The following is an 84,240-nucleotide window of genomic DNA, read 5'->3' as shown; positions in this document are numbered from 1 at the left end:
CTGCAGGCGGTCCCCGGCTACGGCTACCCGCAGCAGGGCGCGCCCTCGCCGTACGGCGCCCCCGGCGCCCCGCAGCCGCCCGCGCCCGGCGGCGGCAACGACAAGCGCAACCAGCTGGTCATCGTCGGCGCGGCCCTGCTCGCGATCGTCCTCATCATCGGCGGCGGCCTCTGGTACACCTCCGGCGACGGCGGCACCGACGACACCGCGCAGAGCGACCCCAGCGGCGCCCCCGGCGGCGACAAGGGCCAGCAGGCCGCGCCCGGCAGCGAGAAGGTCCCCGGCAACACCAAGTCGAAGCCGCTGTTCAGCCAGCCGAACCCGAAGGTCGCCGACCTCGTCGCCGTCAACGGCTCCTGGCTGACCGACTCCACGTACGTGAAGTCCGACGTCTCCAAGATCGTCGGCTACAACCTGGTCGACGGCGGGAAGAAGTGGGAGATCCCGCTCCCCGGCGAGATCTGCGGCGCCACCCCGCACATCAGCGAGAACCGGACGGCGGTGCTCTTCAAGGCCGCCCAGGGCACGCCCGAGAACAAGTACCCGCCGTGCACCGAGGTCGGCGTCATCGACCTGGAGGCCGGCAAGCTCGCCTGGTCCGGCAACGCCAAGAGCGCCAACGGCGGCGACAAGCCCGTCTCCTTCTCCGAGGTCACCGTCAGCGGCAAGACCGTCGCCGCCGCCGGGGTCTCCGCGGGCGGCGCCGCCTGGAACCTCGCCGACGGCAAGTCCCTGTGGCTGCCCAAGATCGACAACGAGAGCTGCCGCGACACCGGTTACGCCGGCGGCGAGGCCCTGGCCGTCATCCGCAAGTGCGGCCAGAGCCCCAACTACACCCTCTACGGGCAGCTCCTCGACCCCGCCACCGGGGCGCCCAGCCTCTCCTACAAGCTCTCCCCGGGCATCGAGTACGCCCACATCGTCTCCACCAAGCCGCTGATCCTCGCGGCCGACGTCGGCAACACCGCCAAGGGCGGCAAGGGCGTCAGCGACCTCTTCGTCCTCGACCCCAAGGGCGAGCTCAAGGCGCGCATCCCGCTCGCCTCCGGCGACTTCGCCGCCAAGTGCGGCTCCACCGACGTCGAGAAGTGCTCGCACATGGTCGTCGGCAACGGCAAGATCTACGTGCCCTCCCTGGAGCACCAGGGCCAGGCGTCCGGCAGCCGCACCAACGAACTGCTCTCCTTCGACCTGGAGACCGGCAAGCAGACCACCGACCGCGCCGACGCGGGGGAGCGGTACACGATGTACCCGCTGCGCATGGACGGCGGCAGCATCATCGCCTACAAGATCCCCCCGTACGACAAGGGCGGCCAGATCGTCAGCATCGACGGCATGACGATGAAGGAGACCGTGCTGATGGAGAACCCGGCCGACAAGGAGACCCGTCGCACGGAGACCTCCTTCTCGCCCGAGTTCTCCTCCGAGCTGCGCTACCGCAACGGCAAGCTCTTCATGTCCCGCCAGAACGTCAGCAAGCCGTACTCGGACAAGGCCGAACAGGACTACCTGTTCGTCTCGTTCAGCGCGAGCTGACGCCCCGCACCGCCCCAGGAGCCCCCGAACGGTCCGTACCGATCGGGGGCTTCTGCGCGGTATCCCCGGCGCACCGTCGAACAAGCGTGTAGCTTGCCGGGGCAGAAGGGTGGGGGGTGGGTTCCTCAATGGGCGTACGGGTCGTCGTGGTCGACGAGCACCGGCTGCTGGCCGAGGCGCTGGCCTCTGCCCTGAAACTGCGCGGCCACCGGGTCCTGGCCGCCGCCGCCCCCGCCGGGGGCGCCGCCGAGCTGGTCATCAGCCGCGCCCCGGAGGTCTGCCTCTTCGGTACGGCGGCCCCCGCCGAGCCCGGCGTGTTCGAACCGGTGGTGCGCATCAAGCGCGAGCGCCCGCAGACCGCCGTGGTGGTCCTCGGCCCGGTGCCCAGTCCGCGCGGCATCGCCGCCGCCTTCGCCTCGGGCGCCTCCGGGTACGTACGCCAGGACGAGCGCATCGAAGGCGTCGAGCGGGCCCTGGCCAAGGCACGGGCGGGCGAGGCCGCCATCGCCCCGCAGCTGCTCCAGGGGGCCTTCGCGGAACTGCTGAACCCCGCCGCCCAGCCCGACGACGAGGGCAGCCGGCTGCTGCGCCTGCTGACCCCGCGCGAGGTGGAGGTGCTGGTGCGGGTTGCGGAAGGCGAGGACACCCGGCTGATCGCCGCCGGGATGGCCATCGCGCCGAGCACCGCGCGGACCCATGTGCAGCGGGTCCTGATGAAGCTGGGCGTGGGCTCACGGCTGGAGGCGGCCGCGCTGGCCGCCCGTACGGGACTGCTGGACCGGGCCCTGCCGGGGCAGCCGGCCGGGGGCGCGCGGGGCTGACCGCGGGCGGGGCGGCGGGGTGTCGCGCGGGGGGCCCGCGCGGGGCCTCGCACGGGGGCCGATTTCCCCCGGGGGCGCCGCATCGGGTAAGCCAGTGCCCAAGCACGCGCACGCTCCGCGCGTGCTCCCGCGCGAGAGGCAGTAGGCGAGTGAGCAAGTACCTGGTAACCGGCGGCGCCGGATATGTCGGCAGCGTGGTGGCGGCCCACCTCCTGGAGGCCGGCCACGAGGTCACCGTCCTCGACGACCTCAGCACCGGCTTCCGCGTGGGCGTCCCCGAGGGCGCCGCGTTCATCGAGGGCCGCATCCAGGACGCTGCCCGGTACATGGACCCCTCCTTCGACGCGGTGCTGCACTTCGCGGCCTCCTCGCAGGTCGGGGAGTCCGTGGTGAACCCGGGCAAGTACTGGGAGAACAACGTCGGCGGCACCCTGGCCCTGCTCGCCGCGATGCGCGGCGCCGGGGTGTCGAAGCTGGTCTTCTCCTCCACGGCCGCCACCTACGGCGAGCCCACCGAGGGCCTGCTCACCGAGAGCTCGGTGACCGCCCCGACGAATCCTTACGGCGCCACCAAGCTGGCCGTCGACCACATGATCGCGGGGGAGTGCGTGGCGCACGGCCTGGCCGCCGTCTCCCTGCGCTACTTCAACGTGGCCGGCGCCTACGGGCGCTTCGGCGAGCGCCACAGCCCCGAGACCCACCTGATCCCGCTGGTGCTCCAGGTCGCGCTGGGCGAGCGGGAGTCGATCTCGGTGTTCGGCGAGGACTACCCCACCCCGGACGGCACCTGCGTCCGGGACTACATCCACGTGGCCGACCTGGCGGAGGCCCACCTGGCCGCCCTGGAGGCCGCGACCGGCGGCGAGCACCTGATCTGCAACCTGGGCAACGGCAGCGGCTTCTCGGTGCGCGAGGTCGTCGAGACCGTCCGCAAGGTCACCGGCCGGGAGATCCCCGAGGTGGTCGCCCCGCGCCGGGCCGGGGACCCGGCGATGCTCGTCGCCTCGGCGCGCACCGCCCACGAACGCCTCGGCTGGACCCCGAACCGCTCGGACCTCACGGGCATCATCAGCGACGCGTGGAACTTCGCCCGCACCACGGGCCACGACGGGGCCTGAGGGGGCGCGGGCCGTCCGGCCGTGCGCTGCGGCCGGGCGCCGTGCGCGGGCGCCCGGCGTGCACACGCCGGGTGAAACACCCCCCGCGCATCTGCCCGGGGCACGAGCCCGCCGGGTGGCCGCCGCCCGGCTTCCGCACGCCGTCGAAATCCGGCCACGGCCCGAGCCGCGCCGCGCGCATGCTCCGGTAAATCGGCGGGAAAACTTCTGCTATTCGGCCAACCGCGCAGGCTCCCCGGCCCTACGCTGATGCGTGACACCGGTGGGGGCCGGTGTTGATTCAGGGGTCGAGACCGTCGGGTACGGCGTTCGCTCCGGGGTAGTGCAGTGATGTCTCGGCGGCGGCCGGGCGGCTGCGGATCACCCGGTCCGGGCGCCGTGCCCGCCGTCGTCCGTTCCCCTACCCTTGGGGGTTTTGTGGTTCGTATCCGGGTTCTCGTCGTCGACGATCACCGCATCTTCGCCGAATCGCTCGCAGCCGCGCTCGCGGCCGAGCCGGACGTGGACGTGTCCGCGGCCGGCAGCGGCCCCGCCGCCCTGCGCTGCCTCGAACGCGCGGTGGCGGAGGGCCGCCGCTTCGACGTCCTGCTGGTCGACGCCGATCTCGGCATGGTCGCCGGGGCCGTGCCCGCCCAGCGGGAGCCGGGCGCCGGGCCGCCACCGGCCGTCCCGGACGGGATCGCGCTGGTCGCGGGGGTGCGGGTGGCCCATCCCGGGGTCCGTACGGTTGTGCTCGCCGAGCGCGACGAACCGCGCCGGGCCGCCCACGCGCTCCAGGCGGGCGCCTCGGGCTGGGTGGCCAAGGACTGCTCGCTGTCGCGGCTGCTGGCCGTGATCCGCGGGGTCCTGCGGGAGGAGACGCACCTGCCGCCCGCGCTGCTGACCGGGGTACTGCGTGAGCTCACGGCCGCGCGCAAGCACCGTACCGACAGCGAGCGGCTGGTGGAATCGCTGACGCCGCGCGAGCACGAGGTGCTGCGCTGCATGGTGGCGGGGCTGGGCCGCAAGGACGTGGCGGCGCGGCTGTTCCTGTCCCCGCACACGGTCCGCACCCATATGCAGAACGTGCTGGGCAAGCTCGGCGTGCACTCCACGCTGGCGGCGGTGGCACTGGCCCGGCGGGCCGGGGTACGGCCGGCGGACCTAGCCGGGGATGTTGTCGAACGGAGCGGTCAACTGGCGTAGCAGCCCGGCGAGATCGCCGCGCTGGCTCCGCGAGAGCTGGGCGAGGATCGCCCGTTCCTGCGCGAGCAGCCCGGCGAGGGCCTGGTCGGCGCGGTCCCGGCCCTCGGGGGTGAGGCGCACCAGCACCCCGCGGCGGTCGTTGGGGTCCGGCAGCCGCTCGACCAGGCCCTTCTTCGCGAGCCGGTCGATGCGGTTGGTCATGGTGCCGGAGGTGACCAGGGTCTGGGTCAGCAGCTGGCCGGGGGAGAGCTGGTAGGGCGCGCCGGCCCGTCGCAGGGAGGTGAGGACGTCGAACTCCCAGGGCTCCAGCCCGTGCTCGGCGAAGGCCAGCCGGCGGGCGCGGTCGAGATGCCGTGCGAGCCTGCTGACGCGGCTGAGCACTTCCAGTGGTTCCACGTCGAGGTCAGGGCGCTCCCGGCGCCACGCCGCAACCAGTCGGTCGACCTCGTCCTCCATGCCGATCAGTGTAAGGGGTCTGTCGACGTGAAGTCTCTTCATGCCATGCATCTCTATATCAAGTATCTTGACGTCGAGATATAATTGCGGCGAGCATGGGGCATGGACGGGGCCGGACCGGATTCCGCTTCCGATCGCCCCGCCAGCAGGGAGGCTCGAACATGTATTCCGATACCACGCGTGCAGGGACCCCCACGTCCACCGCGCCCTCCGCCCCCACCTGGGACCCCCAGCAATACCTCCGCCATGCGGGCCACCGCGCCCGGCCCTTCCTGGACCTCCTCAACCGCATACCCGAACTCCCCACCGCCCCCGCCCGTATCGCGGACCTCGGCTGCGGCCCCGGCAACGTCACCGCACTCCTCGCCGGACGCTGGCCCGACGCCGCCATCACCGGCTTCGACCTCTCCCGCGAGATGCTGCACCGCGCCACCGAGGAGCACGCCGGCCCCACCCCCGGCGGCGGCAGCCTCGACTTCCGCCACGGCGACATCGCCGGCTGGCTGCCCGAGGAGCCCTACGACCTGATCGTCTCCAACGCCGCCCTCCAGTGGGTCCCCGGCCACGCGGGCTCCTTCGGCCCCTGGATCAACGGCCTGCGCCCCGGCGGCACCCTCGCCTTCCAGATCCCCGGCAACTTCACCGCCCCCAGCCACGCCCTGCTCGCCGAGCAGTGCGACACCCCGCGCTGGCGCTCCCGGCTCGCCGGACACGGCGCCCGCTACATCCACCTGCTCGAACCCGCCGAATACCTCGCCCGGTTCACCGAGCTCGGCTGCGACGCCGACGTCTGGGAGACCACGTACCACCAGCTGCTCCAGGGCCCCGACCCCGTCCTCGACTGGGTCAAGGGAACCGCCCTGCGGCCCGTCCTCACCGCCCTCGGCGAGGACCACGAGGCCGTCGACGCCTTCCTCGCCGAATACCGCGACCGGCTGCGCGCGGCCTACCCGAGCGGGCCGCGCGGCACCGTCTTCCCGTTCCGGCGGATCTTCGCCGTGGCCCGCAAGGAGGCATGAGCGTGCTCACCGCCGTCGACCACGTGCAGCTCGCCGCCCCGCCCGGAGCGGAGGACCGGCTCCGGGCCTTCTACGCGGGGGTCCTCGGCATGACCGAGATCCCCAAGCCGCCCGTCCTCGCCGCCCGCGGCGGCTGCTGGTTCGCCGCCGGCCCCGTGCAGCTCCACCTCGGCGTGGAGGAGGACTTCCGGCCCGCGCGCAAGGCCCACCCCGGACTCCGGGTCACGGGCATCGAGGAGTACGCGAAGAGACTGCGGGAGGGCGGGGCGCCGGTCGTCTGGGACGAGAACCTGCCGGGCCACCGCCGCTTCCACTCCGAGGACCCCGTGGGCAACCGGCTCGAATTCCTCGAACCGCACGCCGGCACCTGAGCCGCGGCACCGGAGGCGCGGCGCCTGAGGCCCGGCACCTGAGGCCCGCCGCCCGCGCCACCGGCACCACCCGCACCGCATGACGGCGCCCCGCCACCGGAGATCCGGTGGCGGGGCGCCGTCGTACCACCCGCTAGCTCCTGCGGCGGCCCACCAGCTGCGGCTTCGACTCCAGCCCGTCCAGCCCGTGCCAGGCCAGGTTCACCAGATGCGCCGCCACCTCGGCCTTCTTCGGCTTGCGCACGTCCAGCCACCACTGGCCCGTCAGCGCCACCATCCCCACCAGCGCCTGCGCGTACAGCGGCGCCAGCTTCGGATCGAACCCGCGGGCCTTGAACTCCAGCCCCAGGATGTCCTCCACCTGCGTGGCGATATCGCTGATCAGCGACGCGAACGTGCCCGTCGACTGCGCCACCGGCGAATCCCGCACCAGGATCCGGAAACCGTCCGTGTAGGACTCGATGTAGTCCAGCAGCGCGAATGCCGCCTGCTCCAGCAGCTCCCGCGGATGCCCGGCCGTCAGCGCCCCCGTCACCCCGTCGAGCAGCTGGCGCATCTCGCGGTCCACGACCACCGCGTACAGGCCCTCCTTGCCGCCGAAGTGCTCGTACACCACCGGCTTGGACACCCCGGCCTTCGCCGCGATCTCCTCCACCGACGTGCCCTCGAAGCCCTTCTCCGCGAACAGCGTCCGGCCGATGTCCAGCAGCTGCTGACGCCGCTCCGCGCCCGTCATCCTCACCCGGCGGCCACGCCGGGGCTTGTCACCGCTGGAAGTACCGCCGTCGATCGCCACGTCCCCCATCATGCCGCTTTCGGCTCGTCTTCCCTGCGCCGGGCATCGATGCGGGCCGCCGACGGCCACCGCACATCCGTCGCCCAGCCCAGCTGCTCGAACCAGCGGATCAGCCGCGCACTCGAATCCACCTGACCGCGCAGCACCCCGTGGCGGGCCGAGGTCGGGTCCGCGTGGTGCAGGTTGTGCCAGGACTCCCCGCACGACAGCACCGCCAGCCACCACACGTTGCCCGAGCGGTCCCGGGACTTGAACGGACGCTTGCCCACCGCGTGGCAGATCGAATTGATCGACCACGTCACATGGTGCAGCAGCGCCACCCGCACCAGGGAGCCCCAGAAGAACGCGGTGAACGCGCCCCACCACGACATCGTCACCAGCCCGCCCACCAGCGGCGGGATCGCCAGCGAGAACATCGTCCAGAAGATGAAGTCACGGCTGATCCGGCGGATCGCCGGATCCTTGATCAGATCCGGGGCGTACTTCTGCTGATCGGTCTGCTCCTCGTCGAACAGCCAGCCGATGTGCGCCCACCACAGGCCCTTCATCAGCGCCGGCACCGTCTCGCCGAACCGCCACGGCGAATGCGGGTCGCCCTCGTGGTCCGAGAACTTGTGGTGCTTGCGGTGATCCGCCACCCAGCGCACCAGCGGCCCCTCCACCGCCATCGACCCCATCACGGCCAGCGCGATCCGCAGCGGCCGTTTCGCCTTGAAGGAACCGTGCGTGAAATAGCGGTGGAAGCCGATGGTGATCCCGTGGCAGGCCAGGAAGTACATGAACACCATCAGACCCAGGTCCAGCCAGCTCACCCCCCAGCCCCAGGCCAGCGGAACCGCCGCCAGCAGCGCCACGAACGGCACGGTGATGAACAGCAGCAGCGCGATCTGCTCGATCGACCGCTTGCTCTCGCCGCCGAGCGTCGCGGACGGCGTGGAGGTCTCGGAGGACGCGGACGCGCCCTCGATCAGATCGGGACTCGTGGTCATGGGGGTCCCCTGGGGGTGAGAGGAGTCGGGAGGCGCGCCGGCCCCAGGACCCTACGGTCCCGTAACCTACGGCAGGGTAAGTATGGCAAAACCCGGACCCCGGACAACAGGAGCGCGACCGCCGCGGCGGAGCCGCCCCCGCGCCGGCACACGCCCTCCGGACCCCGTCCGACTCGGTCAGTGAGACGTTTGCCCAGGCACACGCACGGGACACCTATCCTGTTCCCGTCGGACAGCGCGGTCCGCACGGGCAGCCCGAGCCACGCCTCAGGAGCGGCGCTCCCCCGGACCCATGTCCGAGGGAGGCCACGCCGCGCACGGCCGGGAGCCCACCGCCCAGTAGCGCTCGAACACTGCAAGGAGCCGCACCTGTGAGCAGTGCTGACAAGGCCCCCCTGGCCGCCCAGCAGGCCCCCGCCACCCCGGAAGCCACCGCCAACGCGGAACTCCGGGCGGACATCCGCCGCCTCGGCGACCTCCTCGGGGAGACCCTCGTACGGCAGGAGGGCCAGGACCTGCTCGACCTCGTCGAACGCGTCCGCGCCCTCACCCGCACCGACGGCGAAGCCGCCGCCGCCCTGCTCGGCGACACCGACCTGGAAACCGCCGCCAAGCTCGTACGGGCCTTCTCCACCTACTTCCACCTCGCCAACGTCACCGAGCAGGTGCACCGCGGCAAGGAGCTGCGCGCCCACCGCGCCGCCGAAGGCGGGCTCCTCGCCCGCACCGCCGACATGCTCAAGGACGCCGATCCCGAGCACCTGCGCGAGACCGTACGCAACCTCAACGTCCGCCCGGTCTTCACCGCGCACCCCACCGAAGCCGCCCGCCGCAGCGTCCTCAACAAGCTGCGCCGCATCGCGGCCCTGCTGGAGGAGCCGGCCGCCGGCGCCGGCGAACGCCGCCGCCACGACCTGCGCCTCGCCGAGAACATCGACCTCGTCTGGCAGACCGACGAACTGCGCGTCGTCCGCCCCGAGCCCGCCGACGAGGCCCGCAACGCCATCTACTACCTCGACGAACTCCACGCCGGCGCCGTCGGCGACGTCCTGGAGGACCTGGCCGCCGAACTGCGCCGCGTCGGCGTCGAACTGCCCGCCGGCACCCGCCCCCTCACCTTCGGCACCTGGATCGGCGGAGACCGCGACGGCAACCCCAACGTCACCCCTGACGTCACCCGCGACGTCCTGATCCTCCAGCACGAGCACGGCATCACCGACGCCCTCGAACTCGTCGACTTCCTGCGCGGACTCCTCTCCAACTCCATCCGCTACACCGGAGCCACCGAGGAACTGCTCGCCTCCCTCCAGGCCGACCTCGAACGCCTCCCCGAGATCAGCCCGCGCTACAAGCGGCTGAACGCCGAGGAGCCGTACCGCCTCAAGGCCACCTGCATCCGCCAGAAGCTCCTCAACACCCGCGAACGCCTCGCCCGGGGCATCCCGCACGAGGAAGGCCGCGACTACCTCGGCACCGCCGAGCTGCTCACTGACCTCACCCTCATCCAGACCTCCCTGCGCGAGCACCGCGGCGCCCTCTTCGCCGACGGCCGCATGGACCGCGTCATCCGCACCCTCGCCGCCTTCGGCCTCCAGCTCGCCACCATGGACGTCCGCGAGCACGCCGACGCCCACCACCACGCCCTCGGCCAGCTCTTCGACCGGCTCGGCGAGGAATCCTGGCGCTACGCCGACATGCCCCGCGACTACCGCGGCAAGCTCCTCGCCAAGGAACTGCGCTCCCGGCGCCCCCTCGCCCCCACCCCGGCCCCCCTCGACGCCGCCGGAGCCAAGACCCTCGGCGTCTTCTCCGCCATCAAGGAAGCCTTCGAGAAGTTCGGCCCCGAGGTCATCGAGTCCTACATCATCTCGATGTGCCAGGGCGCCGACGACGTCTTCGCCGCCGCCGTCCTCGCCCGCGAGGCCGGCCTCCTCGACCTCCACGCCGGCTGGGCCAAGATCGGCATCGTGCCGCTCCTGGAGACCACCGACGAGCTGCGCGCCGCCGACGTCATCCTCGACGAGATGCTGGCCGACCCCTCCTACCGGCGCCTCGTCTCCCTGCGCGGCGACGTCCAGGAGGTCATGCTCGGCTACTCCGACTCCTCCAAGTTCGGCGGCATCACCACCAGCCAGTGGGAGATCCACCGCGCCCAGCGCCGCCTGCGCGACGTGGCCCACCGCTACGGGGTGCGCCTGCGCCTCTTCCACGGCCGCGGCGGCACCGTCGGCCGCGGCGGCGGCCCCTCCCACGACGCGATCCTCGCCCAGCCCTGGGGCACCCTCGAAGGCGAGATCAAGGTCACCGAGCAGGGCGAGGTCATCTCCGACAAGTACCTCGTCCCCTCCCTCGCCCGCGAGAACCTGGAACTGACCGTCGCCGCGACCCTGCAGGCATCCGCCCTGCACACCGCGCCCCGCCAGTCCGACGAGGCCCTCGCCCGCTGGGACGCCGCCATGGACGTCGTCTCCGACGCCGCCCACGCCGCCTACCGCGCCCTCGTGGAGGACCCCGACCTCCCGTCCTACTTCTTCGCCGCCACCCCCGTCGACCAGCTCGCCGACCTCCACCTCGGCTCCCGGCCCTCCCGCCGCCCCGACTCCGGCGCCGGCCTCGACGGCCTGCGCGCCATCCCGTGGGTCTTCGGCTGGACGCAGTCCCGCCAGATCGTCCCCGGCTGGTACGGGGTCGGCTCCGGCCTCAAGGCCCTGCGCGAGGCCGGCCAGGACGACGCCCTCACCGAGATGGGCGAGCGCTGGCACTTCTTCCGCAACTTCCTGTCCAACGTCGAGATGACCCTCGCCAAGACCGACCTGCGGATCGCCCGGCACTACGTCGACACCCTCGTCCCCGACCACCTCAAGCACGTCTTCGACCGCATCGAGGCCGAGCACGAGCTGACCGTCCGCGAGGTCCTGCGCATCACCGGCGGCAAGGAGCTCCTGGACTCCCACCCCGTCCTCCAGCAGACCTTCGCCGTCCGCGACGCCTACCTCGACCCCATCTCCTACCTCCAGGTCTCCCTCCTGGCCCGCCAGCGCGCCGCCGCCGCCCGCGGGGAGGACCCCGACCCGCTGCTGGCCCGCGCCCTGCTCCTCACCGTCAACGGAGTCGCCGCGGGACTGCGCAACACCGGCTGACGCCGCCCACGCGAAAGCCCCCGCGCCGCCGTTCCCGGACGGCGGCGCGGGGGCTTCCCCGTACCCGGGCTCAGGAGTTGTACGTCGACTGCGCGCGCTCCAGGCCCTCCTGGACCAGGCACTCCACCGCGTCGGCCGACCGGTCCACGAACCAGTCCAGCTCCTTGCGCTCCGTCGAGGAGAAATCCTTGAGCACGAAGTCCGCCACCTGCATCCGGCCCGGCGGACGGCCGATGCCGCACCGCACCCGGTGGTAGTCCGGGCCCATCGACTTCGTCATCGACTTGAGGCCGTTGTGCCCGTTGTCCCCGCCGCCCAGCTTCAGCCGCAGCGTCGCGTAGTCGATGTCCAGCTCGTCATGGACCGCCACGATCCGCTCCAGCGGCACCTTGTAGAAGTCCCGCAGCGCCGTCACCGGACCGCCCGACAGGTTCATGAACGACATCGGCTTGGCCAGCACCACCCGCCGGTTCGCCGGCCCCGGAGCACCGATCCGGCCCTCCAGCACCTGCGCCCGCGCCTTGTGCGCCTTGAACTTCCCGCCGATCCGCTCCGCCAGCAGGTCCACCACCATGAAGCCGATGTTGTGGCGGTTCCCGGCGTACTCCGCCCCCGGGTTCCCGAGACCGACGATCAGCCAGGGCGCCGACTCGTCCGACATCAAAAGCTCCTCACACCGTGAACGAAAACGAAGACGGCCGCCGTCCCGCTCCAGTGGAGCCGGACGGCGGCCGGTTCAGCAACTGCTGATGAGGAAGGGCGAGGATCAGCCCTCTTCGCCCTCGGCCTCGGCGTCGGCGGCCGGCTCCTCGGCCTGCGGGGCGACGACCTGCAGGACGGGGGTCTCACCGTCGACGGCCAGCGAGGTGCCCTTGGGGAGCTTCAGGTCGGAGGCGTGCACGGTCGCACCGGCCTCCAGGCCCTCGATCGAGACGGTGATCTCGGTGGGGATGTGGGTCGCCTCGGCCTCGACGGACACGGCGGCCAGCAGGGTCTCCAGCAGGTTGCCACCGGCGGCCAGGTCGCCCTCGGTCACGACCGGGACCTCGACCGTGACCTTCTCGCCCTTCTTGACGATCAGGAAGTCGACGTGCGAGATGGTGCGCTTGAGGGGGTGACGCTGAACGGCCTTCGGGATGACCAGCTCGGTGCCAGCACCGGCGATGTCCAGGGACAGCAGCGCGTTCGGGGTCTTGAGCGCCATCATCAGGGCGTGGCCCTCGACGTTGACGTGCTTCGGGGCGGTGCCGTGGCCGTAGATGACACCCGGGGTCAGGGCGTCACGACGGGCCTGGCGGGCCGAACCCTTGCCGAAGGTCTCGCGCAGGGTGGCGGAAAGCTTGATCTCGGACATGCTCACTCCTCGTGGGGTGACGGAAAACGGACACGTCACCCGGCCGGAACGGCCTGCTACGAAGAGCGCGTCGATAACGGAGACCCCGCACACAGAAGTGCGGCCTCCCTCGCCGAGCAACTCGCAGAGTCTACCCGGCGGGAAGGCCGCACTTCAAAAGGATCTAGCGGGGGAGGGCGCGAGCCCCTACTGCTGCTCCTCGAAGAGGCTCGTCACCGAACCGTCCTCGAAGACCTCGCGCACCGCACGCGCGATCATCGGCGCGATCGACAGCACCGTGATCTTGTCCAGCTCCAGGTCGGACGGGTCCGGGAGGGTGTTCGTGAAGACGAACTCGCTCACCTTGGAGTTCTTGAGGCGGTCCGCCGCCGGGCCCGACAGGATGCCGTGCGTCGCCGTCACGATCACGTCCTCCGCACCGTGCGCGAACAGCGCCTCGGCCGCGGCGCAGATCGTGCCACCGGTGTCGATCATGTCGTCGACCAGGACGCAGACGCGGCCCTTGACCTCACCCACGACCTCGTGGACGGTCACCTGATTGGCGACGTCCTTGTCGCGGCGCTTGTGCACGATCGCCAGCGGGGCGTCCAGCCGGTCGCACCAGCGGTCCGCCACGCGCACACGGCCGGCGTCGGGGGAGACGATCGTCAGCTTCGTCCGGTCCACCTTCGCGCCCACGTAGTCCGCGAGGACGTTCAGCGCCGACAAGTGGTCCACCGGGCCGTCGAAGAAGCCCTGGATCTGGTCCGTGTGCAGGTCGACCGTGAGGATGCGGTCCGCACCCGAGGTCTTGAGCAGGTCCGCCACCAGGCGCGCCGAGATCGGCTCGCGGCCCTTGTGCTTCTTGTCCTGGCGGGCGTACCCGTAGGACGGGATGATCACGGTGATGGAACGTGCCGACGCGCGCTTGAGCGCGTCGATCATGATCAGCTGCTCCATGATCCACTTGTTGATCGGAGCCGTGTGGCTCTGGATCAGGAAGCAGTCCGCGCCACGCGCCGACTCCTGGAAGCGGACGTAGATCTCACCGTTCGCGAAGTCGAAAGCCTTGGTCGGCACGAGGCCGACACCCAGCTGGTGCGCGACCTCCTCGGCCAGCTCGGGGTGGGCGCGGCCGGAGAAGAGCATCAGCTTCTTCTCGCCGGTCGTCTTGATCCCGGTCACAGCACTGTCTCCTCAGACGTGTTGAAGCTGCTCGCCCCCATGTGCGTCCGTCCCGCACACGGTGAGCCAGCCGAATTGCGTGCACCTATCACGGTACGCCGTCGCAGGCGTACCTGTTTCCGGTCAGTTCACCTCAGGGGCGCTCGGCGTCCTCCGGGGCCGCCGACTGCGCCGCCGCCGCGGCGGCACTTCCCGGACGCTTGCGAGCCACCCAGCCCTCGATATTCCGCTGCTGGCCGCGGGCCACGGCCAGCGCGCCGGGGGGCACATCCTTCGTGATCACGGATCCGGCGGCCGTGTAGGCGCCGTCCCCGATCGTGACGGGAGCCACAAACATGTTGTCCGACCCCGTCTTGCAGTGCGAGCCGATGGTCGTGTGGTGCTTGTGCTCGCCGTCGTAGTTCACGAAGACACTGGCCGCGCCGATGTTCGTGTACTCGCCGATGGTCGCGTCACCCACGTACGACAGGTGCGGCACCTTCGTGCCCTCGCCGATCGTGGCGTTCTTCATCTCCACGTAGGTGCCCGCCTTGGCCTTCGCGCCCAGCTCCGTGCCGGGGCGCAGGTAGGCGAAGGGGCCCACGGTCGCCTGCGCGCCGACGACCGCGCTGTCCGCCACCGTGTTGTCCACGCGGGCGCCCGCGCCGACGCGGGTGTCCTTGAGCCGGGTGTTCGGGCCGACCTCGGCCCCTTCGGCGAGGTGGGTGGCGCCCAGCAGCTGCGTACCGGGGTGCACGACGGCGTCCTGGCCGAAGGTCACGGTCACGTCCACGAAGGTGCTGCCCGGGTCCACCACCGTGACGCCCGCGAGCATGGCCCGCTCCAGCAGGCGCGCGTTCAGCAGGGCGCGGGCCTCCGCGAGCTGGACGCGGTTGTTGATGCCGAGGATCTGACGGTGGTCGCTGCCGACGGCCGCGCCGACGCGGTGGCCGGCCTCGCGCAGGATGCCGAGCACGTCGGTCAGGTACTCCTCGCCCTGGCTGTTGTCCGTACGGACCTTGCCGAGGGCGTCGGCGAGGAGGGCGCCGTCGAAGGCGAAGACGCCCGAGTTGATCTCGCGGATGGCGCGCTGGGAGTCGGTGGCGTCCTTGTGCTCCACGATGGCCGTCACGGCTCCGCCGGCGTCGCGCACGATGCGGCCGTAACCGGTGGAGTCGGGCACCTCGGCGGTGAGCACGGTGACGGCGTTGCCGTCGGCGTCGTGCGTGGCGGCCAGCTGGTGCAGGGTCTCGCCGGTCAGCAGCGGGGTGTCGCCGCAGACGACGATCACGGTGCCGGAGAGGTCCTCGCCGCCGAGCGATTCCAGGGCCATGCGGACGGCGTGGCCGGTGCCGTTCTGCTCGTACTGGACGGCGGTGCGGACGTCCGCGTCGAGGGCGGACAGGTGCGCGGTGACCTGCTCCCGGGCGTGCCCGACGACCACGACGAGGTGGGCGGGGTCCAGCTCGCGGGAGGCGGCGACGACGTGACCGACGAGCGAGCGCCCGCAGATCTCGTGCAGAACCTTGGGTGTGGCCGACTTCATGCGGGTGCCTTCACCCGCTGCGAGTACGACGACGGCTGCCGGGCGGTTGGCGCTCACGGGTGTGCCCTTCGGCTTCGGGAGTGGACCCGTGAAGGATACCGGGGCGTTAACACCGTGAAACGAGGCCGGGTCCCGACCCGACGGTCAGGACCCGCAGATGCGTCAAGCTCCCCCGCCAGGACTCGAACCCGGACATAAGGCACCAAAAGCCTCAGTGCTGCCAATTACACCACAGGGGACTGTTTTTACGACCAAGCCGGACATTTCCTCCGAGCTGATCCATGTGACGGCACCTACTATGCCCCACCGGGTGCCTTCGATGCGACGGTAAGGACGGGCGCGCTCGTGGGCGTCGGCGCGGCCCTGCCGGAATTCTGTCGGTGGTCTGTAGGGGCGGCTGCGTACGCTGGACGGCATGACCAGTACGGGGGAAGAGCAAGGCCGTGCCGGGCCGCCCTGGTGGTGGGCGCGGCGGCGGGATGCCGTGGTGGACGGGGTGCTGGCGGCGGTGTCGGCCGCCGAGTGCGCGTGGGAGGGGATCCGCTTCGCGGAGGAGGCGGGGATCCCCGTCGCGGCGGGGGTGCTGTTCGGGATCGTGGTGGGGGCCACGCTCGTGCTGCGGCGGCGGTGGCCGATCGCGGTGGTGCTCGTGGGCATCGCGGTGGCGCCGGCCGAGATGGGCTTCCTGCTGTCGGTGGCGGGCATGTACTCGCTCGCCTCCTCCGAGGTGCCGCGCCGGATCATCGCCGCGCTGGCGTCGATGTCGCTGGTGGCGACGTTCGTGGTGATGTACCTCAAGACCCGTGGGGACGTGGAGGCGGATCCGACGCTCGTCGTCGCGCTGTCCGGGTTCGTCGCGGTCGCGCTGACCGTGCCGCCGATGCTGCTGGGCCTGTACATCGGGGCCCGGCGCCGGCTGATGGAGAGCCTGCAGGAGCGGGCGGATTCGCTGGAGCGGGAGCTGTCGCTGCTCGCGGACCGGGCGGAGGAGCGGGCGGAGTGGGCCCGTACGGAGGAGCGGACGCGGATCGCGCGGGAGATGCACGACGTGGTGGCGCACCGGGTGTCGCTGATGGTGGTGCACGCGGCGGCGCTGGAGGCGGTGGCGCTCAAGGATCCGGCGCGGGCGGCGAAGAACGCGGGGCTGGTGGGGGACATGGGGCGGCAGGCGCTCACGGAGCTGCGGGAGATGCTGGGAGTGCTGCGGGCCGCGCCGAAGCCGGTGGCTGAGGTTGTTGCCGCTGCCGCTGCCGCTGCCGCTGCCGCTGCCGCGGTGGTGGTGGGGGAGGAGGGGCCTTCGCTGGGGGAGCTGGAGGCGCTGGTGGGGCAGTCGCGGGCGGCCGGGATGGTGGTGGAGATGGTCGTCCAGGGGGACGGGGCGGCGGCCGCCGGGTACGGGGCGGAGGTGGAGCAGACGGCGTACCGGGTGGTGCAGGAGGCGCTGACGAACTGCCACAAGCATGCTCCGGGGGCGCGGGTGGTGGTACGGCTGGCGCACCGGGAGGGTGAGGTGGCGATGCAGGTGGAGAACGGGCCGTGCGAGGGGGTTTCGGCGGGGGTGGGTCTGCCGAGCGGGGGGAACGGGCTGGTGGGGATGCGGGAGCGGGTGCTCGGCCTGGGCGGCGTCTTCGTCTCGGGCCCGACGGACGCGGGCGGCTTCCGCGTCTCGGCGGTACTTCCGCTGGGCTAGCGGGTATTCCGCTGCGCGGGGCGGTGCCCTGCGGGCGGCTTGGTGGTGTTCCGGGGTGCGGGGTGCCCTGCGGGCGGCTTGGCGGTGTTCCGGGTGCGGGGTGGCGCGGTGTGCGGGTTCGGCTCCGGCGCGGCCGGGTGGGGTGGGTGGGGCGGTGCCCCTCCGGAAGGTCTCCTCGGCTCGCGCGTGCGGGCATGGTCGTCCTGTGCGGGGTGGTTGCGCGCTCGTCCTGCGGGGACCCTCCTGCGTGTCCCCACCCCACTGCCCCGGCTCCGACAGCGTGGCCTTGCCCCCGTGCGGGGCTGGCGGTCTGCGCGGAGTGCGGGGCGTTTCGGTGCGGCTGGCCGGGGGTGGGTGGGGCGGTGCCCCTCCGGAGGGTCTCCTCGGCTCGCGCGTGCGGGCATAGTCGTCCTGTGCGGCCTGGGTTGCGCGCTCGTCCTGCGGGGACCCTCCTGCGTGTCCCCACCCCACTGCCCCGGCTCCGACCGCGCGCCCTTGTCCCCGTACGGGTAAGCCTCGTCACCATCACCGGGATCCGACCCGTACGGGGAGGGTCAGGCCGGACCCAGTACGCCTTCGTCGGGGCGGCGGTTGCGGATGCCTGTACGGGTGGGACCGGGGGGGGGTGTTGTGCACAGAGGTGGGCCGTACGGGCGGGTGGAGCCGAGCCGGGCAGCGTCGCTCATGGCATCGGCCCGTACGGGGTGTGGCACGCGGGACCGGCCCGTACGGGTAGGGCAAGACACGGCCGTGTCGTTCGCGGCATCCGCCCGTATGGGGGGTGTTCGCGGAGCCGGCTCGTATGGGGTGGTGGGGCCGGGCCGGTTGGTGCTGTTCGGGGAGTCGGCTCGTACGGGACGGTGAGGTCGGGCTGGTTGGGCTGTTTCGGGGATCGGGCTCGTACTGCGCGCAGCGGGGACGGGGTGGGGTGTCCCCGCAGGACGAGCGCGCAACCACCCCGTATGGGACGACCGTGCCCGCACGCGCGAGCCGAGGAGATACCCCACCCCGGCACCGCGAACCGCCCGCCAGGGTGCGAAACGCCGCCCAGCGGGCGAAGCACCCCCGCACCAGGACCGGGCCCCGCCCGGCGTGCGAAGCAACCCCGCAGCGGGATCGGGCTCCGCTCGGGGCCGGAACGGCCCCGACCCGGGATCGGGCCCCGGTAGAGGGCCCGTCCGTTGTCGGAACCGCCCGCGCCGTAAGCAAGGCTCGCCCGGTGTGAGGCGGCTCGGGCTTGCCCGAGGGGTCCGGACCGCCCGGGGAAGGGCGCGGGTTACGTCGTCAGGCGGGGGGGTTGGAGGCCCGTCAGGAGGAGGGTCAGGGCTTCGTCCAGGGTGTGGCCGAGGTACCAGTCGCCCGTGTGGTCGATGCCGTACACCCGCCCCTCGCGGTCCAGCGCCAGGTGGGAGCCCCCGTCGGCCTCGACGCCCAGGGGGCAGAGCTGCGTGGACAGGGCCCGGCCCAGGTCGGCGAAGGTGCGGGCCAGGTGGAGGCCCGTGAGGGGGTCGATGCGGACCGGGGTCGGGGCGATCTGCCTCCCCGGCCCGGGGGCGGTGACGTTCAGGCCGCCGAATTCGGCCCACGCCTCCACCGCGGCGGGGAAGACCGTGTGCCGGTGCCCGCCGGGGGTGGTGTGGTCGCGGAGGGCGTCGGCCCAGTACTCGGCCTGCTTGATGTCCCAGCGGCCCGGCTCCCACCCCGCCGTGCGCAGCGCGGAGTCCACCGCGGCCGGGAAACGGGTGGTGGAGGAGCGGTCGTAGGAGGCGGAGGTCGTGGTCATGGCTACTCGGCGGGGGTGAGGTCGACGGGGCGTACGCCGAAGTGGGCGAGGAGGGCGTGACAGGAGCGGCAGGGCGGTGCGTAGCTGCCGTGGAGCGGGTCGCCGTCCTCGCGGATGCGCCGGGCGGTGATCTTCGCGTGCTTGAGGGAGCGGCGGGCCTCGCTCGCGGAGAGCGGTTTGCGGGAGGCCCGTTTGGAACGGGCGCCCTCCACGGCGGCGAGGTGGCGGGAGAGGAGTATCGCCTCGGGGCAGCGGCCGGTGAAACGTTCGCGCTGGCCGCTGGTGAGCGTGTCGAGGAAATCCTGCACGAGGGGGTGCAGCGCGGGCGGCTGGTCGGCCTTGCCGGCGGTGCCGGTGAGGGTTTCGCCGCGTACGGAGAGGGCGGCGGCGACGGTGGGCAGGATGCCGTCCCTGCGGAAGCGGAGGACGGGTGCGGTGGGGCGGCCGTCTGCGCTGCTCCAGCGCAGACGGGGGTCCCCGGCGGCCCCGGCCTGGTCAGCGGCCGGCCCGCCCGCGATGGCGAGCGCGTTCGTCGTACTTGGCCTCCCCGCCGCCGACGTGCCCGCGGCGCCCGCCGCCCCCGCGCCGGAGGTGCCCGGCGTGCCCGGTGCCCGGGAGGAGTCGCCCGCGCCGGGCGGCCCCGGGGTGTGGGCGGGCCCCGCGCTCGCGGCGGCGCCGCCGTCGTCGGCCGGATCTGTTCGTGTTGCCGTGTTGTGCATGGTCGCGCTTTCCCTCCCGTGGCGGCGGTGGTGACCGCTCTCGCGCACGTCCCCCTGCTGCGGGGACAGCCTGCCAAATGTCGTCCGGCGTGTGGAAGCGGGGTCGAATATTCGTATCAATTCGGATGTTCCCGGCCACCGCGCGGGTGCGCGGGACTGGCGCGGGTGAGCCTCTTGTCCCAGCGCATAGGCTGTGGTGAACCAGCCAGATCCAGCAGGGGGCTACCGCCATGACGACAGGTCGGCTCGGGCAGCAGGCCCCGCCACCCAACGCCGCGTACTCGGGGCAGGTCGTGCATTTCCCGGACCCGGTCCGCGCCGCCCGGCATCCCCGCGGAGTGCGGATGGACGGCGACGGCCATCCGGACTTCTCCGCCTACGCGCGCGCCGCGGTGGAGATCGCCGAGCCCCCCGAGGGCTTCGGCGTGGACGAGCTGCGGCTGACGGACTGCGTGTCCGCGAACGCGGCCATGAAGGCCGCCGGGCACGAGCTGTGGGACACCGTCGGCGCGGTGACGACCCCGCACGGCTGGACCTGGCACCACGTGGCCGGATCTCGCCGTATGGAGCTGGTGCCGGTCGAGGTGAAGGCGCTGCTGCGGCACCACGCGGGCCTGGCGACGGCTCCGGTGGACCACGAGAAGCGCGGGACGCGGCCGTTGCAGGAGGTGCGCCCGGTGCACATGGGGCTGCCGAAGTCGGTGGTCTCGGTGTCCGAGGCGCAGGTGCAGGGCGTCGAGGAGGACCTGGGCTATCGCCTGCCGGAGGCGTACCGCTCCTTCCTCAAGGCGGCCGGCGGCTGCGCGCCGATGGGCGCCGGGCTGGACGTGGAGCTCGGTCTGCTGGTGGACCAGCCCTTCTTCACGGTGCGTGAGGAGGCGGCGGTCAACGACCTCGTCTACATGAACAAGTGCCTGCGCGACCACCTCACCAAGGACTACCTGTGCGTGGCCTTCGCGCAGGGCGGACTGGTGGCGCTCAAGGTGAAGGGCGAGGGCATCGGCTCGGTGTGGTTCTCGCCGTACGACGACGCGCGCGACCAGGACGGCTGGTCCGTGCAGGAGCGCGTGGAGCGGCTGTTGCTGCCGTGCGGCGGTGATTTCGATGCCTTTCTGGAGCGGTTGGCGGGAAATCCCCCGGAGTTGGAGACGGTGGCCGGTCTGATGGTGGACGGCGGATTCGCACGTTCGGTTCCGGTGGCCGACGCCGGTACGGGTGAGGGGTGACGGCGCGGTGGTGACGTTCGCGCAGGCGCAGGAGCGCGCCGAGGAGTGGATCAACGGGGACGTTCCCGCGTACCAGCACCGGGAGGTGCGGGTGCGGGAGTTCGGGCTCGGTTTCGTGGTGTGGGCCGAGGACCGGGCGGCCGGTCCGGTGTCCGGGGGTGGCCGGCAGCGGCTGGTCATCGCCCGGGACAGCGGCGAGGTGACGCTGTGGCCGGGGCTGCCGGTGGGTGAGGTGATCCGCCGGTACGAGGAGGAGTACGGGGCGGTCGCCGCGGCCGGGGCTTCGGAGCCGTCGGTTCCGGCGCCGCGCATCGACTCGGAGATGACCTCGTTCATGCTGAGTCCGCCGGAGTGGCTGCAGGAGGCGGCGGACCGGGCGGGGATCCCGCCGGCCGTGACTCCGGCGGCTCCGGCCGAGCCCGCCGGGTCCGACGCGCCGGCCGAGGCACCCGAGGCACCCGCGCCCGGGGAGCCCGTACCGCTGCGCCGTGGTGGTGACGTGCCGTACGAGCCGACCGCCAACGACGGGGTCCCGGCGACGCCGGCTCCGGCGGTCGTGCCGACCGGGGCCACCCCGTGGGCCGGTACGGATGTGAACCCGGGCGGGGACGACGTGTCCGTGCCGCTGCCCGCGACGGTGTTCGCGCCGCCGCTGTCCGGGTCGGACCTGGACGACGCGCCCCGGCCCTCGGCCGCCGCGGACGCGCCGACGACGCTGATGCCGGGCGGCAGCCAGCTGCCGCGGACGGCCGTGGTGCCCGCGCTCGGGTCCTCGCCGCAGGACATCGCCGACGCGCCGACGAGCCGGGCGCGGGTCGACCGGCCGGGCGACTCCGACGGCGGTGCGGGGTCGAGTTACGGCTCCGGTTCCCTGTCCGGCTCCGGTTCCGGCTCCCTGCCCGGCTCCAGCTCCGGTTCCGGCTCCGCCGCCGGTGGTCCGGGGCTGCCCCCCGGTCCGCCCGGGGCCCCCGGTTCGCTGGGCGGTGGGCTGGACCATGCCGCGACGATGCTGGCCGGTCCCTCCGTGACGGGGCAGCCGCCCACGCCTCCGGGTCCTCCGGGGGCTCCCGGGCAGCCGCCCGCGCCTCCCGGCCCGCCCGGTGCCCCCGGTTCGCTGGGCGGCGGGCTCGACCACGCCGCGACCATGCTCGCCGGTCCCGCCGTCACCGGCCGTCCGCCCGCGCCTCCCGGCCCGCCCGGGGCTCCGGGTGCCGGTTCCGGTGCCCCGCAGCCTCCCGGCCCGCCCGGTCCGCCCGGCGCCCCCGGCTCGCTCGGCGGCGGGCTGGACCACGCCGCCACGATGCTGGCCGGTCCCTCCGTGACGGGCCGGCCTCCGGCGCCCCCCGGCCCGCCCGGTGCCCCTGGTGCCCCTGGTGCGCCCGGTGCCCCCGGTGCTCCCGGTGCCGGGGCCCATCACGCCGCGACCATGCTCGCGGGTCCCGGCGTACCGCAGCCGCCCGGCGCCCCCGGTGCCCCCGGCGGCGGGCTCGACCACGCCGCCACGATGCTGGCCGGTCCCTCCGTGACGGGCCAGCCTCCGGCGCCCCCCGGCCCGCCCGGCCCGCCCCCGGGCGGCCCCGCGGCGCAGCCGCAGGCCCCGACGGGCGCGCCCACGGTCGGCCCCGGCTACCAGGCCGTGCTCCGCTACCGCGGCGCCGACGGCTCCGAGCAGCAGATCATCCGCCGCTCGGCGCCCGGCACCCCGCACCCGGAGTGGCAGATCCTCTACGAGCTGCGCGCGATGAACGTGCCGCCGCAGCAGGTGCTGGAGCTGCACACGGAGCTGGAGTCCTGCGAGCTGCCCGGCGGTTACTGCGCCCGGATGATCCGGGAGACCTGGCCGCAGGTGCGCATCACCAGCGTCGCCCCGTACGGCCAGGACCACGCGGGCCGTCAGCAGGGCATGCGGCATCTGCTCACCCACCAGGGCGAGCTGCACCAGGTCGCGGACGGCCCGGCGCGCCCCGCGCCGGTGCGCGCGCCGCTGCCGCAGGTCCCGCTCCAGCCGGCGATCCCGCTGGAGGCGATCGCGCAGGAGCTGGCGGGGGCCTTCGGGCCGCAGGGCGTGTTCCGCTTCGACCAGCGGGCGGTGTCCCGTCAGGGGGTGCCGGAGATCGTGGCGCAGACCCTGATGTGGTCGGGTCTGCCCGTCGATTTCGGGCCGTTCTTCTGGGCGCAGGCGGTGCCGGGCCAGCCGGTGCCGACGCTGGCCGAACTGGCCGCGCAGCGGCAGGTGCAGCCGGCCTCGGACGCGGGCTCGTACCTGGTCATCGGCAGCGACTTCGGCAAGGCGCTGTGCGTGCAGTACGGCACGGCGCACATCGTGGCGGTGCCGGTGGAGGGCGGGCCGGGCGGTGCGCCCGTACCGCCGCAGTTCGTCAACTCCAGCCTGCCGCAGTTCGTACGGTCGATGGCGATGCTGGGCCACATGTGGCGGCTGCGGCAGCATCTGACGCCCGAGCAGGCGGGGCGCTGGACGGTCGATTTCCAGGCGAACCTGGCCGGGCTGGACAGCGCCGCGCTGTCCTCGCCGGAGAGCTGGTGGTCGGTGCTGCTGGAGCAGATGTGGGACGGGCTGCTGTGACGCGGGGCGCCTGACGGGGCGCTCGTACGCGGTGACCGGTATGGCCGGGTCGGGACCCTCGGAGGGGGTCTCGGCCCGGCCATTCGGGCTTCCGGGATCAAATGGCGCATCCTTGACGGGAATCCCCGCGAGAGAGGCGCATCCCGGATGAGTGCACCCTTTGCGACCGTGCGCGGTCGCGGCTACCGCATGGACGAGGTCGACCGGTACCTCGCCCGGCTCTCGGGGAGCCGGGACGAGGCGTGGGAGCGGGTGGCGCGGCTGACCGTCCTGGCGAAGCGCATGGAGGCGGAGGCGGAGCGGCTGCGGGAGCAGGTGGCCGGGCTGGCCCCGCAGACGTACGAGGAGCTGGGCGAACGGGCCCGCCGGATCCTGCTGCTCGCGGAGGAGGAGGTCGATTCGCTACGGGGGGAGGCGCGGGCCGACGCGACCGCGACGGCGGAGGCGGCGCAGGCGCGTGCGGACCGTACGGCGGAGCTGGCGCGGGGCGACGCGGAGGCGGTGCGCGAGCAGACCGAGGTCCGGGCGCGGCAGGGTCTGGAGCGGGCCGGGCGGGAGGCCGAGGAGCTGCGGTCGGGGGCGCGGGAGGACGCCGCGCAGTGGCGCGGGGAGGCCGCGGACGCGCTGGCGCACGTGCGGAGCCGGGCGGAGGAGGCGCGGGCGCGGCGGGAGCGGGAGCAGGCGGAGCGCTGGGAGGCGGCGGGCCGGGAGCTGGCGGCCCGCGAGGCCGAGCGGGAGGCGCGGGACACGGAGGCGGAGCGGGCGGCGCTGGCCCGGCTGGAGGAGGCGCGGCGCGGCTTCGCGGCGGCGGAGGAGACGGCGCGGCACGGCCAGGAGGACGCGGAGGCGCGGGCGGCGGAGCTGCTGGCGGAGGCGGGGCTGGCGGCGGAGCGGACGGGCCGGGAGACGGAGCGGGTGCTGCGGGAGCACGAGGAGGCCCAGGAGGAGATGCGGGCCCATATGAACCATGTCCGCACCAGCCTGGCCGCCCTGACGGGCCGCACCCCGACGGACGGCGCCTGACGGGCGGCGGCCGGCGGCCGCCGACGGGCGCGGCGGCGCGCACCAGCAGGACCGCCCCCGCCCGGCATGCTCAGTGCGGCGCGGCCCCCTGCGTCCGCCGCGGCGGGAGGTCCGGGGCGGCCGTGGCCTGCGGCGGGATGGGCGGGGCGGTGCCCTGGGCCGGGATGGGTGGGGCCGTGGCAGACGGCGGTGCATCCGGCGAGGGGGCGTAGAGGTACGGGTCGCTGCGCAGCCCGCGGGCGGTGACCACCACCGTGAACGGGGGCTGCGCAGCCGCCGGGAGGGAGGCCGTCAGGGCGCCCGTGAGGGGGTCGGGGGTGGCCTCCAGCGGGGTGTCGTCGACGGTGACCAGGGGCGGGCGGCCCGTCGGGTCGGCCAGGAATCCGCCGCCGGTGACCGTCAGCAGGCCGTCCCCGGCGGAGACGCCGGTGATCACCGGGTTGGCCCGCACGGCCATCTTGTTCACCAGGTACGCGCCCGCCGGAGCCCCCGTCAGGGCCCACATCTCGGCGGGCAGCTTCGGCAGTCCGGCGCCCACGTCGGTGAGGAAGAACAGCACCACGTACAGCATGGTGACCGCGCTGAGGGCGACGTACTGGAGGTCGACCAGGTCCGTGCGCCCGCTGTCGTTGGCGACCAGCTCGTGCAGCGGCCGGCGGCCCGACGCGGTGGGCGGGGCGGCCGGCTTGGCCATCGTGCCGTGCTCCACCCGCATGCCGACGACCGCCTTGGCCGCGATCAGCGCCACGTACGGCCCGCCGAGCAGCGGCAGGTAGACGCTGGTCAGCGTGGACAGCGGGCCGTCGGGGCCCCGGAAGTACGCGACTCCGCCGCCTGCGGTGAGCCCGTAGCCGAGGATCGCGAGGAGCAGCCAGACCAGGATCACCGTCCAGGCCACGGCGAGGGCCGTGGAGGTGGAGAGCCGGCCGTCGCGGCCGGTGACGAAGGACGGGGTGCGGAAGAGCCGGACGGCGAGCGGGCCGGCCAGGGCGGCGAGTAAGGCGAGTGCGTACAGCGCGGATGTCATGGTGGTGTCCCCCCGGTGCGGTTCTGGCACGAGGGTTGCCCACATGGCCCGGCCATGACAAGCCGACGCACCGGCCCGGTCGTGGACCCGTCCGCTACCGCTTCCCCTCCTCGCCCAGCTCCGGCAGCACCGGGAACCGCCGCGGCGCCACGCACAGCAGCACCAGCAGCGCGGCCACCGCGGCGGCCGTCGCGCCCAGGAAGATGTGCTCCACGGCGGCCGCGACCGCCTCCCGCAGCTGGCCGGCGGCGGCCCGGGGCAGCACCGCCGGGTCCTCCAGCGCCTCGGCCACCTCGTCGAGATGCCCCGGCAGACCCGGTACGGGCGCCTGCGCCAGCCGCGCGGCCAGCGTGGCATTGGCGACGGCGGCGAGCAGCGCCGCCCCGACGCTCTGGCCGACCTGGCGGCAGAAGAGCACGGAGGCGGTGGTGGTCCCGCGCTCGGCCCAGCCCACGGTGGACTGCACGCCGACGATCAGCGGGAGCTGGAACAGCCCGAGGGCCCCGCCCAGCAGCAGCATGATCAGCGCGGGCTGCCAGGGCCGGGCGGGATAGGGGAGCAGGGTGAAGGAGTACAGGATCAGCGCGGCCAGCCCGATCCCGACGGCGGCGGTGTTCCGGAACCCGATACGCCGGTAGACGTGCTGGCTGAGGGCGGCGCTGACGGGCCAGCTCAGGGTCATCACCGACATGACGAGCCCGGCTCCGACCGGCCCGAGCCCGAGGACGGACTGGGCGTACGTCGGCATGAACACCGTCGGGGCGACCATCAGCAGGCCGAGGGCGCCCATGGCCAGGTTGACGGCGGCGATGGTGCGCCGGCGCCACACCCAGCCGGGCAGGATCGGTTCGGCCGCCCGGCGCTCCACCCGGACCACCCAGGCGGCCAGCACGGCGCTCGCCGCCAGCAGCCCCAGGGAGGGCGCGGACAGCCAGGGCCAGGCCACACCGCCCTGGACGAGGGCGAAGAGCAGCAGTCCGCCGCAGCAGAACACGCCGAGGGCGCCCGCCCAGTCGACCGGACCCCGGCGGCCGGGGGAGCGTACGGGCTCGGTCAGGTGGCGGGCGATCATCCACAGGGCGAGGGCGCCCAGCGGCAGGTTGAGCAGGAAGATCCAGCGCCAGTGCGCGTAGGAGGCGAGCAGTCCGCCCAGGGCGGGCCCGGCCACCGCCGAGGTGGCCCACACGCTGGACATCCGGGCCTGGATGCGCGGCCGTTCCTTGAGCGGGTACAGGTCGGCGGCCAGGGTCTGGATGGTGCCCTGGAGGGCGCCGCCGCCGAGCCCCTGGACCACGCGGAAGGCGATGAGGGCGGCCATGTTCCAGGCGAGCGCGCACAGCAGTGAGCCGAGGAGGAAGAGGCCGATGCCGAAGAGCAGGACGGGCTTGCGGCCGAAGGTGTCGGTGAGCTTGCCGTAGACGGGGAGGGTGACGGTGACGGCGAGCAGGTAGCCGGAGAAGAGCCAGGAGAAGACGGAGAAGCCGCCGAGGTCGCCGACGATCTGGGGGACGGCGGTGGCGACGACGGTGCTGTCGAGCGCGACGAGGGCCATCCCGAGCATCAGCGAGACGACGACCGGGGTCGGGGGCCGCCCCGCCGCTCCCCCGGCGGCCGGTTCCCCTGCCGAGCCCGCCCCCGCCGAGCCCGCCCGCGCCGATTCCGCGCCCGCCGATCCCGCACCAGCCGAGCCCGCCCGCGCCGGAACCGCCGCACCCGGGCCGGTGTCCGGGCGCCGCCCGGGTATGCCGCCCGGAGCTCCGTCCGTACTGTCCGCTGCGGCCACCGGATTTCCTTTCCCCCTGCACGTACTCGTGCGGGACACCATCTCACCGCCGTCCGGCGGGCGGTATCCCTCAGGGTGTGTACGCCGAAGGGCGCACGACCCCTAGGGGTCTCTCACCACTACGGGCCAGGGGCCGTTCCTCCCGGCGGAGGAGGTGGGGGCCTTCACCGTCTCCTTAACTGGACCATACGGACCAGGGGGCCGGCCGGGGGTGGGGTTAACCCCCGGGCGGATACGGCGATGGGCACCAGCGCGCCACGGGTCCGGCCGCCACAGACTCGTCACGCGGCGGGAAACCGACGCAACCGCAGTCCGCGATCCGAGCGATCCACGATCCACGATCCGAGCATTCGACGTTCCGAGAAGGAGACAGACCGTGACAACGGCGATGACCGAAACCAGGCACGGGGGTACTGGAGGGCATTCTGCCGTCGCGGCCCGGGCACGCAAGCTCGTCAAGGCGTACGGCTCCGGGGAGACCCGGGTCGTCGCCCTCGACGAGGTGGACGTGGACATCATGCGCGGCCAGTTCACCGCGATCATGGGCCCGTCCGGCTCCGGCAAGTCCACGCTGATGCACTGCCTGGCCGGCCTGGACACGGTGACCGGCGGCCAGATCCACCTGGACGACACCGAGATCACCGGCCTCAAGGACAAGAAGCTCACCCAGCTGCGCCGCGACCGGATCGGCTTCATCTTCCAGGCGTTCAACCTGCTGCCCACGCTCAACGCCCTGGAGAACATCACGCTCCCCATGGACATCGCGGGCCGCAAGCCCGACGCGGAGTGGCTGAACCGCGTCGTGGAGACCGTCGGCCTGGCCGGGCGGCTCAAGCACCGTCCGACCGAGCTCTCCGGCGGCCAGCAGCAACGCGTGGCCGTCGCCCGCGCCCTCGCCGCCCGGCCCGAGATCATCTTCGGTGACGAGCCCACCGGAAACCTGGACTCCCGGGCGGGCGCCGAGGTCCTGGGCTTCCTGCGGCGCTCGGTGGACGAGCTGGGCCAGACCATCGTGATGGTCACCCACGACCCCGTCGCCGCCTCCTACGCCGACCGCGTCATCTTCCTCGCCGACGGCCGGATCGTCGACGAGATGTACGCGCCCACCGCCGAGCAGGTCCTGGACCGGATGAAGGACTTCGACGCACGCGGGCGGACCTCATGAGCAACACCGTCCTCAAGACCTCGCGGCGGAACTTCGTCGCGCACAAGGGGCGCATGGCGCTGTCCGCCGTGGCGGTGCTGCTCTCCGTGGCCTTCGTCTGCGGCACGCTGGTGTTCACCGACACCATGAACACCACCTTCGACAAGCTGTTCGCCGTCACCAGCTCCGATGTGACCGTCAGCCCGAAGGAGGCCAGGAGCGGGGAGGAGACCCCGGACAGCGGCCGTCCCCCGTCCCTGGAGGGCGCCGCCGTCGAGCGGGTGCGCACGGCCGAGGGTGTGCGCGGCGCCGAGGGCGCCGTGATGTCGATGTCCGTGACGGTGGTCGACGCCAAGAACGAGAACATGGGCTCGACCACCGGCGCCCCGACCATCGCGGGCAACTGGAACGACAACGAGCTCAAGTCGATGAAGATCACCTCGGGTCACGCGCCGCGCGGCCCCACCGAGCTGATGGTCGACGCCGACACCGCGAAGAAGCACGGGCTGGCGCTCGGGGACGAGCTGCGCGTCATCGCCGTCACCGGTGACACCCGCGCCCGGATCTCCGGCATCGCCGCCTTCACCGTCACCAACCCGGGCGCGGCCGTCGTCTACTTCGACACCGCCACCGCCCAGCAGGCCCTGCTCGGCACCCCGGGTGCCTTCACCCACATCAACGTCACCGCGCGGGACGGGGTGAGCGACGAACAGCTGAAGCGGAACATCGCCACCGCCGTCGGCGCCGACACCTACCAGCTCCAGACGGCCAAGGAGGCCGCGGACGCCAACCGCAAGGACGTCGGCTCCTTCCTCGACGTCATGAAGTACGTGATGCTCGGCTTCGCCGGTATCGCCTTCCTCGTCGGCATCTTCCTGATCTTCAACACCTTCTCGATGCTGGTCGCCCAGCGCACCCGGGAGATCGGTCTGATGCGCGCCATCGGCGCGGACAGCGGGCAGGTCCTCAAGTCGGTGGTCGTCGAGGCCCTGCTGCTCGGCCTCGTCGGCTCGGTGCTGGGGGTCGGCGCGGGGATCGGGCTGGCCGTCGGCCTGATGAAGCTCATGGGCCAGATGGGCATGCACCTGTCCACCGACGATCTGACCGTCGCCTGGACCACCCCGGTCGCCGGTGTCGTCCTCGGCGTCATCGTCACCGTCGTCTCCGCCTTCGTCCCGGCCCGCCGGGCCGGCAAGGTCTCCCCGATGGCGGCGCTGCGCGAGTCCGGCACCCCGGCCGACAAGAAGGCCGGCCTGGTGCGGGCGGCCCTCGGCCTGGTGCTCACCGGCATCGGCGGCGCGGCCCTCTTCCTCGCCGGGAGCGCCGAGGAGGCCGGGCCCGGTTCGCTCTGGCTGGGCCTGGGCGTCGTCCTCACCCTGATCGGCTTCATCGTGATCGGCCCGCTGCTCGCGGCGGGCGTGGTGCGGGTGCTGTCCGGTGTGGTGCTGCGGCCCTTCGGCTCCGTGGGCCGGCTCGCGGAGCGCAACGCCCTGCGCAACCCGCGGCGCACCGGCGCCACCGCCGCCGCGCTGATGATCGGCCTGGCGCTGGTGGCCTGCCTGTCGGTGGTCGGCTCCTCGATGGTGGCCTCCGCCACCGACGAGCTGGACAAGTCGGTCGGCGCGGACTTCATCATCGCCTCCGAGACCAACCAGCCCGTGCTGCCGCAGGCGGAGAAGGCCCTGCGCGACACGGCGGGCCTGGACCACGTCACCGCGTACCGCCTGGTCGAGGCCAAGGTGACGGCGCCCGACGGCACCGCCGAGACGACGGAGCTCGGCGCGACCGACCCGACGTACGCCCAGGACATCCGCCGCAAGGCGACCGCCGGGGAGCACGCCGCGGCCTACGGCGCGGGCTCCATGTCGGTCGGCTCCCTCTACGCCGCGGAGCGCGGCATCAAGCTCGGTGACGCGATGACGGTGGCCTTCACCGGCGGGAAGACGGTCACCCTCAAGGTCGCGGCGATCACCAGCGACGAGGGCAACCTCGACAAGGGCATGAAGTACATCAGCACCGAGACCGCGCGGGCCAACGTGCCCGCCGAGAAGATGCCGCTGCCCTTCATGATGCTGGCCACCGCCAAGGACGGCGGGTCCTCCGACGCCGCCGCCTACCAGGCGGTCAAGAAGGCGCTGGGCGAGTACCCGCAGTACACGGTGCGCAACCAGACCGACTACAAGCAGGCCCTCAAGGACCAGGTCGGCCAGCTGCTGAACATGGTCTACGGGCTCCTCGGCCTGGCGATCGTCGTCGCGGTCCTCGGTGTGGTGAACACCCTGGCGCTGTCGGTGGTGGAGCGGACCCGCGAGATCGGACTGATGCGCGCCATCGGCCTCTCCCGCCGCCAGCTGCGCCGCATGATCCGCCTGGAGTCGGTGGTCATCGCCCTCTTCGGCGCCCTCCTCGGCCTCGGGCTGGGCATGGGCTGGGGGGCCACCGCGCAGCAGCTGCTGGCGCTGGAGGGCCTCAAGGTCCTGGAGATCCCGTGGCCGACGATCCTCGGGGTGTTCGCCGGCTCGGCCTTCGTCGGCCTGTTCGCCGCCCTGGTCCCGGCCTTCCGGGCGGGGCGGATGAACGTCCTGAACGCGATCGCGAGCGAGTAGCGGCGCCGCGGTCGTCACGGGGGGAGGCGCAGGCCCGGGGCTTCGGTCCCGGGCCTGCGCCTGTGTGCGTACGGGGGCGGGGCGCGGGCCCGTTCAGCCCGCGGCGGCGGTGTCCCGCCGCATGAGGACGATGCCGCCCGCCTCACCGGCCACCGTGTACCGCTCGCCGGGGTGGAGCTGGGAGGCATACACGGTCGGGTCCTCGCCCGCCCACTTGTTGCCGTTGTCGATGGTGATCCAGTCGGGGACCACACCCTTGCTGCCGCCGATCCACAGCACCCGGCAGCGGGAGGTCAGCCGGGTCAGCGGGGTGGTGTCGGCCTCCACGGTGGCCCCGTCGGGGATCCGGGCCAGGAGCCGTTCCACCGCGACGACCCGCTCGGGCTTGCGGTAGGTGTCCGCCTCGGTCAGCCGGGAGGTCGGCAGGGAGGTCGCGGCCAGGGCGAGGGAGGCGGCGAGTACGGCGGTGGGCATCTGGAGGGCGTACGAGCGCAGCCACGGGCGGCGGTCGCGGCGCAGGGTGTCCACGGCGTCGACGAGGGCGAGCGCCACCACCGGCATCAGGACGGCGCTGTAGTGCCAGTCGGTGGACCAGTAGTGGTCGTCGCCGGACAGGAAGCGCCAGCCGAGGGTGGGCGCGGCGACCAGCAGCAGCGGGGAGCGCAGCGCGAGCAGCCCCGAGGTGGGGATCAGCACCCAGGCCAGGGTGGTGAGCTTGGTGCCGGATCCGGCGAAGGGGCCACCGCCGTCGATCTTGTGCCAGTAGCCGTAGCCCTCGGTGGCGAAGGCCGGTATGAACACGGTGAACACCAGGACGGCGAAGACGCAGGCCGCGGCGGCGAGGCAGAGCGCGGCCCGGGCGGCGCGCCGGTCGGTGCCGCGGGCCCGCCAGGCCACCACCACGGCCAGCGCGGCCAGGGTGAAGCCCAGGTCCTCCTTGACCAGGACCAGCGGCAGCCCCCACAGCAGGGCGGCCCGCCAGCGCCGGGCGAGGACCGCCTCCAGGGCGAAGGCCAGCAGCGGCACGGCGAAGGCGATCTCGTGGAAGTCGAACTCCACCGCCCGCTGCACGCCCCACGCCAGCCCGTACGCCACGCCGACGGCGATCCCGCGGGCCCGGCCCAGGAACCGCCCGGCGGCCCGGGTCACGGGGACGGCGGACAGCGCGAACAGCGCGGACTGCACCACGAGCAGGGTCAGCGGCCCGGGGAAGACCCGGTAGACGGGGGCGATCAGCGCGATGACCGGGCTGAAATGGTCGCCGAGGATGTTGAAGCCCGGCCCCTTGAGGTCGGCGACGGGCTCGCGCAGGTGGGCGTAGGCGCGGATGGCCTGCTCGAAGATGCCGAGGTCCCAGGAGGCCCAGTCCATGCGCCGGAACCGGCCGACGGACAGGACGAGATAGACGGGGAGCAGGCCGGCGGCGACCAGCCAGGGCCCCGCCCAGCGGGGCGCGGCCGCTTTTGCCGGGGCCGGGGCCGCGGGTGCCGGGCGGGCTATGGCATCGCTCGTCACGGACTGGTGCTCCTCGGCCGGGTCGGCGTGAACTCCCGCGACGGGGCGCGGCGAGCTCAGGCGGTGGGTACGGGGACATCGTAAAGCGGGATCAAAGCGCCGGGGCGGTGCGGGCCGGGCGGCGGCCTCCCGTGTCCCGTGCGGCATCGCTCACCCGCGCGGGTGACCCGAATCCCTCGCGCGTCGGGGTGGGCGCCGTCGTAGGGTGGAACCCCCGGCCCGTACGACGTGTCGGGTCCTTCGCGTTGCCCGCCCCGCGCCCCCACGCCCGTACGCCCCGCACCCCCCACCCCCACCGCCCCTCACCCCTCGCCCCCTCGCTCCAGACCTCACCGGACGGAAAGCCTCCTCATGAGCCTGCACGGACTGCTCGACGCCGTCACCCGGGACGCCGCTCTCGCCGAGGCGGTCACCGCGGCCGGGGACGGCAACCGCATGCACGTGGACCTGGTCGGCCCGGCCGCCGCGCGGCCCTTCGCCATTGCCGCCCTGGCCCGGCGCACCGGGCGGACCGTGCTCGCGGTCACCGCCACCGGACGCGAGGCCGAGGACCTGGCCGCCGCGCTGCGCTCGCTGCTGCCGCCCGACGAGGTGGCCGACTACCCGTCCTGGGAGACGCTGCCGCACGAGCGGCTCAGCCCGCGCAGCGACACCATGGGCCGCCGGCTCGCCGTTCTGCGCCGCCTGGTGCACCCCAGCAAGGACGACCCGGCGGCCGGGCCGGTCAGCGTGCTCGTCGCCCCCATCCGCTCGGTGCTCCAGCCGCAGGTCAGCGGCCTGGCGGAGCTGGTCCCGGTGAGCCTGCGGAACGGTACGACCGCCGACCTCGGGCAGATCACCGAGGCGCTGGCGGCCGCCGCGTACGCCCGGGTCGAGCTGGTCGAGAAGCGCGGCGAGTTCGCCGTGCGCGGCGGCATCCTCGATGTGTTCCCGCCCACCGAGGAGCACCCGCTGCGCGTGGAGTTCTGGGGCGACGAGGTGGAGGAGATCCGCTACTTCAAGGTCGCCGACCAGCGCTCCCTGGAGATCGCCGAGCACGGCCTCTGGGCGCCGCCCTGCCGCGAGCTGCTGCTGACGGACTCCGTACGGGAGCGGGCCGCGGCCCTCGCCGAGGCCCATCCCGAGCTGGGCGAACTGCTCGGCAAGATCGCGGAGGGGATCGCCGTGGAGGGCATGGAATCCCTCGCGCCGGTCCTCGTCGACGACATGGAACTGCTGATCGACGTACTGCCCGCCGGATCCATGGCGGTGGTGTGCGACCCGGAGCGGGTCCGGACCCGGGCCACCGACCTGGTGGCCACCAGCCAGGAGTTCCTGATGGCCTCCTGGGCGGCCACCGCGGGCGGCGGCCAGGCCCCCATCGACGTGGGCGCGGCCTCCCTGCGCGGCATCGCGGACGTCCGCGACCGGGCCCGCGAGCTGGGCATGATGTGGTGGTCGGTGTCCCCGTTCGCCGCCGACGAGGACGCCGCCGGCGGCGACACCCTCAAGCTCGGCATGCACGCCCCCGAGGCGTACCGGGGCGACACCGCCCGCGCGCTCGCCGACACCAAGGGCTGGATCGCGGACGGATGGCACACCGTCTACCTCACCGAGGGCCACGGCCCGGCCGCCCGCACCGTGGAGGTCCTGGGCGGCGAGGGCATCGCCGCCCGGCTGGAGCCGGACCTCGGCGCGCTGGAACCGAGCCTGGTGCACGTCTCCTGCGGCTCCCTCGACACCGGTTTCGTGGACCCGGTGCTGCGCCTGGCCGTCCTCACCGAGACGGACCTGACCGGCCAGCGCACCGCCACCAAGGACCTGGGCCGGATGCCGACCCGGCGCCGCAAGTCCATCGACCCGCTGACGCTGGAGGCCGGGGACTACATCGTCCACGAGCAGCACGGCGTGGGCCGCTACGTGGAGATGGTGCAGCGGACCGTCCAGGGCGCCACCCGCGAATACCTGCTGGTGGAGTACGCGCCCGCCAAGCGCGGCCAGCCCGGCGACCGGCTGTACATCCCCACCGACCAGCTGGAGCAGGTCACCAAGTACGTGGGCGGCGAGGCCCCGACCCTGCACCGCCTCGGCGGCGCCGACTGGACCAAGACCAAGGCGCGCGCCAAGAAGGCCGTCAAGGAGATCGCCGGCGACCTCATCAAGCTGTACAGCGCGCGCATGGCGGCCCCCGGGCACACCTTCGGCCCCGACACCCCCTGGCAGCGGGAGCTGGAGGACGCCTTCCCGTACGCGGAGACCCCCGACCAGCTCACGACGATCGCCGAGGTCAAGGAGGACATGGAGAAGTCGGTCCCGATGGACCGGCTGATCTGCGGCGACGTCGGCTACGGCAAGACGGAGATCGCGGTCCGGGCGGCCTTCAAGGCGGTCCAGGACGGCAAGCAGGTGGCGGTACTCGTACCGACCACCCTGCTGGTGCAGCAGCACTTCGGGACCTTCTCCGAGCGCTACAGCCAGTTCCCGGTCAATGTGAAGGCCCTGTCCCGCTTCCAGAGCGAGACCGAGTCGAAGGCCACCCTGGACGGCCTCAAAGAGGGCTCGGTGGACGTGGTCATCGGCACCCACCGGCTGTTCTCCCAGGAGACCCGCTTCAAGGACCTGGGCCTGGTCATCGTCGACGAGGAGCAGCGCTTCGGCGTGGAGCACAAGGAGCAGCTGAAGAAGCTCCGCGCCAACGTCGACGTGCTGACCATGTCCGCGACCCCGATCCCGCGCACCCTGGAGATGGCGGTGACCGGCATCCGCGAGATGTCGACGATCACCACCCCGCCGGAGGAGCGCCACCCGGTGCTCACCTTCGTCGGCCCGTACGAGGAGAAGCAGATCGGCGCGGCCATCCGGCGTGAACTGCTGCGCGAGGGCCAGTGCTTCTACATCCACAACCGGGTGGAGTCCATCGACCGGGCGGCGGCCAAGCTGCGCGAGATCGTGCCCGAGGCGCGGATCGCGACGGCCCACGGCCAGATGTCGGAACAGGCCCTGGAACAGGTCGTCGTGGACTTCTGGGAGAAGAAGTTCGACGTGCTGGTCTCCACCACGATCGTGGAGTCCGGCATCGACATCTCCAACGCCAACACCCTGATCGTGGAACGCGGCGACAACTTCGGCCTGAGCCAGCTCCACCAGCTGCGCGGCCGCGTCGGGCGCGGCCGCGAGCGCGGCTACGCCTACTTCCTCTACCCGCCGGAGAAGCCGCTCACGGAGACCGCGCACGAGCGGCTGGCGACCATCGCCCAGCACACCGAGATGGGCGCGGGCATGTACGTGGCGATGAAGGACCTGGAGATCCGCGGCGCGGGCAACCTGCTCGGCGGCGAGCAGTCCGGCCATATCGCGGGCGTCGGCTTCGACCTGTACATCCGCATGGTCGGCGAGGCGGTGGCCGACTACCGGGCCGCCGTCGAGGGCGGGGTGGAGGAGGAGCCGCCGCTGGAGGTCAAGATCGAGCTGCCGGTGGACGCGCACGTCCCGCACGACTACGCGCCCGGCGAGCGGCTGCGCCTCCAGGCGTACCGGTCCATCGCCTCCGCCACCTCGGAGGCGGACATCAAGGCGGTCCGCGAGGAACTGACCGACCGCTACGGCAAGCTGCCCGAGCCGGTGGAGAACCTGCTGCTGGTGGCGGGCCTGCGGATGCTGGCGCGGGCCTGCGGGGTCGGGGACATCACCCTCCAGGGCAACAATGTCCGCTTCGGCCCGGTGGAGCTGCGCGAGTCCCAGGAACTGCGGCTCAAGCGGCTCTACCCGGGCACGGTCCTCAAGCCGGCGACCTCCCAGATCCTGGTCCCGCGCCCCAAGACGGGCAAGATCGGCGGCAAGCCGGTGGTCGGCCGCGAACTCCTGGGCTGGACCGGCGAATTCCTCACCACGATCCTCGGCTCCTGACCGCGTCCTGACCGGCTCCTGACCGGATCCTGATCCGATCCGCCGCGCACGGCCGCGGCCCGGTTCCCCCGGGCCGCGGCCGCGGGCGCCGCCGCGCCGTGCTGCGAGCGTGCAACGGTTGCGTCCATCCCCTCACTCATGGCCGGGAACGCTGTATACCCTCAGAGCCGAAACTCTTCCGCACGGCCCGTCAGGAGCAGCGATGCACGGCCCCGGCCTTCAGCCGCAGCAAGGCCCCCAGTCCACCGACGGCGGTGTGGTGGCACTGCGCGTGGTGTTCACGCTGCTGCCCATCCTGAGCTGCGGCTTCCTGTCCTGGGGCGCGATGCTGCGGCTGGCCCTGGTCACCCGGAAGAACCGGGACTGGGCGCTGATGGTGATCAGCGGTGTGCTCGCCGTGGTGTGGATGACGCTGATCCAGCTGGACCCCACCCCGGACGTCAACGGCTGGCAGGGCAACCTCGGCGCCGGTGGCTCGATCCTCACCGGTTTCGCGGTCTGCGTGTACTTCCTCGTCGCCGACATCAAGCACCACGAGGCCCGCCGCACCGCCGGAACCGCCACCTGGTACCCGGCGCAGCAGCCCGCCCCCTACACGCACCCGCAGCAGAGCAACCCCTCCTACGGCTACCCGCACGCCACCGCCCCCACCGTGGTCTCCGGGACGACCCCGGCCGCCCCGCAGGTGCCGCCGCAGCACACCCCGCCGCCGCGCATCGGGCAGGTCCGGGCCGAACTGGACGAGCTCAGCGAGCTGCTGCGCAAGCAGACCCCGCCGCCCGGCGGGCACCACCAGGACCCGAACCAGACGCCCTTCCGGGATCCGCAGCAGTGACCGACCGCCTCATCGGAGACCGCTACCAGCTGGCGAGCGTCCTCGGACAGGGCGGCATGGGCCAGGTGTGGACGGCGTACGACCGCCGCCTGGACCGCCGGGTCGCCGTAAAACTGCTGCGCCCCGACAAGGTCGCCGGCCCCGGCACGGTCGCCGAGGAGCTGCGCCGCCGCTTCGTGCGCGAGTGCCGGGTGACGGCGCAGGTGGACCACCCCGGGCTGGTCACCGTCCACGACGCGGGCAGTGACGGCGACGAACTCTTCCTCGTCATGGGCTATGTCGAGGGTTCGGACCTCGCCGACCACCTCGCCGCGCACGGCCCCTACCCCTGGCAGTGGGCGGTCGCCGTCGTCGCGCAGCTGTGCTCGGTGCTGTCCGCCGTGCACGCGGTGCCGATCGTCCACCGCGACCTCAAGCCGCGCAATGTGATGGTCCGCCCGGACGGCACCGTGCTCGTCCTGGACCTCGGCGTGGCCTCCGTGATGGACACCGACACCACCCGCCTCACCAGCACCGGCACCCCCATCGGCAGCCCGGCGTACATGGCGCCCGAGCAGGCGATGAGCGGCGCGGTGGGCCCGTACACCGACCTGTACGCGCTGGGCGTGCTCCTCTACGAACTCCTCAGCGGGAACGTGCCCTTCGCCGGCTCCACCGCCCTCGGCGTGCTCCACCGCCACCTGTACGAGGCCCCGCTGCCGGTCCGCCCGCAGCGCCCGGAGGTCCCGCAGGAGCTGGAGGCGCTGCTGATGCGCCTGCTCGCCAAGGACCCGCAGGACCGGCCCTCCTCCGCGCAGGAGGTCTACGAGGCCCTGGCCCCGCTGCTCCCGGCCCGCGACGGGCGCGGCGCCTCCGGCCCGCTCGACCCGACCCGGCCCTTCGTCCGCCCGCAGGCGCCCTGGCCGGACCGGGCCACCGCGATCCCGCCCCGGCCGACGGCCCCGCCGCCGCCGACGCACACCCCCAGCCCGGTGCCCGCGCCCGCGAAGCCGGACATCCCGGGCGCCGTGGACCAGGCCCGCACCCTGCTGGACCAGGGGCTGCTCACCCAGGCCGTGGACATCCTCGGCGGCATCCTGCCCGCGGCCGCCGCCGAGCACGGGGAGCACTCGCCGGTGGTCCGCTCCCTGCGCAAGCAGTACGCCGCCACGCTGATGGACGACGGCCAGTACCGCCGCGCCCTGCCCGAACTGCACCGCCTCGCGGAGGAGTTCCCGCCGGGCGACGCGCAGGCGCTGCGCTTCCGCTACGACGCCGCGCAGTGCCTGGAGCAGCTGGGCGAGCCCGCCGCCGCGCTCGCCGAATACCGTTCGCTGCTGCCGTACTTCGAGAACCGCTACGCCAATCCGGACCAGGCCCTGCCGCTGGAGATCCGCCGCCGGATCGCGCATCTGCTGCTCTCCCTCGGCGACCGCCCGGCGGCCCACGACCACCTGGCCCGGCTGCTGTTCGACGCCGAGCGGCTGCACGGCCCGGCGCACCCCTTCCCGGCGGAGATACGCCGCACGCTGCAATGGCTGGGCCAGGTGCGCTGAGGGGGCCCTAGGCCGTCTCTTCCTAAGCCAGGACCCCGGCCTTCTCCGCCTCCGCCGGCGGTCGCGCCGACGGTCCGTCCGCCCGGCGGCGCCTCCGGCCGCGCCCCGACAGCCGTACCGCGAGGGGCAGCAGGAGCAGGGCCGCGCCCGCGACCGCCAGGCCCGGCACCAGCCCCGGCGGCCGGTAGGAGCAGGCGATCTCCGTACGGCCGGGGCGCAGGGGCACCGCGACCAGCCCCAGGTGGGCGGCGGCCGGACGGCCCTCGCAGCTCCACCCGGCGGTGGCGGGCACCGCGAGCACGGCCGTGCCCCGCGCGTCCGGCGGGAGGGTGGCCCGTACCCCGGAGGCGCCCACCCGCACCGAGGTGGCCCCGCCGGCCCGCAGGGCGGCGACGGCCGCGTCCAGCCGGGAGCGGTCCAGGCAGGACAGGGCCCACCGGGGCGGCGGGGCCGCGTCGAAGAGCAGCGCCGAGGAGGGCCCCCGGGAGAGGCCCATCGGCTGGAGGGCGGCCCGGTTGCGCGGGGCGTTGCCGCCCAGCCGGAAGGCCGGGCCGTCCGCGAGCCGGGCCGTGGCGTTGTACTCCGGGGCCCACAGGAACGCCTCGGTGCCCGCGCGGCAGACCCCGGGCGCAGCCGGATCCTCGTACACCCGGGAGCCCAGCAGCAGTTCCTGGTTGGCGAAGGGCGAGTCCCCGTAGGCGGGGGGCGGTCCGGGCGGGCGGACCGTCACCAGCGGCGGGACCACCGCCCGGCGGACCGTGCCGTCGGGCGTGAGGCGGGCGCCGACGGCGAACACGGCGTCGGTGACCGGATTGTCCAGGCTCTGCACGCTGCGGCCGCGCGAGGTCCAGCCGGCGCCGAGCGCGGCCATGGTCCGCGTGAGCACCTCGGGGGTGTGGCTGCTGTAGTAGGAGCCGCCCTCACCACCCAGCAGCAGCGGGTCGTTCCCGGACAGCGCGGGCCGCCCCGGGTCCGTGCGGTACGCCGGCCAGCCCTCGGCCGCCGCCAGGGCCGTGGCCCGCGCGGTGTGGGCGGGCCCCCAGGACGGGTAGTCGTCGAGCCCGCCCAGCTTGCCCTTGTGCCCGAAGGCGGTGGTGGCCGCCGCCTGCGCCAGCAGCACCACCAGCAGCAGCCCGGCCGCCGGGAGCACCGGCCCCCGCCGGCGCAGCGCCCACCAGGCCGCCGCGGACAGGGCCAGCCCGGCGGCGAAGAGCGCGTACGCCCAGCCCGTCACCAGCGTGCTGCCGTACGCCCCGAGCGCGGCGGCGGCCAGCAGCCCGGCCCCGGCGGCCAGCGCCCGGGGCCGCGGCGGGCCCGCGGCCAGCGCGCTCCAGGCGGCGACGACGAGGATCCCGGCGAGGACGAAGGTCTGCCGGTACGGGCTCCCGTTCGGGGTGGCGAAGAGGTGCCAGGCCAGATGCGTCGGCGCCCACTGGAGGGAGAGCGCCACGGCCGCCGCGAGCCCTGTCCAGCAGAGCCGGGCGCGGGCCGGCACCGCCCGGTGGAAGGGGAGCGCGGCCACGAGCAGGAGGGTGCCGGTGCCCACGAAGAGGGCGGGGGAGGAGAAGGAGTACGTCCCCGGCAGCAGCCGGGCGAAGAGGTCGGCCCACGGCACGGGCCGGAACTCCTTGGACCAGCCCGGGTAGGCCCGCCCCGTGCTCAGGAACAGCGGCAGCAGCACGGGCGCGGCCAGCGCGATCCCGAGCGCGGTGGGCACGGCGGCCCGGCCGACGGCGGCCAGCCGCTGGCGCGCGCCCTCCCGGGTGAGCACCACCCGTACCAGCAGCACCAGGGCGGCGCCGAGGGTGGCCATGTAGGCGGTGTAGAAGTTCGCGGTCCAGCACAGGGCCGTCACCAGCGCCGCCGGGACGGGGCGGCGGGAGCGCAGGGCCCATTCGCCGGTCAGGCACAGCAGCGGGAAGGCGATCAGCCCGTCCAGCCACATCGGGTTGTAGGCGGCCTCGATCACCGACCAGCCGCACAGCCCGTACGAGGCCCCGAGCAGCCCGGCCGCCCACCACGGGCCGCGGTGGTGCGTCCGCAGCAGCCAGGCCATCGCGGCGGCGGCGAGCGCCGTCTTGAGCACGGTGACCGCGTAGACGGCGAGGTCGATGTCGGCGCGCGGGAAGAGGGCGACGAGCGCGGACAGCGGGCTGCCGAGGTAGGTGCCGAGGTCGGGCAGGAAGCCGGTGCCGTAGCCGGACTGCCAGTTGAGGAGGAGCCCGCCGCGCGCCCGGCCGTGCAGCAGGTCCCACAGGTGCGCGTGGAAGGGGACGAACTGATTGCCGAGGTCGTTGACGCTGCGGTGGCGCGGTCCGTACGGGAACACGCGGGCGGCGGCGTCCCCGGCGCCCACGGCCACCGCCGTGAGCAGGGCGGCGAGCGCCGAGCCGAGCAGACTGCGGCGGCGCGGCGAGCGGTGCGGTGTCGACATGGTGGGCCGACCCTGGCAGCACCGGCGGAAGCGGGGGTGGCCGCGGGGTGGCGCCGACACGAACAGACACGTGCCCCGGGGCCCCGCGAATCGTTGGTCGAAGCGGTGGCCCGGGCCACCCTTACTGCATACCATCGATCACCGCACGGCCCTTGTGCATTCACGCACAATCTCCCGGCCCTGGAGGCTCCTTTGCACCGTCGCACTGCGCTCTCCGTCTCCGCCGCCCTGCTGCTGGCGGCCCCCCTGCTGGCCGCCTGCTCGGGCGAGGTCCGCCCCGGCACCGCGGCCGTCGTCGGCGGGGAACGGATCACCACCTCCGCGGTCCAGGCCCAGGTGAACGACGTCCGCGCCGCCCAGAACCGCTCCGGGCAGGCCGCGACCCTCATCGCCAACACCCCGCAGCTGGAGCGCACCAAGCTCGGCCGGATGATCCAGCTGCGGGTGCTGGAGCAGGCCGCGGACGACGCGGGCCTGTCGGTCACCACCAAGGAGATCGAGGACGCCCGCGCGGACCGCGTCACCCGCACCGGCGGGGAGCTGGAGAAGCTGGCCCTGCTCAACCGGGACCCGCTGGCCCCCGGGCAGATCGACGAGGACCTGCGCTTCTCGCTGCTGCTCGGCAAGCTGAACGAGCGCTACGGGGAGGACAAGGTCTACGGCCCGCTCTCCAAGGCGGCGAAGACCCTGCACATCGAGGTCAACCCGCGCTACGGGGCCTGGGACGGCGAGCGCATCGGCCTCGGCGCCATGGACACCCCGTGGATCACCCAGCGGACCCGGCCCGAGCAGGCACCCGTCGGGGCCTGACCCTCCCGGGCGGGGGTAGGTTCGGAGGGTGACCGAGTACCCGCCGCCCACCGCCGCCGCCCCCGCCGCCGAGTCCACCGCCGCCGCCGGGTCCACCGGCCGGATCGTCCTGCTGACCACCAGCCACCGGGTGGCCCCCGGCGTGCTGTCCTGGCCGGCCTGGCAGACCCTGCGCGCGGCGGACCGCGTCCTGTGCGCCGACCCCGGCCACCCGCAGCTCCCGTACCTGCGGGAGGCCGGGATCGAGGTCGAGCGGGCGGCGCCGGACGCGCCCGCGCTGGTCGACGCCTGCGCGGGCGGCCGTACCGTCGTGGTGCTGCCCGGCGGGGAGGGCGACCAGCGGCTGACCGACGGGCTGGCCCGGCTGGCCGGCTCCGGCCGGGTCGCGATGCCCGCCCTGGAACTGCTCCCCGGCTCCTACGACCTGCCGGGCGCGCGGCTGCTCGACCTGGTCCAGGTGATGGACCGGGTCCGGCGCGAGTGCCCGTGGACCTCCCGGCAGACCCACCGGGGCCTGGCCAAGTACGCCATCGAGGAGGCGTACGAGCTGGTCGAGGCCATCGAGGCGGGGGACCGGGAGGAGCTGCGCGAGGAGCTGGGCGACGTCCTGCTCCAGGTGGTCTTCCACGCGCGGATCGCGGAGGAGGGCGGCGACGGGAGCGAGGCGGAGGCGGAGGAGGACGAGGACGCGGCCGACGGGCGGGAGACGGTCGGGGCCTTTTCCATCGACGACGTGGCCGGGGCCCTCGTCACCAAGCTGATCCACCGCCACCCGCACGTCTTCGGCGACGCCGTGGCCGAGACCCCCGAGGAGGTCCACGCCCACTGGCAGCGCACCAAGGCGGTGGAGAAGCGGCGCGAGTCCGTCACCGACGGGGTCCCGGTGGGCCAGCCCGGCCTGGCCCTCGCGGCCAAGCTCGCGGGCCGGGCCCGCGCGGGCGGGGTGGCCGTCGAACTGCCCCGGGGCGAGGGCATCGGCTACGAGCTGCTGGAACTGGCCGCGCGCGCCGAGGCCGAGGGCGTCGACCCGGAGACGGCCCTGCGCGCGGCGGCCCGCGCCTACCGGGACGCGATCCGCGCGGCGGAGGGCCTGGCCGGCTGATCCCCGGCCGTCGGGAGCGGGCGCGGAGGCGGGAGCAGGAGCGGGCCCGGAGGCGGGCGCGGGGCTACTCCCGCGGGGCGCGCGCCTCCGGGTCGTGCCAGTGCGGGGCGGGCCGGTGCAGGAACCATTCGCGGAAGCCCAGCGGGCGCCCGCCGCGGCCGCTGCCCGTGCCCGGGAGCGGGACGCGGTCGTGGAAGAGGCGGTCGGGGCGCACCCCCAGCCCGGCGAGGACCTCCGCGGTCTCGTCCATGAACTGCGGCGGCCCGCTGAGGTAGACGTCCTGGTCGGCCCAGCGGCCGCGGTGCGAGAGCGCGGTGGCGAGCCGGTCGGTGGCCTGGTTGCGGTGCTGCCCGGGGGCGGGCGTGAGATAGGTGACGGCCAGCCAGCGGCAGGAGGCCGCGTACGTGTCGATGAGCGGGCGGTCGTAGAGGTACGCGCCGTCCCGGGCCACCACGAAGAGCCGTACGTCCTGATCGGGAGGATGCTCCGCCAGCTCCTCCAGCAGGGCCCGGACCGGAGCCCAGCCGGTGCCGGCGGCGATCAGGCTCGCCGGGCGGTCCTCGCGCCGGAAGGCCAGCCGCCCGGCGGCCGCGCCCAACCGCAGCACCTCGCCCGGCAGGGTCTCGCGCACCAGCGCGGTGGAGAGCCGGCCCCCCTCGATCCGGCTGACGTGCAGGTCGACCGTGCCGTCCGGGCGGGGCGCGTTGCCCAGGGAGTACGTACGCCAGACGCGCGGGACGCGCTCGCTGCACACGCTCGTGTACTGCCCGGGTACATAGGGGAAGGGCAGGTGAGGGCGCAGGGTCAGGACGGCGATGTCCTCGCCGTAGCGGAGGGTGCGCACGACCTCGGCCTCCCACCACGGCGGGTCCTGGCTCGCCAGGGCGCCGGCGAGCATCGCGTCGGCGACCACCTGGTACGCCTCGGCCCACGCCTTCTCCACGCGCGGGGTCCAGGCGGCGCCGGAGGTCTCGGCGAGCGCGGCGAGCAGGCTGGAGCCGACGACGGCGTAGTGCTCGGGGCCCACGCGGTACTTGCGGTGGTCGCGGCCGAGGTCGCGCAGATAGGGGCGCAGTCTCTCGTCGTCGAGGTGGGCGACCACATGGGTGAGGGCGGCGAAGAGCCGGTCGCGCTGGCACTCCATGTCCTCGGCGGCGGGCGGGAAGAGGTCGCGGAGGGCGGGGTTGTGCCAGAAGAGGTGGGAGTAGAAGAACTTGACCGCGTGCTCGGCCCGTCTCTCCACCACCGCGAAACTGCTCTTCAAGATCCTCACATCCACAGAAGCGACAGTAGGAACGCCCGGGAACGCCAGGTCAAGAGAAGGACGATCCATGGACAGCCGCGACCAATGGGGCATAGGGGATGGCTGCCCGGTGGTGCGGCTACTGTCGGGGGCATGCACGATCAGCCGCCCGCTCCCCCCGCCGAGGCGGGACCCGAACTCTTCACCTGGGAGTTCGCGACCGACCCGTACCCGGCCTACGCCTGGCTGCGCGAGCACTCCCCGGTGCACCGCACCAAGCTCCCCAGCGGGGTCGACGCCTGGCTGGTCACCCGGTACGCCGACGCCCGCCAGGCCCTCGCCGACCAGCGGCTGAGCAAGAACCCGGCGCACCACGCCGAGCCCGCGCACGCCAAGGGCAAGACCGGGATCCCGGGGGAGCGCAAGGCGGAGCTGATGACGCATCTGCTCAACATCGACCCGCCGGACCACACCCGGCTGCGACGGCTGGTGTCGAAGGCGTTCACCCCGCGGCGCGTGGCGGAGTTCACCCCTCGGGTGCAGGCGCTCACCGACCATCTGATCGACGGGTTCGCGGAGAAGGGGGAGGCGGACCTCATCCACGAGTTCGCCTTCCCGCTGCCCATCTACGCCATCTGCGAGATGCTGGGCGTACCGCGCGAGGACCAGGACGACTTCCGCGACTGGGCCGGGATGATGATCCGGCACGGCGGCGGTCCGCGGGGCGGAGTGGCCCGCTCGGTGAAGCAGATGCGGACCTATCTCGGGGAACTCATCCACCGCAAACGGGACGATCTGGGCGATGACCTCATTTCCGATCTGATCCGGGCGAGTGACCACGGGGACCACCTGACGGAGGGTGAGGCCACCGCCATGGCGTTCATCCTGCTGTTCGCCGGCTTCGAGACCACCGTGAACCTCATCGGCAACGGTCTGCACTCCCTCTTCATGAACCCCGGCGAGCGCACCCGCCTCCAGGACTCCCTGGCCGCGGGGGAGAGCGGACTGCTGGCCACCGCCGTGGAGGAGCTGCTGCGCTACGACGGGCCCGTGGAGCTGGCCACCTGGCGGTTCGCCACCGAGCCGCTGACCCTCGGCGGGCAGCCGGTCGCGACCGGGGACCCGGTGCTCGTCGTCCTCGCCGCCGCCGACCGCGATCCGGCCCGCTTCGCCGAGCCCGACACCCTCGACCTCTCCCGTACCGACAACCAGCATCTCGGTTACGGACACGGCATCCACTACTGCCTCGGCGCACCCCTCGCACGGCTCGAAGGGCAGACCGCGCTGCGCACGCTGCTGACCCGGCTGCCCGATCTGGAGCTGGCCGTTCCGTCCCAAGACCTGCGCTGGCGCGGGGGGTTGATCATGCGTGGCCTGCGCACCCTTCCCGTGCGGTTCACCCCTTCAAACCTCTGATTGCGGGTCAGTTTCCGGCGGAACTTGTGACAATCGTTCAAAGGCCGCTAGGTTCTGCCGTTACCCCGCTGTTATGCGAAAGGTGCACCACATGCGTTCCGGGAACGGCCGCCACAGACGCCCCCGCCAGGTCCCCGCGCTGGTAGTCACAGCCGGAGTCACTGGCTCCGCGCTGGCCCTGCCGCTGCTAGCCGCCACCAGCGCCACCGCTGCCGACACGGCCACATGGGACCGGGTCGCCGAATGCGAGAGCGGCGGCGCGTGGAGCGCCAACTACGGCAGCGGCGCCTACGGCGGACTGCAGTTCTCCCAGGAGCAGTGGCAGAACGCCGGCGGACTGGAGTTCGCCGAGCGCCCCGACCTGGCGAGCAGGTCCCAGCAGATCGCCGTCGCCGAGCGCGTCCTGGCCGCGCAGGGGCCGCAGGCGTGGCCCATGTGCGCCGCCTCGGCCGGCCTCACCCAGCAGGGTCCCGCCGCCGAGGTGGACCCGGGACTGCCCGGCGGCTCCGGCGCGGTGGCCCCGACGCCTTCCCGCCCCGACCAGTCCGTGCCCACCACCGGGGGCGGCGAGCGGTCCACCGACTTCGGGACGCCGACCCCGAGCCCGTCCGGCACCCCCTTCCTCATCCCCGACGCCCCGTCCGTCGGACTGCCCGTCATGCCGGTCCCGGACGCGCCCACGACGCCGCCGGTGGACCCGACGGCCCCCGTCGCCCCGGTCGACCCGAGCACCCCGCCGGTCACGCCCACCGACCCGGCCACCCCGACCCTTCCGGTGGACCCGACGGCGCCCACGACGCCCACCACCCCGCCCGGCACGCCGAGCCCGTCCCCGGCCGACCCGAGCGCCCCGGCCCTCCCCGTGGACCCGAGCGCCCCGGCCACCCCGGACGCCACCGTCGGCGAGGGCAGCGGCAAGCACCGCGGCGCGCCCGCCGTCGAGGAGGGCACCCCCGTCACCCCCGCCGTCAGCCCCTCTGATGCCGCGTCGGATCCCACGTACACCGTGAAGGCGGGCGACAGCCTGGCCACCATCGCTTCTGCCAAGGGAGTGAAGGGCGGCTGGAGCGGTCTCTACGAGGCCAACGAGCAGGTCATCGGCGGGGACGCCGACCTGATCAAGCCCGGACAGAATCTGGATCTAACCACGTAACAAGGGCACTTCGGGCATCCGGAAAGAGCTGATTGTCCGTTTCCTGCAAGTGAGACATGCGTCTCTTCCGGTCAACTGGCGTGTCCCGCCCCAGGGCTTGCGCAAACCCCGTCCCCACCTGCGCAAACATCCCTCCGGGGAGCGCAAGTAGGGGCCCTTTCTCCCCGATGTTCCTCGTTGAACATCGGGGAGAGCTATGTCTACCTTCTGAATCGCTCGCCACCGCGAGCACCTTCGACCGCATCGCCGAGTCCTGCCGGCGGACGGGGGGAACAGTCGTCGCGTCAAGCGCCGAAGGCAGGAGCGGGGGAACCAAGGTAGGCGCCGGGAAAGGTCGTTGAGAGACGGTCAGGTACCGGCTAGGGGTTAAGTGGTGCGCTAGGTCGCACCGCCGGGCACTCACACCCGAACCCGACAGCTCACCTCGTAGGCGTCGGTGAGGAGAAACTCCATGCTGCTTTCCGGCAAGGGCAAGCACCGTCGCGGCTCCAAGGCCGTCCGCATCGTCACGCTCGCCGGCGTCGCCGGTGTCGCTGTCGCCGCCCCCCTGATGGCCGCGGGTACCGCCAGCGCCGCCACCGGCTCCGAGTGGGACAAGGTCGCCCAGTGCGAGTCCGGCGGCAACTGGTCCATCAACACCGGTAACGGCTACTACGGCGGACTGCAGTTCTCGTCCTCCACGTGGGCCTCCTTCGGCGGCAAGTCCTACGCCGCGCAGGCCAACCAGGCGTCCAAGGCGCAGCAGATAGCTGTCGCCGAGAAGGTCCTCAAGGTCCAGGGCAAGGGTGCCTGGCCGAGCTGCGGCAAGGGCCTGTCGAACTCCTCCTTCACGGGTGGCGGCTCCACCGAGGCCCCGGCCTCCAGCAAGCCGAAGAGCACCCCGAAGAAGACCGAGACCAAGAAGGCCGAGACCAAGGCTGCGCCGAAGAAGGAGACCAAGCGGGCCGAGGCCCCGGTCACCCGCTCCGAGCGCACCGAGGCCCCCGCGCCGAAGACCGGCAACGGCTCCTACGAGGTCAAGGCCGGCGACACCCTGGGCACCATCGCCGACGCCAACGGCGTCAAGGGTGGCTGGGAGAAGCTGTTCGAGCTGAACAAGGACATCGTCTCGGACGCCGACCTGATCTTCCCGGGCCAGAAGCTCAAGCTCAGCTGAACCGCGCGGCCGTAGCCGCGCACGCGTACGCAACGCACAGCATTCCCACCGCCCGGCGCGCCGCCCCCCACGCGCCGGGCGGTGGTGTGTGCGCCCCCGTACGCCTCCCGCGCCCCCTCCGGAGCGTGCCCCTATGTCCCGGAAGAGGGGTATTCAGCCCCTTTTTCGTCCCAGGGGACGGGCGGTCGGCCGGCCGAACCCCGGAAGCCGGTTAGGCTCTAGGCGGCAAGGCCATCCCACGGCCTGACACGCCACCGCACACCCAGCGTCACATCCCAGAAGGAGATGCTCGTGCCGTCCATCGACGTCGTCGTAGCCCGGGAAATCCTGGACTCCCGAGGCAACCCCACGGTCGAGGTCGAGGTGGGCCTCGACGACGGCAGCACCGGCCGTGCTGCCGTTCCGTCCGGCGCCTCCACCGGTGCCTTCGAGGCCATCGAGCTCCGCGACGGTGACCCCAACCGCTACATGGGCAAGGGTGTCGAGAAGGCCGTCCTCGCCGTCATCGAGCAGATCGGCCCGGAGCTCGTCGGCTACGACGCCACCGAGCAGCGGCTGATCGACCAGGCCATGTTCGACCTGGACGCCACCGACAACAAGGGCTCGCTCGGCGCCAACGCCATCCTCGGCGTCTCCCTCGCCGTCGCCCACGCCGCGTCCGAGGCGAGCGACCTGCCGCTCTTCCGCTACCTCGGCGGCCCGAACGCGCACCTGCTGCCCGTTCCGATGATGAACATCCTCAACGGTGGGTCGCACGCCGACTCCAACGTGGACATCCAGGAGTTCATGATCGCCCCGATCGGTGCGGAGTCCTTCTCCGAGGCCCTGCGCTGGGGTGCCGAGGTCTACCACACCCTCAAGAAGGTCCTGCACACCAAGGGCCTGTCCACCGGCCTGGGCGACGAGGGCGGCTTCGCCCCCAACCTGGAGTCCAACCGCGCCGCGCTCGACCTCATCGTCGAGGCCATCAAGCAGGCCGGCTACACCCCGGGCAAGGACATCGCGCTCGCGCTCGACGTCGCCGCGTCCGAGTTCTACAAGGACGGCAAGTACGAGTTCGAGGGCCAGTCCCGCTCGGCCGCCGAGATGACCGAGTACTACGAGGAGCTCGTCTCCGCGTACCCGCTCGTCTCCATCGAGGACCCGCTGTTCGAGGACGACTGGGCCGGCTGGAAGATCATCACCGACAAGCTGGGCGCCAAGGTCCAGATCGTCGGCGACGACCTCTTCGTCACCAACCCCGAGCGCCTCGCCCGCGGCATCGAGGAGGGCTCCGCGAACGCCCTGCTCGTGAAGGTCAACCAGATCGGTTCCCTGACCGAGACCCTGGACGCCGTCGAGATGGCCCAGCGCAACGGCTTCAAGTGCATGATGTCCCACCGCTCCGGCGAGACCGAGGACGTCACCATCGCCGACCTCGCCGTCGCCGTGAACTGCGGTCAGATCAAGACCGGCGCCCCGGCCCGCTCGGACCGCGTCGCCAAGTACAACCAGCTGCTGCGCATCGAGGAGATCCTCGACGACGCCGCCGTGTACGCGGGCCGCAGCGCCTTCCCGCGCTTCAAGGGCTAATCACCCCCCTGAGGGGCTGGCCTTTCGGACGTCCCCGCACTCGGTCCCGTACCGTGTGCGGGGACGTAGTGCGTAGGGCGTACCAAGGGGAGGCGGACCAATGGCCGGGAACCGGGATCGGTTCTCCACCTTCTCCACAGCCACGCGGCTCAAGCAGCTGGGTGAGCGGACCGCCGCCCACGTCTACCGCTCGCAGTCGCGCCGCCAGGTCCGCCGCAGCCGGCTCACCGGCCGCGCCGCCCTCCTGGTGCTCGTCCTGTGCACGCTGGTCGTCGCGCTCGCGTACCCCATGCGCCAGTACGTCTCCCAGCGCTCGGAGATCGCCGAGCAGCAGCGGTCCGCCGCCTCGGCGCGCGAGCGCCTGGAGCGGCTGCGCGACGAGAAGGCCCGCTGGCAGGACGACGCCTACGCGGAGCAGCAGGCACGCAGGCACCTGCACTTCCTGCGCCCGGGGGAGACCGGTTACATCATGAGCGACCCCGGCTCCCAGCCGCAGCCGCGCAGGACCGGGCACGCGGGCTCGGACCGGCCCTGGTACTCGAACGTCTGGGACGGCGTCGACAAGGCGGACCGCCCCGGCGACTGAACCCGTACCGCTTCACAGCGATTTCGCCAGACCGCAGCACCCATCCACGAGAACGAAGAGACTTCCTCCAGGCATGCAGACTCCCCCGCCCCAGACCGACCGGACCGAGCCGACCGACGCGGACATCGAGGCGTTCGAGCAGCAGCTCGGCCGCCCGCCGCGCGGGCTGCGCGCCATCGCGCACCGCTGCCCCTGCGGCCAGCCCGACGTGGTGGAGACCGCCCCCCGGCTGCCCGACGGCACCCCCTTCCCGACGCTGTACTACCTGACGTGCCCGCGCGCGGCCTCCGCGATCGGCACGCTGGAGGCCAACGGCGTGATGAAGGAAATGCAGGCGCGGCTCGCCGAGGACCCGGAGCTCGCCGCCGCCTACCAGGCCGCGCACGAGGACTACATCCGGCGCCGCGACGCCATCGAGGTGCTCCAGGGCTTCCCGAGCGCCGGCGGCATGCCGGACCGGGTCAAGTGCCTGCACGTGCTCGTCGGCCACTCGCTGGCCGCCGGGCCGGGTGTGAACCCGTTCGGTGACGAGGCGCTGGAGATGCTGCCCGAGTGGTGGGCCAAGGGCGCCTGCGTCACGCCGTGCGGGGAGAAGAAGGACGAGGAGGCCGCCCGGTGACCCGGGTCGCGGCCATCGACTGCGGTACGAACTCCATCCGGCTGCTCGTGGCGGACTGCGACCCGGCCTCCGGCGAGCTGACGGAGCTGGACCGGCGGATGACCGTCGTCCGGCTGGGCCAGGGCGTGGACCGCACCGGCCGGCTGGCCCCGGAGGCGCTGGAGCGCACCTTCGCGGCCTGCCGGGAGTACGCGGGGATCATCGAGGGCTTCGGCGCGGAGCGGGTGCGCTTCGTGGCCACCTCCGCCTCCCGCGACGCCGAGAACCGCGAGGACTTCGTCCGGGGCGTCGTGGAGATCCTGGGCGTCGAGCCCGAGGTGATCTCCGGGGACCAGGAGGCCGAGTTCTCCTTCACGGGCGCCACCAGGGAGCTGACCGCGCACGAGCACCTGGAGCGGCCGTTCCTGGTGGTGGACATCGGCGGCGGCTCCACCGAGTTCGTGGTCGGCGAGGACCGTGTGCGCGCGGCCCGCTCCGTGGACGTGGGCTGCGTGCGGATGACGGAGCGCCACTTCGTGGTGGACGGCGAGGTCTCCGACCCGCCGTCCGAGCGGCAGATCGCGGCCGTCCGCGCCGACATCGAGGCGGCCCTGGACCTGGCCGCCGAGACGGTCCCGCTGGCCGAGGCCCGCACCCTGGTCGGCCTGGCGGGCTCGGTGACCACCCTCGCGGGGATCGCCCTCGGCCTGCCCGAGTACCGCTCCTCGGAGATCCACCACGCGCGCATCCCGTACGACCAGGTCCGCGCCCTCACCGACCGCATGCTGACCTCCACGCACGCGGAACGCGCGGCGATCCCGGTGATGCACCCGGGCCGCGTGGACGTGATCGGCGCGGGCGCCCTGGTCCTCCTGTCGATCATGGAACGCACGGGCGCCCGGGAGGTCGTGGTCTCGGAGCACGACATCCTGGACGGCATCGCGATCAAGACCGCGGAAGAGGTCGAGGCCGGCAAGGGGCGGGTCTGAGCCGTTCCCTCGCCGGACGAAGGTGCTCCGGCCGCCCGGAGCACCTTCCGTCTCGGCTCAGATGTCGCGGTGGACGTCGCGCCGGTCGGCGGCCTTCACGACGAGGATGACGAGTTCGCCGTCCAGCACCTGGTAGGCGATCCGGTGGGCGCCGACCCGGAGCCGGTAGAGGCCGGACGGTCCGGTGAGCTTCTTGACGTCGGCGTCCTCGCGGTACGGATCGTCCCCCAGGGCGGTCAGGGCGGCGAGGATGCGCATGGCGGCCGGCCGGTCGATCGCCCGGAGTCGGCGTTGCGCGGCCGTGGTGAACCGGAACGCGCACGTCACGCTGCTCCGTCACCCCGCTCGCTGAACAGGTCGGCCAGCAACTCGGCCATGGTCACGGTCGGCCCGCCCTCGGCCAGCACGGCTTCTGCCCCGCGCGCGAGCAGTTCGTCGGCCGCCTCTTCCAGGGCGTTGTAGTCCGCGATGGGAACCAGGGCCGCCACCGGGGCGCCGTTCCGTGTGATGACGGTCGGGGCGCCCTGCTCGGCCCGGTTGATGTGGTCGGCGAGATGGGCCCGGGCTTCGCGCACGGTCACAGCGTTCTCACTCATGAGGGCGGTGTACGCGCCTGCGTGTACACCGGAAGGTGCCGCGCTCCAGGGGATGAAAGGTCATCGCGGGGTCTGACCCGTGGATCCCTCGTGCAGCGCCCTCCGGGACGGACGAACCGGGGGGTGCTGCGGGGTTTCAGGACCCTCGGGAGGGCTTTATCGGGGCTTTAGGTCCCGTGGCGCGGATCAGGTTCGTGAAGTTCTTCACAAGGAAAAAGTGCCTGATGGTCCACCGAGAGGGCGCTTCGGCCCCTTCCGGGGGTCCCGGAGGTCTTCCGGAGCGGACGTCCGTGCGATGCGCGGGGTTCGGTGAGGGGCCTCCGCGGGGAGCCGGGAAGCCGGTGGTCTACTCCGGTTCCGGCCTTGGAGGCCAGTTCAGGACGGGTGCACAACGACTCCCGCCGCACTCTGGTTCCCGTCGCGCGACATGACCTCCGTCACGTGGGCGGCGGAGTGTAGCAGAGGCCCTCCGACTCCTTGTGAAGGGGCTCACGAGCAACACCCCATTGGGTGCTGGATACTCGTTCTCATGAGCACCACGGAGCGTCCCAGGATCCTCGTAGTAGGAGGTGGGTACGTAGGTCTGTACGCGGCCAAGCGCATCATGAAGAAGATGCGCTACGGCGAGGCGACCGTCACGGTCGTCGACCCGCGCTCGTACATGACCTACCAGCCCTTCCTCCCCGAAGTGGCCGCAGGCAGCATCTCGCCTCGGCACGTCGTCGTCCCGCTGCGACGCGTGCTGCCCAAGGCTGAGGTTCTCACCGGCCGGGTCACCAGCATCGACCAGGACCGCAAGGTCGCCGTCGTCACGCCGCTCGTCGGCGAGGCGTACGAGCTGCCCTTCGACTACCTGGTGATCGCGCTCGGCGCCGTCTCCCGCACCTTCCCGATCCCCGGTCTCGCAGAGCAGGGCATCGGCATGAAGGGCGTCGAGGAGGGCATCGGCCTGCGCAACCACGTCCTCGAGCAGCTCGACAAGGCCGAGTCCACGACGGACGAGGACGTCCGCCGCAAGGCCCTCACCTTCGTCTTCGTCGGCGGCGGCTTCGCCGGTGCGGAGACCATCGGTGAGGTCGAGGACATGGCCCGCGACGCCGCCAAGTACTACTCCACGATCAAGCGCGAGGACATGCGCTTCATCCTCGTGGACGCCGCGGACAAGATCCTCCCCGAGGTCGGGCCCAAGCTCGGCACCTGGGGCAAGGAGCACCTGGAGTCCCGGGGCATCGAGATCTACCTCAACACCTCCATGGACTCCTGCGTGGACGGCCGTGTGGTGCTGAAGAACGGTCTCGAGGTCGACTCCGACACCATCGTCTGGACCGCCGGCGTCAAGCCCAACCCGGCGCTGGCCCGCTACGGCCTGCCGCTCGGCCCGCGCGGCCACGTCGACGCCCAGCCGACCCTCCAGGTCACGGGCACCGACTACATCTGGACCGCCGGCGACAACGCCCAGGTCCCGGATGTCGCCTCCCGCAAGGCCGGCGTCGAGAACGCCTGGTGCCCGCCGAACGCCCAGCACGCGCTGCGCCAGGCCAAGGTCCTCGGCGACAACGTCATCTCGGGCATGCGGGGCTTCCCGCAGACCGAGTACTCGCACTCCAACAAGGGTGCGGTGGCGGGCCTCGGCCTCCACAAGGGCGTGGCGATGATCGTCATGGGCAAGATGAAGATCAAGCTCAAGGGCCGGCTCGCCTGGTACATGCACCGTGGCTACCACGGCATGGCCATGCCGACCTGGAACCGCAAGATCCGCGTCTTCGCCGACTGGACCCTCGGCATGTTCCTCAAGCGCGAGGTCGTCTCCCTCGGTGCGCTGGAGACCCCGCGCGAGGAGTTCTACGAGGCCGCCAAGCCGGCGCCGGCCCCGGCCGCCGCCGCTGCCCCGGCCGAGAAGGCCAAGGCTTCCTGACCCTGCTCGCGCAGGCAGGCCGCTGACGCGGCCGACCGCACGTCCCCGAAGGGGCCGCCCGCCATCCGTGGTGCGGGCGGCCCCTTCGGCGTACCCGGGGCCGCGGCTGGGTAGATCGAGGGGTCGGAACTTTGTGGAGGTGCGCCATGACCGACGCCGCTCCGCGGCTGGCCGCTGTGGCCGAAACCCTGCTCGGCGGCCCCCTTCCCGTGCGGATCCGCGCGTGGGACGGCAGCGAGGCCGGGCCGCCGGACGGGCCGGTGCTCGTCGTCGGGGGCCGCCGGGCCCTGCGCCGGATGCTGTGGCGGCCGGGGGAGCTGGGCCTGGCGAGGGCCTGGGTGGCCGGTGAGCTGACCGTGGAGGGGGACCTCTTCGAGCTGCTGGACCGGGTGGCGGGCCTGCTCTGGGAACGCGGCCGCGAGCCCGGCCCGGTGCCGGATCAGCCCTCGGCCGCCGCGCCCGGCGGCTCCCCGGCCGCGGCGCCCGAGGTGCCCCCGGCCGCCGCGCTCGGCGTGTCCCCGGCCGCCGCGCCGCCCGAGGTGTCCGCCGCCGCGCCCGCCGCTTCCCGCCCCGCCGGTCCGCGCCGCCCGCGGCGGCCCCGGCTGCCGCGCCGCGCCGCGGCCCTCGCGCAGACCGCGGCCCTGCTGCGCGACCCGGCCACCCGGGGCGCCATACGGGACCTCGTCACCCTGGCCCGCCCGCTCCCCGCGCCCCCGCCGCCCGCCGAGGAGGCCGTCCCGCGCGGCGGCGGCCAGCACACCCGGGGCCGCGACCGGCAGGCCATCAGCCACCACTACGACGTGGGCAACGACTTCTACGAACGGGTCCTCGGCCCCTCCATGGTGTACTCCTGCGCCTACTGGAGCCCCGGCGCGACCCTGGAGCAGGCCCAGCACGACAAGCTCGACCTGGTCTGCCGCAAGCTCGGCCTCGCGGCGGGGGACCGGCTCCTCGACGTCGGCTGCGGCTGGGGCTCCATGGCCCTGCACGCGGCCCGTGCGTACGGGGCCCGGGTCACCGGGGTCACCCTCTCCCGCGAGCAGGCCCTGTACGCCCGCAAGCGGATCGCGGACGAGGGCCTGGCGGACCTGGTGGAGATCCGGATCCAGGACTACCGGGACGTCAAGGACGGTCCGTACGACGCCATTTCCTCCATCGGCATGGCCGAGCACGTCGGGGCCGACCGCTACCGCGAGTACGCCCGCACCCTGCACTCCCTGCTCCGCCCCGGCGGCCGGCTCCTCAACCACCAGATCGCCCGGCCGCCCGAGGCCGACGAATCGGTTTACCACGTCGACGAGTTCATCGACGCCTACGTCTTCCCCGACGGGGAGCTCTCACCGCTCGGCACCACCGTGGGCGAGCTGGAGCGGGCCGGTCTGGAGGTCCGGGACGTGGAGGCGCTGCGCGAGCACTACGCGCTGACCCTGCGGGCCTGGGTGGCCCGCCTGGAGGACCGCTGGGAGGAGGCCGTGGCCCTGACCTCCCCGGGCCGGGCGCGGGTCTGGCAGCTGTACATGGCCGCCTCGGCCCTCGGCTTCGAGCACGACCGGCTCGGCGTCAACCAGATCCTCGCCGTACGGCCCGCCGCGAAGGGCGCCTCGGACCTCCCGCTGCGGCTGCGCACCTGGGGCACACCGGCCTGATCCGGGCAAAGGCGGGAGCCCCGGGGCAGTGCGCCCCGGGGCTCCGGTCGTCGTCCGTACGGGCCGTCCGCTACTCGGTCTTGATGGCCGTGAGCATGTTCAGCCGGGCGGCGCTGCGGGCCGGCCACATGGCGGCCAGGACGCCGACCACGGCGGCCAGCAGCAGGAAGATGCCGATCCGGTCGTACGGGACGATCAGCTCGTAGCCGGGCAGCGCCTTGGTCAGCGTGGTGCCGACGGCCCAGGCGAGGAAGACGCCGATCACGATGCCGAGGACGGCTCCGAAGAGCGAGATGACCACGGCCTCCAGGCGGATCATGTTCTTGACGCGGCTGCGGTCGAGGCCGATGGCCCGCAGCATGCCGATCTCCTGGGTCCGCTCGAAGACGGACATCGCGAGGGTGTTGACGACGCCGAGCACCGAGATGATCAGGGCCATGCCGAGCAGGCCGTACATGATGTTCAGCATCGTGTTGATCATGCCGCCCATCTCGTTGCGCATGTCCTGCTGGGTGGCGACCTTGATGGCCGGGTTCTTGCCGAGGGCGTCCACGACCTTCTGCTGGCCGGCCTTGGAGGCGCCGCCGTCGACGTTGACGTACACCTCGGATATGTACATCTCCTCGGTGTGCCCGCTGAGGATCTTGTTGTCGATGAGGTCCCCGTAGAGCAGGTCGCCCATGTCCTTGTAGACCGCGCCGACCTTCAGGGAGGCTTCCTGGCCGTCGTCGAACCGGGCCTTGAGGGTGGAGCCGACGGCGAGCTTCGAGGTCTTCACGTCCTTGTCGGAGATCGCGACCTCGCCCTTGGCCAGGCTGTCCAGGGAGCCGCTGACCACCTCGATGTTGAGCAGCTGGCCGATGGCTGCCGGGTTGACGCCGACGGCGGCGCGGACGTCGCCGTCGACCTGGAAGTAGCCGGCCGCCATCGGGGAGACCGCCTTGATGCCAGGCGTCGCCAGGGTCTCCGCGACGGACTTGTCCAGGCCGCCGGAGGCGGACATGGAGACCCGGTAGTCGGCCTTCAGCTTCTCGGTGCTCATCCGGTCGACGACCTTGCCGACGGTGACACCGAAGACGGACAGCGTGGTGACGAGGGTCAGGCCGATCGCGAGCGAGGCGGCGGTGACGGCGGTGCGGCGCGGGTTGCGGACGGCGTTCTGCGCGGCGAGCTTGCCGGGGACCCCGAAGAGCTTCTGCAGCAGCGGGCGGACGGCGCCGATGACGGGCCGGGAGAGCAGCGGCAGCAGCACGATCAGGCCGATGAGCATGAAGAAGGCGCCGCCGCCCATCAGCATGCGGCCGTCGCCGCCGCCCTTGGAGACGCCGAGGAGGACCAGGCCGATACCGAGCAGGCTGACGAGCGAGCCGGTGATGTTGCGCAGGCGCAGGGACTTGGCGTTGGCCGGCAGGTGGGCGCTGCCCATGGCGGCGACGGGGGCGATGCGGCCGGTGCGCCAGGCGGGCAGGATCGCGGCGACGGTGGTGACGAAGACGCCGATGACGAGCGCGGCGACGACGGTGCCCGGGGCGATCACGAGCCCGCCGCCCGGGAGCTTCGCCCCGAAGGTGGCGATGGCGGAACGGATCGCGACGGCCAGGCCGATACCGCTGAGCAGGCCGATGGCGGCGGACACGAAGCCGACGACCAGGGCCTCGACGAGGACCGAGCGCATGACCTGGCCGCGGTTGGCGCCGACGGCGCGCAGCAGGGCCAGCTCCTTCGTGCGCTGGGTGACCAGCATGGTGAAGGTGTTGTAGATGAGGAAGATGCCGACGAAGAGGGAGATGCCCGCGAAGACCAGCAGCATGGTGCTGAGCTCGCTCAGGCCCTTCTCGATGTCCTTGGCCTGCTCGGCGGCGAGCGCCGCGCCGGTCTTGGCCTGGACGTTCTTGCCGACCAGCGGCTTGATGTCGGTCAGCAGCCTGTCGGCGGAGGTGCCGTTCTTCGCGGTGACCGACACGTCCTGGAAGTAGCCGGGCTTGAGGTAGAGCTCCTGGGCGACCGCGGTCTCGAAGAGCACCAGGCTGCCGCCGGCCTGGACGGCGCCGTCCTCGGTGGTGAAGACACCGGCGAGGGAGTACTCCTTGACCGGGCCGTTGGTGGCGACGCGGACCTTGTCGCCCGCCTTGTACTTGCCCGCGTCGGCGGTGGCCTTGTCGAGCGCGATCTCGTCGGCCTTGGCCGGGCCGGCGCCCTGGACGAAGGTGTAGCGCGGGTTCTTGCCGTCCTTGACGGGCGTGAAGTTGGAGCCCTGGTTGGACCAGCCGGCGCCTATCAGCTTGCCGTTCTCGTCGCCGACGCCGGCGAAGCCGGACACGCGGCCGGAGACGGAGTCGACGCCGGGCAGCGCCTTGATCTTCTCAAGGGTCGGCTGGCCGATACCGGGCTCGCCCTCCTTCTCGCCCTCGGGGGTGCGGGTCTGGCCGTACGAGGAGAGGGAGACGGCGACGCCCGCGTAGTCCTTCGCGCTCTGGTTGGAGAGGGACTTCTTGAGGGTGTCGGTGAAGACGAGGGTGCCGGAGACGAAGGCGACGCCGAGGGTGACGGCGAGCACCGTCATCAGCAGCCGGGCCTTGTGCGCGAGGACATTGCGCAGGGCGGTACGGAACATGGATTCAGTCCTGGGGCTGGAAGTCTGGAGGGAGGGCTTCGGTCACGGCGGGCGTGCGGGCCGCGGTCAGCTGGTGCGGCCCTTGGCGTCGAAGTCCTTCATCCGGTCCAGGACGCCGTCGGCGGTGGGCGCGTACATCTCGTCGACGATCCGGCCGTCGGCGAGGAAGATGACGCGGTCGGCGTAGGAGGCGGCGACGGGGTCGTGGGTGACCATCACCACGGTCTGGCCGAGCTCGCGGACGGAGTTGCGCAGGAAGCCGAGGACCTCGGCGCCGGAGCGCGAGTCCAGGTTTCCGGTGGGCTCGTCACCGAAGATGATCTCGGGGCGGGCGGCGAGGGCGCGGGCGACGGCCACACGCTGCTGCTGGCCGCCGGAGAGCTGGGTCGGCCGGTGGCCGAGGCGGCCGGAGAGGCCGACCATGTCCACGACGGTGTCGAGCCACTGCTTGTCGGGCTTGCGGCCCGCGATGTCCATGGGGAGGGTGATGTTCTCCAGGGCGGTCAGCGTCGGCAGCAGGTTGAACGCCTGGAAGATGAAGCCGATCTTGTCGCGGCGCAGCTGCGTGAGCTGCTTGTCCTTGAGGGTGCTCAGCTCGGTGTCGCCGATGCGGACGGAGCCGGCGGAGAAGGTGTCCAGACCGGCGACGCAGTGCATCAGGGTGGACTTGCCGGAGCCCGAGGGGCCCATGATCGCGGTGAACTGCCCCTGGCCGAAGTCGACGGAGACGTTGTCCAGCGCGACCACCTGGGTCTCGCCCTGGCCGTACACCTTCGACAGGTCGCTGGCGCGCGCGGCCACGCCCTGGGCGGTGTGCGGGGCGTAGTTCATGGTGGTCACGGGAGGGCTCCTCGGGCTTCGGTGCGCGGACCCTTCCATCCTCACCGGGCGCACCCCCGCCGGGGATCAGCCGCCGTGCCTGTTCAACGGCCCACTGGAGGCTGATCCCCGGCGGGGGTTCCTCCTCCTCTGGTATGACAGGAGCGTCCGCCGGGAGGTGGGCGGGGGCGTCGCGGGGGCCGTTCGGCGGGCCCGTCGGCGGGGGTGGCGCGGAGGGGTGGCGGACGGGGTGGCGCGGGACATCGAAATCCCGTCATTCCCGCACAGGTGGTGATCGACGTCCAGAACGGGCCGACCGCGCAATCTGGGGCCTGACGGACCCTCAAGCGCCAATAAAATCAGACAACATCGACCCATCGCCTGATCAGCGCCCAGGCCGTTACGGATAGGCTCGGCCCAGCGTTCACGGCTTTTTCCACGGGGGCCGCTACGCCCTGCCCGGATGGTGGAATGCAGACACGGCGAGCTTAAACCTCGCTGGCCTTCGGGCCGTGCCGGTTCGAGTCCGGCTCCGGGCATTACCCCCACACCCGCCTGACCCGCGGGAAGGGACCCTGCGCCGGCGGCCGGCCGGGGGCCGGCGTGGGCGGCGGAGACGGCAGCGGCGGTCCGGGGCCGGGCGGCAGCCGGGGTCCTCCGGGTGATCCGCGCTTGCCCATACCGAGCTTCCTCCCGTTGAGTCCGTAGATGCCGAGCGGGGGAAAGAGCTCCACCCGGGCGGGGCAGCCGGCCTGCGCGCAGGGGATGCACACGAGGTCCCGGCCGCGATCGCGATGAGTGGTACGGGCGGCCTGCACGGGCTCGCGCCAGCACGCCTCGCAGACGGTGACGTCGGTCGCGGAGGCGGCGTACTCGGTACTGATCACCACGGATCCGGCGAGACGCGGTACCCGGCGGCCCGGATCGCGCCCGTCGCCCGCTCCCGCCACCCGGGCGCGGGGGCGGCGGCTTCGGTGACGGCCATGAGGGGTTCTCCTTCGACGGGGTGCGTACGGGGTCAGGTGATGCCGTACGGGCCGCCGCGCGGGCAGCCGGTGGCGTGGACGACGGCTCCGCCCTCGGGCCCGCCCAGCGGCAGCGGCAGGGCTCCGCACAGGCAGGGTTGCGGGGGAGGCCGGTCGGGCTGCTGGTAGGTGATCGGCGCCTCGGGCATCACTGCACCGCCACGATGTTCGCGACGGCGGTGGTGGTCTCCCGCCCACCCCGCACCGGCCGGATATACGCAAGCTCCACCCACAGCGCGCCCTCGGTCCCCACGTCCTCATGCACGACCGCCATCAGAATCCCCTCCGTGCCCGACGCGAGATCCCGGACCGGTTTGTGGAGCAGGGCGTGCGGCAGATGTTCTTTCGCGTCGTGGGGAATGGCCATGGGGGCTCCCTACCGTCGTCAGCGGGTGGTGCATCAGAGCGTGACGAAACGGGCTCCGCAGGCGCCAGGAATGTGCACCGATGTTCACGGTGAAGCCCGATTCAGACGGTCCGACCGCGAGCCCTTGACCTTGCAACCAGCGCCCGCCACCGTGGTGTTCATCCGTGCACAACCCGAGCAACGGAGGGCACCATGTCACTACGTTTCGTAGGCATCGACCCGAGCAGCCACGACGGGGAAAGCCCCACAGTGTGGGTGGACGAGGAACACCGGGAGTTCGTGTTTCAGGGGTGGAAGCCCGGTGCCGAACTGGAGGCCGAGTGCGCGGCCCTCGAGCTGCCCGGGCACGGGGTGGGCATCCCGGAGGGGGAGGCGGTGGTGCGGATTCCCGCGCGCATGGTGCACATGATCAGGGAGGCGTGCGATGCCCTTGACCGTACCTAGCTGGCCCGAACTCCTGGGTGCTGCTGAACACTCGGCTGTCCACCTGGAGACCCGCGATGCCTACGCGGTCGACTACGAGACCGGCCCGTTCGCGGACTGGCGTGCCGGCCACCGCCACAACCCGGCCGACCGGGCGGCCTGGTGGCGTCCGTGGCTGGACATCATCGCCTCCACCGTCGGTCGCGGAGTCAGCGTGCGTCGGGCCCGCATCGTGTCGGAACCCGTCAGCGAGTACACCCGGTTCCTCTACGACGGGACGTTCACCAACGTCGCAGCCGGAGAGGACATCCGCTGGCTTCCGCGGCGGCAGGCCAGTGACATCGCCCTGCCCGGCAATGACTTCTGGCTCATCGACGGACGGCTCATCCGGTGGAATCATTTCACCGGTGACGGGCAGTCCGCCGGAGGCGAGATGAGTGAGGACCCGGCCGCGGCCAAGCTGTGCGCGGACGCCTTCGAGGCGGTCTGGGCACGGGCGGTACCGCACGACGGCTACGAAATCAGGTAGGCGAAGCCCGGCTCATGTCCGTATCCCCGTCATCGGCGGCGCAGGCCGCCCGCCGCAGCGTGGCCCACCGCCTGCGTGAGCTGCGCGCGGAGGCGGGTCTCAGCGGCACTGAGCTGGGCACACGCTGCGGCTGGACGCACTCCAAGTCCTCCCGCATCGAGAACGCCCGTACACCGCCGACCCCGGAGGACATTCGCAGGTGGTGCGAGGCGTGCGGTGCCGGCGGACAGGCCCGCGACATCATTGCCCAGTCCCAGAACGCGGAGTCGCTGTACACCGAGTGGCGGCGTCGCACCCGGAGCGGCCTCAAGCAGCTTCAGCACAGCTATGTGCCGTTGTTCCGGTCCACCCGCCTGTTGCGCGTCTACTCCGCGACGCTCCTGCCGCACTTCGTACAGACCGAGGGGTACGCCACCGGCCTGCTCACTGCGATCACCGGGTTCCGGGAGATCCCCGACGATGTCGCCGAAGCCGTCGCCGCCCGTATGCAGCGCAACCGCATCCTGCGCGAGCCGGGCCGCCGGTACCTCCTCCTGGTCGAGGAGTCCGCGCTCCGTCACCAGCTCGCCGACACCGAGGCGATGGCCGCTCAGCTCGGCCACCTGATGACCGTGGGCGCGATGCCGTCCGTCAGCCTCGGGATCATTCCCACGGGCACTCCGCACCGCGCTCAGTGGCCGCTGGAGACGTTCCACATGTACGACGACACCCTCGTGTCCGTGGAGCTCCTCTCCGCGCGTGTCACCGTGACCCAGCCGAGCGAGATCGCCCTCTACGAGAAGGCATTCGCCGCCCTGCAGCAGATGGCCGTGTACGGGCCGGACGCCCGCGCGCTGATCATGAGCGCGATCTCGGCTCTGCAATAGCCCCGGGCCCCCGGGAAACACCGCAGGCCAGCCAGGAGGGTGGGCCCCGTACGGGCCGGGATTTTTACGCTGCGCGTTGCCGTCGCTTCTCCTAAGATCCTCCTCCAGCAGTAGGGTGGTTTTTTTGCGAGCGCATTACTCTTGATGCAAGGCCGCGCACGGTGGCCACGGAGGAGTGAGATGAGGAGCAGTAACCCGGTCTTCTCGCGACGGGGGTTCAGCCGCGACAACGGTGCCTATGCGGGCTTTGACGCGCAGCACCAGCAGGCCGGGACCAACCCGTACGCGACGAACCCGTATGCGACCGACCCGGCCACGGGTATGCCGCAGGCGCCGGCGCGCACCAACGCGATGACCATCGACGACGTCGTGAGCCGTACGGCCATGACGCTCGGCGTGCTCGTCGTGACGGCGACCCTTTCGTGGGTGCTGCTGCCCGTCGACGCGGCCAACATCAACAAGTCCTACGGCATCGCCATCGGCGCCGCGCTCGTCGCGTTCGTCTTCGCGATCATCCAGTCGTTCAAGGCCAAGGCGTCTCCCGGCCTGATCCTGGCCTACGCCGCCTTCGAGGGTGTCTTCCTCGGCGTCCTCAGCGCCGCGACCAGCACCTACTTCGGCGCCGGCGTGGTCATCCAGGCCGTGATGGGCACGATGTGCGTCTTCGCCGCCGTGCTTTTCGCGTACAAGATGCGCTGGATCCGCGTCACCCGCCGTTTCTACGGCTTCGTGATGGCCGCCGCCCTCGGCTTCATCCTGCTGATGCTGGCGAACACCCTGTTCGCCGTCTTCGGCGGCGGTGACGGCCTCGGCTTCCGCAGCGGCGGCCTCGGCCTGCTGTTCGGTGCCATCGGCGTCATCCTCGGCGCCTGCTTCCTCGCCCTGGACTTCAAGCAGGTCGAGGACGGCATCGCCTACGGTGCCCCCCGCGAGGAGGCGTGGCTGGCGGCCTTCGCCCTCACCATGACCCTGGTGTGGATCTACGTCGAGATGCTGCGGATCTTCCAGATCCTCTCCGGCGACGACTAGCCGGGCCGGCGGTCGATGACCGCCTGTCCGCAGTGCACAAGGAAGGCCCCGTGAGCTCGCCGCTCGCGGGGCCTTCCCATGTCAGGGTGCGGATCCGAGGGGGGAGGGGGAGTCAGCCGAACCTGCGGGCGGCTCGTCGCAGGTCGTACTCGTGGATGATCGCCTTGGCCTGGCCGTACGACAGCTCGTGCGCGCCGCGCAGCCAGCTGACCTTGTCCTCGAACCGGACGAGGGAGGGACCGTCGTCGACGGCGCGGAGCCAGTCGGTGAGATCACGACCGGTGGTCTGGGGGATTCTGTCGATCATGTTGCGGTGGGTCTGTTCGGAGAACTCAACGGACATGGGCGCCTCCGGAGGTGTGGCCGTGCTGTCCTTCACGCCACCGTGCCGGAGAGTTCGCCCGTTGGCAATGGCGCCCGGGCGCCGCGTAAGGTCGGCCGCGTGCTGGATACCGCGCCCCTGAGCGCCGCCGTGGAACGTTTCGCCGACCGGCTGCGCGCCGCCCCGCAGAGCCGCCTCCAGCAGGGGGCCGCCGCCGCGGCGCTGGAGCTGGCCCGCGAGCTCTCCGTACGCGCGCACGGCCTGGAGGCCCCCGGTACGGAGCCCCGGGAGATGCCCGACGCCGGCCTGTTCGTCGTCGGCGACCAGGTCTCCGTGGCCGGGCTGGACCTCGCGGAGGCCCTGCGTACCGCCCCGGCGCCCGACGCCACCGCCCCGGACAGCGCGAAGGCCCCGTCCGAGATGCTGGACGAGGCCGTGCGGCTGGTGGAGCGGGCGGAGATCAGAGCGATGCGATGACCCGGTCCGCCAGGATGTAGACGTTGCTCTCCGGGTCCTCGGAGTCCCCGCAGGAGAAGGTCAGCGCGTAGGCGCCGGAGATGCCCGAGCCGCCCAGCAGCACCGGCGCCGTGCCCGAGCGCAGCGCCTCGGCCAGCCGCTCCGCGGTCTCCCGGTGGCCGGGGGTCATGCAGAGCGTGGTGCCGTCCGTGAACACGTACACGTCCAGCGTGCCCAGCGGGCCCGGACGGACGTCCGCGAGGGCCGTACGGGCCTCCGCGAGCTCCTCCAGGCGGTTCACGGTGCGCTCGTGGTCCGCGCCCGGGTGCGCGGCCTGCACCGGTACGAAGTCCGGGTGCGAGGGGTGGCGCCGGCGCGCGGCGGCCAGCTCGGCCGAGTCCTCCGGGTAACCGGGGAGGTCGTCCAGGACCTCCTCGCCCAGGACGGGCTCCAGGCCCACCAGATCGGCCTGCCGGGGCAGGAACACCGGGCTGTCCTCGCCGAGGCCGGGCAGACCGCCCAGCAGCGAGGGCGCGTCGGCGGCGTCACGGGCCTCCTGCGCGGCCCAGAAGGCCCGCGCCTCGGCCAGCTCGCGCTCGCGCTCCTCGGCCAGGGCCTCGGCCACGGCGGCCCGTATCTCGGCGGCGGGGGACTGCACGGCGTTGCGGGCGTGCGGGACGGTCGCACCGCGCGGGTGGACCGGTGCCGTCAGCTCGCTGCGCAGGGCGGCGACCTGCTTGCGCAGACCGTGGACGGCGTGCAGAGCAGCAGCGCCCACGGCCGTGGCAGCGGCCGTGGTCAGCAGCAGGGCAAGAGACATGGCGCTCACTGACTAACTCCTGAGGTGATTCGATCCCCCGACTTCCTACATCAGAGTGTCCCGGCCTGGGAATGGCGTGCAGTGCATTACGTCACGAAATGGACAGGGCTTTCGTCACACCGGAACCCCTCCGTCCGCCGCTGACCTGGGTAAACACCGATCCCCCAGGACGTAGGTCACATCCTGGGGGATTTTCGGTCACAGGTCGGCGGCGGCGGGGTTAGAACCCATGTCAGTACGGGCCGCGGGTCCTTGGGGCATCTGCCCCGCTTCTTGATCGGGTCACCAGGCCCTCACCCTCCGCCACCAAAAGCGGTGCTCAGCTCAGCCGCTCGCTCTTGTGGTCGCGCTGAGCTTCGCCACCGCTGCGGGCAGGTGCCGCGCTCGTTCCTCGCACGACCCCTACCCTCCGCTCCGGCTCAGCTCAGCCGCTCGATCACCATCGCCATGCCCTGGCCGCCGCCCACGCACATCGTCTCCAGGCCGAACTGCTTGTCGTGGAACTGGAGGCTGTTGATCAGCGTGCCGGTCAGGCGGGCGCCGGTCATCCCGAAGGGGTGACCCACGGCGATGGCCCCGCCGTTGACGTTCAGCTTGTCGAGCGGGATCCCCAGGTCGCGGTAGGACGGGATGACCTGCGCCGCGAACGCCTCGTTGATCTCGAACAGGTCGATGTCGCCGACCGTCAGACCGGCCCGCTTGAGGGCCTGCTTCGACGCCTCGACCGGGCCCAGGCCCATGATCTCGGGGGAGAGGCCCGTGACACCGGTGGAGACGATCCGGGCCAGCGGGGTCAGGCCCAGCTCCCGCGCCTTGGTGTCGCTCATGATGACCAGCGCGGCGGCGCCGTCGTTCAGCGGGCAGCAGTTGCCCGCCGTCACCAGGCCGTCGGGACGGAAGACCGGCTTGAGGCCCTGCACGCCCTCCAGGGTCACGCCCGCGCGCGGGCCGTCGTCCGTGGAGACGACCGTGCCGTCCGGGGTGGTGACCGGGGTGATCTCGCGCGCCCAGAAGCCGTTCTTGATGGCCTCCTCGGCCAGGTTCTGCGAGCGGACGCCGAACTCGTCCATGTCCTGGCGGGTCACGCCCTTGAGGCGGGCCAGGTTCTCGGCGGTCTGGCCCATCGCGATGTACGCGTCCGGGACCAGGCCGTCCTCGCGCGGGTCGTGCCAGTCCGAGCCCTCGCTCTGCGCGACGGCGGCCGTGCGGGCCTCGGCGTCGCCGAAGAGCGGGTTGTGGGTGTCCGGGAGGCCGTCCGAGGAGCCCTTGACCGAACGGGAGACCATCTCGACGCCCGCGGAGATGAACACATCGCCCTCGCCCGCCTTGATGGCGTGCAGCGCCATCCGGGAGGTCTGGAGCGAGGAGGAGCAGTAGCGGGTGATGGTGGCGCCCGGCAGGTAGTCCATGCCCATCTGCACGGCCACGATGCGGGCCAGGTTGTGGCCCTGCTCGCCGCCCGGCAGGCCGCAGCCCAGCATCAGGTCGTCGATGTCGCGCGGGTCCAGCCCGGGGACCTTCGCCAGCGCCGCCTGGATGATCGTCGCGGTCAGGTCGTCCGGGCGGACGTCCTTGAGGGACCCCTTGAAGGCGCGCCCGATGGGGGAGCGGGCGGTGGAAACGATGACGGCTTCGGGCATCGGGGCTCCAAGGGTGTGTTGCGGCTCTGTGCGGGACCGCATGCGAAGTTACCGCCCCGTACGGTCCAGGTCACCGGCGGGGGCGTGTGACACCGGCCGCAATCGGGCGGCCGGGAGGCCGCGCTGCGGCAGCCTCGCGGCCGCGACGCGGCGGCCCGGAGGCCGCGTTCCCGCGGCCACCGGAACGAACGATCGCACGGCCCCCTCACGGCACCGGTGCCTCCGGTGTCCCCGCCGGACGGGCCGGGTCCGTCGCGGGCACCCGCCGCCGGCGGCGGTGCTTGAGCAGTACCCAGGGGCCGCGGAGCGCGGTGACCTCCGTACCGGCCTCGCCCGCCGCGGCCGAGGCCGCCTTCGCCACCGGGAGCATGTCCTCGTCCCGCGAGATGTCCAGCCGGTCCGACTCCGGCCACAGCGCCAGCGCCGCGCACAGCGTCGGCAGCACGGCCATGGCGGCGGTCGCGTAGCCCTCCGCCGACGGGTGGTAGAAGTCCGGGCCGAACATCTCGCGCGGGTTCGCGGCGAACTCCGGGCCCAGCAGGTCCCCCATCGAGACCGTACGGGCGCCCAGCGCGACCACCCCTATGGTCTGCGCGGCGGCGAGCTGGCGCGAGACCCGGCGGGCCAGCCAGCGCAGCGGCTGGTAGACCGGCTCGATCGTGCCCAGGTCCGGGCAGGTGCCCACGACCACCTCGGCGCCTGCCATCCGCAGCCGCCGCACGGCCGCCGTCAGCAGCCGCACCGACTGCGTCGGCGGCATGCGGCGCGTCACGTCGTTCGCGCCGATCATGATCACGCAGACGTCGGGGGGCGGGGCGTCCCCGTCCAGCAGCAGGCCCACCTGCCGGTCCAGATCGTCCGACATCGCCCCCGACAGGGCCACGTTCCGCAGCCACACCGGCCGCTCCGCCACCGCCGCCAGCCCCGAGGCCAGCAGCGCCGCCGGGGTCTGCCGGGCCCGCCGTACGCCCAGCCCCGCGGCCGTGGAATCGCCCAGCATGCCCAGCCGCAGCGGCCCCGGGCTCAGCTCCGGCCCGCCGAACTCGCTCCCGTACAGCCCGTCCGCCCGGGGCGGGTCCGGCAGGCCCGATCCCACCGTGCGTTTCGCGAACTGCATCTCCGCCAGCACCAGGCCCACCGCGGCGGCCCCGACCAGGCCGATGCCGCCGCCGCCGTACGCCGCCCCCGCCGCGATCCGGCGGGCCGTTCTCGCCCTGGACATCCCTCGGGCCACCTCCTCCTCGCGTCCCACTGACCCCTACCTGCCCCGTACGAGCGGTCGGTCAATCCCTTTCCGCATACCCTGGCCGGACCTCCCGGAGAACCCGTGGAGTCCCCTCCTTGGAGAACATGGTGCAATTCCACGACTCGATGATCAGCCTCGTCGGCAACACCCCGCTGGTGAAGCTCAACCGTGTGACCGACGGCCTGCAGGCCACCGTCCTTGCGAAGGTCGAGTACTTCAATCCCGGTGGATCCGTGAAGGACCGGATCGCCGTACGGATGATCGAGGCCGCCGAGCAGAGCGGAGCCCTCAAGCCCGGCGGCACCATCGTGGAGCCGACCAGCGGCAACACGGGTGTCGGACTCGCCATCGTGGCCCAGCAAAAGGGCTACAAGTGCATCTTCGTCTGCCCGGACAAGGTCTCCCTGGACAAGATCAACGTCCTGCGGGCCTACGGTGCCGAGGTCGTCGTCTGCCCGACCGCCGTCGACCCCGAGCACCCGGACTCGTACTACAACGTCTCGGACCGCCTCGTGCGCGAGACCCCCGGTGCCTGGAAGCCCGACCAGTACAGCAACCCGAACAACCCCCGTTCGCACTACGAGACCACCGGTCCGGAGCTGTGGGAGCAGACGGAGGGCAAGATCACGCACTTCGTCGCGGGCGTCGGGACCGGCGGCACCATTTCCGGTACCGGCAACTACCTCAAGGAGGTCAGCGCCGGCAAGGTCAAGGTCATCGGCGCCGACCCCGAGGGCTCCGTCTACTCCGGCGGCTCGGGCCGTCCGTACCTGGTCGAGGGCGTCGGCGAGGACTTCTGGCCGACCGCCTACGACCCGAACGTCACCGACGAGATCATCGCGGTGTCCGACAAGGACTCCTTCCAGATGACGCGCCGGCTGGCCAAGGAGGAGGGCCTGCTCGTCGGCGGCTCCTGCGGCATGGCCGTGGTCGCCGCGCTCAAGGCCGCGGAGGGCCTGGGGCCGGACGACGTGGTCGTCGTGCTGCTGCCGGACAGCGGCCGCGGCTACATGAGCAAGATCTTCAGCGACGAGTGGATGGCGGGGCACGGCTTCCTGGAGGAGGCCGGGCCGTCCGCGCGCATCGGTGACGTGCTCGACGACAAGGACGGCGGGATCCCCTCGCTGGTGCACATGCACCCGGAGGAGACCGTCGGCCAGGCCATCGAGGTCCTGCGCGAGTACGGCGTCTCCCAGATGCCGATCGTCAAGCCGGGCGCGGGCCACCCCGACGTCATGGCCGCCGAGGTCATCGGCTCGGTCGTCGAGAAGGAGCTGCTGGCGGCCCTGTTCGCGCAGCGCGCCTCCCTGACGGACCCGCTGGAGAAGCACATGAGCTCCCCGCTGCCGCAGGTCGGCTCCGGCGAGCCGGTCTCCGACCTGATGGCCGTCCTGGGCGAGGCCGACGCGGCCATCGTCCTGGTCGAGGGCAAGCCGACGGGCGTCGTCAGCCGCCAGGACCTCCTGGCCTTCCTGGCGAAGGCCCCGAAGTAGCCGCTACGGGTCCGCGCCCGCCCGTCGCGCAAACGGTACGGGCCGGACACGTGACAGCAGCACGGCCTTAACACGACTACGGCACAGTGGTGGTCGTCGGCAGGGAACACCGGGCGACCGGAACCCCGGCCGACGCCACCGACGGCGTACGCGCACCTCCGGAGCGGCTCCCGGACCGCACGCACGCCACGGACGCGGACGGCCCTGACCCGGCCGTGTCCTCCGCGGAGACCGCCGTCGTCCCGCCCCTCGCCGCAAGACGAGGGTGCGGCGGTCTCCGCGGGATTTTTCCTGCCCTCGTCGGTCGGGGGCGCCGAAACCCAGCCCCCAGCTGACCCGTCTCAATGAAGTCTGACTGGTCTCATCGGAGTTTGACCGCACCGGGGTCGGCCCGTCCATCAGCGGCACGGCTGCTGGCCGTGGCAATGAACCGCCGGCGTGGCTCCATCAGACCGTGAGCTGACGGACCTGTCCGGGGTCGAGGTGCAGCTCGTACGGGGTCGAGCAATCGCTGATCACCGTGCCCACCGGAGCGCCGCACGGGCATCGGCGGTTCATCCCGCCCTGGCCCGACAGACCGCAGCAGCCGACATCCTCGAAGCTCGGGGCACGGACCGACTCCAGGCTCGGCGCGTCTTCAGGATGAAGAACCACCGTGTCCCGTGGCCCTGCAGACATCAGGAAGTCGTCACCGTCCGGATCGAAAACGCACGGACCTCCCGGGAAGATCGCCACCGGATCCTCGCACGGCACGAACGGTGCGCCCCAGGGCTCCGGTTCCACTGCGAAGCACCCCCGTGGCACGGTGGCGGACGCCGTCCGCGTCCCACCCTGCTTCAAATAGCTCTGGTCCATCGGACGGGCGGGGATCTGAGTCAACTCGGTCAACGGCCCCGTGATCGCAGAACCGCAGGCCACACACTGAAACACTGTCACCCGGAGTTCCTAACACCCCCCTACAGACCCGCCAACCCATTTAGCCTCCGACCAGGGCACTCAGGCCGAGCCGACCGGGCCGGAGCATCATCTCTGGACCTGGTGGTCAAGCTTCGATGAGACAATCCCGCCCCGGTCAGACTTCGGTGAGACTCGTCAAACTTCGACGAGACGGGTCACCAGCCCTGGAGGACCGGGGCGCCAAATCCAGCCATGCCTGGGGGTACCTCCCAGCGGTAGCTGGGGGAGTTTGAGGCGCGGGGTCCGGGGCGGAGCCCCGCAGCGGTGCCGCAGTCGGGCACAGCGTGGCTCAGGACAACGAATCGGGCCGGGCTCGCCGCAGGCGGGTGGCGTGGATGAGGTTGACGCCCACGATGCCGGCCCAGGCGACCACCAGCCCCTTGAACCCCGTCTGCACCGCGGCAACCGCCGAAAGCGGAATCGCCAGCACCAGCGTGATGACCGCGAAGCCGAACCGCTCGCCGAAGTTCTCCCCCGCGCCGCCGTCCTCCCGCGCCTCCGCGACCCTCCGCTCCGCCAGCCTCCGCCGCACCTGCGTGTCGACCTTCTCGACGAACGAGTCCACCAGCGCGGCCTCGTACTCCGGATCCAGCTCCCGCCGGGCCCGCAGCGTGGCGTCGAGTTCCTTCTTCAGCTCTTGGGTGTGGGCGTCCATGCCCCCACGGTAGGAACGCCCGCCGCCCCCGGCACTGGTGCTGGCCCCCCTATCCGCCCGCCCGCACGCCCCTCCGCACACCCATCCGCATCGCGGGCACCGGCTTGCCCCGTTGCATAAGCGCATGCAGAGTGCTCCGTGACTGAATAATCCACCGGGACGGAGGGGGACGGGATGAACGACAGCCCGGCCGGGCGGCTCCAGGCGCTGTTCGAGGGGCATCGGCTGACGCCGACCCAGCGGCGGATCGCGCACTGCATGGTGCGCGGGGCGGCGGAGGTGCCGTTCCTGTCGAGCGTGGAGCTCGCCGAGCTCGCCGGGGTGAGTCAGCCCTCGGTGACCCGCTTCGCCGTGGCCCTCGGCTTCGACGGCTACCCCGCGCTCCGCCGCCACCTGCGCGAGGTGACCCCCGTGGAGCGGGCGGCTGCCGCCGTGCTGGAGACCACGTACAACGAGTACCAGCAGGCCGTACTCGGCGAGATCGAGAACCTGCGGCAGCTCGCGGAGCTGCTGGCCGACCCCGCGCCCGTCCAGGAGGCCGGCCGGCTGCTCGCCGCCTCCCGCCCGCTGCCGGTGCTCGGGCTGCGCGCCGCGTCCTCGCAGGCGCGCGGGTTCGCGTACTTCGCGGCCAAGGTGCACCCGGACGTCCGGCTCCTCGACGAGGGCGGCTCGATGATGGAGGACCGCATCGACGCCGCCCTGTACGACGGCGCCACCGCGCTGCTGTGCTTCGCGCTGCCCCGCCACCCGCGCGAGGTCGTGGACACCCTGGAGCACGCGCGGGCGGCCGGGCTGACCGTGGTCACGGTCGCGGACTCCGCCTTCGCGCCCGTCGCCCGCCACTCCGACCTGCTGATCCCGGCGCCCGTCGGCACCGGGCTGGCCTTCGACACGGCGTGCGCGCCGATGCTGCTGGGGCGGGTGCTGCTGGAGTCGATGGCCGACGCGCTGCCCGACGCGCAGGCCCGCCTGGAGGACTTCGACACGCGCGCGGCGGCCCGCGGCCTGTTCGTGGAGTAGCCCCGGCGCCCGCGGAGCTGCCTACAGCGCTCCGCCCGCCTCCGCGACGATCTCCGCGAGGCTCTGCGCGGGCCGGACCTGCGTGAACCGGACCGCGCCCTCCTCCGTCACCGAGAAGCCGTGCACCGCGGGCCTCGGCAGGCTGTTGTAGCCGTAGTGGGCGGTGAAGAAGTACGCGCCGGTGTCCGGGACGCCCACCAGGTCGCCCGGGGCCAGCGGCGGCAGCTCCCGGCCCGAGGCCAGCAGGTCCCCCGCGAAGCAGGCCGGGCCCGCGATGTCCTGGGCCACCGGTACGCCGGTCCGCGGGGCGCCCGTGGCGTCGTAGGGCAGGATCCGCACCGGCCAGGCCGCCGGGGCGTAGGCGGTGCGGGTGGCGACCTGGACCCCGGCGTGGGTGAGCGCGATGGGCCGGGAGCCGCTGCTCTTGGTGTACTCCACCCGGGCGAGGACCAGGCCGTGCCGGGCGAGCAGGGACCGGCCGAACTCGGTGACCAGGCCGTAGGAGCCGTCGAAGAGCGCGGGGACGGCCGCGTGCAGGGCGGCCACGTAGTCGGCGTGGGTGGGGGTCTCCTCGTCCGAGCCGAAGTTCACCGGGAGCCCGCCGCCGATGTCGAGGGTGTCGACCTGGCGGCGGCCGGCCGCCGCGTTGATCTCCTCGGCGAGCGCGTGCAGTTCCCGTACGCCCTCCGCGATCAGGCGCAGCGGCACGCCCTGGGAGCCGGAGTGGATGTGCAGCCGGGTGAGCCAGGGGCGCTCCAGGAAGGCTCCTACGACGCGTTCGCGCGCCCCGGGGTCGCGCAGCGCGACCCCGAACTTCGAGGTCGAGGTGGCGGTGGAGAGGGCGTCGATGGCGCCGGCGCCGGTCTGCGGGTTGATGCGCAGGCCGAGGGGGGAGGCGGTCGGGGCGGGGGCGTTCGCGGCGGCGGTCGGGGCGGCGGCGGTCGGGGCGGAGGCGAGGAGGGCGTCGAGGCGGTCCAGCTCCTGGAAGTTGTCGGCGTTGACGGCGACGCCCAGCGCCAGGGCCTCGCGCAGCTCGGCGGGCGTCTTGGCGGGGGAGTCGAGCACGATCCGGTGCGCGGGGACCCCGGCGGCCCGGGCCAGCGCCAGCTCGCCGGGCCCGGCCACCTCGCAGCCGAGCCCGGCCGCCGCGAGCAGCCGCAGCACGGGCACCAGTGGGCACGCCTTGACGGCGAAGGCGTGCAGGACGGGGGTGCCGGGGGCCGCGGCCGCCGCGAAGGCGGCCGTGAGGGCGGCGGCGGAGGCCCGGATCCCGTCGGTGTCCAGCAGGCAGGCCAGGGGCGGCGCGGGATCGGCCGCGCCGACGATCCCCTGCGCGACGGCGGCCCGTACGGCCAGATCACGGCGTGCTGCGGTGTCCTGGATGCCCATGCCCGCCATCCCATCACCCGAAGGGGGTGCCCGCAGCTGTTGACTGAATCTATTCAGCGAGCGAGGATGTGAATGGATTGACCAACATCGGAGGAGGCAACGCCATGTCAGGACCCCGCCCCGTACGCGCCGCACGAGGCACCGAGCTGAGCACCCTGGGATGGCAGCAGGAGGCCGCCCTGCGGATGCTCCAGAACAACCTGGACCCGGAGGTCGCGGAGCACCCGGACAAGCTCGTCGTCTACGGCGGCACGGGCAAGGCCGCCCGCGACTGGCGCTCCTTCGACGCGATGGTCCGCACCCTGCGGACCCTCAAGCAGGACGAGACGATGCTCGTCCAGTCCGGCCGCCCCGTCGGCGTGATGCAGACCCACGAGTGGGCGCCGCGCGTCCTGCTCGCCAACTCCAACCTGGTGGGCGACTGGGCCAACTGGGAGGAGTTCCGCCGCCTGGAGCAGCTGGGCCTGACCATGTACGGCCAGATGACCGCCGGTTCCTGGATCTACATCGGCACCCAGGGCATCCTCCAGGGCACCTACGAGACCTTCGCCGCCGTCGCCGCGAAGAAGTTCGGCGGGACCCTCGCGGGCACCATCACCCTCACCGCCGGGCTCGGCGGCATGGGCGGCGCCCAGCCGCTGGCCGTCACCATGAACGACGGCGTCGCGATCTGTATCGACGTGGACCCGCGCGCCATCGAGCGCCGCATCGAGCACCGCTACCTGGACGTCAAGGCCGACAACCTGGCCCACGCCCTCCAGCTGGCCGTCGAGGCCCGCGACGCCCGCCGCCCGCTCTCCATCGGCCTGCTCGGCAACGCCGCCGAACTGCTCCCGCAGATGCTCGCCGAGGGCGCCCCGGTCGACATCGTGACGGACCAGACCTCCGCCCACGACCCGCTGGCCTACCTGCCCGTCGGCGTCGACTTCGAGGACATGGCCGCCGCCGCGGCCAAGGACCCGGCCGGTTTCACCACCCGCGCCCGCGAGTCCATGGCCCGCCACGTCGAGGCCATGGTCGGCTTCATGGACGCCGGCGCCGAGGTCTTCGACTACGGCAACTCCATCCGCGGAGAGGCCCAGCTCGCCGGCTACGACCGCGCCTTCGCCTTCCCCGGCTTCGTCCCCGCCTACATCCGCCCCCTGTTCTGCGAGGGCAAGGGCCCCTTCCGCTGGGCGGCCCTCTCCGGCGAGGCGTCCGACATCGCGAAGACCGACAAGGCGATGCTGGAGCTCTTCCCGGAGAACGAGTCCCTGCACCGCTGGATCAAGATGGCCGGCGAGCGCGTCCACTTCCAGGGCCTGCCCGCCCGCATCTGCTGGCTCGGCTACGGCGAGCGCGACAGGGCCGGTGAGCGCTTCAACGACATGGTCGCCTCCGGCGAGCTGGCCGCCCCGCTGGCCATCGGCCGCGACCACCTCGACTGCGGCTCCGTGGCCTCCCCGTACCGCGAGACCGAGGCCATGCTCGACGGCTCCGACGCGATCGCGGACTGGCCGCTGCTCAACGCCATGGTCAATGTCGCCTCCGGCGCCTCCTGGGTCTCCCTGCACCACGGCGGCGGCGTCGGCATGGGCCGCTCCATCCACGCAGGCCAGGTCACCGTCGCCGACGGCACCCCGCTCGCGGGCGAGAAGATCCGCCGCGTCCTCACCAACGACCCGGGCATGGGCGTCATCCGCCACGTCGACGCCGGCTACGACATCGCGGAGAACGTGGCCGACGAGCGCGGCGTCCGCGTCCCGATGCGCGAGGGCGACGACGCGTGAGCGACAACCCCGCAGGGGCGGCCTCGTTCCACACCATGTGGGACGAGCTCGCCCCCATCGGCCGGAACACCGGCACCGGCGGCTACCGCCGCTACGCCTGGACCGGGGCCGACGCCGACTGCCGGACCTGGTTCCAGGAGCAGGCCGAGGCCCGCGGCCTGGCGTACGAGACCGACCGCAACGGCAACCAGTGGGCCTGGCTCGGCGACCCCCTCGCGGGCGACGCCGTCGTCACCGGCTCGCACCTGGACTCCGTACCCGACGGCGGGGCCTTCGACGGCCCCCTCGGCGTGGTGTCCTCCTTCGCGGCCCTGGACGAACTCCGCGGGAGGGGAGTGGAGTTCCGCAGGCCGCTGGCCATCACCAACTTCGGTGACGAGGAAGGCGCCCGCTTCGGCCTCGCCTGCGTCGGCTCCCGGCTCAGCGCCGGGCAGCTGACCCGCGAGAAGGCGTACGAGCTGCGCGACGCCGACGGCGTCAGCCTGCCCCAGGCCATGGAAGCCGCCGGCTACGACCCGGATTCCATCGGGGCCGACCCCGAACGGCTGGCCCGTATCGGCGCCTTCGTCGAGCTGCATGTGGAACAGGGCCGCGCCCTGGACCTGTCCGGGGACCGCGTCGGCATCGCCTCCGCGATCTGGCCGCACGGCCGCTGGCGGTTCGACTTCCGGGGCGAGGCCAACCACGCGGGCACCACCCGGCTCGTGGACCGCCGCGACCCGATGCTGACGTACGCGGCGACCGTGCTGGCCGCCCGCACCGAGGCGGCCCTCGCCGGGGCCGTCGCCACCTTCGGAAAGATCTCCGTCGAGCCCAACGGGGTCAACGCCATCCCCTCGCTGGTGCGCGGCTGGCTCGACTCCCGCGCCGCCGACCAGGCCACCCTGGACACGGTCGTCACCGCCATCGAGAAGGCCGCCCGCGAGCGCGCCGACCAGGACGGCATCGACCTCGGGATCGTCCGGGAGTCCTTCACCCCGGTCGTGGAGTTCGAGCACGCCCTGCGGGACGAGATGAACCGCATACTCGGCGGCTCCGTGCCCGTCCTCGGCACCGGCGCGGGACACGACGCGGGCATCCTCTCCGCCGCCGTCCCGACCGCGATGCTGTTCGTACGCAACCCGACCGGCGTCTCCCACTCCCCGCGGGAGTTCGCCGCCGAGGACGACTGCGTGGCCGGAGTGCTCGCGCTCGCCGACGTACTGGAAGGACTCGCATGCAGCTGACGGGGCCCGCGCCGGCCACGGCGAAGACGTACTGGCTGGAACACGCCTGGCTCGGCACCCATGTCGAGCCGGGCGTGGCCCTGGAGGTGTCGGCCGACGGCCGCATCGCGGCCCTGCGCACCGGTGCGCAGACCCCTCCGCCCGGCGCGGAGATCCTGCGCGGCCTGACCCTCCCGGGCCTGGCCAACGCGCACAGCCACGCCTTCCACCGGGCCCTGCGCGGGGCCGTCCAGGTCGGCTCGGGCACCTTCTGGACCTGGCGCGAGCTGATGTACCGGGCCGCCCAGAACCTCACCCCGGACAGCTACTTCGCGCTGGCCCGCGCGGTGTACGCGGAGATGGCCCTGGCGGGCATCACGAACGTGGGCGAGTTCCACTACGTCCACCACGCCCCCGGCGGCACCCCGTACGCCGACCCCAACGCCATGGGCGAGGCCCTGATCGAGGCCGCCGCCGCGGCCGGTATCCGGATCACCCTCCTCGACACCGCCTACCTCTCTTCCGGCTTCGGCGAAGCCCCCAACGCCCACCAGCGGCGCTTCTCGGACGGCAGCGCCGACGCCTGGGCCGCCCGGGTCGACGCCCTCAAGCCCCGCCCGCACGCCCTGATCGGCGCGGCCGTGCACTCGGTCCGCGCGGTGCCCGCCGACCAGCTGGCCACCGTCGCCCGCTGGGCGGAGGAGCGCGGGGCGCCGCTGCATGTGCACCTCTCGGAGCAGACCGCCGAGAACGACGCCTGCCAGGCTGCCCACGGCCGCACCCCCGCCCAGCTGCTCGCGGACCACGGGGTGCTCGGCCCGCGCACCACCGGCGTGCACAACACGCACCTCACGGACGCGGACATCGCGCTCCTCGGCGGCAGCGGCACCGGCACCTGCATGTGCCCCACCACCGAACGCGACCTGGCCGACGGCATCGGCCCCGCCACCCGCCTCCAGCGGGCGGGCAGCCCGCTCTCCCTCGGCAGCGACAGCCACGCGGTGATCGACCTCCTGGAGGAGGCCCGCGCGATGGAGCTCAACGAGCGCCTGCGCAGCCGTACGCGAGGCCACTGGACGGCCAACGCCCTCCTCACCGCCGCCACCGCCGACGGGCACGCGGCCCTGGGCCTGCCCGACGCGGGCCGCCTGGAGGCGGGCGCGCTCGCGGACTTCACCACGGTCGCCCTGGACTCCGTCCGCACGGCGGGCCCGCTGCCGAGGCTCGGCGCCGAGACGGCGGTCTTCGCCGCGACGGCCTCGGACGTCCGCCACACGGTGGTGGCCGGCCGCCACGTGGTCCGCGACGGCACCCACACCCTGGTCGAAAACGTCCCGTCCGCCCTGTCCGAAGCCATCGCCACCCTCCGCGCCTGACCGCCCGGCCGCTGCCCCGGAAGATCCAGCCCCGCCGGCGTTTGAGGCGCGGGGTCCGGGGCGGAGTCCCGGGAAACGGAGAAAGGGCGGGGCGGGGGACAAGCAAGCCCTGAGAGGAACCCAGTGACCACCACGGCCATCACCAACATCGCCAGCCTCGTCACCAACGACCCCGCCCTCGGCGACGGCACCCCCCTCGGCCTGATCGAGAACGCGGCAGTCGTCATCGAGAACGACCGCATCGCGTGGGTCGGCCCGACCACCCAGACCCCCGCCACCGACGCCCGCGTTGACGCCGAGGGCCGCGCCGCCATCCCCGGCTTCGTGGACAGCCACAGCCACCTCGTCTTCGCCGGCGACCGCACCCAGGAGTTCAACGCCCGCATGTCGGGCCGCGCCTACTCCGCCGGCGGCATCCGCACCACCGTCGCCGCCACCCGCGCCGCCACCGATGCCGAACTGGAGGCGGGCCTGGTCCGCCACCTCGACGAGGCCCGCCGCCAGGGCACCACCACCTTCGAGACCAAGTCCGGCTACGGCCTCACCGTCGCCGACGAGGCCCGCGCCCTGCGCATCGCCGCTGCGCACACCGAGGAGGTCACCTACCTCGGCGCGCACATCGTCTCCCCGGACTACGCCGAGGACCCGGCCGGCTACGTCGACCTCGTCACCGGCGAGATGCTGGCCGCCTGCGCCCCGTACGCCCGCTGGGTGGACGTCTTCTGCGAGAAGGGCGCCTTCGACGGCGACCAGGCCCGCGCCATCCTCACCGCCGGCGCCGCCGCCGGGCTGATCCCGCGCGTCCACGCCAACCAGCTCTCCTACGGCCCCGGCGTCCAGCTCGCCGTCGAGCTCGAAGCCGCCTCCGCCGACCACTGCACGCACCTCACCGACGCCGACGTCGACGCCCTCGCGCAGGCCGCGGACACCACGGTCGCCACCCTGCTGCCCGGCGCCGAGTTCTCCACCCGCGCCCAGTGGCCCGACGCCCGCCGCCTGATCGACGCGGGCGCCACCGTCGCCCTGTCCACGGACTGCAACCCGGGCTCCTCGTACACCAGCTCCATGCCCTTCTGCATCGCCCTCGCCGTCCGCGACATGCGGATGACCCCCGACGAGGCCCTGTGGTCCGCCACCGCGGGCGGCGCCCGCGCCCTGCGCCGCACGGACATCGGCACCCTCACCCCGGGCGCCCGCGCCGACCTCGCCCTCCTGGACGCCCCGAGCCACGTCCACCTCGCCTACCGCCCGGGCGTCCCCCTGATCACCACGGTCTGGCAGCGGGGCGTGCGGGTGCACTGAGCGGCGTCAGAGGCGGACGCCGCGGCCGATCAAGGTGCCGATGTGTCCTTCGACGGGGGCGTTCAGCTCGGTGACGGACACATCGGTGAACCCGGCGGCGGTGAGCCACCCCGCCCACGCGTCGAGCGGGTACGAGTACCGGTACGTGAACATCGCCGGGCCCGCGAACCCGCCCTTGTACATGCCCTGCGGGCCGTACGCGCCGGGGATCGCGGGCGGCTGGGAGAACGCGAACACGCCGCCGGGGTTGAGGCGGGCAGCGACGAGGGGGAACAGCAGCTCGGGGGCGGTGAACCAGACCGCGCCGAAGATCGAGTAGATGGCGTCGTAGTTCCGGGGGTCCTCCCCGAGGTGGTCGAGGACTTCCGCGCACACGAACTCCGCCCCGAGGTGCCCGTACCGTTCGCGGGTCCGGGCGACGGCGACCGGGGAGAGGTCGACACCGACGGCCTTGACGCCTCGGGAGGCCAGGTGGGCGAGTGCGCGGCCGGTGCCGGGGCCGATCTCGAGGGCGCTCGCAGGATCGCCGAGCAGGGCGGGCCCGGGGTCGGCGGGATGGTCGGCGTACTGCGTCCAGCGGAAAACCGGCTCGCCGTCGGGAAGCCCCTTGAACGCACTGGCGGCAAAGGTGTCCCAGAGGGCGCGCTCGTGGTCGTAGTTGTGCGGGGCGACGGTCATGGCGGATTCCTTCACACGAAGCGGCCAGGCCCGCCGGAAGCCCGACGGGCCCCACACCTTAGAGGCGCCCCAAGACAACCGCGGCGGCTTCCGGCCGCGCGGAGGGGTGTCAGTGCGAGTCGGGGACCTTGGAGTCGCAGGGGGAGCAGTTGGCTCCGTCACGCGACCACAGTTCCTCGTCCGGATCGAAGCCGATGGAGCGCAGGAATTCCGCGGTGCTGGTGACGGTGCCGTCGTTGCGGCGCTGGATGAACGGGGCGTGGTGCTTGTACTCGCCGCCGTTGTAGAGCTCGCAGAGAGCGAAGTAGACGGGGGTGTCCAGGATGAGCTGGTGCACACCGATGTCGACGACCTTGCCCACGCCGAGGTGCACCTCGGGGTGCTCCATGGTGGCGATCACGTACATGACGCCGTTCGAGAGGATGCGTTCGGCCGTCTCGCGGGTCGTGACCTCGTCGCGGAGCAGCAGGGCGATCTCGCGTTCCCAGACGGTCAGGCCGCTGTCGAGAACGTTCACGGTGAGGTGCCGGAGGCGGGGAGCCACAGCGTTCAGAAGGTCTCGGGGGTCGCGGGTCCTGGCGACGGCGGGCTGTTCGGAGATGACGGTCACGGGGTGGTGCTCCTCTCGGATCGGTTGAGCGTGAGCGGGGCGGCGCATGAGGACGTGCGGGGGCCGGCGGCCAGGGGCGAACGGCCCGGAGGTGCTGGGGATGGGCGGCCCCGATGACAGGTAACCGCGCGATGGAGGGGTGTGAGTAGGGTGATTGCTCGACCCCAACAGCCCTTCGGCCAGGGCGATTTGACCCGGTGTTTACCTGACGCGGCGGACCGGGCGGGGCTACCGTGTGAGCGCATGGACAGAGCGCCGAACCGCGCATTGGTGGCATGGATGCAGGAGGCCGGGTACAGCTCCGCCGACCTGGCCGAAGAGGTGAACCGGGCGGTGGGCGAGCTGACCGGACGGCCCGGCGGACTGGACGACTCCTCCATCCGAGGGTGGCGGTCGGGCCGGGTGAAATGCCCGAAGTCGGCGCAGCTCGCGGCGCTGGAACTGATCAGCGGGCGCACCGCAGCCGCTTTGGGTTTTGTACGCCGGAGCAGACCCGCCCCTCACCAGGAGCCGCCCGTGAAACGCCGTGCCTTCCTCTCCTCGGCCGCCCTCGCGGCGGCAGCCGTGGGTCCGCCGCCGACGGTCGCACCCCGCCGGGTCGGCATGGCGGACGTCGCCCGGATCCAGCAGCGGTTCGCCGATGTCATCGCCTCGGACCACCGGCACGGCGGGCAGCTCGGTATCGAACGGCACGCGGCCGCGCTCGCCGACGATGCCCTCACCCTGCTCGACAGCGGGTCGGCGACGCAACGGGTCCGGGCGTCGATGTACGGGTCGGCGGTCTCGTTCCGGTCCTCGGCGATGTGGGCGGCGATCGACGGCCGCCGCTTCGCGGATGCCCGCAACCACATGCGGGTGGCGCAGGAGCTCGCGGAGCTGTCCGGCGACAGCACGATCAAGTTCCGGATCTGGTCGCACGCAGGGACGATGTACCGGCACATGGGGCGCCCGGCGGAAGCCGCGGCCGCGAACGACGTCGCCCGGGGTCTCTCCCTGTGCCGGAAGGACCCGGTCTTCGCCTCCCTCGGGCTCGCCCGGCACGGCGCGATCCACGCGGCGACCGGGGACCGGCAGGCGGCCCGGCGGGCGTTCGGCCAGGCGGAGGAGGTATTGCGGCGGGCGGATCCGGGCGAGCCCCGACCGGTATGGCTGAACGCTTTCTACGACGTTTCCGAAATCGACTCGCTCGCCCTCTCCGCCCACCTGTCGCTCGGCGACTGGGCGAGGGCCGAAGCGCACGGCCACCGGTGCCTTGCCGGGTTGCGCCCGTACATGGCGCGGTCGCGCGCCATCGCCACCGCCCGGCTGGCGCGGGCCCAGCTCGAACAGAGGGAGGCGGAGACCGCCGTGTCGACGGCCATGCTCGTCCCGGCCGCGGCCGGGGCCGGGCACCCCCGCGTGGCGAGGATGCTCGGACGGTTCACCGACCGGCTCGGTGAGATCGCCCCGCCGGGCGGCTGTGCGGACGCGTGGCGTTCACACAGGGAGCGGATGGCTGAGAGGGGTGTGCGATGACCGTTCCGCCGGCCGCCGTACGGCTGTACACGGCGCTGACGCCCGGCCTGCGCGCCGAGGTCGGCGCGGTGTACGCGGAGGTGCGGGCGCCACTGCTGGATCACCCGAACTACCAGGTGCCCGTGTTCCTCGAACGCCTGGACCGGCACGCTTCCGAACGCGGCTGGGCGGTCGCGGTGGCGTATGGCGAAGGCGGCCAAGCGGTGGGGTACGCGTACGCCAACACCATCGGCCCGGCCGACCGATGGTGGAAGCGCATGGCGGCGCCCGTCGCGGCCCCGTTCACGGGACAGGACGCAGTGGCAGTGAAGGAGATCGGCGTCGCCCCCGCGCACCGCGGGACCGGGCTCGCCCGGCAGATGCACGACGGGCTGCTAGCCGATCGCGCCGAGCTCTACGTGACGTTGATGGTGAACCCGGCCGCTGGGGACGGCAAGGTCATGCGCTTGTACGAAGGCTGGGGATACCGGGAGATCGGCGGGGTGCAGCCGTCCCCGGAGTCGCCGTGGCTCGTGTGCATGGGGCGCCCCACCCGGGTGTGAGCCCGTTCCGGGACGGTCCCGATCCCGGGGTGTCGTGTGTCTTCCCTCCGTAGGGGGCCCGGCGTACCTTGAGCCACCGATCTGATGTGGCGTCAGGTAATTGCGGCCCGAGGGGAAGACGAAGGTGTCCGACCGGAAACGTTCCACCGCGCGCGTGCTGGCCTCCGCGGTCGCCGGGGCGGCCGTGCTGTGTGCCGCGCCCGCGGCGCGGGCCGCCGTCGTCGACGTCGCCTACGACTGCAAGACCCCCATCGGGGACAAGTCGGCGGTGTCGCCCATCGACATCAAGGCCGTCAAGGAGGGCGACGGCTACAAGCTGACGGTGTCCTTCCAGAAGGGCGTCTCCTCCAGCCCCATCGAGCTCGGCAAGGGCGCCATGAGCCCCAGCGCCGTGGTCCTCGTCGGCGGGGCGGAGAAGACGACCGTGCCCGTGTCGGGGCCCGCCAATCCCGAGGCGGTGCCCGCCGATACGCCCATCAGGATCACCGACCTGTCCGGGACGTACACCCCGAAGAAGAGCGGCAAGGTCAGCTTCACCGCCGGGGTGCTCACCATCAAGGCGATGGGGACGACGACCACCTGTACCCCCGGGAACGGGCCCGGCCCGTCCCTGGAGCTCGATGTCACCGCTGCGGGAGGCGGGGCCGCGCCCCCCGAGAGCCTGCCGCAGACCGGTCCGGCCGATTCCGCCCTCGCCCTCGGCACCCTCGGCGGCACCGTGCTGCTCTCCGGGGCCGCGGGCATGCTCTGGCTGACCCGGCGCGGCCGGCGGGCCCGGTCCTGAGCGGGAGCGGCCCGGCCATGCCCGTGCCCGAGCCCCCCACGCGCAGGCGCGCCCCCCGGCTCCCCGTGTGCCTCGCCCTGCTCGTCACGGCCGCGCTGTACGCCGGCTCCGCGCGCCCCGCGGCCGCCGCCGACGACCCGCCGCCGGGCCCCGCGGCCGCCGCCGGGCCCGGGTGGAGCGCCGAGCCCGCCGCCGCGCGGCCCGGGGCGCGGCCGTACTTCTACCTCCAGGGCGCCCCCGGCAGCGTGCTGGAGGACCGCCTCGCGCTGGTCAACACCACCGACCGGGAACGCACCCTCACCCTGCGCGGAGCCGAGGCCGGGGAGGGGACCGAGGGGACCGGGGAAAGGGCCGACGCAGGAACCGGGGCCGGATCCTGGATCAGCTTCGGCGCCGGGGCCACCGTGCGGGTCCCGCCGCGCACCCGGGCCGTGGTCCCCTTCACCGTCACCGTGCCGCCCGCCTCCCCGCCCGGCGAGCACCCCGCCGCCGTGATCGCCGCCGAGCCGGGCCACGAGGCCGCCGTACGGGTCCACCTGCGGGTCAGCGGCCCGACCCTGGCCGCCCTCACCGTCGAGGACGTGGCCGTACGGGGCGAAGGCGCGGCCGCGGTCGTCGCGTACACCCTGGTCAACCGCGGCAACACCGCCCTCGCCCCCGAGGTCTCCCTCCGCGCCGAAGGCGCCTTCGGCGCGCGCCCCGGCCGCGCGCGGTAGAGCACACCTCTGAACTCCAGACACGAAC

At 72.8% G+C, this 84,240-nt stretch carries 72 protein-coding genes, 2 tRNA genes and 1 riboswitch; of the genes, 43 read left to right on the top strand and 31 right to left on the bottom strand.

The genetic code is table 11. The annotated features are described in order from the left end of the window. From ABZ873_RS16250 to ABZ873_RS16235, 4 genes are all read left to right on the top strand, one after another. On the top strand, window positions 1-1,536 hold a 1,536-nt coding region (locus ABZ873_RS16250), incomplete at its 5' end, for a PQQ-binding-like beta-propeller repeat protein (protein ID WP_360871403.1). 128 nt (window positions 1,537-1,664) lie between these two features. Then, window positions 1,665-2,357: a LuxR C-terminal-related transcriptional regulator gene (locus ABZ873_RS16245; RefSeq protein WP_360871431.1), complete on the top strand. Its 693-nt coding sequence runs from the start codon at window positions 1,665-1,667 to the stop codon at window positions 2,355-2,357. A 149-nt stretch (window positions 2,358-2,506) separates the two neighbouring features. After that, the gene (gene galE / locus ABZ873_RS16240; RefSeq protein WP_360871400.1) at window positions 2,507-3,475 is read left to right on the top strand and encodes a UDP-glucose 4-epimerase GalE; all 969 of its coding nucleotides are present in this window, start codon (window positions 2,507-2,509) and stop codon (window positions 3,473-3,475) included. 417 nt (window positions 3,476-3,892) lie between these two features. After that, complete coding sequence (locus ABZ873_RS16235; RefSeq protein ID WP_360871397.1) at window positions 3,893-4,660, top strand: response regulator transcription factor; 768 nt, start codon at window positions 3,893-3,895, stop codon at window positions 4,658-4,660. Here ABZ873_RS16235 and ABZ873_RS16230 read toward each other — a convergent pair. Further along, on the bottom strand, window positions 4,619-5,116 hold the full coding sequence (locus tag ABZ873_RS16230) for a MarR family transcriptional regulator (protein ID WP_360871394.1): 498 nt from the start codon (window positions 5,114-5,116) through the stop codon (window positions 4,619-4,621). The two genes, ABZ873_RS16235 and ABZ873_RS16230, sit on opposite strands and share 42 nt — an antisense overlap. Window positions 5,117-5,277: 161 nt before the next feature. On the opposite strand from ABZ873_RS16230, the gene ABZ873_RS16225 reads away from it, so the two are divergent. Beyond that, a complete protein-coding gene (locus ABZ873_RS16225) occupies window positions 5,278-6,135 on the top strand; it encodes a trans-aconitate 2-methyltransferase (RefSeq protein WP_360871391.1) in 858 nt (285 codons plus the stop codon). Window positions 6,136-6,137: 2 nt separating this feature from the next. Continuing rightward, the gene (locus ABZ873_RS16220; protein WP_360871428.1) at window positions 6,138-6,506 is read left to right on the top strand and encodes a VOC family protein; all 369 of its coding nucleotides are present in this window, start codon (window positions 6,138-6,140) and stop codon (window positions 6,504-6,506) included. A 133-nt stretch (window positions 6,507-6,639) separates the two neighbouring features. Here ABZ873_RS16220 and ABZ873_RS16215 read toward each other — a convergent pair whose 3' ends face one another. Beyond that, window positions 6,640-7,314: a TetR/AcrR family transcriptional regulator gene (locus ABZ873_RS16215; protein ID WP_360871388.1), complete on the bottom strand. Its 675-nt coding sequence runs from the start codon at window positions 7,312-7,314 to the stop codon at window positions 6,640-6,642. Further along, on the bottom strand, window positions 7,311-8,291 hold the full coding sequence (locus ABZ873_RS16210) for a fatty acid desaturase (protein WP_360871385.1): 981 nt from the start codon (window positions 8,289-8,291) through the stop codon (window positions 7,311-7,313). Before ABZ873_RS16210 ends, ABZ873_RS16215 begins: the two co-directional genes overlap by 4 nt. A gap of 395 nt (window positions 8,292-8,686) precedes the next feature. On the opposite strand from ABZ873_RS16210, the gene ppc reads away from it, so the two are divergent. Further along, window positions 8,687-11,431, top strand: coding sequence for a phosphoenolpyruvate carboxylase (ppc, locus tag ABZ873_RS16205; RefSeq protein ID WP_360871425.1), 2,745 nt, complete (start codon window positions 8,687-8,689; stop codon window positions 11,429-11,431). Between the two features lie 70 nt (window positions 11,432-11,501). Here ppc and pth read toward each other — a convergent pair whose 3' ends face one another. From pth to ABZ873_RS16180, 5 genes are all read right to left on the bottom strand, one after another. Then, window positions 11,502-12,092: an aminoacyl-tRNA hydrolase gene (gene pth, locus ABZ873_RS16200; protein WP_360871382.1), complete on the bottom strand. Its 591-nt coding sequence runs from the start codon at window positions 12,090-12,092 to the stop codon at window positions 11,502-11,504. Window positions 12,093-12,197: 105 nt separating this feature from the next. Next, window positions 12,198-12,785 (bottom strand): 50S ribosomal protein L25/general stress protein Ctc, encoded by a 588-nt coding sequence (locus tag ABZ873_RS16195; RefSeq protein ID WP_360871379.1) that lies wholly within the window; start codon window positions 12,783-12,785, stop codon window positions 12,198-12,200. Between the two features lie 186 nt (window positions 12,786-12,971). Continuing rightward, complete coding sequence (locus ABZ873_RS16190) at window positions 12,972-13,949, bottom strand: ribose-phosphate diphosphokinase (RefSeq protein WP_030027111.1); 978 nt, start codon at window positions 13,947-13,949, stop codon at window positions 12,972-12,974. Window positions 13,950-14,082: 133 nt separating this feature from the next. Continuing rightward, on the bottom strand, window positions 14,083-15,531 hold the full coding sequence (glmU, locus tag ABZ873_RS16185) for a bifunctional UDP-N-acetylglucosamine diphosphorylase/glucosamine-1-phosphate N-acetyltransferase GlmU (RefSeq protein WP_360871375.1): 1,449 nt from the start codon (window positions 15,529-15,531) through the stop codon (window positions 14,083-14,085). A 110-nt stretch (window positions 15,532-15,641) separates the two neighbouring features. Further along, window positions 15,642-15,713, bottom strand: a tRNA-Gln gene (locus ABZ873_RS16180). A gap of 176 nt (window positions 15,714-15,889) precedes the next feature. Between ABZ873_RS16180 and ABZ873_RS16175 the strand changes: the two genes are divergently transcribed. Continuing rightward, window positions 15,890-17,164: a histidine kinase gene (locus ABZ873_RS16175; protein WP_360871372.1), complete on the top strand. Its 1,275-nt coding sequence runs from the start codon at window positions 15,890-15,892 to the stop codon at window positions 17,162-17,164. 1,276 nt (window positions 17,165-18,440) lie between these two features. Here ABZ873_RS16175 and ABZ873_RS16170 read toward each other — a convergent pair. Beyond that, the gene (locus ABZ873_RS16170; RefSeq protein WP_360871370.1) at window positions 18,441-18,947 is read right to left on the bottom strand and encodes an SUKH-3 domain-containing protein; all 507 of its coding nucleotides are present in this window, start codon (window positions 18,945-18,947) and stop codon (window positions 18,441-18,443) included. Window positions 18,948-18,949: 2 nt separating this feature from the next. Next, window positions 18,950-19,465, bottom strand: coding sequence for a YwqJ-related putative deaminase (locus tag ABZ873_RS16165; RefSeq protein ID WP_360871422.1), 516 nt, complete (start codon window positions 19,463-19,465; stop codon window positions 18,950-18,952). Between the two features lie 431 nt (window positions 19,466-19,896). Between ABZ873_RS16165 and ABZ873_RS16160 the strand changes: the two genes are divergently transcribed. The 3 genes from ABZ873_RS16160 to ABZ873_RS16150 all read left to right on the top strand — a co-directional run bounded on the left by ABZ873_RS16160 (window position 19,897) and on the right by ABZ873_RS16150 (window position 24,499). Continuing rightward, entirely contained in the window at window positions 19,897-20,892 is a 996-nt protein-coding gene (locus ABZ873_RS16160) for an SMI1/KNR4 family protein (protein ID WP_360871367.1), read from the top strand. Window positions 20,893-20,899: 7 nt separating this feature from the next. Then, window positions 20,900-23,476: an SUKH-4 family immunity protein gene (locus tag ABZ873_RS16155; protein ID WP_360871364.1), complete on the top strand. Its 2,577-nt coding sequence runs from the start codon at window positions 20,900-20,902 to the stop codon at window positions 23,474-23,476. A gap of 147 nt (window positions 23,477-23,623) precedes the next feature. Beyond that, window positions 23,624-24,499, top strand: a complete 876-nt coding sequence (locus ABZ873_RS16150) for a DivIVA domain-containing protein (RefSeq protein ID WP_360871361.1) — start codon at window positions 23,624-23,626, stop codon at window positions 24,497-24,499. A 70-nt stretch (window positions 24,500-24,569) separates the two neighbouring features. Here the strand turns inward: ABZ873_RS16150 and ABZ873_RS16145 are convergent, their stop codons facing one another. After that, complete coding sequence (locus ABZ873_RS16145; protein ID WP_360871358.1) at window positions 24,570-25,526, bottom strand: hypothetical protein; 957 nt, start codon at window positions 25,524-25,526, stop codon at window positions 24,570-24,572. Between the two features lie 94 nt (window positions 25,527-25,620). Then, window positions 25,621-27,309 carry an MFS transporter gene (locus ABZ873_RS16140; protein ID WP_360871355.1) on the bottom strand — a complete coding sequence of 563 codons (1,689 nt, stop codon included), beginning with the start codon at window positions 27,307-27,309 and terminating at the stop codon, window positions 25,621-25,623. A gap of 376 nt (window positions 27,310-27,685) precedes the next feature. On the opposite strand from ABZ873_RS16140, the gene ABZ873_RS16135 reads away from it, so the two are divergent. Then, window positions 27,686-28,474, top strand: a complete 789-nt coding sequence (locus ABZ873_RS16135; protein WP_360871353.1) for an ABC transporter ATP-binding protein — start codon at window positions 27,686-27,688, stop codon at window positions 28,472-28,474. Continuing rightward, window positions 28,471-31,059: an ABC transporter permease gene (locus tag ABZ873_RS16130; protein ID WP_360871350.1), complete on the top strand. Its 2,589-nt coding sequence runs from the start codon at window positions 28,471-28,473 to the stop codon at window positions 31,057-31,059. The genes ABZ873_RS16135 and ABZ873_RS16130 overlap by 4 nt, the downstream gene beginning before the upstream one ends. 93 nt (window positions 31,060-31,152) lie before the next feature. Here the strand turns inward: ABZ873_RS16130 and ABZ873_RS16125 are convergent, their stop codons facing one another. Continuing rightward, on the bottom strand, window positions 31,153-32,490 hold the full coding sequence (locus tag ABZ873_RS16125) for a DUF2079 domain-containing protein (protein WP_360871419.1): 1,338 nt from the start codon (window positions 32,488-32,490) through the stop codon (window positions 31,153-31,155). 435 nt (window positions 32,491-32,925) lie between these two features. On the opposite strand from ABZ873_RS16125, the gene mfd reads away from it, so the two are divergent. From mfd to ABZ873_RS16110, 3 genes are all read left to right on the top strand, one after another. Then, window positions 32,926-36,459 carry a transcription-repair coupling factor gene (mfd, locus tag ABZ873_RS16120; protein WP_360871347.1) on the top strand — a complete coding sequence of 1,178 codons (3,534 nt, stop codon included), beginning with the start codon at window positions 32,926-32,928 and terminating at the stop codon, window positions 36,457-36,459. A gap of 202 nt (window positions 36,460-36,661) precedes the next feature. Next, window positions 36,662-37,294 carry a hypothetical protein gene (locus ABZ873_RS16115; protein ID WP_360871345.1) on the top strand — a complete coding sequence of 211 codons (633 nt, stop codon included), beginning with the start codon at window positions 36,662-36,664 and terminating at the stop codon, window positions 37,292-37,294. Continuing rightward, complete coding sequence (locus tag ABZ873_RS16110; RefSeq protein ID WP_360871342.1) at window positions 37,291-38,829, top strand: serine/threonine-protein kinase; 1,539 nt, start codon at window positions 37,291-37,293, stop codon at window positions 38,827-38,829. Before ABZ873_RS16115 ends, ABZ873_RS16110 begins: the two co-directional genes overlap by 4 nt. 22 nt (window positions 38,830-38,851) lie before the next feature. On the opposite strand, the gene ABZ873_RS16105 is transcribed toward ABZ873_RS16110, so the two are convergent. Beyond that, complete coding sequence (locus tag ABZ873_RS16105; protein WP_360871339.1) at window positions 38,852-41,263, bottom strand: YfhO family protein; 2,412 nt, start codon at window positions 41,261-41,263, stop codon at window positions 38,852-38,854. Window positions 41,264-41,455: 192 nt separating this feature from the next. Between ABZ873_RS16105 and ABZ873_RS16100 the strand changes: the two genes are divergently transcribed. Together ABZ873_RS16100 and ABZ873_RS16095 are read left to right on the top strand one after the other, a co-directional pair. Beyond that, window positions 41,456-42,073, top strand: coding sequence for a SurA N-terminal domain-containing protein (locus ABZ873_RS16100; RefSeq protein ID WP_360871336.1), 618 nt, complete (start codon window positions 41,456-41,458; stop codon window positions 42,071-42,073). Window positions 42,074-42,101: 28 nt separating this feature from the next. Continuing rightward, entirely contained in the window at window positions 42,102-43,175 is a 1,074-nt protein-coding gene (locus ABZ873_RS16095; RefSeq protein WP_360871333.1) for a nucleoside triphosphate pyrophosphohydrolase, read from the top strand. A gap of 64 nt (window positions 43,176-43,239) precedes the next feature. Here the strand turns inward: ABZ873_RS16095 and ABZ873_RS16090 are convergent, their stop codons facing one another. After that, window positions 43,240-44,448: a globin domain-containing protein gene (locus ABZ873_RS16090; RefSeq protein ID WP_360871417.1), complete on the bottom strand. Its 1,209-nt coding sequence runs from the start codon at window positions 44,446-44,448 to the stop codon at window positions 43,240-43,242. Window positions 44,449-44,571: 123 nt separating this feature from the next. On the opposite strand from ABZ873_RS16090, the gene ABZ873_RS16085 reads away from it, so the two are divergent. The 7 genes from ABZ873_RS16085 (at window position 44,572) to ABZ873_RS16055 (ending at window position 51,888) form a co-directional block, all read left to right on the top strand. Next, a complete protein-coding gene (locus ABZ873_RS16085) occupies window positions 44,572-45,834 on the top strand; it encodes a cytochrome P450 (protein WP_360871330.1) in 1,263 nt (420 codons plus the stop codon). Between the two features lie 91 nt (window positions 45,835-45,925). Next, window positions 45,926-46,987 (top strand): transglycosylase family protein, encoded by a 1,062-nt coding sequence (locus ABZ873_RS16080; RefSeq protein ID WP_360871326.1) that lies wholly within the window; start codon window positions 45,926-45,928, stop codon window positions 46,985-46,987. A gap of 279 nt (window positions 46,988-47,266) precedes the next feature. Next, a riboswitch (cyclic di-AMP (ydaO/yuaA leader) is annotated at window positions 47,267-47,435 on the top strand. A gap of 3 nt (window positions 47,436-47,438) precedes the next feature. Then, a complete protein-coding gene (locus ABZ873_RS16075; protein WP_360871323.1) occupies window positions 47,439-48,143 on the top strand; it encodes a transglycosylase family protein in 705 nt (234 codons plus the stop codon). Between the two features lie 285 nt (window positions 48,144-48,428). Next, window positions 48,429-49,715, top strand: a complete 1,287-nt coding sequence (eno, locus tag ABZ873_RS16070; RefSeq protein ID WP_360871320.1) for a phosphopyruvate hydratase — start codon at window positions 48,429-48,431, stop codon at window positions 49,713-49,715. Window positions 49,716-49,815: 100 nt separating this feature from the next. Next, window positions 49,816-50,301 carry a septum formation initiator family protein gene (locus ABZ873_RS16065; protein ID WP_360871317.1) on the top strand — a complete coding sequence of 162 codons (486 nt, stop codon included), beginning with the start codon at window positions 49,816-49,818 and terminating at the stop codon, window positions 50,299-50,301. A 73-nt stretch (window positions 50,302-50,374) separates the two neighbouring features. Further along, window positions 50,375-50,920: a DUF501 domain-containing protein gene (locus ABZ873_RS16060; RefSeq protein ID WP_360871314.1), complete on the top strand. Its 546-nt coding sequence runs from the start codon at window positions 50,375-50,377 to the stop codon at window positions 50,918-50,920. Beyond that, window positions 50,917-51,888, top strand: coding sequence for a Ppx/GppA phosphatase family protein (locus ABZ873_RS16055; RefSeq protein ID WP_360871311.1), 972 nt, complete (start codon window positions 50,917-50,919; stop codon window positions 51,886-51,888). Before ABZ873_RS16060 ends, ABZ873_RS16055 begins: the two co-directional genes overlap by 4 nt. Before the next feature lie 57 nt (window positions 51,889-51,945). Here ABZ873_RS16055 and ABZ873_RS16050 read toward each other — a convergent pair whose 3' ends face one another. Together ABZ873_RS16050 and ABZ873_RS16045 are read right to left on the bottom strand one after the other, a co-directional pair. Next, window positions 51,946-52,215 carry a type II toxin-antitoxin system RelE/ParE family toxin gene (locus ABZ873_RS16050; RefSeq protein WP_360871308.1) on the bottom strand — a complete coding sequence of 90 codons (270 nt, stop codon included), beginning with the start codon at window positions 52,213-52,215 and terminating at the stop codon, window positions 51,946-51,948. Next, complete coding sequence (locus tag ABZ873_RS16045) at window positions 52,212-52,484, bottom strand: type II toxin-antitoxin system Phd/YefM family antitoxin (protein ID WP_360871305.1); 273 nt, start codon at window positions 52,482-52,484, stop codon at window positions 52,212-52,214. Before ABZ873_RS16045 ends, ABZ873_RS16050 begins: the two co-directional genes overlap by 4 nt. Before the next feature lie 529 nt (window positions 52,485-53,013). On the opposite strand from ABZ873_RS16045, the gene ABZ873_RS16040 reads away from it, so the two are divergent. Both ABZ873_RS16040 and ABZ873_RS16035 read left to right on the top strand, forming a co-directional pair. Then, window positions 53,014-54,399, top strand: a complete 1,386-nt coding sequence (locus ABZ873_RS16040; RefSeq protein WP_360871301.1) for an NAD(P)/FAD-dependent oxidoreductase — start codon at window positions 53,014-53,016, stop codon at window positions 54,397-54,399. Between the two features lie 146 nt (window positions 54,400-54,545). Further along, complete coding sequence (locus ABZ873_RS16035) at window positions 54,546-56,045, top strand: cyclopropane-fatty-acyl-phospholipid synthase family protein (protein WP_360871298.1); 1,500 nt, start codon at window positions 54,546-54,548, stop codon at window positions 56,043-56,045. A 70-nt stretch (window positions 56,046-56,115) separates the two neighbouring features. On the opposite strand, the gene ABZ873_RS16030 is transcribed toward ABZ873_RS16035, so the two are convergent. After that, a complete protein-coding gene (locus ABZ873_RS16030; protein ID WP_360871295.1) occupies window positions 56,116-58,659 on the bottom strand; it encodes an FtsX-like permease family protein in 2,544 nt (847 codons plus the stop codon). A 66-nt stretch (window positions 58,660-58,725) separates the two neighbouring features. Then, entirely contained in the window at window positions 58,726-59,490 is a 765-nt protein-coding gene (locus ABZ873_RS16025; protein ID WP_360871415.1) for an ABC transporter ATP-binding protein, read from the bottom strand. A 445-nt stretch (window positions 59,491-59,935) separates the two neighbouring features. Here ABZ873_RS16025 and ABZ873_RS16020 point away from each other — a divergent pair. Beyond that, window positions 59,936-60,017 (top strand) — tRNA-Leu (locus ABZ873_RS16020). On the opposite strand, the gene ABZ873_RS16015 is transcribed toward ABZ873_RS16020, so the two are convergent. From ABZ873_RS16015 to ABZ873_RS16005, 3 genes are all read right to left on the bottom strand, one after another. Then, the gene (locus tag ABZ873_RS16015; RefSeq protein ID WP_360871292.1) at window positions 60,018-60,368 is read right to left on the bottom strand and encodes a hypothetical protein; all 351 of its coding nucleotides are present in this window, start codon (window positions 60,366-60,368) and stop codon (window positions 60,018-60,020) included. Window positions 60,369-60,496: 128 nt separating this feature from the next. Continuing rightward, a complete protein-coding gene (locus ABZ873_RS16010; RefSeq protein ID WP_360871289.1) occupies window positions 60,497-60,652 on the bottom strand; it encodes a hypothetical protein in 156 nt (51 codons plus the stop codon). Then, window positions 60,652-60,870, bottom strand: a complete 219-nt coding sequence (locus tag ABZ873_RS16005; protein WP_360871286.1) for a hypothetical protein — start codon at window positions 60,868-60,870, stop codon at window positions 60,652-60,654. The genes ABZ873_RS16010 and ABZ873_RS16005 overlap by 1 nt, the downstream gene beginning before the upstream one ends. Window positions 60,871-61,062: 192 nt before the next feature. Between ABZ873_RS16005 and ABZ873_RS16000 the strand changes: the two genes are divergently transcribed. The 4 genes from ABZ873_RS16000 to ABZ873_RS15985 all read left to right on the top strand — a co-directional run bounded on the left by ABZ873_RS16000 (window position 61,063) and on the right by ABZ873_RS15985 (window position 63,717). After that, window positions 61,063-61,314, top strand: a complete 252-nt coding sequence (locus tag ABZ873_RS16000) for a hypothetical protein (protein ID WP_360871283.1) — start codon at window positions 61,063-61,065, stop codon at window positions 61,312-61,314. Then, window positions 61,295-61,822: a DUF6879 family protein gene (locus tag ABZ873_RS15995; RefSeq protein WP_360871280.1), complete on the top strand. Its 528-nt coding sequence runs from the start codon at window positions 61,295-61,297 to the stop codon at window positions 61,820-61,822. The genes ABZ873_RS16000 and ABZ873_RS15995 overlap by 20 nt, the downstream gene beginning before the upstream one ends. A 14-nt stretch (window positions 61,823-61,836) precedes the next feature. After that, window positions 61,837-62,688, top strand: a complete 852-nt coding sequence (locus ABZ873_RS15990; protein WP_360871277.1) for a helix-turn-helix transcriptional regulator — start codon at window positions 61,837-61,839, stop codon at window positions 62,686-62,688. Window positions 62,689-62,868: 180 nt separating this feature from the next. Continuing rightward, window positions 62,869-63,717: a Bax inhibitor-1/YccA family protein gene (locus tag ABZ873_RS15985; RefSeq protein WP_360871274.1), complete on the top strand. Its 849-nt coding sequence runs from the start codon at window positions 62,869-62,871 to the stop codon at window positions 63,715-63,717. A gap of 112 nt (window positions 63,718-63,829) precedes the next feature. On the opposite strand, the gene ABZ873_RS15980 is transcribed toward ABZ873_RS15985, so the two are convergent. Beyond that, a complete protein-coding gene (locus ABZ873_RS15980) occupies window positions 63,830-64,060 on the bottom strand; it encodes a DUF4287 domain-containing protein (protein ID WP_360871271.1) in 231 nt (76 codons plus the stop codon). Between the two features lie 99 nt (window positions 64,061-64,159). Between ABZ873_RS15980 and ABZ873_RS15975 the strand changes: the two genes are divergently transcribed. Then, window positions 64,160-64,516, top strand: a complete 357-nt coding sequence (locus ABZ873_RS15975) for a hypothetical protein (RefSeq protein WP_360871268.1) — start codon at window positions 64,160-64,162, stop codon at window positions 64,514-64,516. On the opposite strand, the gene ABZ873_RS15970 is transcribed toward ABZ873_RS15975, so the two are convergent. The 3 genes from ABZ873_RS15970 to ABZ873_RS15960 all read right to left on the bottom strand — a co-directional run bounded on the left by ABZ873_RS15970 (window position 64,500) and on the right by ABZ873_RS15960 (window position 68,177). Beyond that, window positions 64,500-65,315 (bottom strand): hypothetical protein, encoded by an 816-nt coding sequence (locus tag ABZ873_RS15970; RefSeq protein WP_360871412.1) that lies wholly within the window; start codon window positions 65,313-65,315, stop codon window positions 64,500-64,502. The genes ABZ873_RS15975 and ABZ873_RS15970 overlap by 17 nt on opposite strands. Window positions 65,316-65,734: 419 nt before the next feature. After that, window positions 65,735-66,955, bottom strand: coding sequence for an acetyl-CoA C-acetyltransferase (locus ABZ873_RS15965; RefSeq protein ID WP_360871266.1), 1,221 nt, complete (start codon window positions 66,953-66,955; stop codon window positions 65,735-65,737). Window positions 66,956-67,160: 205 nt separating this feature from the next. Further along, complete coding sequence (locus ABZ873_RS15960) at window positions 67,161-68,177, bottom strand: SGNH/GDSL hydrolase family protein (protein ID WP_360871263.1); 1,017 nt, start codon at window positions 68,175-68,177, stop codon at window positions 67,161-67,163. Window positions 68,178-68,308: 131 nt separating this feature from the next. Between ABZ873_RS15960 and ABZ873_RS15955 the strand changes: the two genes are divergently transcribed. After that, window positions 68,309-69,694 carry a cystathionine beta-synthase gene (locus ABZ873_RS15955; RefSeq protein WP_360871409.1) on the top strand — a complete coding sequence of 462 codons (1,386 nt, stop codon included), beginning with the start codon at window positions 68,309-68,311 and terminating at the stop codon, window positions 69,692-69,694. A 447-nt stretch (window positions 69,695-70,141) separates the two neighbouring features. Here ABZ873_RS15955 and ABZ873_RS15950 read toward each other — a convergent pair whose 3' ends face one another. Together ABZ873_RS15950 and ABZ873_RS15945 are read right to left on the bottom strand one after the other, a co-directional pair. Beyond that, window positions 70,142-70,477, bottom strand: coding sequence for a hypothetical protein (locus tag ABZ873_RS15950; RefSeq protein ID WP_360871261.1), 336 nt, complete (start codon window positions 70,475-70,477; stop codon window positions 70,142-70,144). A gap of 463 nt (window positions 70,478-70,940) precedes the next feature. After that, complete coding sequence (locus ABZ873_RS15945) at window positions 70,941-71,306, bottom strand: hypothetical protein (RefSeq protein ID WP_360871258.1); 366 nt, start codon at window positions 71,304-71,306, stop codon at window positions 70,941-70,943. Window positions 71,307-71,480: 174 nt separating this feature from the next. Between ABZ873_RS15945 and ABZ873_RS15940 the strand changes: the two genes are divergently transcribed. Continuing rightward, window positions 71,481-72,326 carry a MurR/RpiR family transcriptional regulator gene (locus ABZ873_RS15940; RefSeq protein ID WP_360871255.1) on the top strand — a complete coding sequence of 282 codons (846 nt, stop codon included), beginning with the start codon at window positions 71,481-71,483 and terminating at the stop codon, window positions 72,324-72,326. A gap of 21 nt (window positions 72,327-72,347) precedes the next feature. Here the strand turns inward: ABZ873_RS15940 and ABZ873_RS15935 are convergent, their stop codons facing one another. Next, window positions 72,348-73,715, bottom strand: coding sequence for a diaminopimelate decarboxylase (locus ABZ873_RS15935; protein ID WP_360871252.1), 1,368 nt, complete (start codon window positions 73,713-73,715; stop codon window positions 72,348-72,350). 104 nt (window positions 73,716-73,819) lie between these two features. Here ABZ873_RS15935 and hutU point away from each other — a divergent pair, with 104 nt between their 5' ends. From hutU to hutI, 4 genes are all read left to right on the top strand, one after another. Beyond that, entirely contained in the window at window positions 73,820-75,484 is a 1,665-nt protein-coding gene (gene hutU / locus ABZ873_RS15930) for a urocanate hydratase (RefSeq protein ID WP_360871250.1), read from the top strand. A gap of 35 nt (window positions 75,485-75,519) precedes the next feature. Next, window positions 75,520-76,710 (top strand): allantoate amidohydrolase, encoded by a 1,191-nt coding sequence (locus ABZ873_RS15925; RefSeq protein WP_360871406.1) that lies wholly within the window; start codon window positions 75,520-75,522, stop codon window positions 76,708-76,710. Continuing rightward, window positions 76,701-78,065: a formimidoylglutamate deiminase gene (locus ABZ873_RS15920; protein ID WP_360871247.1), complete on the top strand. Its 1,365-nt coding sequence runs from the start codon at window positions 76,701-76,703 to the stop codon at window positions 78,063-78,065. Before ABZ873_RS15925 ends, ABZ873_RS15920 begins: the two co-directional genes overlap by 10 nt. Window positions 78,066-78,188: 123 nt before the next feature. Next, window positions 78,189-79,367 (top strand): imidazolonepropionase, encoded by a 1,179-nt coding sequence (hutI, locus tag ABZ873_RS15915; RefSeq protein WP_360871244.1) that lies wholly within the window; start codon window positions 78,189-78,191, stop codon window positions 79,365-79,367. A 6-nt stretch (window positions 79,368-79,373) separates the two neighbouring features. Here the strand turns inward: hutI and ABZ873_RS15910 are convergent, their stop codons facing one another. Beyond that, a complete protein-coding gene (locus tag ABZ873_RS15910) occupies window positions 79,374-80,045 on the bottom strand; it encodes a class I SAM-dependent methyltransferase (protein WP_360871241.1) in 672 nt (223 codons plus the stop codon). Between the two features lie 109 nt (window positions 80,046-80,154). Beyond that, complete coding sequence (locus ABZ873_RS15905) at window positions 80,155-80,655, bottom strand: hypothetical protein (RefSeq protein WP_360871238.1); 501 nt, start codon at window positions 80,653-80,655, stop codon at window positions 80,155-80,157. Window positions 80,656-80,898: 243 nt separating this feature from the next. On the opposite strand from ABZ873_RS15905, the gene ABZ873_RS15900 reads away from it, so the two are divergent. From ABZ873_RS15900 to ABZ873_RS15885, 4 genes are all read left to right on the top strand, one after another. Further along, entirely contained in the window at window positions 80,899-82,170 is a 1,272-nt protein-coding gene (locus ABZ873_RS15900) for an XRE family transcriptional regulator (protein WP_360871235.1), read from the top strand. Further along, complete coding sequence (locus ABZ873_RS15895) at window positions 82,167-82,712, top strand: GNAT family N-acetyltransferase (protein WP_360871232.1); 546 nt, start codon at window positions 82,167-82,169, stop codon at window positions 82,710-82,712. The genes ABZ873_RS15900 and ABZ873_RS15895 overlap by 4 nt, the downstream gene beginning before the upstream one ends. A gap of 124 nt (window positions 82,713-82,836) precedes the next feature. Beyond that, window positions 82,837-83,496 carry an LPXTG cell wall anchor domain-containing protein gene (locus ABZ873_RS15890; protein ID WP_360871229.1) on the top strand — a complete coding sequence of 220 codons (660 nt, stop codon included), beginning with the start codon at window positions 82,837-82,839 and terminating at the stop codon, window positions 83,494-83,496. Window positions 83,497-83,513: 17 nt separating this feature from the next. Further along, on the top strand, window positions 83,514-84,212 hold the full coding sequence (locus tag ABZ873_RS15885) for a hypothetical protein (protein ID WP_360871227.1): 699 nt from the start codon (window positions 83,514-83,516) through the stop codon (window positions 84,210-84,212). The last annotated feature ends 28 nt before the right edge of the window (window positions 84,213-84,240 follow it).

The sequence above is a fragment of the Streptomyces sp. NPDC047014 genome (genome assembly GCF_040644195.1).
Lineage (GTDB): Bacteria > Actinomycetota > Actinomycetes > Streptomycetales > Streptomycetaceae > Streptomyces.
This window is presented reverse-complemented; position numbering and strand designations above follow the sequence as displayed.

What these genes read in the sequence shown, in the direction of transcription:
- ABZ873_RS16245 (WP_360871431.1), top strand. Translation starts at nt 1,665, where the DNA reads ATGGGCGTACGGGTCGTCGTGGTCGACGAGCACCGGCTGCTGGCCGAG.
- ABZ873_RS16230 (WP_360871394.1), bottom strand. Translation starts at nt 5,116, where the DNA reads ATGGAGGACGAGGTCGACCGACTGGTTGCGGCGTGGCGCCGGGAGCGC.
- ABZ873_RS16225 (WP_360871391.1), top strand. Translation starts at nt 5,278, where the DNA reads ATGTATTCCGATACCACGCGTGCAGGGACCCCCACGTCCACCGCGCCC.
- ABZ873_RS16215 (WP_360871388.1), bottom strand. Translation starts at nt 7,314, where the DNA reads ATGATGGGGGACGTGGCGATCGACGGCGGTACTTCCAGCGGTGACAAG.
- ABZ873_RS16210 (WP_360871385.1), bottom strand. Translation starts at nt 8,291, where the DNA reads ATGACCACGAGTCCCGATCTGATCGAGGGCGCGTCCGCGTCCTCCGAG.
- pth (WP_360871382.1), bottom strand. Translation starts at nt 12,092, where the DNA reads ATGTCGGACGAGTCGGCGCCCTGGCTGATCGTCGGTCTCGGGAACCCG.
- ABZ873_RS16195 (WP_360871379.1), bottom strand. Translation starts at nt 12,785, where the DNA reads ATGTCCGAGATCAAGCTTTCCGCCACCCTGCGCGAGACCTTCGGCAAG.
- ABZ873_RS16175 (WP_360871372.1), top strand. Translation starts at nt 15,890, where the DNA reads ATGACCAGTACGGGGGAAGAGCAAGGCCGTGCCGGGCCGCCCTGGTGG.
- ABZ873_RS16170 (WP_360871370.1), bottom strand. Translation starts at nt 18,947, where the DNA reads ATGACCACGACCTCCGCCTCCTACGACCGCTCCTCCACCACCCGTTTC.
- ABZ873_RS16160 (WP_360871367.1), top strand. Translation starts at nt 19,897, where the DNA reads ATGACGACAGGTCGGCTCGGGCAGCAGGCCCCGCCACCCAACGCCGCG.
- ABZ873_RS16150 (WP_360871361.1), top strand. Translation starts at nt 23,624, where the DNA reads ATGAGTGCACCCTTTGCGACCGTGCGCGGTCGCGGCTACCGCATGGAC.
- ABZ873_RS16145 (WP_360871358.1), bottom strand. Translation starts at nt 25,526, where the DNA reads ATGACATCCGCGCTGTACGCACTCGCCTTACTCGCCGCCCTGGCCGGC.
- ABZ873_RS16130 (WP_360871350.1), top strand. Translation starts at nt 28,471, where the DNA reads ATGAGCAACACCGTCCTCAAGACCTCGCGGCGGAACTTCGTCGCGCAC.
- mfd (WP_360871347.1), top strand. Translation starts at nt 32,926, where the DNA reads ATGAGCCTGCACGGACTGCTCGACGCCGTCACCCGGGACGCCGCTCTC.
- ABZ873_RS16115 (WP_360871345.1), top strand. Translation starts at nt 36,662, where the DNA reads ATGCACGGCCCCGGCCTTCAGCCGCAGCAAGGCCCCCAGTCCACCGAC.
- ABZ873_RS16105 (WP_360871339.1), bottom strand. Translation starts at nt 41,263, where the DNA reads ATGTCGACACCGCACCGCTCGCCGCGCCGCCGCAGTCTGCTCGGCTCG.
- ABZ873_RS16085 (WP_360871330.1), top strand. Translation starts at nt 44,572, where the DNA reads ATGCACGATCAGCCGCCCGCTCCCCCCGCCGAGGCGGGACCCGAACTC.
- ABZ873_RS16080 (WP_360871326.1), top strand. Translation starts at nt 45,926, where the DNA reads ATGCGTTCCGGGAACGGCCGCCACAGACGCCCCCGCCAGGTCCCCGCG.
- ABZ873_RS16075 (WP_360871323.1), top strand. Translation starts at nt 47,439, where the DNA reads ATGCTGCTTTCCGGCAAGGGCAAGCACCGTCGCGGCTCCAAGGCCGTC.
- eno (WP_360871320.1), top strand. Translation starts at nt 48,429, where the DNA reads ATGCTCGTGCCGTCCATCGACGTCGTCGTAGCCCGGGAAATCCTGGAC.
- ABZ873_RS16065 (WP_360871317.1), top strand. Translation starts at nt 49,816, where the DNA reads ATGGCCGGGAACCGGGATCGGTTCTCCACCTTCTCCACAGCCACGCGG.
- ABZ873_RS16060 (WP_360871314.1), top strand. Translation starts at nt 50,375, where the DNA reads ATGCAGACTCCCCCGCCCCAGACCGACCGGACCGAGCCGACCGACGCG.
- ABZ873_RS16045 (WP_360871305.1), bottom strand. Translation starts at nt 52,484, where the DNA reads ATGAGTGAGAACGCTGTGACCGTGCGCGAAGCCCGGGCCCATCTCGCC.
- ABZ873_RS16040 (WP_360871301.1), top strand. Translation starts at nt 53,014, where the DNA reads ATGAGCACCACGGAGCGTCCCAGGATCCTCGTAGTAGGAGGTGGGTAC.
- ABZ873_RS16035 (WP_360871298.1), top strand. Translation starts at nt 54,546, where the DNA reads ATGACCGACGCCGCTCCGCGGCTGGCCGCTGTGGCCGAAACCCTGCTC.
- ABZ873_RS16030 (WP_360871295.1), bottom strand. Translation starts at nt 58,659, where the DNA reads ATGTTCCGTACCGCCCTGCGCAATGTCCTCGCGCACAAGGCCCGGCTG.
- ABZ873_RS16025 (WP_360871415.1), bottom strand. Translation starts at nt 59,490, where the DNA reads ATGAACTACGCCCCGCACACCGCCCAGGGCGTGGCCGCGCGCGCCAGC.
- ABZ873_RS16010 (WP_360871289.1), bottom strand. Translation starts at nt 60,652, where the DNA reads ATGCCCGAGGCGCCGATCACCTACCAGCAGCCCGACCGGCCTCCCCCG.
- ABZ873_RS16005 (WP_360871286.1), bottom strand. Translation starts at nt 60,870, where the DNA reads ATGGCCATTCCCCACGACGCGAAAGAACATCTGCCGCACGCCCTGCTC.
- ABZ873_RS16000 (WP_360871283.1), top strand. Translation starts at nt 61,063, where the DNA reads ATGTCACTACGTTTCGTAGGCATCGACCCGAGCAGCCACGACGGGGAA.
- ABZ873_RS15995 (WP_360871280.1), top strand. Translation starts at nt 61,295, where the DNA reads ATGCCCTTGACCGTACCTAGCTGGCCCGAACTCCTGGGTGCTGCTGAA.
- ABZ873_RS15990 (WP_360871277.1), top strand. Translation starts at nt 61,837, where the DNA reads ATGTCCGTATCCCCGTCATCGGCGGCGCAGGCCGCCCGCCGCAGCGTG.
- ABZ873_RS15985 (WP_360871274.1), top strand. Translation starts at nt 62,869, where the DNA reads ATGAGGAGCAGTAACCCGGTCTTCTCGCGACGGGGGTTCAGCCGCGAC.
- ABZ873_RS15980 (WP_360871271.1), bottom strand. Translation starts at nt 64,060, where the DNA reads ATGTCCGTTGAGTTCTCCGAACAGACCCACCGCAACATGATCGACAGA.
- ABZ873_RS15970 (WP_360871412.1), bottom strand. Translation starts at nt 65,315, where the DNA reads ATGTCTCTTGCCCTGCTGCTGACCACGGCCGCTGCCACGGCCGTGGGC.
- ABZ873_RS15965 (WP_360871266.1), bottom strand. Translation starts at nt 66,955, where the DNA reads ATGCCCGAAGCCGTCATCGTTTCCACCGCCCGCTCCCCCATCGGGCGC.
- ABZ873_RS15960 (WP_360871263.1), bottom strand. Translation starts at nt 68,177, where the DNA reads ATGTCCAGGGCGAGAACGGCCCGCCGGATCGCGGCGGGGGCGGCGTAC.
- ABZ873_RS15945 (WP_360871258.1), bottom strand. Translation starts at nt 71,306, where the DNA reads ATGGACGCCCACACCCAAGAGCTGAAGAAGGAACTCGACGCCACGCTG.
- ABZ873_RS15940 (WP_360871255.1), top strand. Translation starts at nt 71,481, where the DNA reads ATGAACGACAGCCCGGCCGGGCGGCTCCAGGCGCTGTTCGAGGGGCAT.
- ABZ873_RS15935 (WP_360871252.1), bottom strand. Translation starts at nt 73,715, where the DNA reads ATGGGCATCCAGGACACCGCAGCACGCCGTGATCTGGCCGTACGGGCC.
- hutU (WP_360871250.1), top strand. Translation starts at nt 73,820, where the DNA reads ATGTCAGGACCCCGCCCCGTACGCGCCGCACGAGGCACCGAGCTGAGC.
- ABZ873_RS15925 (WP_360871406.1), top strand. Translation starts at nt 75,520, where the DNA reads ATGTGGGACGAGCTCGCCCCCATCGGCCGGAACACCGGCACCGGCGGC.
- ABZ873_RS15920 (WP_360871247.1), top strand. Translation starts at nt 76,701, where the DNA reads ATGCAGCTGACGGGGCCCGCGCCGGCCACGGCGAAGACGTACTGGCTG.
- ABZ873_RS15910 (WP_360871241.1), bottom strand. Translation starts at nt 80,045, where the DNA reads ATGACCGTCGCCCCGCACAACTACGACCACGAGCGCGCCCTCTGGGAC.
- ABZ873_RS15900 (WP_360871235.1), top strand. Translation starts at nt 80,899, where the DNA reads ATGGACAGAGCGCCGAACCGCGCATTGGTGGCATGGATGCAGGAGGCC.
- ABZ873_RS15895 (WP_360871232.1), top strand. Translation starts at nt 82,167, where the DNA reads ATGACCGTTCCGCCGGCCGCCGTACGGCTGTACACGGCGCTGACGCCC.
- ABZ873_RS15885 (WP_360871227.1), top strand. Translation starts at nt 83,514, where the DNA reads ATGCCCGTGCCCGAGCCCCCCACGCGCAGGCGCGCCCCCCGGCTCCCC.